The 115343-nt window shown below is 31.7% G+C and carries 111 protein-coding genes and 4 pseudogenes (1 of these 115 only partly in view); 92 read left to right on the top strand and 23 right to left on the bottom strand.

Annotated elements, in window-relative coordinates; genetic code table 11:
* The 19 genes and pseudogenes from ACESR5_RS02010 to ACESR5_RS02100 form a co-directional block, all read left to right on the top strand.
* The coding region (locus ACESR5_RS02010) for an MBG domain-containing protein (protein WP_373153973.1) at nucleotides 1-1111 on the top strand (1111 nt) is incomplete at its 5' end.
* 305 nt (nucleotides 1112-1416) lie between these two features.
* Complete coding sequence (locus tag ACESR5_RS02015) at nucleotides 1417-2598, top strand: iron-containing alcohol dehydrogenase (RefSeq protein ID WP_373153974.1); 1182 nt, start codon at nucleotides 1417-1419, stop codon at nucleotides 2596-2598.
* Nucleotides 2599-2610: 12 nt separating this feature from the next.
* Nucleotides 2611-3444: an SDR family oxidoreductase gene (locus tag ACESR5_RS02020; protein WP_087298306.1), complete on the top strand. Its 834-nt coding sequence runs from the start codon at nucleotides 2611-2613 to the stop codon at nucleotides 3442-3444.
* 3 nt (nucleotides 3445-3447) lie between these two features.
* Nucleotides 3448-4392 (top strand): aldo/keto reductase, encoded by a 945-nt coding sequence (locus tag ACESR5_RS02025; protein WP_373153976.1) that lies wholly within the window; start codon nucleotides 3448-3450, stop codon nucleotides 4390-4392.
* A gap of 39 nt (nucleotides 4393-4431) precedes the next feature.
* Nucleotides 4432-4938, top strand: coding sequence for a flavodoxin (locus ACESR5_RS02030; RefSeq protein ID WP_087304951.1), 507 nt, complete (start codon nucleotides 4432-4434; stop codon nucleotides 4936-4938).
* A 9-nt stretch (nucleotides 4939-4947) separates the two neighbouring features.
* Nucleotides 4948-5100, top strand: a pseudogene (locus tag ACESR5_RS02035) (carboxymuconolactone decarboxylase family protein); the annotation flags it as partial.
* 58 nt (nucleotides 5101-5158) lie between these two features.
* A complete protein-coding gene (locus tag ACESR5_RS02040; RefSeq protein ID WP_373153978.1) occupies nucleotides 5159-6043 on the top strand; it encodes a LysR family transcriptional regulator in 885 nt (294 codons plus the stop codon).
* A gap of 135 nt (nucleotides 6044-6178) precedes the next feature.
* A complete protein-coding gene (locus ACESR5_RS02045; RefSeq protein ID WP_373153980.1) occupies nucleotides 6179-6484 on the top strand; it encodes a hypothetical protein in 306 nt (101 codons plus the stop codon).
* 445 nt (nucleotides 6485-6929) lie between these two features.
* On the top strand, nucleotides 6930-8297 hold the full coding sequence (locus ACESR5_RS02050) for a hypothetical protein (RefSeq protein WP_373153982.1): 1368 nt from the start codon (nucleotides 6930-6932) through the stop codon (nucleotides 8295-8297).
* A 170-nt stretch (nucleotides 8298-8467) separates the two neighbouring features.
* The gene (locus ACESR5_RS02055; protein WP_087936215.1) at nucleotides 8468-9214 is read left to right on the top strand and encodes a carboxymuconolactone decarboxylase family protein; all 747 of its coding nucleotides are present in this window, start codon (nucleotides 8468-8470) and stop codon (nucleotides 9212-9214) included.
* Between the two features lie 199 nt (nucleotides 9215-9413).
* Complete coding sequence (locus tag ACESR5_RS02060; RefSeq protein ID WP_373153984.1) at nucleotides 9414-9950, top strand: flavodoxin family protein; 537 nt, start codon at nucleotides 9414-9416, stop codon at nucleotides 9948-9950.
* A 60-nt stretch (nucleotides 9951-10010) separates the two neighbouring features.
* A complete protein-coding gene (locus tag ACESR5_RS02065; protein ID WP_087298312.1) occupies nucleotides 10011-10496 on the top strand; it encodes an NAD(+) diphosphatase in 486 nt (161 codons plus the stop codon).
* Nucleotides 10497-10498: 2 nt separating this feature from the next.
* Nucleotides 10499-11263 carry an HAD family hydrolase gene (locus tag ACESR5_RS02070; RefSeq protein WP_373153986.1) on the top strand — a complete coding sequence of 255 codons (765 nt, stop codon included), beginning with the start codon at nucleotides 10499-10501 and terminating at the stop codon, nucleotides 11261-11263.
* 72 nt (nucleotides 11264-11335) lie between these two features.
* The gene (locus tag ACESR5_RS02075) at nucleotides 11336-12247 is read left to right on the top strand and encodes a DUF2232 domain-containing protein (RefSeq protein WP_373153988.1); all 912 of its coding nucleotides are present in this window, start codon (nucleotides 11336-11338) and stop codon (nucleotides 12245-12247) included.
* Nucleotides 12248-12258: 11 nt separating this feature from the next.
* The gene (locus ACESR5_RS02080) at nucleotides 12259-14223 is read left to right on the top strand and encodes a DHH family phosphoesterase (protein ID WP_373153990.1); all 1965 of its coding nucleotides are present in this window, start codon (nucleotides 12259-12261) and stop codon (nucleotides 14221-14223) included.
* Nucleotides 14223-14669, top strand: coding sequence for a 50S ribosomal protein L9 (rplI, locus tag ACESR5_RS02085; RefSeq protein WP_087244834.1), 447 nt, complete (start codon nucleotides 14223-14225; stop codon nucleotides 14667-14669). Before ACESR5_RS02080 ends, rplI begins: the two co-directional genes overlap by 1 nt.
* A gap of 12 nt (nucleotides 14670-14681) precedes the next feature.
* Entirely contained in the window at nucleotides 14682-16052 is a 1371-nt protein-coding gene (gene dnaB / locus ACESR5_RS02090) for a replicative DNA helicase (protein WP_087244835.1), read from the top strand.
* 68 nt (nucleotides 16053-16120) lie between these two features.
* Nucleotides 16121-16657: a GNAT family N-acetyltransferase gene (locus ACESR5_RS02095; protein ID WP_373153993.1), complete on the top strand. Its 537-nt coding sequence runs from the start codon at nucleotides 16121-16123 to the stop codon at nucleotides 16655-16657.
* A 155-nt stretch (nucleotides 16658-16812) separates the two neighbouring features.
* Nucleotides 16813-17277, top strand: a pseudogene (locus tag ACESR5_RS02100) (GNAT family N-acetyltransferase); the annotation flags it as partial.
* Between the two features lie 43 nt (nucleotides 17278-17320).
* Here the strand turns inward: ACESR5_RS02100 and ACESR5_RS02105 are convergent.
* On the bottom strand, nucleotides 17321-17707 hold the full coding sequence (locus ACESR5_RS02105) for a hypothetical protein (protein ID WP_087244837.1): 387 nt from the start codon (nucleotides 17705-17707) through the stop codon (nucleotides 17321-17323).
* Between the two features lie 237 nt (nucleotides 17708-17944).
* Here ACESR5_RS02105 and ACESR5_RS02110 point away from each other — a divergent pair, with 237 nt between their 5' ends.
* The 11 genes from ACESR5_RS02110 to ACESR5_RS02160 all read left to right on the top strand — a co-directional run bounded on the left by ACESR5_RS02110 (nucleotide 17945) and on the right by ACESR5_RS02160 (nucleotide 25907).
* Complete coding sequence (locus ACESR5_RS02110) at nucleotides 17945-18535, top strand: thymidine kinase (RefSeq protein WP_087244838.1); 591 nt, start codon at nucleotides 17945-17947, stop codon at nucleotides 18533-18535.
* A 183-nt stretch (nucleotides 18536-18718) separates the two neighbouring features.
* Nucleotides 18719-19024, top strand: a complete 306-nt coding sequence (locus tag ACESR5_RS02115) for a pyrimidine dimer DNA glycosylase/endonuclease V (RefSeq protein WP_087296869.1) — start codon at nucleotides 18719-18721, stop codon at nucleotides 19022-19024.
* Between the two features lie 168 nt (nucleotides 19025-19192).
* Entirely contained in the window at nucleotides 19193-19849 is a 657-nt protein-coding gene (locus ACESR5_RS02120; protein WP_087936204.1) for an HAD family hydrolase, read from the top strand.
* Nucleotides 19839-20012: a GntR family transcriptional regulator gene (locus ACESR5_RS02125; RefSeq protein WP_087936203.1), complete on the top strand. Its 174-nt coding sequence runs from the start codon at nucleotides 19839-19841 to the stop codon at nucleotides 20010-20012. The genes ACESR5_RS02120 and ACESR5_RS02125 overlap by 11 nt, the downstream gene beginning before the upstream one ends.
* 29 nt (nucleotides 20013-20041) lie before the next feature.
* The gene (locus tag ACESR5_RS02130) at nucleotides 20042-20764 is read left to right on the top strand and encodes an alpha-amylase family glycosyl hydrolase (protein WP_373153997.1); all 723 of its coding nucleotides are present in this window, start codon (nucleotides 20042-20044) and stop codon (nucleotides 20762-20764) included.
* Between the two features lie 195 nt (nucleotides 20765-20959).
* Nucleotides 20960-21646: an AzlC family ABC transporter permease gene (locus ACESR5_RS02135; RefSeq protein ID WP_373153999.1), complete on the top strand. Its 687-nt coding sequence runs from the start codon at nucleotides 20960-20962 to the stop codon at nucleotides 21644-21646.
* Nucleotides 21639-21953 (top strand): branched-chain amino acid transporter permease, encoded by a 315-nt coding sequence (locus tag ACESR5_RS02140; RefSeq protein WP_373154001.1) that lies wholly within the window; start codon nucleotides 21639-21641, stop codon nucleotides 21951-21953. The genes ACESR5_RS02135 and ACESR5_RS02140 overlap by 8 nt, the downstream gene beginning before the upstream one ends.
* Before the next feature lie 33 nt (nucleotides 21954-21986).
* The gene (locus tag ACESR5_RS02145; RefSeq protein ID WP_373154002.1) at nucleotides 21987-22634 is read left to right on the top strand and encodes an SGNH/GDSL hydrolase family protein; all 648 of its coding nucleotides are present in this window, start codon (nucleotides 21987-21989) and stop codon (nucleotides 22632-22634) included.
* A gap of 15 nt (nucleotides 22635-22649) precedes the next feature.
* A complete protein-coding gene (locus ACESR5_RS02150; protein WP_373154004.1) occupies nucleotides 22650-23384 on the top strand; it encodes an alpha/beta hydrolase family protein in 735 nt (244 codons plus the stop codon).
* Between the two features lie 107 nt (nucleotides 23385-23491).
* Nucleotides 23492-25315 carry a translational GTPase TypA gene (typA, locus tag ACESR5_RS02155; protein ID WP_087296876.1) on the top strand — a complete coding sequence of 608 codons (1824 nt, stop codon included), beginning with the start codon at nucleotides 23492-23494 and terminating at the stop codon, nucleotides 25313-25315.
* A 373-nt stretch (nucleotides 25316-25688) separates the two neighbouring features.
* Nucleotides 25689-25907, top strand: coding sequence for a DUF6465 family protein (locus ACESR5_RS02160; protein WP_087244848.1), 219 nt, complete (start codon nucleotides 25689-25691; stop codon nucleotides 25905-25907).
* A gap of 77 nt (nucleotides 25908-25984) precedes the next feature.
* Here the strand turns inward: ACESR5_RS02160 and ACESR5_RS02165 are convergent, their stop codons facing one another.
* Entirely contained in the window at nucleotides 25985-26524 is a 540-nt protein-coding gene (locus ACESR5_RS02165) for a nitroreductase family protein (RefSeq protein WP_191341486.1), read from the bottom strand.
* Nucleotides 26525-26628: 104 nt separating this feature from the next.
* Between ACESR5_RS02165 and ACESR5_RS02170 the strand changes: the two genes are divergently transcribed.
* From ACESR5_RS02170 to ACESR5_RS02210, 9 genes are all read left to right on the top strand, one after another.
* On the top strand, nucleotides 26629-28134 hold the full coding sequence (locus ACESR5_RS02170) for a WG repeat-containing protein (RefSeq protein WP_373154007.1): 1506 nt from the start codon (nucleotides 26629-26631) through the stop codon (nucleotides 28132-28134).
* Nucleotides 28135-28143: 9 nt separating this feature from the next.
* Nucleotides 28144-29196, top strand: a complete 1053-nt coding sequence (locus ACESR5_RS02175) for a hypothetical protein (RefSeq protein ID WP_373154009.1) — start codon at nucleotides 28144-28146, stop codon at nucleotides 29194-29196.
* Nucleotides 29197-29392: 196 nt separating this feature from the next.
* Nucleotides 29393-29662, top strand: a complete 270-nt coding sequence (locus ACESR5_RS02180) for a phosphocarrier protein HPr (protein WP_087244851.1) — start codon at nucleotides 29393-29395, stop codon at nucleotides 29660-29662.
* 132 nt (nucleotides 29663-29794) lie between these two features.
* Complete coding sequence (locus ACESR5_RS02185) at nucleotides 29795-30058, top strand: autorepressor SdpR family transcription factor (protein ID WP_087244852.1); 264 nt, start codon at nucleotides 29795-29797, stop codon at nucleotides 30056-30058.
* A 2-nt stretch (nucleotides 30059-30060) separates the two neighbouring features.
* Nucleotides 30061-30702, top strand: coding sequence for an SdpI family protein (locus ACESR5_RS02190; RefSeq protein WP_373154011.1), 642 nt, complete (start codon nucleotides 30061-30063; stop codon nucleotides 30700-30702).
* 70 nt (nucleotides 30703-30772) lie between these two features.
* Complete coding sequence (locus ACESR5_RS02195) at nucleotides 30773-31501, top strand: ABC transporter ATP-binding protein (RefSeq protein WP_373154013.1); 729 nt, start codon at nucleotides 30773-30775, stop codon at nucleotides 31499-31501.
* Complete coding sequence (locus tag ACESR5_RS02200) at nucleotides 31473-33077, top strand: hypothetical protein (protein ID WP_373154015.1); 1605 nt, start codon at nucleotides 31473-31475, stop codon at nucleotides 33075-33077. Before ACESR5_RS02195 ends, ACESR5_RS02200 begins: the two co-directional genes overlap by 29 nt.
* Nucleotides 33078-33194: 117 nt before the next feature.
* Complete coding sequence (locus tag ACESR5_RS02205; protein ID WP_373154016.1) at nucleotides 33195-33773, top strand: GrpB family protein; 579 nt, start codon at nucleotides 33195-33197, stop codon at nucleotides 33771-33773.
* A 27-nt stretch (nucleotides 33774-33800) separates the two neighbouring features.
* Nucleotides 33801-34145 carry a SpoVG family protein gene (locus tag ACESR5_RS02210; protein WP_087244858.1) on the top strand — a complete coding sequence of 115 codons (345 nt, stop codon included), beginning with the start codon at nucleotides 33801-33803 and terminating at the stop codon, nucleotides 34143-34145.
* On the opposite strand, the gene ACESR5_RS02215 is transcribed toward ACESR5_RS02210, so the two are convergent.
* Together ACESR5_RS02215 and ACESR5_RS02220 are read right to left on the bottom strand one after the other, a co-directional pair.
* Nucleotides 34140-34394 carry a DUF1294 domain-containing protein gene (locus tag ACESR5_RS02215; protein WP_087244859.1) on the bottom strand — a complete coding sequence of 85 codons (255 nt, stop codon included), beginning with the start codon at nucleotides 34392-34394 and terminating at the stop codon, nucleotides 34140-34142. The two genes, ACESR5_RS02210 and ACESR5_RS02215, sit on opposite strands and share 6 nt — an antisense overlap.
* 14 nt (nucleotides 34395-34408) lie before the next feature.
* Nucleotides 34409-35275 (bottom strand): LysR family transcriptional regulator, encoded by an 867-nt coding sequence (locus ACESR5_RS02220; protein WP_191341521.1) that lies wholly within the window; start codon nucleotides 35273-35275, stop codon nucleotides 34409-34411.
* Nucleotides 35276-35388: 113 nt separating this feature from the next.
* On the opposite strand from ACESR5_RS02220, the gene ACESR5_RS02225 reads away from it, so the two are divergent.
* Nucleotides 35389-36396 (top strand): YeiH family protein, encoded by a 1008-nt coding sequence (locus ACESR5_RS02225; RefSeq protein WP_373154019.1) that lies wholly within the window; start codon nucleotides 35389-35391, stop codon nucleotides 36394-36396.
* Between the two features lie 6 nt (nucleotides 36397-36402).
* Here ACESR5_RS02225 and ACESR5_RS02230 read toward each other — a convergent pair whose 3' ends face one another.
* The 5 genes from ACESR5_RS02230 to ACESR5_RS02250 all read right to left on the bottom strand — a co-directional run bounded on the left by ACESR5_RS02230 (nucleotide 36403) and on the right by ACESR5_RS02250 (nucleotide 41220).
* Entirely contained in the window at nucleotides 36403-36825 is a 423-nt protein-coding gene (locus ACESR5_RS02230; protein ID WP_087244862.1) for a DUF2871 domain-containing protein, read from the bottom strand.
* A 107-nt stretch (nucleotides 36826-36932) separates the two neighbouring features.
* On the bottom strand, nucleotides 36933-39047 hold the full coding sequence (locus ACESR5_RS02235) for a histidine kinase dimerization/phospho-acceptor domain-containing protein (protein ID WP_373154022.1): 2115 nt from the start codon (nucleotides 39045-39047) through the stop codon (nucleotides 36933-36935).
* Nucleotides 39048-39049: 2 nt separating this feature from the next.
* A complete protein-coding gene (locus ACESR5_RS02240; RefSeq protein WP_087244864.1) occupies nucleotides 39050-39757 on the bottom strand; it encodes a response regulator transcription factor in 708 nt (235 codons plus the stop codon).
* 73 nt (nucleotides 39758-39830) lie between these two features.
* Entirely contained in the window at nucleotides 39831-40520 is a 690-nt protein-coding gene (locus ACESR5_RS02245) for a TVP38/TMEM64 family protein (protein WP_224759495.1), read from the bottom strand.
* Nucleotides 40521-40632: 112 nt separating this feature from the next.
* On the bottom strand, nucleotides 40633-41220 hold the full coding sequence (locus ACESR5_RS02250; RefSeq protein ID WP_087296889.1) for an HD domain-containing protein: 588 nt from the start codon (nucleotides 41218-41220) through the stop codon (nucleotides 40633-40635).
* Between the two features lie 301 nt (nucleotides 41221-41521).
* Here ACESR5_RS02250 and ACESR5_RS02255 point away from each other — a divergent pair, with 301 nt between their 5' ends.
* The gene (locus ACESR5_RS02255; RefSeq protein WP_158095456.1) at nucleotides 41522-42697 is read left to right on the top strand and encodes a MalY/PatB family protein; all 1176 of its coding nucleotides are present in this window, start codon (nucleotides 41522-41524) and stop codon (nucleotides 42695-42697) included.
* A 10-nt stretch (nucleotides 42698-42707) separates the two neighbouring features.
* Complete coding sequence (gene ybaK, locus ACESR5_RS02260; protein ID WP_087244867.1) at nucleotides 42708-43181, top strand: Cys-tRNA(Pro) deacylase; 474 nt, start codon at nucleotides 42708-42710, stop codon at nucleotides 43179-43181.
* A gap of 22 nt (nucleotides 43182-43203) precedes the next feature.
* Here ybaK and ACESR5_RS02265 read toward each other — a convergent pair whose 3' ends face one another.
* Complete coding sequence (locus tag ACESR5_RS02265; RefSeq protein WP_373154024.1) at nucleotides 43204-43923, bottom strand: metallophosphatase; 720 nt, start codon at nucleotides 43921-43923, stop codon at nucleotides 43204-43206.
* A gap of 239 nt (nucleotides 43924-44162) precedes the next feature.
* On the opposite strand from ACESR5_RS02265, the gene ACESR5_RS02270 reads away from it, so the two are divergent.
* The 7 genes from ACESR5_RS02270 to ACESR5_RS02300 all read left to right on the top strand — a co-directional run bounded on the left by ACESR5_RS02270 (nucleotide 44163) and on the right by ACESR5_RS02300 (nucleotide 50727).
* A complete protein-coding gene (locus ACESR5_RS02270) occupies nucleotides 44163-45857 on the top strand; it encodes a phospho-sugar mutase (protein ID WP_087244869.1) in 1695 nt (564 codons plus the stop codon).
* 233 nt (nucleotides 45858-46090) lie between these two features.
* Entirely contained in the window at nucleotides 46091-46417 is a 327-nt protein-coding gene (locus ACESR5_RS02275) for a hypothetical protein (RefSeq protein WP_373154026.1), read from the top strand.
* A gap of 159 nt (nucleotides 46418-46576) precedes the next feature.
* Nucleotides 46577-47224: a helix-turn-helix domain-containing protein gene (locus ACESR5_RS02280; RefSeq protein WP_373154028.1), complete on the top strand. Its 648-nt coding sequence runs from the start codon at nucleotides 46577-46579 to the stop codon at nucleotides 47222-47224.
* A gap of 231 nt (nucleotides 47225-47455) precedes the next feature.
* The gene (locus ACESR5_RS02285) at nucleotides 47456-48895 is read left to right on the top strand and encodes a hypothetical protein (protein ID WP_373154030.1); all 1440 of its coding nucleotides are present in this window, start codon (nucleotides 47456-47458) and stop codon (nucleotides 48893-48895) included.
* Nucleotides 48896-48922: 27 nt separating this feature from the next.
* The gene (locus ACESR5_RS02290) at nucleotides 48923-49240 is read left to right on the top strand and encodes a hypothetical protein (RefSeq protein WP_087305482.1); all 318 of its coding nucleotides are present in this window, start codon (nucleotides 48923-48925) and stop codon (nucleotides 49238-49240) included.
* Between the two features lie 85 nt (nucleotides 49241-49325).
* On the top strand, nucleotides 49326-49913 hold the full coding sequence (locus ACESR5_RS02295) for a DUF1349 domain-containing protein (protein WP_168082488.1): 588 nt from the start codon (nucleotides 49326-49328) through the stop codon (nucleotides 49911-49913).
* 13 nt (nucleotides 49914-49926) lie between these two features.
* On the top strand, nucleotides 49927-50727 hold the full coding sequence (locus tag ACESR5_RS02300) for a Cof-type HAD-IIB family hydrolase (protein WP_373154031.1): 801 nt from the start codon (nucleotides 49927-49929) through the stop codon (nucleotides 50725-50727).
* Nucleotides 50728-50773: 46 nt separating this feature from the next.
* Here the strand turns inward: ACESR5_RS02300 and ACESR5_RS02305 are convergent, their stop codons facing one another.
* Nucleotides 50774-51940 carry an iron-containing alcohol dehydrogenase gene (locus tag ACESR5_RS02305; protein WP_373154033.1) on the bottom strand — a complete coding sequence of 389 codons (1167 nt, stop codon included), beginning with the start codon at nucleotides 51938-51940 and terminating at the stop codon, nucleotides 50774-50776.
* A gap of 164 nt (nucleotides 51941-52104) precedes the next feature.
* Here ACESR5_RS02305 and ACESR5_RS02310 point away from each other — a divergent pair, with 164 nt between their 5' ends.
* Nucleotides 52105-52851, top strand: coding sequence for an alpha/beta hydrolase (locus tag ACESR5_RS02310; protein WP_373154034.1), 747 nt, complete (start codon nucleotides 52105-52107; stop codon nucleotides 52849-52851).
* Between the two features lie 24 nt (nucleotides 52852-52875).
* Here ACESR5_RS02310 and ACESR5_RS02315 read toward each other — a convergent pair whose 3' ends face one another.
* From ACESR5_RS02315 to ACESR5_RS02330, 4 genes are all read right to left on the bottom strand, one after another.
* The gene (locus ACESR5_RS02315) at nucleotides 52876-53766 is read right to left on the bottom strand and encodes a DUF3737 family protein (protein ID WP_373154035.1); all 891 of its coding nucleotides are present in this window, start codon (nucleotides 53764-53766) and stop codon (nucleotides 52876-52878) included.
* Between the two features lie 41 nt (nucleotides 53767-53807).
* Nucleotides 53808-54272, bottom strand: a complete 465-nt coding sequence (locus ACESR5_RS02320; protein WP_373154036.1) for a cyclophilin-like fold protein — start codon at nucleotides 54270-54272, stop codon at nucleotides 53808-53810.
* Nucleotides 54269-54502 (bottom strand): hypothetical protein, encoded by a 234-nt coding sequence (locus ACESR5_RS02325; RefSeq protein WP_373154037.1) that lies wholly within the window; start codon nucleotides 54500-54502, stop codon nucleotides 54269-54271. The genes ACESR5_RS02320 and ACESR5_RS02325 overlap by 4 nt, the downstream gene beginning before the upstream one ends.
* 110 nt (nucleotides 54503-54612) lie before the next feature.
* Nucleotides 54613-55506: a LysR family transcriptional regulator gene (locus tag ACESR5_RS02330; RefSeq protein WP_373154038.1), complete on the bottom strand. Its 894-nt coding sequence runs from the start codon at nucleotides 55504-55506 to the stop codon at nucleotides 54613-54615.
* A gap of 125 nt (nucleotides 55507-55631) precedes the next feature.
* On the opposite strand from ACESR5_RS02330, the gene ACESR5_RS02335 reads away from it, so the two are divergent.
* Both ACESR5_RS02335 and ACESR5_RS02340 read left to right on the top strand, forming a co-directional pair.
* Nucleotides 55632-56168, top strand: a complete 537-nt coding sequence (locus tag ACESR5_RS02335) for a flavodoxin family protein (RefSeq protein WP_373154039.1) — start codon at nucleotides 55632-55634, stop codon at nucleotides 56166-56168.
* A gap of 207 nt (nucleotides 56169-56375) precedes the next feature.
* On the top strand, nucleotides 56376-57305 hold the full coding sequence (locus ACESR5_RS02340; protein WP_373154040.1) for an AEC family transporter: 930 nt from the start codon (nucleotides 56376-56378) through the stop codon (nucleotides 57303-57305).
* Nucleotides 57306-57328: 23 nt separating this feature from the next.
* Here ACESR5_RS02340 and ACESR5_RS02345 read toward each other — a convergent pair whose 3' ends face one another.
* Entirely contained in the window at nucleotides 57329-58738 is a 1410-nt protein-coding gene (locus ACESR5_RS02345) for a uracil-xanthine permease family protein (RefSeq protein WP_373154041.1), read from the bottom strand.
* A 119-nt stretch (nucleotides 58739-58857) separates the two neighbouring features.
* Here ACESR5_RS02345 and ACESR5_RS02350 point away from each other — a divergent pair, with 119 nt between their 5' ends.
* The 3 genes from ACESR5_RS02350 to ACESR5_RS02360 all read left to right on the top strand — a co-directional run bounded on the left by ACESR5_RS02350 (nucleotide 58858) and on the right by ACESR5_RS02360 (nucleotide 61824).
* Entirely contained in the window at nucleotides 58858-59553 is a 696-nt protein-coding gene (locus ACESR5_RS02350) for a response regulator transcription factor (RefSeq protein WP_373154042.1), read from the top strand.
* Nucleotides 59525-61369: a histidine kinase dimerization/phospho-acceptor domain-containing protein gene (locus tag ACESR5_RS02355; protein WP_373154044.1), complete on the top strand. Its 1845-nt coding sequence runs from the start codon at nucleotides 59525-59527 to the stop codon at nucleotides 61367-61369. The genes ACESR5_RS02350 and ACESR5_RS02355 overlap by 29 nt, the downstream gene beginning before the upstream one ends.
* Nucleotides 61370-61446: 77 nt before the next feature.
* Entirely contained in the window at nucleotides 61447-61824 is a 378-nt protein-coding gene (locus ACESR5_RS02360) for a hypothetical protein (RefSeq protein ID WP_373154045.1), read from the top strand.
* Between the two features lie 23 nt (nucleotides 61825-61847).
* Here the strand turns inward: ACESR5_RS02360 and ACESR5_RS02365 are convergent, their stop codons facing one another.
* Together ACESR5_RS02365 and ACESR5_RS02370 are read right to left on the bottom strand one after the other, a co-directional pair.
* On the bottom strand, nucleotides 61848-65459 hold the full coding sequence (locus ACESR5_RS02365; protein ID WP_373154046.1) for a UvrD-helicase domain-containing protein: 3612 nt from the start codon (nucleotides 65457-65459) through the stop codon (nucleotides 61848-61850).
* Nucleotides 65449-68127 (bottom strand): PD-(D/E)XK nuclease family protein, encoded by a 2679-nt coding sequence (locus ACESR5_RS02370; protein WP_373154047.1) that lies wholly within the window; start codon nucleotides 68125-68127, stop codon nucleotides 65449-65451. The genes ACESR5_RS02365 and ACESR5_RS02370 overlap by 11 nt, the downstream gene beginning before the upstream one ends.
* 219 nt (nucleotides 68128-68346) lie before the next feature.
* Between ACESR5_RS02370 and ACESR5_RS02375 the strand changes: the two genes are divergently transcribed.
* Both ACESR5_RS02375 and ACESR5_RS02380 read left to right on the top strand, forming a co-directional pair.
* Nucleotides 68347-69483: an MFS transporter gene (locus ACESR5_RS02375; RefSeq protein ID WP_373154048.1), complete on the top strand. Its 1137-nt coding sequence runs from the start codon at nucleotides 68347-68349 to the stop codon at nucleotides 69481-69483.
* Between the two features lie 3 nt (nucleotides 69484-69486).
* Nucleotides 69487-69867, top strand: coding sequence for a PAS domain-containing protein (locus ACESR5_RS02380; protein ID WP_087303960.1), 381 nt, complete (start codon nucleotides 69487-69489; stop codon nucleotides 69865-69867).
* 77 nt (nucleotides 69868-69944) lie between these two features.
* Here the strand turns inward: ACESR5_RS02380 and ACESR5_RS02385 are convergent, their stop codons facing one another.
* Nucleotides 69945-71852 (bottom strand): NAD(+) synthase, encoded by a 1908-nt coding sequence (locus ACESR5_RS02385; RefSeq protein WP_373154051.1) that lies wholly within the window; start codon nucleotides 71850-71852, stop codon nucleotides 69945-69947.
* Nucleotides 71853-72221: 369 nt separating this feature from the next.
* On the opposite strand from ACESR5_RS02385, the pseudogene ACESR5_RS02390 reads away from it, so the two are divergent.
* The 10 genes and pseudogenes from ACESR5_RS02390 to ACESR5_RS02435 all read left to right on the top strand — a co-directional run bounded on the left by ACESR5_RS02390 (nucleotide 72222) and on the right by ACESR5_RS02435 (nucleotide 84365).
* A pseudogene (locus ACESR5_RS02390) lies at nucleotides 72222-72839 on the top strand (NUDIX hydrolase N-terminal domain-containing protein).
* Nucleotides 72840-72944: 105 nt separating this feature from the next.
* A complete protein-coding gene (locus ACESR5_RS02395) occupies nucleotides 72945-73304 on the top strand; it encodes a GntR family transcriptional regulator (RefSeq protein ID WP_087359541.1) in 360 nt (119 codons plus the stop codon).
* Nucleotides 73297-73995, top strand: coding sequence for an ABC transporter ATP-binding protein (locus ACESR5_RS02400; protein ID WP_087936338.1), 699 nt, complete (start codon nucleotides 73297-73299; stop codon nucleotides 73993-73995). Before ACESR5_RS02395 ends, ACESR5_RS02400 begins: the two co-directional genes overlap by 8 nt.
* Nucleotides 73989-74759, top strand: coding sequence for a hypothetical protein (locus tag ACESR5_RS02405; protein ID WP_373154054.1), 771 nt, complete (start codon nucleotides 73989-73991; stop codon nucleotides 74757-74759). Before ACESR5_RS02400 ends, ACESR5_RS02405 begins: the two co-directional genes overlap by 7 nt.
* A 363-nt stretch (nucleotides 74760-75122) precedes the next feature.
* Entirely contained in the window at nucleotides 75123-75857 is a 735-nt protein-coding gene (locus tag ACESR5_RS02410; protein ID WP_373154056.1) for a transposase, read from the top strand.
* On the top strand, nucleotides 75794-76399 hold the full coding sequence (locus ACESR5_RS02415; protein ID WP_373154058.1) for a transposase: 606 nt from the start codon (nucleotides 75794-75796) through the stop codon (nucleotides 76397-76399). Before ACESR5_RS02410 ends, ACESR5_RS02415 begins: the two co-directional genes overlap by 64 nt.
* A gap of 180 nt (nucleotides 76400-76579) precedes the next feature.
* On the top strand, nucleotides 76580-76675 hold the full coding sequence (locus ACESR5_RS02420) for a helix-turn-helix domain-containing protein (protein ID WP_373154121.1): 96 nt from the start codon (nucleotides 76580-76582) through the stop codon (nucleotides 76673-76675).
* A gap of 263 nt (nucleotides 76676-76938) precedes the next feature.
* On the top strand, nucleotides 76939-80427 hold the full coding sequence (locus tag ACESR5_RS02425; protein WP_373154060.1) for an immunoglobulin-like domain-containing protein: 3489 nt from the start codon (nucleotides 76939-76941) through the stop codon (nucleotides 80425-80427).
* Between the two features lie 29 nt (nucleotides 80428-80456).
* Complete coding sequence (locus ACESR5_RS02430) at nucleotides 80457-83342, top strand: SHIRT domain-containing protein (RefSeq protein ID WP_373154062.1); 2886 nt, start codon at nucleotides 80457-80459, stop codon at nucleotides 83340-83342.
* Between the two features lie 456 nt (nucleotides 83343-83798).
* Nucleotides 83799-84365, top strand: a pseudogene (locus tag ACESR5_RS02435) (HAD family hydrolase).
* Nucleotides 84366-84503: 138 nt separating this feature from the next.
* On the opposite strand, the gene asnA reads toward ACESR5_RS02435, so the two are convergent.
* Nucleotides 84504-85520, bottom strand: coding sequence for an aspartate--ammonia ligase (gene asnA, locus ACESR5_RS02440; RefSeq protein ID WP_373154063.1), 1017 nt, complete (start codon nucleotides 85518-85520; stop codon nucleotides 84504-84506).
* A gap of 206 nt (nucleotides 85521-85726) precedes the next feature.
* Between asnA and thrC the strand changes: the two genes are divergently transcribed.
* The 19 genes from thrC to ACESR5_RS02535 all read left to right on the top strand — a co-directional run bounded on the left by thrC (nucleotide 85727) and on the right by ACESR5_RS02535 (nucleotide 105367).
* Complete coding sequence (gene thrC / locus ACESR5_RS02445) at nucleotides 85727-87217, top strand: threonine synthase (RefSeq protein WP_373154065.1); 1491 nt, start codon at nucleotides 85727-85729, stop codon at nucleotides 87215-87217.
* A complete protein-coding gene (thrB, locus tag ACESR5_RS02450; protein WP_087296921.1) occupies nucleotides 87214-88107 on the top strand; it encodes a homoserine kinase in 894 nt (297 codons plus the stop codon). The genes thrC and thrB overlap by 4 nt, the downstream gene beginning before the upstream one ends.
* 140 nt (nucleotides 88108-88247) lie before the next feature.
* Nucleotides 88248-89069 carry a tyrosine-type recombinase/integrase gene (locus tag ACESR5_RS02455; RefSeq protein ID WP_373154067.1) on the top strand — a complete coding sequence of 274 codons (822 nt, stop codon included), beginning with the start codon at nucleotides 88248-88250 and terminating at the stop codon, nucleotides 89067-89069.
* Nucleotides 89070-89361: 292 nt separating this feature from the next.
* On the top strand, nucleotides 89362-89757 hold the full coding sequence (locus ACESR5_RS02460; RefSeq protein ID WP_373154123.1) for an Rrf2 family transcriptional regulator: 396 nt from the start codon (nucleotides 89362-89364) through the stop codon (nucleotides 89755-89757).
* Nucleotides 89758-89785: 28 nt separating this feature from the next.
* A complete protein-coding gene (locus tag ACESR5_RS02465; RefSeq protein ID WP_373154068.1) occupies nucleotides 89786-94081 on the top strand; it encodes a hypothetical protein in 4296 nt (1431 codons plus the stop codon).
* Nucleotides 94078-94356, top strand: a complete 279-nt coding sequence (locus ACESR5_RS02470; RefSeq protein ID WP_373154070.1) for an LPXTG cell wall anchor domain-containing protein — start codon at nucleotides 94078-94080, stop codon at nucleotides 94354-94356. The genes ACESR5_RS02465 and ACESR5_RS02470 overlap by 4 nt, the downstream gene beginning before the upstream one ends.
* 47 nt (nucleotides 94357-94403) lie before the next feature.
* On the top strand, nucleotides 94404-94976 hold the full coding sequence (locus ACESR5_RS02475; RefSeq protein WP_373154072.1) for a hypothetical protein: 573 nt from the start codon (nucleotides 94404-94406) through the stop codon (nucleotides 94974-94976).
* An 83-nt stretch (nucleotides 94977-95059) separates the two neighbouring features.
* On the top strand, nucleotides 95060-95593 hold the full coding sequence (locus ACESR5_RS02480; protein ID WP_373154073.1) for a hypothetical protein: 534 nt from the start codon (nucleotides 95060-95062) through the stop codon (nucleotides 95591-95593).
* 143 nt (nucleotides 95594-95736) lie between these two features.
* Nucleotides 95737-96309, top strand: coding sequence for a hypothetical protein (locus tag ACESR5_RS02485; RefSeq protein ID WP_373154074.1), 573 nt, complete (start codon nucleotides 95737-95739; stop codon nucleotides 96307-96309).
* 145 nt (nucleotides 96310-96454) lie between these two features.
* The gene (locus tag ACESR5_RS02490) at nucleotides 96455-97219 is read left to right on the top strand and encodes a hypothetical protein (protein ID WP_373154076.1); all 765 of its coding nucleotides are present in this window, start codon (nucleotides 96455-96457) and stop codon (nucleotides 97217-97219) included.
* A gap of 1 nt (nucleotide 97220) precedes the next feature.
* The gene (locus ACESR5_RS02495) at nucleotides 97221-97961 is read left to right on the top strand and encodes a hypothetical protein (protein ID WP_373154078.1); all 741 of its coding nucleotides are present in this window, start codon (nucleotides 97221-97223) and stop codon (nucleotides 97959-97961) included.
* A gap of 1 nt (nucleotide 97962) precedes the next feature.
* Nucleotides 97963-98751, top strand: a complete 789-nt coding sequence (locus ACESR5_RS02500; protein ID WP_373154079.1) for a hypothetical protein — start codon at nucleotides 97963-97965, stop codon at nucleotides 98749-98751.
* Between the two features lie 568 nt (nucleotides 98752-99319).
* Nucleotides 99320-100078: a histidinol-phosphatase HisJ family protein gene (locus ACESR5_RS02505; RefSeq protein WP_373154081.1), complete on the top strand. Its 759-nt coding sequence runs from the start codon at nucleotides 99320-99322 to the stop codon at nucleotides 100076-100078.
* A 160-nt stretch (nucleotides 100079-100238) separates the two neighbouring features.
* A complete protein-coding gene (locus ACESR5_RS02510) occupies nucleotides 100239-100487 on the top strand; it encodes a hypothetical protein (protein WP_087244459.1) in 249 nt (82 codons plus the stop codon).
* Nucleotides 100488-100490: 3 nt separating this feature from the next.
* Complete coding sequence (locus ACESR5_RS02515; protein WP_373154083.1) at nucleotides 100491-101729, top strand: hypothetical protein; 1239 nt, start codon at nucleotides 100491-100493, stop codon at nucleotides 101727-101729.
* Nucleotides 101726-102625, top strand: a complete 900-nt coding sequence (locus tag ACESR5_RS02520) for an alpha/beta hydrolase (RefSeq protein ID WP_373154084.1) — start codon at nucleotides 101726-101728, stop codon at nucleotides 102623-102625. The genes ACESR5_RS02515 and ACESR5_RS02520 overlap by 4 nt, the downstream gene beginning before the upstream one ends.
* Nucleotides 102626-102639: 14 nt before the next feature.
* The gene (locus tag ACESR5_RS02525; protein ID WP_087244462.1) at nucleotides 102640-104088 is read left to right on the top strand and encodes a glycoside hydrolase family 1 protein; all 1449 of its coding nucleotides are present in this window, start codon (nucleotides 102640-102642) and stop codon (nucleotides 104086-104088) included.
* Nucleotides 104089-104223: 135 nt separating this feature from the next.
* Entirely contained in the window at nucleotides 104224-104679 is a 456-nt protein-coding gene (locus ACESR5_RS02530) for a LytTR family DNA-binding domain-containing protein (RefSeq protein WP_087244463.1), read from the top strand.
* A 1-nt stretch (nucleotide 104680) separates the two neighbouring features.
* A complete protein-coding gene (locus ACESR5_RS02535) occupies nucleotides 104681-105367 on the top strand; it encodes a hypothetical protein (RefSeq protein ID WP_373154086.1) in 687 nt (228 codons plus the stop codon).
* Between the two features lie 18 nt (nucleotides 105368-105385).
* Here the strand turns inward: ACESR5_RS02535 and ACESR5_RS02540 are convergent, their stop codons facing one another.
* The gene (locus ACESR5_RS02540) at nucleotides 105386-106201 is read right to left on the bottom strand and encodes an HAD family hydrolase (protein WP_373154087.1); all 816 of its coding nucleotides are present in this window, start codon (nucleotides 106199-106201) and stop codon (nucleotides 105386-105388) included.
* A gap of 112 nt (nucleotides 106202-106313) precedes the next feature.
* Here ACESR5_RS02540 and ACESR5_RS02545 point away from each other — a divergent pair, with 112 nt between their 5' ends.
* The 4 genes from ACESR5_RS02545 (at nucleotide 106314) to ACESR5_RS02560 (ending at nucleotide 109796) form a co-directional block, all read left to right on the top strand.
* The gene (locus tag ACESR5_RS02545; protein WP_087296928.1) at nucleotides 106314-106796 is read left to right on the top strand and encodes a QueT transporter family protein; all 483 of its coding nucleotides are present in this window, start codon (nucleotides 106314-106316) and stop codon (nucleotides 106794-106796) included.
* 43 nt (nucleotides 106797-106839) lie between these two features.
* Nucleotides 106840-107988, top strand: a complete 1149-nt coding sequence (locus ACESR5_RS02550; protein WP_129738418.1) for an AI-2E family transporter — start codon at nucleotides 106840-106842, stop codon at nucleotides 107986-107988.
* Nucleotides 107985-108272, top strand: coding sequence for a DUF1905 domain-containing protein (locus ACESR5_RS02555; protein WP_168082456.1), 288 nt, complete (start codon nucleotides 107985-107987; stop codon nucleotides 108270-108272). The genes ACESR5_RS02550 and ACESR5_RS02555 overlap by 4 nt, the downstream gene beginning before the upstream one ends.
* A gap of 78 nt (nucleotides 108273-108350) precedes the next feature.
* Complete coding sequence (locus tag ACESR5_RS02560) at nucleotides 108351-109796, top strand: 6-phospho-beta-glucosidase (protein ID WP_373154088.1); 1446 nt, start codon at nucleotides 108351-108353, stop codon at nucleotides 109794-109796.
* A gap of 33 nt (nucleotides 109797-109829) precedes the next feature.
* Here the strand turns inward: ACESR5_RS02560 and ACESR5_RS02565 are convergent, their stop codons facing one another.
* Nucleotides 109830-111587 (bottom strand): aminopeptidase P family protein, encoded by a 1758-nt coding sequence (locus ACESR5_RS02565; protein ID WP_087244470.1) that lies wholly within the window; start codon nucleotides 111585-111587, stop codon nucleotides 109830-109832.
* A 288-nt stretch (nucleotides 111588-111875) separates the two neighbouring features.
* A complete protein-coding gene (locus tag ACESR5_RS02570) occupies nucleotides 111876-113198 on the bottom strand; it encodes an ATP-binding protein (RefSeq protein ID WP_373154090.1) in 1323 nt (440 codons plus the stop codon).
* Between the two features lie 433 nt (nucleotides 113199-113631).
* Between ACESR5_RS02570 and ACESR5_RS02575 the strand changes: the two genes are divergently transcribed.
* Entirely contained in the window at nucleotides 113632-114546 is a 915-nt protein-coding gene (locus ACESR5_RS02575) for a helix-turn-helix domain-containing protein (protein ID WP_373154091.1), read from the top strand.
* A 204-nt stretch (nucleotides 114547-114750) separates the two neighbouring features.
* Nucleotides 114751-115343 carry the 5' portion of a class I SAM-dependent methyltransferase gene (locus tag ACESR5_RS02580; protein WP_373154092.1) on the top strand. 217 nt of this gene lie beyond the right edge of the window, so 593 of the gene's 810 nt are visible here — the first part of the coding sequence; its start codon is at nucleotides 114751-114753; its stop codon lies beyond the right edge, outside the window.

Below are 115343 nucleotides of genomic sequence, written 5' to 3' on the forward strand. Positions count from 1 at the left end.
TACTATTGTTGGAAGTCAAGCAGAACCAACATACAAATGGTATCAAAAAGATGGAGAAGGTTGGAAAGAACTTGAAGAGGCACCATCACAGGCAGGAGACTATAGAATTGTAGTCAGCGTAGCAGGTGATACGAACTATAATGGTTGTGAGGTTTCACAGGAATTCAAGATAACAAAGGCAGAAAGTTCAGCAACAATCAAAGACAAGCTTGATAAAGTCTATGATGGAAAGGCAGTAGAAACGCTAAAGGATCTTACTATTGTTGGAAGTCAAGCAGAACCAACATACAAATGGTATCAAAAAGATGGAGAAGATTGGAAAGAACTTGAAGAAGCGCCAACACAGGCAGGAGACTATAGAATTGTGGTCAGTGTAGCAGGTGATACGAACTATAATGGTTGTGAGGTTTCACAGGAATTCAAGATAACAAAGGCAGAAAGTTCAGCAACAATCAAAGACAAGCTTGATAAAGTCTATGATGGAAAGGCAGTAGAAACGCCAAAGGATCTTACTATTGTTGGAAGTCAAGCAGAACCAACATACAAATGGTATCAAAAAGATGGAGAAGGTTGGAAAGAACTTGAAGAAGCGCCAACACAGGCAGGAGACTATAGAATTGTGGTCAGCGTAGCAGGTGATGCAAACTACAATGACTGTGAAGTTTCACAGGAATTCAAGATAACAAAGGCTATACCAACTTATGAAATACCGAACTTGTCTGATGGATATATAAACGGTTCTTTAAAAGATATTATTTTACCAGATTGTTGGATGTGGGTTAATGAAAATCAAAGTTTTGACAAAATCGGAATCCAAACATTTAATGCTATATATATTCCATCAGATATAATCAATTACGAAATTATTTACAATATTCCATTGAAAGTCAATGTTTTAGGAAAAGAAGAATCATTGTCTGAAAATAAACCATCAATTGATGTTGATATCGCAGAAAATATAGACCATGAATCAGAAAATAATGTTGACAAAAATGACAACACAACTCATATTGTAAAAACTAATGATAATACATTAGTGATTGGTTGGATAGTAGGAATTATAGTATCTGTAAGCTTAATGAGTATAATCATCAAACATAAGAAAAATTAAAGTTTATTTAAATAGTATGTAGAGTTGAAAATAAGGAGTAGTTATCAAACAAGATAACTACTCTTTTTGCGAATGATAAATCATTTAATTTCATTATTATCTTTTAAGAAATATATGTTTAAAATTTGTACAATAAATATGATACTTTCACGTTTGATATAAATAAAAGATGGGTACAGGAAATTGTATGACCCTTCAAAAGAAATGTTTATTGATAAGTAAAACTTATGGATTGGATAAGAAATTGGAATTGTTCCAAAAGAGTAAAAATCATACAATAAAACTAACAAAGGAGGATGCATTTTATGAACGATTTTCAATTTCAAAATACAACCAAAGTCTATTTTGGTCAAAACCAATTACAACATTTACATGAAGAAGTTTTGAAATATGGTGATAAAGTCTTAATTGCACATGGAGGAGATTTTATTCAAAACTCTCCATTATATAGTCGTGTTATCAAAGAGCTAGAATCGCATAAGATTACAGTTTATGAGTTAGGTGCAGTTGAACCGAATCCTAGACATACAACTGTCAATCGTGGTGTCAAAATATGTAAAGAACATGGAATTCAAACAGTCTTAGCTATTGGTGGTGGTTCAACCATTGATTGTTGTAAAGCCATTGCGGCGACAACGTTATCAAATACAGATGATATTTGGGATTTGGTAGAAGGTAAAGCAACTTGGAAAGATGCTTTAGCCGTGATTGCAATGCCAACAATTGCTTCCACTGGAAGTGAAATGGATAAGTCATGCGTGATTGCAAATGTCAAATTAGGAATCAAGAGTGGTATTAATGGGGAACCGATTAGACCCAAAGCTGCATTTCTAGATCCAACAAATACATTGACTGTTCCTGCTTTTCAAACGGCATGTGGGGGATTTGATATTATGGCACACATGTTTGATATGAACTATTTTGTGAATGCCGCAAAATATCCATTACAGTTTAACGTTGTTGAAACATTGTTAAAAACAGTGAGACAGCAGTTACCAATTGCCATTCAAGAACCAGAGAATTATGAAGCGAGAGCTACTATGTTATGGGCAGCAAGCTGGGCATTGAATAGTTTTTGTACATCTGGATTTCAGACACAGGCTTCTTTACATGCCTTAGAACAATTCTCTTCATCTTATGATTTAACACATGGTTTAGCACTAGCAATCCTTATGCCTAAGTGGATGAAGTATTTATTAGATCGAGACGAAACTGTCATTGACGATTTTGCAAGATTTGGAGTCAATGTCATGGATGTTGAAGAGAATGAAGATAAAAAAGCTGTCGCATATCAAGCTATTGAAGCCTTGCAATGTTTTATTAAAGATGAATTAGGATTACCAGTTCATTTATCCGAGTTAGGAATAGATGATAGTCGATTTGAAAAAATGAAAGTAAAAGCATGTTATGGTCAAGAATCCCTGCCAAGAGCATATCGACCATTAACGCAGGAAGATTGTTTCAATATTTATAAAATGTGTTTATAGGAGGTCAAAACAATGAAAGATGTAATGATTGTAACGGGTGCAGGCCAAATCAGTATGGCTATTGCCAGAAGAATTGGTTATGGTAAAAAGATTATAATGGGAGATAAAAGAATTGAAAATGCAAAGACTATTGCAGAAGTAATGAATAATGCAGGATTTGATGTTGTCCCATTTGAAATGGATTTATCTTCTAGAGAATCTATATTCAATATGATAGATGAAGCGAAAAAGTATGGACCTATTACGATGCTGGTCAATGGTGCTGGGGTTTCGCCAAGTCAGGCACCTATTGAAGCTATTTTAAATGTTGATTTATATGGAACAGCAGTTTTATTGGAGGAAGTTGGAAAAGTGATTGAACCAGGTGGTGTGGGAGTAACTATTTCTAGTCAATCAGGATTTAGAATGAAACAATTAACACCTAAGGAAGATGAACAGTTGGCTTGTACGCCAACAGAAGAATTATTAAATTTAGATTTATTAAAAGTTGAAAATATTCAAGATACCTTACATGCTTATCAGTTGGCTAAAAGATGTAATGAAAAAAGAGTCATGGCCCAGTCAGTGAAATGGGGAGAAAAAGGTGCTCGTATTAATGCAATTGCGCCAGGGATTGTCGTTACTCCATTAGCCATTGATGAATTTAATGGACCAAGAGGAGATTTTTATAAGAATATGTTTGCATCTTGTCCAGCTGGTAGACCAGCAACAGCAGACGAAATTGCTAATGTAGCAGAATTATTGATGAGCGATAAAGGGGCTTTTATTACAGGTTCAACATTCTTGATTGATGGTGGTGCAACAGCATCATATTACTATGGACCATTACAACCAAAGGAGAAATAAACAATGGAAAAAAGAAGATTAGGACAAACTGATATGTATGTCAATATGATTGGGCTAGGATGCATGGGATTATCTCATGCCAGTGGAACACCTCTTCCAAAAGAAGAAGCCTTGCAAGTCTTAAAAGAAGCACATCGTATTGGTTATGATTTATATGATACTGCTGAGTGTTATACAGGTGTTTATCCTGATGGAAGTATCAGCAATAATGAAGAAATTGTAGGTGAAGCTATTAAAGATTTTAGAGATGACATTGTTCTTTGTACAAAGTTTGGTGTAGTGCATAAAGGTGACCATCTTGAATTTGATAGTTCACCACAGAAGATTAGAGAATCTATTGAAGGTTCTTTAAAAAGATTACAGACAGATCATATTGATATTTATTATCAACATAGAATTGATCCTCAAGTAGAACCAGAAGTTGTGGCTGGAGTGATGAAGGATTTGATTCAAGAAGGAAAAATCAAAGCTTGGGGCATTAGTGAAGTGAATGAAGATTATTTAAGAAGAGCACATGCTATCTGTCCTGTGACAGTCATTCAAAATAGATATTCTATGATGGCAAGATGGCATGAACATTTGATTGATGTCTGTCAAGAACTTGGAATAACATATATAGCTTTTTCACCACTAGCAAATGGTGCATTGACAGGAGCTTATCATTCTCAAGCAGATTTTAAAGATGATCAACAGGATTTTAGAAGAAACATGCCTCAATATAGTCAAACAGGCATGATCAAAACAAATGCTTTATTAGAAGTTATCAGTCAAGTTGCAAAGAAATATCATGCGACAAATGCTCAAATATCTTTAGCTTGGATGCTTTATAAATTTCCACATCTTATTCCTATCCCTGGTTCACGCAAAATAGACAGATTATCTTCTAACTTTCAGGCAGGGAATATACAGCTTTTAGAAACAGATATTCAAATGATTGATCATCAATGAGAACAGATGGAATTTGAAGTCTTTGGAGGGCATTAAAATATGAAATCTTTAATCGTTTATTTTTCTCATTGTCATGAAAACTATGTGAATGGGGATATTGTTGATTTAGAAAAAGGAAATACACAAGTGGTTGCTCAAAAGATAAGTCAATATATAGATGCTGATTTATTTGAAATAAAACCTTTACATGATTATCCTGTACAATATCATCAATGTACTCAAGTCGCTAAAGAAGAGATAGAAAATCAAAAAAGACCTAAAATTAAAAACATCATTCCCCATTTTGAACAATATCAAAATATTTATTTAGGTTTTCCTAACTGGTGGGGAACTATGCCAATGTGTGTCTGGACTTTTTTAGAAAGTTATCAGTTTGATGGAAAAGATGTTTATCCTTTTATAACTCATGAAGGAAGTGGCTTTGGAAGAAGTTTACAGGATTTAAAAACAATCATTCCTCATGCTTATATTCATGAAGGACTCGCTATTTTGGGTCACCAGGTATATGAAAGTGAAGACAAAATAAAAAGTTGGGTAGGTGAATAAATCATAATAACAAAAAAAGCACTTGATTATCGACAAAGAGAACTCATCACATTTTGTTTTTTAGTGGCACAAGGTGGATGTGAAGCTCAGTTATCTTCACATATTATTGGTTTTCCAAGAACTTTCAATGCTTTAAAGTGTATTCAAGAGATACAATCATAATCACTGTTGTTTATAAAATCTCTTTTTGATAAAATGGAAACAAGGAGAGTGATAGCTTATGCTACTAAAACAAATGAAATATTTTATAGCTATAGTAGACTATGGAAGTTTTACAGAAGCTGCCGAGCATTGTTTTATTTCACAATCAGCTATCTCTCAACAAATTCAATCATTAGAATCTCAGTTACAAGTTCAATTAATGGTTCGTCAGAAAAGACATTTTGAATTAACCGAAGCTGGTCAATATTTTTATCGACATGCAAAGGCTGTATTGGAAGAAATCGACCAGATCGTTGAGCAAACACAAAGACTGGGAGAAGATCATGAATTAACATTACGCATCGGTTATCCTAAGAATTTTAACTTATTTGAGCTTCAACAGGCTATTACACAATTTTGTGAACTATATCCCGAAGTGAAAATTTCTATTGTAAGTGGAACACATGAAGAATTATTTGAATTACTGGTTAATGGACATATTGATTTAAAAGTGAGTGAACAAAGAAGAGCCTATAATGAAGACTATTATAATTATGAATTGAAGTATAGTGATTCTTATGTAGAAATAGCAATGGGAAATCCTTTAAGTCAAAAAGATATTTTAACAGTAGAAGACTTAAAAACATTATCTTGTATATTAGTTGTGTCTAAAGGATATGAAGACTCTGAAAAGAGTTTTTATGAAAAAGATTTAGCTATATCACATCAATTTTTATATGTTGATTCTTTAGAACAAGCCCGTTTAATGGTAGCAGGAAATCGTGGTTATCTTCCTATTGATGTACTGGGAGAAATGATGACACCTATTCAAGGTATCAAAAGAGTACCTTTATATAAAAATGGAAAACCCATTCAAAGAAACTACTTTGCCTGCTGGCATAAACAACATACAAATTATTACATTGAAGAATTTGCCCAAATGTTAAGGACAGTATTTCAATAAACATACAAAATATCATTCATTATTTATATGAACAAGAATGATATTTTTTCTTTATCAATAGAAATTTTTGAAAAAAAGCCCTTTTTATGGTAAAATTACAAATGTAAAATATCATCAGAAAGGGGCTTGACAAAGATGGAAGCAAGAGTGATACTACAAGCAAACAAGCAAGTTAGTATAACTGTGCCCATTTTCTTGTTAAGCATCGAACATCATCATATTTTAAGGCGTATTCTGCCCTTTTTTATAAAAGGGTGGGATACGCCTTTTCATATTTTGTTGGATGAAAAAATAAAAGAAAGGGTGAGAAAAGATGAAAAAGAAATTTTTAAGCGTATTTTTTTGCTTGTGTATGGTGTTTGTTTTAACACCAGTCACAGTGTTTGCGGCAGAAAACACACTAGACACATGGGATGGGTCAGTGGATACTTCATGGTATGATGCTAATAGTACGGAGTTTCATATTACAACTGCAGAACAGCTTGCAGGACTTGCAGAACTTACCAATATCGGCATCGATACAGGTGCATCTGCAGGCAACTCATTTGAGGATAAGACCATCTATTTGGATTGCGACTTAGACCTTGGAGATTATCCTTGGACACCGATTACAAACAGAGATGTAGATGACGGCCATTTTTTCAAGGGTACTTTCGATGGACAAGGACATACGATATACAACTTGAACCGTCAGGGGACAGGCAAGGATTCTTACGACTCGCTTTTTGGTTATGTGCAAGGCGGCATCATAAAGAATCTGAGCGTTGTGGATGCGAATTTGTGTGCCAATGATTACAGCATGTACCTTGGTATTATCGCGGGTCTGGTAGAGAACGGCAAGATCATAAACTGTTATACATCCGGCACCGTAGAAAGTGTCAATGGTTTGCGAAGCGTAGGCGGAATCATAGGCTCTGGTATGCACGGGACACAAATTATTGGATGTGGTTCTGACGCAAACATTATTAGCAGAAATTCTGAATATAGTGATAGTGTCGGAGGTTTGGTCGGCGAATGGTCAATTGCCAAAGAAACTTCTGTGATTTCAGACTGCTGGTTTAATGGCTCAATCGTTAGTGAAGACCCAGAGTCTATAGTTGGAGGGCTATTGGGTATTTTTTACAAATATGGTGTAGAAGAAAATGTGAAAATCAATAACTGTATGATGGTAACCAGCGATATATCAAGTGCGGAAAAGGAAAATACCGCTGTGATTGCTCATCTGACAGGAACCCCAAATGTTGCTGACTGTTTTTATAAAGAAAGTGATAATGGATATCGTGCCATTACGAAATTAGATAATAATAGTTTTGCGATTGATATGAGTTTTGATTCGACACCATGTGCAAAGGCAATAACTAATTTTACAGACAACGATATTCTCGTTTCATTACAAAACAATGCCTCACAGGGAGTTATATGGGTAGAAGGAATAGAGCACCCGACTTTCAGTTGGGATTTAAAAAACAGATTGGCTGATTACACAGCGGTTAATGTTGCATTAGATAAAGTTCCACAGGATATTTCTGTTTATACAGATGAAACAGTATCTGTTTTGAAACAAGTAATAGACAGTGTTGATACTTCGTTAAGCGCTGCAGAACAGGCAGAAGTAGATGCTATGGCAAAAGCTATTAATGATGCTATTGATGCTCTTGAATACAAGGATGCTGATTACTCAAAAGTAGATGAAGCTATCACTAAAGCAGAAGCCATTCATAAAGAAAACTATAAAGACTTTTCACAAGTAGAAAGTGCAATTCAAGCCGTTGTTCGTGGTAAGAATATTACAGAACAGGCAAATGTAGATAAGATGGCAAAAGCTATTAATGATGCTATTGCAGCTCTTGAATACAAGGATGCTGATTATTCAAAAGTAGATGAAGCTATTGCTAAAGCAAAAGCATTGAATCCAGCTGACTATACTGATTTTTCTGCTGTGGAAGATGCTATGAATAAGGTTGTTCGAGGAAAGAATATTACTGAACAGGATGAAGTAGATGCTATGGCACAGGCTATTGAAACAGCAATCGCCAATTTGGAGAAAAAACCGATTGGTTCTTCAAAACCAGATGGTTCGACGAAACCTGATCAAACACCAGATTTTCCAACTCAAATAACTGAAGGTCAAACAGATAGTACAACAGTTATAAAAACAGGTGACAATAGTCATGTTGTTCTTTGGGGAAGTTTAATTCTTATTTCCGCTGGTATTGCTTTGATATTAGTCGTTCATCGTAAAAAAAGAAACTGAATAATGATTAACGCCTAGATATCACTGATAGTGATAATCGGGCGTTTTCTTTTTAGGATATTTTTATATTTTATAATCATATGGAAATGTTAATAATGAATGAAAATGTTCTGCTATACATTGTGGAAAATCAATGATTTAACATGCTATAATAAAGAGGAGGCTATCTTATGAATAGAATAGAAAGAAGTCAAAAGAAATATGAAGAATTATTTTTAAATCCACAAACATTAGATTTAAAAGATCCTGAATTTATGACACAGCTACAAAGATTGATATTTGGTGAAGTTTTTTATGTTGGAGATTTGACAGATAGACAAAGAGAACTCATCACATGTAGTGTTTTAACAGTTTTACAGACTTTACCACAATTAAAGGCACATCTGAATGCTGCCTTGAATGTAGGTGTTTTACCATTAGAATTAAAAGAATCATTATATCAATGTGCTCCATTTATTGGTTATCCAAGAACATTGAATGCAGTGAATGTATTGAATGAAGTTTTAGAAGGCAGACATATTTCATTACCACTAGATAATCAGACAAGTATAAAAGATGAAGAAAGATATGAAAAAGGATTAGAAATTCAAAAAGAGTTATATGGTGATGAGATTAAAGACAGATATCGTTATTTACCAGATGATGTCGGTGAAGCTTTACCAAGATTTTTAACAGAATGGTGTTTTGGTGACTGTTATACAAGAAAGGTATTAGATATTCCAACAAGAGAATTATTGATCTTTTGTATTTTAACAGCACTCAATGCCTCTGGACAACTTTATGCACATGCTTTAGGAAATATCAAAGTTGGAAACTCTTTACATACACTTTATTATGCATTGATTCAATGCTTACCTTATTTAGGTTTCCCATGTGTGTTTAATGCTTTTAATGCAATTAAAGATTTAGCTGAATAAATATGAATTATAAAGATGGATAGAAATGTTCATCTTTTTTTGTGATTTTGATTGTTGTGAGAAATGTTGGGTTATTGTTTCATGTTGATGTTGAAAGGGGAAAAAGTATGCTTTTTAGCTATGCTGTGAGATTGTTTTTAAGTATTGGACGAAAAAGAATATACACATTAAAATAGGAATAAAGAAAGGATGATGAATAATGAAGATATTGGTTATATATGGAAGTCCACATAAGAAGGGTTCTTCATATTTATTAGCAAATGAATTTATCAAAGGAGTTCAGGAAAATCACCATGAAGTCACTGTTTTTGATGTGGCTCATCATCATATTGCACCCTGTCTAGGATGTGACCATTGTGGAATGAATGGTCCATGTATTCAAAATGATGATATGAGTCAGTTAAGAAAAAACATGCTTGATCATGATATGATTGTTTTTGTCACACCACTTTATTACTTTGGAATATCAGCACAGTTAAAAGCGGCTATTGACCGTATTTATAGTTTTACAATGGAATTATCATCCATACATAAAAAGACAGCTTTTATATGCGCTGCATGGAATAGTTCTCAAGGAACAATGGATGCTGTTAAGATGCATTATGAAGCATTACTTGACTATATGCATTTTCAAGATGTAGGAAGCATTTTAGCAACTGGATGTGGAACACCATCTATGACTTTGCGCTCACCTTTTATGGAAAAAGCATATCAATTAGGGAAAAGTATCCAATAAGGCTCTTGAAATATCAGGAGCTTTTTCTTTATAATAAATTTAATAAAGGGGCTGAAGAGTATGAAATATTGTGATGAATGTGGACATGAATTGATTGAAAAACCATGTGGAATTGATGGGACAATGCCTTATTGTGAACATTGTCAAAAGTTTAAATTTCCAATGTTTAATAGTGCTATTTCTGCTATTATATTCAATCCACAAAAAGATAAGGTATTGTTAATACAACAATATGGACAGGTAGATTATATTTTGGTAGCGGGATATATTAATAAAGGTGAAAATGCAAAACAGACATTAATTAGAGAGATTCAAGAAGAAGTCAATTTGAAAGTTGTTGATTATATGTACAATGATAATGAGTATTATGCAAAAACAAATACGTTAATGCATAATTATGTTGCAGTGGTTGATTCAGAAGATTTTCATTTAACAAATGAAGTGGATCATGCCAAATGGATTCCTGTTGATGAAGTTTTCGATGTTATGAAACAAGGATCATTAGCCCAATCCTTTGTGAAAAGATATTTAGAAAAGAGGGGTTGATTATGAAGAAAATATTTTTCTTTGATATTGATGGAACATTAGCGATACATGGTGTGATTCCTGAAGGGAATCTCAAAGCTTTAAAATTACTTCAGGATCAGGGACATTTCACATTTATATGTACAGGCAGAGCACCATTCTATGCCCAAAATCTTTTTGGAAATCTTGTCAGTGGTCTTATTACATGTAATGGAAGATATATTATATATCAAGGAAAGAAACTGTATGGAAAAGCTTTTTTACCAGAAGAACTGTCATATTATTATGAAAAAATAAAAGCATTCAATGCAGGAGCTATGTTTGTTTCTGATGAGGTTGCCGTTCCTTATTTATTGGATGATGCACAGATTGAAGGTATTAAAGATGAATATGGTATACAACGTATTCAGACAAATGCTTCTTTATTGCCATTTTATACATTTGATTTGTTTTATCATGATCTTCAACAACGTGATACACTGATACAGGCTTTTGATAAAGAATTGGTTATTAATGATCATGGTGGTCATGGCTCATGTGACTGTTCAACCATTGGTTTTGATAAGGGTGATGGTATTGCTTATTTATTGAAATATTTTCATATTGATAAAGAGAATGCCTATGCTTTTGGAGATGGTTATAATGATCAGGCGATGTTTAGAGAAGTCGGACATGGTATAGCGATGGGAAATGCTGTAGATGTTTTAAAACAAAAAGCGACATATATTACAGCTTCTATTGATCAGGATGGTATATTAAAGGCACTACAACATGAAGGAATAGCTTAAAGTTATTCCTTTTTTGTACATGAAGTTTGATTTATGTTATAATAGCGATACTTCAAAGGAAAGGATCTTTATATGGGAAATGTAAAAATAAGAAAAATGGTCCAAGGCGCTATGATTGCCGCTATCTTTGGTGCTTTGTCTATTTTCAATACGTATACAGGCAGTATGTTTGATATATTTATTTGTTATGGCATGGTGATTCCACTTGTCTGGTATAGTTATATATATCGTTTACAGGATGGTCTGTTAGTCAGTTTGATTGCGATGATTGTGATTATGATCACAGGATTACCTTTTTTTGCAATTTCATCATTTTCTTCATGTCTGATTGGTGTTTTTTTAGGTGAAGCTTTAAAACGTCAGGCTTCTCGAGGTGTTTTGTTTTTGGGAACATTATCTCTTACATTTTTCAATAATATCTTGCTTTACGAAGTTTTTGCAGGATTATTAAATATGGATCTGATTGGTGAAATGAAAGAGATGTATATGATGATGGACAATGTTTTTCCTTCCATCACACAGACTTTTCCTTTAACATCATTTCTTTCATTAGCACCCCTTCTTTTATTGATTATGTCATTTCTTGAAATGTATGTGATTATTTTGTTATGTCAAATGGTTTTATCCCGTTTTCATATTCCTTTTCCCAATTCTTTCCACATTGCTTATATGCATTTAAGTCGTCCAATAGGATGTATTTTGACTATAATGCTGGTTGTCAGCTATGTACTAGAACATATTTATGTGATGAATAATATTTATATCACTTATATATATTTGATTTCTTTATTAACTTTGGCTGTTGAAGGCCTTGCCTTTTTGTCATGGCTGGCTATTTTGGAAAATAAACCACGCCTTATCATCCTGGCTTTTTTGGGTATGCTTATTCCATTTATCAATCAAATGTATGTTGTCATAGGAATCGTAGATATATTTAGTGATTTAAGAACAAAACTATTGTATAATAAACATAATGAACAATAAGGAGGGATACAATGATCAGAAAGATATTACAAATCAGGAATCTATTAATGGCTTTATTGGTTGGAGAATGTGGTATATTATTTGGCTTATATCTTTTATTGAATACTCCGATATTGTTGGCTTTTAGTGTATATGCGCTTATTAAAAATGTTATTATTTTCTTGATTGTTGTTTATATTTCTTATGTTTTAGAAAATAATCAATTAAGTGTTGAAGAAGTTTTAAATAAAGATGCTAAAAATGCATTTATATTTGGTGGTATTGCTTTAATTCAGTATGATGAAAATAGAAATATTGTATGGACAAGTGATTTATTAAAGGCCATGAATATTAATATTGCAGGGGTTAAGCTTTTGGAATGGCAACCCCATTTGGCAAGCCTTTTTGATGATGAAGATGTCAAAGTGATTGATATTAAAGGTAAAAAGTTTGAAGCTTATATTAATCAGGGAACTAAGCTGATTTATTTAAAAGATGTCACACAGCTCATGTCTTTACAACAAGATTACTTAGATCAGCAGGTTTGTATGGCTTATATTACAATTGATAATTATGAAGAAACATTGGAAAATGCTGATGAACCTAAGATGGCTTTGATACAATCACGTTCTAGACAAGTTATCGTAGATTGGGCATATTCCAATGGGATTATTATTAGACGTTTTAAATCAGGTGGTTACTTAGCATTTTTTAATGAACGTATTTATCGTAAACAAGTTGAAAATAAATTTGCAATATTAGATACATTTAAAGAAATGTCAAAAGAGTTAGATGAAGTGATGACTTTAAGTATTGGTATTGGTAAAGATTCTCGTGTTTTAAGAGAACTTGATGAAATGGCTTCTGCTGCATTGAATTTAACGTATTCACGTGGTGGTGACCAGGTGGCTGTTAAATCTGGAGAAGATAAGAAAGTCAGATTCTTTGGTGGTAATAGTGATACTTTTGAAAAGAGCAGTAAAGTCCGTGCACGTGTCATTGCACAATCTCTAGCAGGGCTTATCAAAAATGCCAGTCAAGTAATCGTGATGGGGCATAAGAATTCAGATTTGGATTCATTTGGAGCATCACTCGGTGTGGCTAAGATAGCTATGGCCTATGGAAAGAAAACAACAGTCATTGTTGATTTTGAATCCATTGAAAAGAAAACTAAAGAAGTCGCTGTTTTGGTTAAAGCTGATCCACGCTATAAAGGAATGATTCAATCAGCCAATGAAGCAATTGAGCGTGTTGATAAAAATACCTTGTTAATTGTTGTGGATAATCATAAATCCAGTCTAGCACTTTCTAAAGCTTTGTTGGAACGTGTCAAAAATAAGGTTATTATTGACCATCATCGTCGAGGTGAAGAATTTATTGAAGCACCAGTTTTAACATATCTAGAGCCAGCATCTTCAAGTACTGTGGAATTAGTTATAGAGCTTTGTGATTATCAAAATGTAGATTTGAAAATCAATGAACTGGATGCTACAATAATGTATGCTGGAATGCTGGTTGATACAAATAACTTTAAACAGCGAGTGGGTGTGCGTACTTTCCAGTCAGCAGCGCATTTGAAAGAATTACAGGCCAATGTGCCAATGGCTTATGAATTTATTAAAGATTCTTATGAAGAAACGTTGCAGCGTCTTTCTATTGCCCAGACAGCCTATCAGTATCGTCCTGATATTTTGATTGCCTGTGGACAAGAAAGCGAAGAATATAATTCTAGTTTATTAGCTAAATCAAGTAATGCATTGCTTGAAATTAGTGGTATTAAGGCAAGTTTTTCCATTGGTAGAATTTCTAAAACAAAGGTCGCTATCAGTGCGAGAAGTACCAAGGATATGAATGTACAGGTTATTATGGAAGCCTTGGATGGTGGTGGTCATTTCAGTATGGCTGCAGCACAGTTTGAAAATAAAACGATTGAAGAAGTACGTCTTTTATTAGAAGAAAAAATACAAGAATATTTAGATGATAGAGGTGAAGTATAATGAAAGTGATTTTATTACAAGATGTTAAGAAAGTAGGAAAGAAAAACGATATTGTCAATGTTGCTGATGGATATGGACAAAACTTTTTGATTAAAAACAATTTAGCCGTTTTAGCAACTGAACATGGGAAAAAAATGGTTGCTCAAACAAAAGAAAAAGAAAGATTGGAAGAATTAGAAAATAAAAAGAAAGCTGAAGAACTCAAAGAAAAAATTGAAAGTCTAACATTAGAATTTAAGTTATCATCTGGGAAAGATGGTAAAACTTTTGGAAGTATTTCAACGAAAAATGTTGTTGAAGAATTAATGAAAACACATGGAATTAAAGTGGATAAAAGAAAGTTCATTAATGCTAGACCCATACAAGCTTTAGGATATACAAATTTAAAAATTGAATTGCATAAAGGAGTTATTGCGACAATAAAAGTTCATTTATCTGAAAAATAAGGAGGGAAAAAGATGGCTAGAGAATATCCCCATGATTTGGTAGCCGAAAGATCATTGCTAGGATCTATGTTGATATCAAGTGATGTCTGTCAGACTGTTTTATCATTAGCTTCAAAAGATGATTTTTATTTGGATAGCCATCGTATTCTTTTCGAGGCTATGCAAAATATTTATGCTGATAATAGCCCTGTTGATGTCACAACATTAACATCTTATTTAATAGATAAAAAATTGTTAGATAAAACAGGTGGTGTTGAATATCTTTTAGAATTAAGTGAATCAGTGCCAACAACATCTCATAGTGAACATTATTTAAAAAGATTAAATGAAAAAGCTTTGTTGAGAAGATTGATTAAAGAATCAACAGAAATTATTGAAAAAGCTTACGGAGATGTCGAAAATATCAATGATTTTATTGGTGAAGTTGAAAAAGATTTCTTAAATGTCACAAGAGATCGTAATGCCGGTGAATTCCAAAATGTTAAATCGGTGATTCAAAAAGTAACAGATCGTTTGGTGATGTTACAAAAAGCAGATGGGAAGATATCCGGTGTTAAAACTGGATATTATGATTTAGATAAATTAACATCTGGTTTTCAAAAAGGTGATTTGATTATCTTGGCTGCACGTCCATCTGTTGGGAAAACAGCTTTTGCATTGAATGTAGCTTATAATGTTTCTTATAAGTCAGATGAAGCAGTCGCTATCTTTTCACTGGAAATGCCAGCTGAGCAGTTGATTCAACGTATTATCTGTTCAGCAGGAAGTTTAAAAGCTGAATCTTTGCGTTCAGGTTCTATTTTAAAAGAAAGCAGTGAAAGGTATTATGCAGCTGCTGATAAAGTCTCTAAATGTAATTTATATATTGATGATACTCCGGGTATTCGTGTTGGAGAAATTGCTGCGAAATGTCGCCGCTTAAAACGTGAACAAGGTTTAAAGATGATTGTTATTGACTACTTGCAGTTGATTTCAGGACCGGCGAATAGTCGTGAATCTAGACAACAGGAAGTATCAGATATTTCACGACAATTAAAAATGATTGCCAGAGAATTAGAGGTTCCAGTTTTAGCTTTAAGTCAGTTATCTCGTTCCGTTGAAAAACGTGATAATAAGCGACCTGTTTTATCAGATTTAAGAGAATCAGGAGCTATTGAACAGGATGCCGATATTGTTTCATTTATTCATCGTGAAGATTATCAGGATCCTAAAAAAGAAGCTGAAACACAAGGAGCTACCGATATTATTATTGCAAAACACCGTAATGGGGCTTTGGCTGATATACGTCTTGTTTTCTTAAAACAATTTAGTAAGTTTGCCAATCCAGCAAGATCAGATCAGCAAATTAATCCATTAGAAGGTGTTAAAGATTTAAGAACATAAATATTTGACAAAATGAAGGAGTTTGGACTCCTTTTATTTAAAAATGATTTTATAAAGGAGGAACGCTTATGATTTTCACAACCAAAAGGTTAATTCTTAGACCGTGGGAAGAAAGTGATGCGCAAAGTCTTTTTCGATATGCCAGTGATCCTGATGTTGGACCGATTGCAGGATGGCCACCCCATCAAAGTGTGGAACAAAGTTTAGATGTGATACGTCATGTCTTTAATGGTGATGAATGTTATGCGATTTGCAAAAGGGATAGTCATGAAGCTATTGGGGCTATAGAACTAAAACTCAATGGGCATACAGATATGACTGAACGTGATGATGAATGTGAGCTTGGATACTGGCTGGCCAAACCCTATTGGGGAAGAGGCTATATGCCTGAAGCTGGTAGAGAATTGATTCGACATGCCTTTGAAGATTTAGATATGAAGACTATCTGGTGTGGGTATTATGATGGAAATACGAAATCTTTAAGAGTACAAGAAAAGTTAGGATTTATTTATCATCATAGTTGTGATGAGGTTCCTGTACCTTTGTTGAATGAAGTAAGAATAGGTCATACGAATTACATGACAAAAGAATTTTGGGAAAAATAGTGGACAATGGATACGTTGTCTTGTAGGGATATTATTTGTAATTGTGCTTTGTTTAGGTTTCTTTTTTCAAAGTATATTATAGATAAATAATCAGGAGGAATATCATGATTTTAGAAACAGAACGTTTGTTTTTAAGAGAATGAGAACAAAGTGATTTTGATGATTTAGCTCAAATATTACAGAATCCACATGTGATGTATGCTTATGAACATGATTTTTCAACAGAAGATGTTCAGACATGGCTAGATCGTCAAAGAAAAAGATATAAGGAATATGGTTTTGGATTATGGGCCATGATTTTAAAAGAGACAAATGAAATGATTGGTCAGGCAGGGCTGACAATGCAGTCTTATCAGAATACCCAGATATTGGAAGTGGGTTATCTGTTAAAAGAGGAGTTCTGGCATCATGGATATGCCAAAGAAATTGCATTAGGCTGTCAAAAATATGCTTTTGAAAATTTACAGGCAGATCAGTTATATGCCATCATTAAAGTTGATAATATTTCATCTATCAAGGTGGCAGAGGGTCTTGGTATGAAAAAGGTAGATGAGTTTATGACAGGATATTATAACGGAGAGACACTTCATTATCTATATACAATTGAACGTACAAAATAAAATCAATAAAAAATGATAGACATCAAAAGATGAATATCATTTTTTATGTGCGTTTATCAAATTGTTGATGGCATGTTGGGCAGGTAATTGTAATATCACCTTTTCCTTTTGGAACTCTTAAATATTGGTGGCAGTGAGGACATTTTAAATATTTATGTGTTTTACGATATTTCCATTTATTTTTTTGACGATTAAAGAATTTTCTTATTCCAGATGTTTTAGCTAAAAACCATTCATTTTCCATATTACGTTTATAAATTTGTTTAGAAAACATTCTATATAAAGAATAAATAATAACCGCATAACACAAGAATGAAACAAATGGAACAAATAAAGAAATCACAAATAAAATAATATAACTTATAAATAAGAAATTTCCAAACTGATCAACACCATATCTGCCATACATAAAGTTTCTTAACCAATTCATTTTTATCACCGACCTCTATTATAAAGACGAATTATGAATGAAATATGACTTTTTGAATTCTTTATCTTTTAAATTCATTTTATTTGAAGAAATAATTGGAATACCTCCTATTGATAATGAGATTTTTGTTGATGAAAGATAGAAATAACTAATAATCGAATCTTGATTGATTATGTCAAAATATATTCAAAACTTATAGTGTTTGTAGTATAATGGATATTCGTGGAGGTTGAATTTATGTATAATCAATATCGAGAAGGATGGCTTGAAGTGATATGTGGATGTATGTTTGCTGGAAAGACAGAAGAACTCATTCGTCGTATTAATGTTTTATCTTATGCTAAAAAGAAAATAATTGTATTTAAACCTGAAATTGATAATCGTTATTCTGATAAAGAAATCGTTTCACATGCAGGAACGAAAGTCCCTTGTATTGTTGTAAAGGATTCTAAAGAAATTTTAAGATATATTAAACCTGATACAGAAGTAATTGCTGTAGATGAAGTTCAATTTTTTGATAGAGATATTGTTGATGTTTGTGAATACTTGGCTGATAAAGGATTACGTGTGATGGTTGCTGGTCTTGATAAAGACTTTAGAGGTGAACCATTTGGTGTCTTACCAGAATTATTAACACGTGCTGAATTTGTCACAAAGTTGACTGCTGTATGTGCAAAATGTGGTGCACCAGCAACACGTACACAAAGACTTGTGGATGGGTCTCCGGCTTCATTTGAAGATCCTATTGTTTTAGTAGGTGCTGTTGATCATTATGAACCACGTTGTCGACATTGTCATGAGATTTTAAATAAACCACATAAATTTTAAAAGTTCACACTCAAGACATATTTCTCATATATATTAATAGTGTCGAAAGACAAATACGATAGTATTGATTCCCCTCAAATCTATCATATATCCCTAAGAAAGAGATGCAACCCCAAAGCATCTCTTTCATTTTTTGGTATATTTTAATTATTTTGACATAATCATATATATGGAGGATTTTATATGAACTTATGTCATCAGGAAGATATACAAAAATTAACGACTCAAGAACTTTTTCAACAACATAATTATATTTGTTATTTAAGGGGAGATGGATGGCAAAAAGAACAACATTATGTTTTTGACTATCCTTATTTATACCTCTATGCTTTTCATATGCATGTCATAAAGGAGATAGAACAAAGAGGTTATAGTGTAGATCCTTTATGGAAAGATTCATGCTTTAGAGGGATTCATCGTGGATATGAAATTTCAATGCTCACGTATGATGATTTGGATATACCAACACATTTATATAAAGAAAATTAAAGAAAAATGAAATGTTCATATCTAATTCATATTGACAAAGTATATTATAGGTGTAAAGATAATAGAATTCATAAAAACTCCCTTTAGAATATGTATTCTAGAAAGAATCAGGTTTCTGATTCTTTTTTCTTTTTCTAAATCATGTATAATAAAGATGGGTGATGAAAAATGAAAAGAGTTCTATTTGATTTAGATGGGACATTGACAGATCCATTTTTAGGTATTACACGTTCTGTAGCGTATAGTTTAAAATCTTTTGGCATTGAAGTTGATGATTTAGAAACATTAAAACCATTTATTGGTCCACCACTGGATGTGTCTTTTAGAGAGTATTATCATATGGATGAAGCACAAAGCTGGAAAGCTGTTGAAAAATATCGTGAATATTTTTCAAAAAAAGGATTATTTGAAAATAAAGTTTATGAGGGTATGGAAGACTTTTTACAATCATTACTGAATATGGATATGAAATTATATGTATGTACCAGTAAGCCTGAAGTGTTTGCAAAAGAGATTCTTGACCATTTCTCTTTAACACCATATTTTACAGGTATTTATGGCGCAACCTTAGATGGAAGTCTTAAAAATAAAGGTGATGTGATTGCTCATTGTATAAAGCAGGAACAGCTCAATATTCAAGACTGTATGATGGTTGGTGATCGTCAACATGATATTGTCGGAGCACATCAAAATCAAATACCTTGTATTGGTGTCTTATATGGTTATGGAAGTTTAGAAGAATTTCAGGAGTATCATTGCGATTATATAGCTAAAGACTTGATAGAATTAAAAAAGATAATAGAGGAATGGAAAGATGTTAAGTAAATATCAACAGATTTATGAAGATTTGAAACAGAAGATTGAAAAAAATGAAATTCAGGCTAATACACTCTTGCCAAGTGAAAATGAACTCATGAATATTTATCAATCATCTCGTGATACCATTCGTAAATCCTTATCCTTACTCCAATTGACTTTCAGAAATTAAAACAATTATTAAACGATTGGCAATTAGGTATGCAAAATGGGAATGGCTGGAATGCTGTATTTTGGTGCTGCCATGATCAGCCACGTGTTTTATCACGTTTTGGAGATGACAAGAATTATCCAAAAGAATCTGCCAAAATGCTAGCCACAACAATCCATATGCTAAGAGGAACACCTTATATTTATCAGGGTGAAGAAATAGGAATGACTAATGCCTATTTTACAGATATTCATCAATATCGTGATGTTGAAAGCTTAAATGCCTATCAGATTCTTAAAGATAAAGGTGTACTAGAAAAAGAGATTTATCAGATTCTATTGAGTAAATCAAGAGATAATGCACGTACACCTATGCAATGGAATGATCAGGCATATGCAGGATTTAGTGATGTGGAATCATGGATAGAACCGATTTATAATTATAAAGATATTAATGTAGAAAAAAATCTAGAAGATCAAGATTCAGTTTTCTATTATTATCAAAAATTAATTCAATTAAGAAAACAATACCAAGTCATTAGTTTAGGAACATATGAACCACTACTATCAGATCATCCAACACTATATGCCTATAAACGCCAATATCAAGATCAGGAAATCATTGTTTATAATCATTTCTATGGTGATCAGACAACATCTATAAGCATAGATGCAATTCAATATGATATTCTGTTATCAAATGTCAATCGCCAGATATTAGAAAATGAAATGATGTTAAAACCATATGAGTCACTTGTACTGATAAAAAAATAGATCATTATATAAATAAAAACATAACATCATTGATTGTTTATATGGGATACATAATTGATATTATGTATCTTTTTTTATGGAAATAACAAAAATAATGATATATTTTCTATTTTTCTGTATTGAAATGTATATTCATGTTTCACAAAACACATAAATAATGTTAAAATATTATCCATATAGATTTGAGGTGAAATCATGAAAAAAACAATGCGAGAAGCTTTTATTGCTTCCATACCAGTCATGATGGGATATATTGTATTGGGGATGGCATTTGGTATGTTACTAGAAAGTGAAGGATATTCTTTTTTATATGCATTAGCTATGAGTGTGTTTATTTATGCTGGAAGTATGCAGTTTGTCGCAATCAATCTTTTAACATCAGGGGCAACTGTTATTAATACAATAATTATGACATTATTGATTAATGCCAGACATCTGGTTTATGGTCTATCCATGATTAAAAAGTTTGAAGATATGGGGAAACTCAAACCCTATATGATTTTTTCTTTGACTGATGAAACCTATTCATTATTGGTCAGTGCTAAAACTCCAAAGGGATGCAGTCAAAAATATTATCTTTTTTTTATTTCTTTATTTGATCAATGTTATTGGATATTAGGAAGTTTAGCAGGAAGTATTATAGGCTCATTATTAACAATCAACACAACAGGTTTAGACTTTGCAATGACAGCTTTATTTATTGTGATTGTCTTAGATCAATATTTAACGACAGATAAACATCTTTATACATATATTGGTTTTGGAATCAGTATTGCCTGTTTAGTGATTTTTGGAAGTGAAGCTTTTATTATTCCTTCAATGATTGGGATTATTTTAAGTTTGATTTATGTTTATCAAAAAGGAGGAAAGGAAAATGCATGAAATCATATTGATTAGTGTTATGGCTTGTATAACCTTTTTAACCAGAGTTTTGCCTTTCTTCATCTTTAAAAATAAATCTTATCCCATTATTGAATATCTTGGAGATGTATTGCCTTATGCCATTATGGCAATGCTTGTGGTTTATTGTTTAAGAAGCGTTGATTTATTCAGTGGAAATCATGGAATATGTGAGATAATTGGGGTTGGGAGCGTTATTCTTTTACATCTTATAAAACGTAATACATTGTTATCTATTATTGGTGGAACTGTGATTTACATGTTATGTGTTCAAATTATTTTCATATAACATATGTTATAATGAAAATGAGGTGAAGATTGTATGCGTCAAAATATGAGATTTGATACAAATATTTATCAGTTAAGAGAGTCTGTTTTAAAAAGAATGATACAGATTATTCAACAACAAAGATATATAGAAGAAAACAGTATTGTTTTTTATGGAGATTCCATCATTGAATATTATGATGTTGAACATATTTTTAGACATTTAGGACCAGTCTATAATTGTGGAATTGGTGGTATAACATCTGATATGTTGCTTCATTTTGTAGATGAAGGGGTTATCAAATATCATCCAAGCCAAGTCTTTATTTTAGTAGGAACAAATGATTTAGGAAATACGGTGATGGCGAGTCCAAGAGATATTGCTTTAAATATTAAAGAAATGGTAGAAATCATTCATTATAATTTACCAGAATGTCAAATTCATTTGTTGAGCCCAATACCGTGTATTGAAAAGGTTCATGGTTATCAGGCTATGCATCAAGGTTTAAGAAGTCATGATATTTTACAGATGATCATGCAGGAATATAAACGTATGATACCTTATGACTATGTTCACTTTATAGATATTTATCAGTCTTTATATCAAGATAATGTTTTAAGAGAAGATGTTTTTATTGATGGTTTACATATTAACGAAGATGGTTATGCTTTATTGACAGAGGCGATTTTCAATCAATTATAAGGGGGGGATAAAGACATGCAAGAATATTATGAAATCAAGACAAATCAAGGAGTTATGCGTGGATACTTTCATAAACCTGATGGAAATCAATATCCAGTATGTATTATTTTTCATGGCTTTACAGGTCAAAATACAGGAACAAAATTTTCTTATGTACAATTATCAAGAATGCTGGAAAAACAAAATATTGGAACCATTCGTATGGATTTTTTAGGTAGTGGACAATCTGATTTGGATTTTAAAGATATGACTTTTCAAAATGAATTAGATTCAGCTATCAAAATCTTAGAGGAAGTCAAACAGATGGATTGTGTGACAGATATTTATTTGCTTGGTCATTCTATGGGTGGAGCTATCGCAAGTGAGGTTGCTAAAATGTATCCTCAAGATATTTCTAAAATGTGTTTATGGGCACCTGCATTCAATCTTCCTGAAGCGATTGAATATTTAAAAGGGCATGTTGAAGAAGCTCCTTATTATGATCATAGTGGTTTTGAAATCTCTCATGAATTTGTTGAAGATATAACATCGAGAGATTTATATCAGAATTTAGATACTTATCAAAATGATCTTATGATAATTCATGGAACTGAAGATACAACAGTTCCTTATGCGATATCTCAGAAATATTTAAAAGGTTTTGTCAATCCAGTTTTTCATTCAATAGAAGGTGCGACACACAATTATGATAATTTAGAACATATTCGTCAGGTGATTCAACTGACATATGATTTTTTCATACAGGGCTAAACTCCCTGTATTTTTCATGATAAATTCAATAAAGAGTCAAGCTTTTTGTATTGTCTTTTCAATGAATTGTGTTATAATCAAAAAGGCAAAAAGGAGGAGTGAAAAACATGAATAACATTAGAAATATAGCAATTATTGCTCACGTTGACCATGGAAAAACAACTCTTGTTGATCAGTTATTAAAATTATCTGGAACATTAAAGGATAATGAACAGATTGCTGAAAGAGCAATGGATTCAAATGCCATTGAAAGAGAACGTGGAATTACTATTTTAGCTAAAAATACTGCTATTAATTATAAAGATTATCGTATTAATATTATGGATACACCTGGTCATGCTGACTTTGGTGGTGAAGTAGAACGTATCATGAATATGGTTGATGGTGTTTTATTGGTTGTTGATGCTTATGAAGGAACAATGCCACAAACACGTTTTGTATTAAAGAAGGCTCTAGAAGCTAAAGTGAAACCAATTGTCGTGATTAATAAAGTCGATCGTCCAGTTGTTCGTATTCATGAAGTTATGGATGAAGTTTTAGAATTATTTATGGAATTAGGTGCTGATGATAATCAGTTAGATTTCCCAACTGTCTTTGTTTCAGCTTTAATGGGAACATCAAGCTTAGATCCTGATATTGCAACTCAGGTTCCTAATATGGATTGTTTATTTGATATGATTATCAATGAAATTCCAGCTCCATTAGTAGATGAAGAAGGTGGATTACAGTTCCAGCCTGCTTTACTTGACTATAATGAATATGTAGGACGTATTGGTATTGGACGTATTCAAAGAGGAAAAGTTAAAGTTAATGAAACTGTTGTTTGTTTACGAGCAGATGGAACAAAAACACAATTTAGAGTTCAAAAATTATTTGGCTTTTTAGGATTACATAGAATTGAAATTGAAGAAGCTAGTGCTGGGGACATTGTTGCTATTGCGGGACTTGCGGATATTGGTGTTGGTGAAACTGTCTGTACAATGGGACATGAAGAACCTTTACCATTATTACGTATTGATGAACCAACAATTCAAATGGTTTTTGGTACAAATACTTCACCATTTGCAGGTAAAGAAGGTAAGTTTGTTACAGCAAGTAAAGTAGAAGAAAGATTATTTAAAGAAACAAATAGAGATGTCTCTTTAAAGATTGAAAGAGTGCCAAATGCTGAAGAATGGATTGTTTCAGGACGTGGAGAATTACATTTATCTATTTTAATTGAAAATATGCGTCGTGAAGGATTTGAATTACAGGTTTCTAAACCAAAAGTTATTATTAAAGAAATTGATGGTGTTAAATGTGAACCTTATGAAGAAGTCTTTATTGAAGCACCAGATGAATGTATTGGAAGTATTATTGAATCTTTAGGATTTAGACGTGGAACATTAGAAAATATGGAATCTGATAACGGTATGACAAAAGTGCATTATATCATTCCATCACGTGGTTTAATTGGATTCATGACAAACTTTTTAACAATGACAAAAGGATATGGAATTATCAATCATTCATTCTTAGATTATCGCCCAATGGAAGGAGATACTGTTGGAGAAAGACAGTTAGGAGTTCTTGTTTCTATTGATACAGGACAAACAACAGCTTATGCCCTTGGCGGTGTTGAAGATCGTGGAGTTATGTTTGTTGGTCCAGGTGTAGAAGTTTATGAAGGTATGATTGTGGGTGAACATAGCCGTGATAATGATTTGGTTGTCAATGTCACAAAAGGAAAACAATTAACAAATACACGTTCTTCTACAAAAGATTCAACTGTTGTTTTAAAGAAACCAAGAGTTTTCAACCTAGAAGCTTGTTTAGATTATATTAATGATGATGAACTTGTAGAAGTGACACCAAAGAATATTCGTTTAAGAAAACGTTTATTAACTGAAAATGAAAGAAGAAAAGCTTATACGAAAAAAATGAATGGATAATGAAAGGGTTCTTACTTGAATGGACAAGTAAGAATCTTTTTTCATGTAAAATAAAAGAGAAAAATTGTGATATAGTAGTTGAAAACATGGCTGATAAGGTAAATTGTTAAAGGGATTGATCAAGATTTATCAATCAAAGAAATGATAAATCCGATTATTTTAAAGATTAGATAAATTGATAAAATATGTTTTTTGTATTAAAAATTTGATAATATTTTTGAGAATATGATATAAAAAATATGAGAAAATCATAAAAAATTCAATAAAAATTTGAGTATTTCTTAAAAAAGTGGTATATTGTTGGAGGTAAATGAAGTAATTTATTGAAATGTAAAACGCTTTCATTTATAATATGAATTAAGGAGGGGACGCAGTGAAAATTAAATTACAAGTACAATTTCATAATAAAAATGTTGAAACAACATCTATTGAGAAGTTAGTAAAAGAGGATGTTAAATCAAAAGGTGTTAAAATGACAACTATTGATACATTAGAGGTTTATTATAAACCAGAAGATTCTTCTGTATATTATGTTGCGACAACAAAAACTGGTGAAGTCGTTGGTAATGACCAACCATTATACATCGGTTAATCTTAATATTACAAACATATACCCAAATAAAGAGGCTAAACGTTATACGTTATAGCCTCTTTATTTAAGATCAATGATTATCTAACGATATGAATTCGACTTTCTTTCTTTTCTTTTGTAGCACCTTCTTGATTGACGTATCCAATAGCTGCACAACCAACAACTTGATGATTAGGAGGAATACCAAGTTTATTTAAGACATTTCTCACTTCATCAACATTTTGTGTATCACGTAATTGATTAATCCAGCATGATCCGATATTTAAGCTTGCTGCGGCTAAAAAGATATTTTCTAATATACAGCTTCCATCTTCTACTCGTCTTGAATCATATTCAGGACCACTGACGATACATAAGACAGGAGCATGATAAGAAAAATGATAAGAATCAGGTTTCTTTTCACCACGTTCTTCACTTACTTTTTTAATAGCATTTGTTAATTCATCAATATAAGCCAAATTGGTAATGGCATAGATTTCACATAATTGTCTATTCATAGCACTAGGTGCTTGAATTCCAGCTTTTAAAATAGCTTGAAGTTCTTCTTCTTTAATCATTTGATTTTGATAACTGCGACAACTTTTTCTTTTTGCGATTGTTTGTAATGTTTCATTCATTTCATATCACCCCTTGTTTTCTATTATAGTCTGATTGTTTGAAAAAACAATGCTAAAAAGTATATTTTATGGTATACTAGGGGCAACTAAAGGAGGATTGAACGATGAAAAAAATATTCGTTGGGCTCATAACACTTTTATTATTGGTGGGATGTAGTCAAAATCAAAAACTAAACTACTTTATGTTAACAAATGATAAAGAATTAAGCGCTTTATATAATTCTGAAGGTGAACAAATAACAGAATATCAATACCAATCATTTGAACGCGTTGGGAACTTAGGATATATTGTCACTAATAGTCAAAAACAAGTGGGATTGATTTCATTGGATGGTGATGAAATGATCCCAATGGGTGAATATGAAACGCTAGAAAGTGTAGATCAGATGTTTTTTGCGACTAAAAAAGAAGAAAAGAAAAAAGATGATCAAAAACAAGATAATCAAAAACAAGAAGAAACTTCTCAAAATCAATTGGTTAAAGATAATCTTTATGTTTTAAATAGTGAAGGCGAAATCTTGTATCAGGCCAATGACAAAACAAGTATTATGAAAACTGGTTTACCAGTGATTTATCAGGATAAAGAATATATTGTTTTATATCAAAATGGTGAAGAACTTTATAGAGGAAAAGATGCTGTGACATATGTTTCACAATATCAAAATGGAAAATCTATGGTTGTTGGATTTAAAGATAAGAATCACTTTTATTATGTGACTGGCAATGAAGATGAAGATTTTGATCTTGAAGTAGAAAAAGGAACTTATACATTTTTACTTCAAAATGATGCTGGATGTATCATTAATGATGAGAAGTTAAAAAGTATGATATATATTGATTTTCAAAATCAAAAGGTTTATCAAAACAACATTGCGATTGAAGATGCTTATTTTGATAATAAAGATAATATCATTTTAACTTCTGATGATAAAACATATCTTTATTCTATTGGTGGTGTTCCAACTTTAATTAATACTTATTATTATGATACACAGACATATTTAATACGTGAAGAAAAGGTTTATGGACCACATTATATATATAAAGATGGAAAGTCAAAAGGAACACTTGAAAATTGTCAATTATATCCTAATGTGCAGGAATTAAATTTTGAAATGTATCCAGTTTATGTACAAGAAAAAGGATATGTCTATTATAATTTTGACAATAAGCAGGTGTTTGACCAAACATATCTTGAAGCGAATCCATTTGATGCTTGTGGTAGAGCTATTGTGAAAATTGATGATCAAGGTTATTCATTAATCGACGATAAAGGTGAAAAATTGACAGAAAAAGCATATTATCGTATGGAGTACATAGGCAGTTCATATTATGCGGTTTATAATGAAAATGGTATGTATGGTATTATTGATATAACAGGAAAAGAAGTTTTCCCTGTTGAATATACATCTTTACCAGAAACACCTTTAATTGAATATAATGATGAAAATTATTTGTTATTGAATAAAAATGGAAGAAGTTATGTCTATAGTATAGATGATGATATGGAAGAATTGTTTTCTATTGAAGGAGATTTAACATTCCATAATGAGGGATATTTTTCAGACGGATATCATTATTATACAATTGAGGGAGAAAGTATAGAATAAGGAGTTTATATGGAATATTTAATGATATTATTATTAATTTTTATAGCAGTGTTATTTTTAATGCAGGTCGTCTTTTTTGAAATAACAAAAAGTAAAATGGAAAAGATGAACAATATAAACTGGTTTTTATCTTTAGATAAACCATTTAATTATAATCGTGTTGGATATATGGTCTTTCTTTGCTTTATCTGTTATTTGATTTCATCACCAGCACCACTGTTTAGTCTAGAGTGGTTTATTTACTTTGCCTTGTTTTTAGCAATGGGTATTGTTGCTGATGCAGTTGTTCAATATGCTATTTTGATATATAGTAAAAAAAGATGTCGTAGACAAATTGAAGATGCGCATTTATTACAAGATGAATTACAACATTTTACGCCAAATACTGATTTTGAAAAAGATTATACATTAACACCTCAAAATTATGATGAAACTTCGATTTTAAGACAATATATGACACCTGAAGATCATTTGGCTGTCATGAGTGTGGATTCAGGAAAGTTTGCGAGTCAATTTAAAGATGATACGGAAGCGATGTTTGTTGTTGAGCCTTATACGGATACACAAAGAGTACAGAGTCAGTTTGAAGATGATTCATCAGTCAAAGTCACAACATTGACACCAACTGGGAAAATGCCTTTTAAAGATGAAAAAATAGATATTATTATGTGCCAGGAATGTAATTATGATAAAAATGAAATCCAAAGAGTTTTGAAAAAAGGTGGATATTTCATTGTCAATCAGCATGGAACAGAGAATTTAAAAGAATTTGTTCGTTTATATATGCCTTTCCAAATGAAAGGAAAGTGGGATGCTGAAAGCTGTGCACAGACTTTAGAAAGTATTGGTATGCGTATTGTTGATAAATTTGAAGATTATGGAACAATTCGTTTTCATAGTATTCAGTCATTATATCAATATTTTACAAAAGTGTCACCAGACTTTGCGAATGTCAATAGATATCAGGTTTTCTATTTACAGGCCTTAAAAGAAATGAAAGATCATTCATATTTTGAAATGACAACACATCAATTTTTGGTTGTAGCACAAAAAACTTTTTAGGAGAATTTTGAGTCAATTCTCCTTTTTATATGAAGTTTTATTCATTATATCAATGCTTTTTGGAATAGAAAAAAAGAGTTAAAATACTTGACAAAAAAATATTATGAAAGCGTATTAAAAACTTTTGAAAATGTATGGAAAAGTAATTGAAATGTGTTATAATAAGACTATAAATTATTAAGGAGGAGTCAATAAGATGGCAGAAAAATTATCTTTTGTAGTTTCAGATCCAGTTGGATTACATGCTAGACCTGCAACTATCTTAGTCAACCAAGCTAGCAAATTTACTAGCAATATCAAATTATGTTACAATGGTAAAGAAGTTAATTTGAAGTCAATTATGGGTGTTATGTCTTTAGGTGTTCCTACTAAAGCTACTGTAGAAATCGTAGCTGAAGGTGAAGATGAAAAAGACGTAATCGCATCAATTGCTAAAGTTATTAAAGAACAAAAAGTTGCTGAATAATATAAGGCTTCAAATACATGGAACTATACATTTTGTATAGTTCTTTTTTCTTTTGTTTGACAATAGAAAGCAAAGTGATAAAATATATTTAGATATTTAGATAAATATCTAAATATTAAAGGAGGGAGAGATATGGGTGATGCATTTAAAGCGTTAAGTGATCCAACGAGAAGAAGAATCTTAGAGTTGTTACAGGATAGACCTTTAAATGCTGGAGAAATTGCAGATTGTTTTCAAATGACGAAACCATCTATATCACATCATTTATCTATTTTGAAATCAAGTGGTTTGATCATTGATGAAAGACAGGGGCAGAATATTGTTTATAGTATTGATATGTCTGTTTTTCAAGAAGTAATGAAGTGGTTTATGAATTTTATTGATATGGGGGAATGAAAATGAAAGTGAGAGCTTTTGATTGGATTTTATGGTTAGTCACAATTCTTTTGTGTGCAGGTATTTTTATGATGCCTCATGTTGTTCCTATACATTGGAATGGACAATGGGAGATTGATGGATATGGAAGTCGTTATTGGGTTTTCCTTTTAGCTTTTTTACCAATATTTGTTTATTATGGCATGTCACTTACAAAGCATATTGATCCTAAAAGAATGAATTTAGAAAAAAGACAGAAAACATATCGTATTTTTCAGTGTGGATTAACAGTTTTCTTTATTATTTTGGCTATCTTTTTTGAATATATGATTTTTAATCCACAGGGGGATATTGAGATTTTTATATGGTTGATGATGTCGTTATTATTGATAGGAATGGGAAATTATTTGCCAAAAGTTCCACAAAATTATTTCTTTGGCATCAAAACACCATGGACACTAGCAAGTGAATATGTCTGGAAAAAGACACATAAAATTAGTGGATATTGTTTTGTGATGATTGGATTAATAAATGGTATAAGTGCATTAATTCATTTTTCGTACACTTATCTGATATTGATGATTGGTATTATAGGTATGACTGTATTTATTTATGTGTATTCTTATTTTTTATTTAGAAAATGTAGTCAAAAGATTGACGATTAAATATTAAAGATATAAAATATATAATATAAATAATTTTAATAATTATTTATAGAAAGAGAGGATATATAAGATGTTAAAGATTGAACATTTAACAAAGAAATATGATCAATATAAAGCTGTTAATGATTTATCATTGCATATTGAAAGAGGACATATTTATGGCTTTATTGGTCATAATGGGGCAGGAAAAACAACAACATTGAAAGCTGTTGCTGGTATTATGCCTTTTGATGAAGGGGAAATCATTATTAATGGAAAATCAATGAAAAGTCATGCTTTAGAATGTAAGCAAATCATGGCTTATATACCAGATAATCCAGATTTGTATGAATATCTCACAGGAATTCAATATTTAAATTTTGTGGCAGATGTTTATCAGGTATCAAAAACACAAAGAGAAGAACGTATATCAAAATATGCTGATTTATTTGAATTAACAAGTGATCTGGCTCAACCTATTAGTGCTTATTCACACGGGATGAAACAAAAGTTAGCGATTATTTCAGCTTTTATACATCAACCACAATTAATTTTAATGGATGAACCTTTTGTTGGATTGGATCCAAAAGCATCACATTTATTAAAACAAATCATGCGTGATCATTGTGATCGTGGTGGTGCCATTTTCTTTTCAACACATGTTTTGGAAGTGGCTGAAAAGTTATGTGATCGTATTGCGATTATTAAACAAGGAAAATTGATTGTCAGTGGAAAGACTCAAGATGTAATTGGTGATGAATCACTTGAAGATGTTTTCTTAGAGTTGGAGGATGATGACAATGTTAATGGCGCTCATTAAGATTAGATTGCAGGGTATTTTATTAAGACAAACAAAAAGTTCTAAGAAAAAAGGGAACAGTATTGGAAAGCTGATATTATTTGGTTTATTGTTTGCTTATGTAGGTGTTGTCTTTATTGGCATGTTTGGGATGTTGTTTTATTCTTTGATTGAACCATTTTCAATGATGGGGATTGAATGGTTATACTTTGCTTTAATGGCATTATTCATTATTTTGCTTTGCTTTATAGGAAGTATTTTCTTAACACATCATGAAATTTATGAAGCTAAAGATAATGAATTGTTGTTGGCTATGCCTATTAAAAATAGTGATATTTTATTGAGTCGTGTGTTTACAATTTTGATTTTAAATTATGTCTATGAGTCTTTGATTGCGATACCAGCTTTCTATGTTTATATCACTAATGTCGGTATGACGATGATTGAAATCTTTATGTTTATTATTGTTGTTTTGACACTGCCATTGTTTGTTTTAGCGTTATCTTGTTTATTTAGCTGGATTTTAGCTCATGTGCTTGTCAAAATTCATCGCTTCAAAACGGTTATTTCTATTGTATTATTTGTAGGTTTCTTTGGTTTATATATGTATGTTGTGAACTCTTTACAGACATATCTTGTATGGCTTGTTGAAAATGGAAAAACGATTGCTCAAGCGATTGAGAGTACCGTCTTCCCACTTTATCATTTAAGTATTGCATTGACAGATGGTAATGTGATAAGTTTTGTGATTTACTTGTTATGTGCCGTTTTACCATTTGTTTTGGTTATTTACTTATTGTCAGTTAACTTTACAAAGATGGCAACTTCAAAACCTAAGATGAAAAAAGTTATTTATAAAGCAAAACCAATGAAACAAAATACAATGTTTAAAGCTCTTGTCATCAGAGAAATCAAACATTTTACTTCTAATGCGATGGTGATGTTGAATGGAGCAATGGGTATTATTCTTTGTATCATCGCTGCGGGAGCTGTCTTGATTTATCAAGATGAAATTCAAATGATTGCTTCTATTCCTCAGATTCAAGAATATATGACTCCAGTGTTATGTTTAATGGTTATTGCTGTATCATCATTAAATATGATCAGTGCATCCTCTATTTCTTTAGAAGGAGATCGTTTCTGGATTATTAAATCACTCCCTATAACAACACAGGATATTTTAAATTCAAAATTAGCTATGCATGCTTTCTTATGTATTCCCGGTGGTTTAATTCTTTCTGTCGCTTTGATTTATGTGACAGGTATTGGAATGATTGATAGCTTACTTGTCTTGGTTGTTCCTATCTTATTTACACTATTGATTGATTTCTTAGGATTATTACTCAATTTATGGAAGCCTAAGTTTGACTGGGTTAATGAAACAGTCTGTGTGAAACAGAGTTTACCTGTTGTTTTAACGATGTTTATTTCAATGGGGGTTGCGATTGTTATCGCAATGGTTTATGGATTATGGTTGATCAATCTTATGTCTGTGTCTATGTATATGTATAGTGTGATTATTGTGATGGTTCTATTAGACATTATTCTTTATTATATGATTCATACATGGGGTGTTCAACAGTTTGATAGTATTTAGAGTTTTTAAAAATAAGATTCGAGATTGAATCTTATTTTTATTTAGCTTGAATCCATGTATAATATGATTAGGATTTATAAGAAGTTCATTGATATGTTGAAAGGAGGTTGATGTTATATGGTGAAATTAAGCGATGAATATATTCAAAAAGTGATTGTCAATGGTAATGTTGAGCATAATCAGACCATTCAATTAAACCCATATGATGAAAAATGGCCTGCTTTATTTGAAAGAGAGAAGGAAAGAATTTTAAAAATATTAAAAGATAAAGCTTTGATGATTGAACATATAGGTTCAACATCTGTGCCAGGATTAATGGCTAAGCCTATTATTGATATTTTACTTGTTGTTGAAGATGCAGGCAAAGAAGAAGATTATATGGATGATTTATGTCGGCAAGGTTATATTTTAAGAGTGAGGGAACCAAATTTTGAAAATCATCATATGTTTAAAGGACCAGATACTGATATTCATTTACATGTTTTTTCAAAAGGGTCAAAAGAAATTGGAAAGTATCTCTTGTTTAGAAATTATTTACGCTTACACGATGATGCGAGAGAACTTTATGAGAATACAAAAAAAGAGTTAGCAAAGAAAACATGGAAATATGTACAGAACTATGCTGATGCCAAAAGTGAAGTTGTTCAAAAAATTCTCAGTGATGCCATTCAAGAGAACAAGACAAATCAAGAATAAAAAGAAAATACAGAAAGGAAAGATTATATGATAGATACAATAAAAATAACAAAGGTTTATCATGGTGGAAGTTTAAAAGCCTCTGCTACTTTAACAATAGGAGGCGTTCTTGCTTTACATGATATTAAAATTATAGAAAAAGAAAATGGATATTTTATTGCCATGCCAAGTCAGTTAATCAAAGGTGAATATAGAGATATTTATCATCCTATTTCAGCACCTGCTCGCCAAGTCTTTGAAAATCTTCTTTTAAGATGCGTTGAAGATCTGATGCAATCTCAAGAAAGTTCACTCTTTTATCAATGTCAAAATACAAATATTCCATTTCTCGATTTAACTTATGATGATTTTCAAATTGTGAATCAATCATAGATGAAAATGCAGTTTATATATGATTATCATCTGTATGATGACAATCATAGGAATACCCCATACAAAATACCAATGTTTAGTTTTATGATGAAATAGATACATCCCTAGCCATACGCCTAAGCTGCCACCGATAATGGCAACTGTAAAAAGTGCTTTTTCACTTATACGATATAAGTGATGCTTGGCTTTGGATTTATCTATTTTCATTATTATAAAGCCAATACAATTGATAATAAGGAAATAAATCATAGAAAACTCCTTTCTCATTCTGTCATCATATGAAATAATTGCTGATACTCATCTTTATGAATATGTGATTTGAGATAAATGAAGTGCATAGGACGAGAAATATGAAAGTTTTCAATCTGTAATTCAATTAATTGTTGATTTTGTATTTCCTCTTTCACAACGCCAGCATATAAAAAAGTAACTGCCTGACTGTCCATAAGCAATGTTTTTATCATAGATAAACTACCCACTTCAATAAAATGTGAAAAACGTGAAAGAGGATAGATTGTCTGTTGTAAATAATTTTCTAGGATATCTCTTGTTCCTGAACCTTTTTCTCTAATGAGTAATGGATATGCAAAAAGCTGTTCAAATGTTATTTTTTGATGAGCTAAAGGATGATGAATACTTGCAACAGCAATAAATCTTTCCTGTTTTAATAAATGATAATCAAATAATTGTGTATCAAACTGTCCTTCTACAAAAGCACATTCAACTTCACCATTAATGAGTTTTTGAATTAAAGTATGCGTATTAGCGACAACAATTTCACATGGACGAGAAGTTTGAATGAATTTTTTCGCAATCATATGAGGAATATAATAATCGGCAATGGATAGTGTTGAGCCAATAGTTAAAGGTGGATAAGCTGTTTGGAGCTGTTTTTGAAAAAGATCTTCATTATGAATCTGTGTTTTGGCATAGTGATATAAAAGTTCACCCATTTTGGTGAGATGGAAAGATTTATGAGTGCTATCAATAAACTTTTGTTGATAATGTTCTTCCAGAGCTTTGATATGTTGTGTAACGGCAGGCTGAGTAATATGTAAATTTTTAGCTGCCTGAGTATAGTTTTGACATTCAACAACTTCTACAAATGTTCTCATTTTGTCATCTATCATGAAATCACCTCATCTTCATTATAATATATTGTTATAATAAATAAAATATCATAATTTTTATTTATATGAAAATTGTGGTAATATAACCCTGGTTGATAAGGGGAGATGACAAAGTGAATAAAATCAAAGATATATTACCAGGATTTATAGTTTGTCTGGCTATTGGACTTATAGCTCAGCAGATTGCGAAGTTTTTTCCAAGTATTGGTGCTGCACTTTTTGCGATTGGGATTGGAATGCTTGCAGGCAATACATTTTTAAATAAAGATATTTTTAATGTGGGAACGAAATTTTCAGAAAGTCGTTTATTAGAATATTCTATTGTTTTAACAGGTTTAACATTACAATTAACAGATATTATGGGAATTGGTATACAAGGTGTTGCCTTTATTGCTTTACAAATGATATTGACTATCACTATGTGTTATTTTATTGGAAGAAGATTAAAATTCACAAAGAAATTTTCATTGTTAATGTGTGCAGGAAATGCCGTTTGTGGATCTTCAGCCATTGGAACAGTTTCTCCAATTGTGGAAGCTGACAGTAAAGATAAAGGTATTTCAATTACAATTGTGAATGTAACGGGAACAATTTTGATGGTTGTCTTACCTATTTTAACAAGCTTATTATATCATCATGAAACACTTCAGACTTCAGCGATGATTGGTGGAACACTGCAATCAATTGGACAGGTCATTGCATCAGCATCACTTGTGAATCAGGAGGTTGTGGAATTTGCGACAATCTTTAAGATTGTCAGAATCATTTTTGTGGTTGTCGTTGCTTTAACATATGCCAAGATGAATCTTGATGAAAATCAGCCATTGTTTGCTAAAAAGGAAGGAGTAGCAGCTAAGGTTAAAGCCAAAGTTCCATGGTTTGTTATTGGATTCTTTATTTTTAGTATTATCAATAGTACAGGTATTTTACCAGCCATCATTTCTACATCAGCAAAAATGGTAAGTTCTCAATTTGAGATTATTGCTTTAGCAGCCATAGGGATGCGTGTTAAATTTGCTGATCTTATTAAAGAAGGACCTAAAGCTATGTTATATGGATGTTTAACAGGAACATCACAAATCATCTTTGCATTCATTTTGATTGCTTTATTGTTTTCATAAAAAAATCTATTCGGCTTGAATAGATTTTTTTCGTAGAATGATAAAGAATAAAACAAAAGATATAGCTAAAAGTATATGTGAGATTCCAGCGATACCAGAAATCATCGCATTCATTGCAGTTGATAATTGAATATTCAAGACTTGAACAATTCCTCTTGTCATCAACATGATAATAAAAAATGGTAAAGCTATGTTATATAAAATGAAGAATTTCTTAAATAATGAGCTTTCTAATATATCTTTATCATTTTTAATAAAGAGTGCCAACAACAAGAAAACAAAGACACCCAAAATAAATAAATGCGTATGTGTAACACTTAATGTTGTTTTTCCTGTGAATTGATTGAATTTAGTCAATTCTCTATAAAAAACACCCGCCACAAGAGCTGCTATCATATAAATCATTGAAACATTTATTAATTTTTTCATTGAATGAACCTCCCCATTCTATTCTTTGGATATCTTAATGCGTAGAGAGAATCTTGTCAATGAATATGCAAATAAAAAGAAGTTTTCAAATCGAAAACTTCTTTGTTTTATGAACACTTAGGGAAGATGACAATAGTCTTAAATAAATCACCGTCTAGCTCTACTTTGAATTGCCCACCTTGTATTTCAGTAAAGCTCTTGACAATGGCTAGTCCTAAACCAGAACCATGCGTATTTCTTGATTTATCTCCCTGAACAAATCTTTCTACGATTTCATTTTCATTAAATGTCATTTCTTCTTCAGATATATTTTTAAAGATAATTTCTACATGGTCATCATGATCATGAATATCAATATAAACACGTGTATGTGGTAAAGCATATTTACTAATATTCATAAATAGATTTTCAAAAATACGATAAGTTTTAGAACTATCTAAATGACACATCATCTTGTCTTGGGATGAATTCCATTTCATGGATAAAGATTTCTCATCTAAATTATCCTGACACTCTAATTGAGATTGCTTAATAAGCGAAATGATATCTATATCCACAAGATTTAATTTGACATCTCCACTATTGGCTTTGCTGACTTCAAATAAATCTTCAATTAAATTTTTCAGTCTTAAAGAATTTCTTTCTAAGATATCTAAATAATGTTGACGATCATCACTGCTAAGATTGTTATTCTTTAATAAATCTACATAAGTGATAATAGAAGTTAATGGTGTTTTTAAATCATGAGAAACATTAGAAATCAATTCCGTTTTCATTCTTTGAGATTTGACTTCTTCCTTCACCGCTTTTTCAAACCCATCCTTGATATGAACAAATTCATCTTTTAAAGGATTGAAGATACCAATATCTTGATTAATCTGTACATCAAAATGACCATTAGATAATTGTTGAGTGGCTTTTAATAATGTATGATAATCATTTTGAATATCTTGAAATTTCTTTCTTATTAAAATAAAGATAATAATAGAATAAATCACTGCAAAGAATATACCAAAGACAAAGAATATTGAACATCCTGCTATAATCAAGAGATTGAATAAAACGATTTTTAAGACAGTTTTGTTTAAAGGATCATCTAGATCAAAATCAATGACTTTATTCATAATCTGATAGCCATGAGTTATTAGCCATCCAAGACATGTATTTTCCCAAAAGTATTTTTTGATTCCTTTATGGAAAAGATATTTAATAAAGTAAGCTAAGATGATAAAGAGGAGATAGAAAATAAAGTAATAAGCGATATTGATGGCTGGAGTTAAATAGGGACCAATAGCTTCAATCGCAAATTGCTGGTAAATATATTGGAACTGATCTTGGATAGTACCTGCAATCATAATTGCCGTACCAGCATACATCATAATAGCCAGTGTTCCCCATATGAGTGCCAGAAAGGCAAATTTAATACGCATCACAAAGGATAAGAAACGACTTTGTTCAAGATATTTCATAGGAATACATAATGTGACAATACAACAAACCACAATCGCAGTGAAAATATATGGAAGTGAGTAGAGATATAATTGGCTACGTGATATATTCATCAGATAAGAACCAATTTGACTGGTCATATGCAATTGATCACTAACTGCAAGTGTTATAGTGATATTTTGTAAAGGTTGATAGCGAATCGTGATATCTTCTTGACTATAATCATCATAAAATGTGGTGTTATAAGAGAAGAGAGATTCTAGAGAATAAATATTGATATGCTCATCATTTGTATGGGTAACTTTTGGAACACCTTTGTTATCAAATTCAATTTGCATATACCATTGATATTTGTCTTGTAAATCCTTGTTTTGTGAGATTTGAGAAATGGGATCATTGGTATTAGAGAATTGTTTTTGTGATTGATGATCAGTGATATGGAAGAAAATATCTTCTTTTTGATGGAGTTCATTCACTTTATCTTCTACAGCTGACTGGAAGTCATAATAATAATCTGCATTGGTTTCATCTTGTGAGGATTGATAATAATCATAAATGGAAGCAGATGGATCTTGACTTTCCTTGAGTAGAAAATCAGATGCATAACTGTATTCAATCAGATAAGAAGACATATAATCCGAAATATCACGGCTTTCAAAACTAGATTTTTGAGTAGCTTGATTTATAAAAGGATAACATAAATAAGTTCCTATACTTGTTATTATCAGTGTTACCAAGATAATAATACTTGCGATATGTTTTTTGATTTTCATAGTTAATCCCTGCCTTGTTTTTCAATTTTATATCCAACGCCCCACACAACTTTTAAGTATTGAGGATGTTTTGGATCTAATTCTATTTTTTCTCTTAAATTACGGACATGAACCATTACTGTATCCGTGTTAATAGCATCTTCTTTCCAGACACTTTCATAAATGTTTTCAGCTGAAAAAACTTTTCCAGGATACTCCATGAGTAATTGTAAGATTTTAAATTCAATAGGTGTGACCTTGATTTGACGATTATCTACACTCACTGTTTTGGTATCTAAATTAAGCTCTAAACCACCAACAGTATAGACATTCTGTGATGTTTTCTTTGCAGTTGCATCTAGATATTTGCGATAACGTCTAAGCTGTGATGAGACTCTGGCAAGTAATTCAATTGGCACAAAAGGCTTTGTGACATAATCATCTGCTCCAATGTTTAGTCCAGTGACTTTATCAATATCTTCTGATTTGGCTGAAAGCATAATAATAGGAAAATCATATTTTTCTCTCATTTTCATTGTCATTTGAATGCCATCCATCACTGGCATCATGATATCCACAATAGCGAGATGAATAGTTTCTTTTTCAACAATGTCTAATCCTTCAATACCATTATGCGCTTTAAAAACATGATAGTTTTGTGTTTTTAAATAAATCTCAATCGCATCACAGATTTCAATTTCATCTTCTACAATTAATATATTATAATCCATAAAAACCCTCCCGACTTTTCTACATTATACTTGAATTTAAAAAAGAAAAGTAGAGGATAAAACGAAAGATTTTCTAAAGATGATATGATAATTTTCGTTTGTTTATTTTTTTATAGATGTAAATACCAATGAAAGAAATAATACCCGTTACGACAAAGATAATGATAGAAAACAGATAATCTTCAATTCCTAATGCATGACCACCAATGGTAGATGTGATAATTGAAGGTGTTCTTGCGATAGTTGTAATGAACAGAAATGTTGAAAGTTTCATATCTGTTAATGGAATGAGATAAGTGAGAATATCTTTAGGTGTACCAGGTATAAAGAAAACAATAAAACATAAAATATTTCTTTTTTCTGGGTTATGTAAAAAATGAACCTGATTTATCTGATCTAAACTGATAAAACGCTGAATAAAATTTTGTCCCCATTTTTTAACAAAAGTATAAATCAGTAACGAACCCATAGCACTCCCTATTAAACATAAGAGGAGTCCTACAAATGGACCATAAATAAATCCAGCCATAATTTCTACAATTTCACCTGGAAGAAAAACAAATATAACTTGTAAAATAACAATACCAACAAAAATGATTTGTCCAAATAAACCAAAACTTTGTAGCTGATTTCTTAGTAACTGAGGATTTTCAAAGATCTTCATCATAGGTTGATATAAGCATAAACATATCAAACCCATGATAAGTAGACACTTGATTATAAATTGAATTTCTTTTTTATGTTGTTTGATTTTATTGATCATAAAGGTCACTCCTATCGACATTGATAGTATGAACGAAAAAGCGAAAAAGGAAACCAGTAAAAAGATAAAGATTTTCTAAAGAAAATAAAAAAACAAGCTAAGCTTGTTTTGATTAAGAATGATTTTTTCCTTCCATAAAATAAGTGGCTTCCATATCGGCAGTAGATAAGGCAAAAGCGAGTGGAAACATTTCAAAAGCAGCACCTACATTTCTGGCATCTTCATTACCAGCAAATCCCATATGATAACGAATCGCAAAGGCTTCTTCTCTTTTTAAACGCATATAGCCACTAATCATATAAACACTTTTTTCTCCATGACCATAAGGCAATGTATCTTGAAATTCATAAAAAGGCACTTGAATCCATTGTCCATTTTCTTTGACATTTCTCATACTTTGTTTATAACAGTTAATTTTACATAAATCATGAAGTAAAGCAACAATAGCAATAGTTTCTTCATTATAATTCAAATGGTATGTTTTTTGAACACGTTCACGTGATAAATAGTCTTTTAGACAATCATAAACATTGAGGCTGTGTTCCAGTAGACCACCTTCATAATTACCGTGATATCTTGAACTGGCAGGAGCTTCAAAAAAATCAGAATTACGTGATAATAAAAATTCTAATAATTTTTCACTTCCATCACGATGAATTTTTGTTTTATAAATTTCAATAAATCTTTCTTTGTTTGTCATTTTCTCACATCCTTGTTTACATTATAACAAATAATCATCATAAATTTGATGATTTAAATAGATTTTTTATGATTTCTTTAAGAATAGTTATCATAGAAATGATTGTAATGATAAATATCAGTGTTTTCAAAAAAAGTGGTATAATCTTTTGAGAAAATCAATTTGAAGTTTTAAACAAAAAAAGATGATAAAGATTCCAGTGACAACTGTTTATTGCTTGTCACATGAAAACGGCTTATAATAACATATAGGCCGATGTATTTTTTGTGGAAAGATATTGATTATGAAGGGAGATAAAAGAATGAAAAACGATTTTGGATCAATATTAGAAAGAAGACATAATGGTTCTATGAAATGGGAAGCTCCATATATCAATAAGAGATTCCATACTCATTTTCAAACTGAAGATCAGTTTTATCCATTATTTATTGCGGATATGGATTTTAAGATGGATGAAAATGTTCAAAAGAGATTAATGAAATTTGTCAGTGAGGGAGATTTAGGCTATTTTCATGTCCAAGATAGTTTTTATGAAAGCATTATTCAATGGTATGATGAAATTCATCATATTCATATCAACAAAGATTGGATTGTTCCATCTATTGGAACAATTACATCACTACATTTATTAACTGATTTATTCGCAAGAGATCAAAACATTTTAATTATGACACCTGTCTATGGACCATTTTATAATTGTGCTCAAATTGGGCATGCTTATAAGATGCCATTAAAAAATAAAAATCAGGAATATTTGATAGACTATGATGAATTGGAAAAGATGTTGAAATTACATCAAATTGATGTCTTGTTGTTCTGTAATCCACATAATCCTGGAGGTAAAGCCTGGTCATATGAAGAACTTAACCAATTAGTTCAATTATGTAAAAAATATCAAGTCATGATTATCTCTGATGAAATTCATGGCGATATCCTTATATCAGATAAAAAATTTGTTTCTCTTATTCAATTTTTTGATATTTATGATCATATTATTGTATCATCATCGCCAAATAAAACATTTAATATTTCAGGATTATCAACATCTTTTACAATCTGTAAAAATGAAGATTTCAATAAACAATTTAATGATTATCTCTCAAAACTTCATATAGGTCCACAACGTATTGGTATTTATATGATTGAAACTGTTTATAATGAGGGGAAACAATGGTATTATGATTTATTAGAATATCTTCGTCAAAATATTAATATGACAATGGAATTATTAGAGACAACAGATATGAAAATCATGAAACCTGATACGGGATATTTAATATGGGTTTATTTACCAAAAATAGCCAATATTGATCAGTTTGTTATTGACTTGGCTAATGAAACACATGTGTTATTGGAAACAGGAAGCCGTTTTATTGATAATTATGAGGGATGGGTACGTATTAATACAGCAACAAATTCAGATTTATTAAAAGAAGCAATGATGCGATTTATTGAATTCTATAAATCATATAAGTAATGGTGTAAAAATGAAAAAGATTAAAACAAATGTATTAAGGTTATTGGATCAGCAACATATCAATTATGAAACACGTGAATATGAGTATGATGACAATCATTTATCTGGTGAACATATTGTTCATCAGGTAGATTTAGAAGCAGATGAAATCTATAAAACACTTGTATTACATGATCATCATGAATATTTGGTTTGTTGTATACCAGTCATGGAAGAAATTGATTTAAAAAAACTAGCGAAAGCCAGTGGGCATAAAAGTGTTGAAATGCTTCATCAGAAAGATTTATTACCATTAACAGGATATATGCGTGGTGGGTGTTCTCCTATTGGCATGAAGAAAAAGTTTCCTACTTATTTTCAGGAAGATATTTTGCTGTTAGATAGAGTTGCAATCAGTGCAGGAAAAAGAGGTTTACAGGTGATTTTAAAACCTCAAGATTTAATCCAATATGTCAATGGTCAATGTGTAGATGTGATAAGATAAAAAAGCAAGGGATCCTTGCTTTTTATTTATGAGTGATTTCAATGATTTGATGATAAAGAATATGCATACTTCCTATATCTTTATCTATATGGTAATGACCTAGATACCAGTCTTGAAATTGTATGGTCTTTTTAAGCAAATATAAAACACTATGAATATCTTCATATTCATCACCATAAACAGTCGTATCACAGCTATCATAAAATCCTAAATATTCTTTAATGTCACGAGGGGCATCGTGACTTAAAATATAATCAACCTGATTATGATATTTCTTGAGATTAGTGAGGGCATGGTTGACTTCTTCATGTGTTGGCAATTCTCCTTTCCACCATGAAATACCTTCTTTTCTATAAACACGATCAGTTGAATAGCCACCACCAAAAACTAAGAAAGTTTGATTATTAAGCGTAAAGATTTCACCGCGCATCAAATGAAATATACTATTATTGATTTTATGAATACGTCCACCATTCCAGTTTTCTATGGGATATGTTTTTAATAAATCATGATTTTCATGATTACCATCAACCCATAATGTTGTCCAAGGCTGTTCATCGAGCCAGTTTTGCCACCAGCGATCAGATCCAGCTAACTCACCACCCCAGACACAGCCAAAATCGCCACAGATCATCACATAGTCATCTTTGGTTAAGGTTTTTCCTTCAGGAAAGTTCTTTCTTGCAAGTTTTTGAATATCATATGAGCCATGTGTATCACCAGTTATAAAAATTCTTGACATATTATAACCTCGCTTTCTTTTCATTATTATATCATCATTTTATATGATTGATTTTATTTTTTATGTTTGAATATCTATTATGAAAAGTGAAAAAACACATAAATAAAACAAAAAATGATAGTGGTTACATAAATTTGTGAAAACTATTATTTTTTAATGAAAATGTTTACATTTCAAAGTGGGTTTTTATGGCGTTGGTTTTTAAGATTTGTTATAATAGAAATAGAGGTGAAACAATAATGGATTATAAAGCAAATTATGAAAGATGGTTGAATCATCCTGCAATGGATGCAGCCACAAAAATGGAATTAACAAACATGGGAGAAAAAGAAAAGGAAGATGCATTCTATACAAATGTTGAATTTGGTACTGCTGGTATGAGAGGTATTTTGGGACCTGGAACAAATAGAATGAACATCTATACTATTAGAAAAGCAAATGTTGGTTTTGCAAAATATGTATTGGGATTAGAAAATGGAAAGGAAAGAGGCGTAGCTATCGGTTATGATAACCGTCATATGTCTTACCGTTTTGCGATTGAAAGTGCTAAAGTTTTAGCAACTTATGGTATTAAATCATTTATTTTTGAAAGTTTAAGACCTACACCAGAATTATCTTTTGCTGTGAGATATTTAAAATGTGCTGGTGGAATTATGATTACTGCATCACATAACCCTAAAGAATATAACGGATATAAAGTTTACGATGATACAGGATGTCAGTTGATTCCTGAATGGGCTGATGAAGTTGTTAAATATGTTAATGAAGTTGAAGATGAATTAGATATTCATGTATGCAGTGATGAAGAAGCTTATCCATATATGACATGGATTGGTGAAGAAGTTGATGAAGCTTATTATAAAGCTGTTATGGGCATTGAAATTAATCCTGGTATGGATAAGAGTGGATTTAAAATTGTTTTCTCACCACAACATGGAACAAGCAATATCCCTGTCAGAACTTGTTTAGGACGTTTAGGATATGATGTTGTGCCAGTATTAGCACAATGTGCTCCTGATCCAGATTATACAAATACAAAATCTCCTAACCCTGAAGTGGATATGGCTTATGAATTAGCTATCATTAAAGCTAAAGAAGTTGATGCTGATGTTGTAGTTATCTGTGATCCTGATGGAGATAGATTAGGTGTTGTTGCTAAACATGATGGAAAATATGTATTGATGAGTGGTAACCAATCAGCTGCCGTTTATCTTGAATATATTTTAAGTCAAATGAAAGAAAAAGGAACATTACCTGATAATGCTGTTATGTATAATACCATTGTTACTTCTGATTTAGGTGAATTAGTAGCAAGAAGCTATGGTGTTGATGTAGAAAAAACATTAACTGGATTTAAATTCATTGGAGATAAGATTCGTAAATATGAAAAAACTGGAGAAAAACAATTTGTCTTTGGTTATGAAGAATCTTATGGATGTGTTGTTAAAGATTTCGTTAGAGATAAAGATGCAGTACAAGCTGTCTTAACTGCTGCTGAAGCTGGTAACTATTATAAAAAACAAGGTAAAGATTTAATTGATGTATTAAATGAATTATATGCGAAACATGGTGCATTTAAAGAAAGTCAAATTGCTTTATCTAAAGCAGGAGCTGCTGGAGCTGCAAGAATTAAAGAAATCATGGATAATTTAAGAAAAGATGCACCTACTGAAATTGGTGGTGTTAAAGTTGTTGCTGTTGAAGATTATCAGACAAGTGTAAGAACTGAAAATGGAAATGAAACAACTATTGATTTACCAAAATCAAATGTATTGAAATATTATTTAGAAGATGGTTCTTGGATTGCTGCTAGACCTAGTGGAACTGAACCAAAATGTAAATTCTATTTCTCAATCAAAGGTGCAACTGTTGATGATGCTGCAAGCAAAACAGAAGTCTTCCAAAAAGATATGATGAATATTATTGGTGAATAATAAAAAAAGAGGCATGTAATCGCTAGAGTAAAATCACTCTATTTCGTTACAGCCTCTTTTTATTTTTTATACAATGATATGAAGTAGTATATAGACTAAAAAATAAAATTAAGACACAAAAATAATGAGATACACCATCATATTTTTTATGTGATGCCCTATATAGATTGTGATTATTGATCGAAAATGTCATAATATTATTAAAGACAGAACTGTAAATAGGAGGAATATTTATGTCAGTAGAAAGAGGTATAGCCATTGCTATTGGTTTTATGATGATTTGTGTATCAATCTATTATTATTTTTCTAAGAAACCAGTGACTATATATAACAATTCAAATCCGCCAAAAATAAATCAGATAACGAATATTCGATCATATAATCATGCAACATCACGTTTGATGTTGATTTATGGTATGGTTTTCATTTTTGAAGGATTGATGATTCATGACAAGTTAATCTGTTTCTTTCTTTTTATTTTGACAGTCATGCCAGGAATAGTCATAGTCATAGCTATCTATGAAAGTGTTATTTTAAAAAAATATTTAAAAAGACGATAATGAGAATGAAAAGTTTGCATGTAAAAAAAGAATATAAAAGATAACACAAGAAAAATTATGATGTCATGATTTTTTTCTGAAAATATCCTAACCCTTGAAATGTTTCCTGTTCATTATTTTTATATCACATTATAATAAATATGAAGGGAGAATGGTATTATGGATCAAGAAAAAATAGGAAGATTTATTGCTGAATTAAGGAAAGAAAATAGTTTAACCCAAAAAGAATTGGCAGAAAAATTAAGTGTATCTGATAGAACTGTGGGGAACTGGGAAAGGGGCAGAAATCTACCCGATCCTTCATTGTTCGTTCCATTATGTTCGATATTAGATATAACCCTAACTGAATTATTCAATGGAGAAAGAATTGAAAAAAAACACATTATTGAGAAAACAGATGAAGTATTAACAAATGTTATTGAAGAGAATAAAATGCATAGCATTTTACTTATTATTTCTTCAATCATAATGAGTATAAGTATAGTTATATTTTTTATTCCAGTATTGATGTCGTTAGATAAGACACTATCTATCATTATCATATCGATTGGATTATTTTTACTGACGTTAGGTTGGTCATTAAAACTGACTGTATGGAAAAGAAAAAATAATAAAGTTATAGAGAATACAGGAATGGGATTTTCTAGTGCATTGACATTAGTATTCATTACTTTAAAACTGACAAACTATATTAACTGGCCATGGATATGGGTGTTTTCACCATTATGGATTGGTATAGGTTTAATAATACTCTTTTTTATGGTAATACTGATAATTGGAAGAATAAAAAAAGGAAAATGGTGGTAGCTTTTATGTAACAATAATAATGACTGTTATTTTATCAATAAAATGTATATGGAATAGATTGATAGTATGCTATTTGAGGAGTTTCATAGATATATGAAGACTCTTTTTTTGTTGTTATAGGATTTTATGAAATCATGAGAAGATATTTATTATAAAAAATTGCTTTTAGCATATAAAAATAATTTGCTCTATGCTATACTTTTATATATCCTATATGAAAGGAGATAGCCTATGGGCACATGTATTAATATTGTTGATAAAAGTCGAGGTATACCAAAAGAAAAGCAAGAAGAATTTAAAGAAAGATTGATAACATTGTTTCGTCAAGGAGGTATGATGGAACAACAAATACAGTCATTATTTGGTAAAAAGATCATCACAATCAATCCAGTAAAATATGATAAATATCAAAATATTGATTTTATCTATAATTATTTTGAAGACTCATTATGGGAAAACTCTGGTTTTAATGGGAAGACTGGTCATGTTTATTCACGTAAAGTAGGATGGAGTTTTTTTAATTTTGTCATGGAATCAGCATATGTATTAGAAAGTTTATACAGTGATGGTGATTTTGTTATTCTTGAAAATGGCGATCCATTAATAAATGAAGAAAGAGATTGTATTGCCTGGATTAATTCATTGTTTAATGAAAACTATGCCTGGAAAAACTGGGATTTTATTAAAGTATGGAATTTAATAAAAAGTGATGAAAATGATTATGATACATATTTGAAAAGATATAGAGGATTTGGTTATGAATATGATCCGTTTGTACCATGGTTAGAAATGCGAGCATTAAAATATGGAATTAATAATATGAGGGAAGATGTGGATGAAGAGAATCAGGAGTTTGTTGATAGACTAATATTTTTTTCACAAAAAAATAAAGAAGCAGTTCAAAGTTTTAAAGACAATAGTACAGAAACAGAAAAACAACAAATCCAAAGATTGATTCATATGATAAATCACTTTATAAATCATCATGATGAAGATTATCCAAAAGAGAAAAGCTTGTTTAATTTTGTAGTATCATTAATATGGATGAATTCTCCTCATTTAGCACTTTTGTCTATATCAGAAGTTTATGGCATTGATTTTTTTGAAATATATCAGTTATTAGATCATTATGATAGTGTTATTATTTCTGGAATGAAAGATATGATGTGTTCTGTTTCTGCTAGAGAATTATCAGATTTTTTTGATATTTATCCAGAAAATATGATTTATTTTTGGAAAGAAAGTCAGTTTAAATCAATACCTTCTCATCTTAAAGATTGGTTTTTGCAATTAAAAGAAATGTATGATCATTATATGCAAAACTCGATAGATATAGAAAATCCACTTTTATGGATTATGGACATGCTTGTTTATGCTGAAAATAATTATTACCAAATTTATGTATTTTCTGATTTTTTTGAAGAAAGTATTGAAAACATAAATAATCAAAGATATCTGATATTATGGAAAATATTTGAAGATATGATTTATAATGAAAAATTTTATAAAATAGGAGAAGTCATATTTGAATCAGAAAATAAAGAATACCTTAATAATGATTGGACACTCATGTCTAAAGATAAAAAATGGAATAGCGCAAGATTGAAATTAAGAGGATATTTAGGACTGATTGCTAATAAGGAATTGAGAAGAAAAGTATTTGGTTTTTAATAAAAATAAAAAGGAGATCTGATAATCATGAAAAATTATCAAGAAAAGATGTTGAAACTTCAAAAAGAACTTCTGGAAATTGAAAAAGATAGAATGAAAGGGAATCAAGGATATTCTATAAAAGAAGTTGTTCAAATGATGGATAACGCTATTAATGAAAAAGTAGATGCTGTTTTTATAAATATAGAAGTATCTGAAAGAAAAGAACAGTTACTAGATTTACGTGTAAGTGTCCTAGAAGCTGAAGAAGAAAGACTAAATGGAGAGTGTACAATAAATATTTCTGAAGCTAGAAAAGCTCTTGTAAATAGAAGAAACATATTACGTATAGATAATAATCAATAGAAAGAGGTGGCATTGTCATCTCTTTCTATATATAATAAATTTAGTGTATATATTAGATGAAGTTAATGAAGGGATATGGTAAATAATGGAATTTGATTTTAACAAATTAGAATGGACTAGGAAACCTCAAAAATATGATATTCAAGATCAGAAGATTATCATAACAACAGAACCTGAAACAGATTTATGGCAAAGAACATACTATGGTTTTAGAAATGATAATGCTCCTGTATTACAGATGAAAACAAGTGAAAAATATTTTTCATTTATTGTAAAAACTGAATTTAATAGTAAAAGAAGATTTGATCAATGTGGTGTTGTCATGTATTTAAATAGTGATAACTGGTTAAAAGCTTCTATTGAATATGAAAATGAAGAATTTCAAAGACTAGGGAGTGTTGTGACGAATCATGGTTATTCAGATTGGGCCACAACAGACATTGATGCTTCTATTCATTCTATGTGGTATCGTTTGAGTCGAAGAGAATCAGATTACTGTATTGAATGTTCAACTGATGGAGTTCATTTTAAGCAGATGCGTATTTGTCATATGTGGGAAGGGACAGATGAAATTGAGTTTGGTATTTATGCATGTTCACCAGAAAACTCATCTTTTGATGCTGTATTCTCTCATATGGAAATGATAGAATGCCAATGGCAAAAACATCAATAAGGAGGAAAATGGTATGAAAGCTATTGAATTGGTACTTGTGGATATAGATGGAACATTATTGAATGACCAGGGAATGGTGACACACAAAACAATTGAAGCTATCAAAAAACTTAAAGACAAACAGATTTTATTTGGAATTGCGACAGGAAGAACACCATTTGCAGTCAAACATCTCATTAAAAAGTGGGAAATTGAACCTTATGTGGATGTGATTATGGGATTTAATGGTGGATGTTATTTAGATATGAGAACACAAAAGATGTCATCTTGTTATTTGTTGGATGGAAAGTTTATTCCTGTTATACTAGAAGCATTTCAAGAATTTGATTTTAATGCAGGCATCTATGATCAGGAGTCCTTCCATGTTTTAAAAGAAGATCATTTTGCGATTGAGATTGCCAATAAGAATCAATTACCATTGGTTGTAGATGGCTTAACACCGTATTATCATAAACAAATAGAAAAGATGATTTTCATGGCTGATAAAGAAGAAATTCAAAAGATCAGTCAACATTATCATCACATTAAGCATCCACATTATCGAGGAGTGCAATCAACACCGATATTATTTGAATTTTTAAATCCTGAACTTTCTAAATCAAAAGGTATTGAAAAAATGTGCCAAGAATTAAACTTATCTACAGATTGCATTTTAACATTTGGTGATGAACTCAATGATTATGAAATGATAAGAGATTATATTGGAGTGGCCATGGCAAATGCAAATCCAAAAATTAAAGACATTGCGCAATATATAACAACATCCAATAATGAAGATGGTATTGCAGTATTTTTAGAAAACTATATTTTATAAAAACTATATTTTATAAAAGAAAAAACATGAGATTTTTCTCATGTTTTTACATACTTTCTTTAAAGATTTGAATGATTTCATCATGATTAAGAACTTTATAACCACCTTCAAGAACAATTGTTGATCTTGCAAGACCTTCTAACATATCTTCAGTAACACCTAAATCAGTGATATTCATGACAAGCCCTAATTCTTTCATCCATTCTTCCATTGCATCAAGTCCAGCTTTCGCAATGTCTTCTTTTGATTTTCCTTCTGGATTGACATTCCATACATTTGTCGCAAATCTGACAAATTTATCTAATCCATAAGGCATAATATAGCGATAGTATGGTAATGAAACGGCAGCTAATGTCATACCATGAGTGGCGTCTGTATAAGCTCCAACAGCTTGACCTAACATATGCACCATCCAGTCAGTAGATTTCCCTTTCGCAACTAATGTATTTAATGCCCAAGTGGCAATCCACATGATGTTGCTTCTTGCTTCATAGTTTTGAGGATCTTTAATCGCAATACGACTAGAATGAATCAATGATTTCATTAGACCTTCACTGATATAATCACTTGTATTATCATCATCACCAGAGAAATACTGTTCACAGATATGATTCATAATATCATAGAAACCAGCAATCATCTGATAATTTGGTAAAGTTAAAGTATATTTTGGATTCAAAATAGAAAATTTAGGCATCACATTGTCACCGAAAACATGACCAATTTTTAATTTCTGTTTTGGATTTGTAATAACAGCACCACCATTCATTTCTGAACCAGTACCAACCATAGTTAAAACACAACCGACAGGAACGATTTGACATGTTGGTTCTTCCATTCTTAAATAATATTTATCCCAAGGATCTTCATCACAATGGATAGATACAGAAACAGCTTTGGCATAGTCACAAACAGAACCTCCACCAACAGCTAAAATAAAATCAATTTGATTGTCTCTGGCTATTTGTACACCTTCATAAAGTTTATCAATAGTTGGATTAGGCATAACTCCTGAAACTTCAAAAACTTCTTTGTTATTGTCTTTTAAAATAGTGATGACTTCATCATAAATTCCATTTTTCTTAATAGAACCACCACCATAAATGAGTAAAATACGAGAACCATATTTTGGTAATTCAGTATTTAAATATTTTAATGATTCATCTCCAAAATACAGTTTTGTTGGATTACAAAATTCAAAATTTCCTAGCATTTTTATTCCTCCTTTAACTACATTTATTATATGAGAATAACAAGTATATATCAAATACCTATATTCAATGAATAACTATGCTTTTTAAGTATAGATATAAAGCATTGGACATAGGAACTATATCGATTTAAAATAAGTTTAGATGATGGAAGGAGATGTTAATCATGATAGAAAAATTTGATGTTTATATAGAACCATTTCATCTTTGGCGAACAATGCATGTTTATTTGCCAGATGATTACTATCAAACACAAGAAAGATATCCTGTGATGTATATGTATGATGGGCATAATCTTTTTAATGATCAGGATGCAACATATGGAAAATCATGGGGATTATCTGATTTTTTAAATCATTATGATAAACCATTTATCATTGTAGGTATGGAATGTAATCATGAAGGGCATGAAAGATTGAATGAATATTGTCCTTATGATGTTGAAAATGGTTTCTTTGGTCCTATTCAAGGCAAAGGGCGTATATATATGGATTGGGTTATCAATGATTTAAAACCAATGATTGACCAAAAATATCGTACCATTCCTTTTAGAGAATGTACTGGTATTGGGGGAAGCTCCATGGGTGGCTTAATGGCCTTTTATACAGTCATTCACTATAATCAGTACTTTTCTAAAGCTGCTTGTCTTTCACCTGCAATTTCTTTATGCACTAATCAGTTATTGCAAGAAATGAAGAACCAAGATTTCAATCAAGATACTCGTGTTTATTGGAGTTTTGGCTCAAAAGAGACTTCAAATCCACAATATTTTTTGAAGAACATTCAAATCTTTAATGATGAAATTGTTCGTCGCGGAGGACAGAGCTATATTCATATTGAGGAAGGTGGCCAACATAATGAAGCCACTTGGGAAAAACAAAATCAATTATATTTTGATATTTTATGGAAATAAAAAGTGTGGAGAAATCCACACTTTTTAACAACAGCAAGAACATCTTTCCTGATGTTCAGATGGTACCTGTCTGATGACAACTTGTCCATTTGTTTCCATGACAGCATCTTCATTAATAATTTCTCCAACGCTATCAACAGTCACAGTTCCTGATTTAACATTTTTAATAGAATCGACATGTCCTTTGATAGATGCTTCTACATCAGAGTATTCAAATGCCAAATCACAATCAATCATTTCACAGTCAATCAGTTTTAAATTTTCACAATAACAAAGTGGCTGTGTTCCAATGATTTGACAGTTAATAAATGTTAAGTTTTTTGAAAACCATCCTAAATATTCACCTTTGACAACAGAATCTCTGACAATGACATTTTCACTATGCCAGAAAGCATCTTTTGTATCAAGATAAGAGTTGCTGATATCAAGATGATGCATATACTGGAAAGAATACTTACCTGTAAATTTCAGATTTTCAATTTTGACATTGTTGCTGTGGAGTATCATGTATTCAGAATTGATTTGAGAATCTTTGATTGTGATATCATTACAGAACCATCCAAATTCTGGTGAATCAATTTGACAATTGGAAACGATAGTATCAGAACATTCTCTTAAGATTTTAATACCATGAATAGAACATGAATCAATAAGACCATGATGTGAATACCAAATAGGAGCTCTTGTTAATTCATCTAAAGAACAATGCGTCATTTCATATCCTTGCGCATGCCATAAAGGATAACGTAAAGAAAACTGACAATGATCAACTTTAATATTTCGGGTTTCCTTTAATACTGATTCACCATCAGCAGGACCTGCAAAGACACAGTTTTTTACTTCTGTGTTTTTAATGTTATATAATGCTCTTTCTTCATCAAAAGTTTGATTTTCAATAGTGTGATTAATTTTCATATATGATTAAACCTCCTCATTTTTATTCTATTTATCTAATGTTATTCAATAGTCACTGTTATATTTTGTTGACCGACATATGTTTCTAAGTTCTCAACATTTTCCATACGACCAATACGCGTATAAGAATAAGATGTTGAAAAACTTTTATAAAAGAGAACAAGACAATTATCGCCAAACAACATGATATCTCCAGCTTCTATATAGCCAACATTCTCACTGTTTGTTGGCAAGCTTGTTTCCATATAATAATACTTTTCATTGCCATTTAATTCCTGCATATCCATTGTGAGAGGAAGCAGTTCTATAAATTTTTGAACTGTTTCATTGTCTTCTAAATCAATGCTAAACGATTGATTATTTATTTTTAAAGTTCTCTGTTCCATAAGATCATCCTCCTTTTGGGTTTGATTGGTTTGTTTATAACTTGACTGATAGCTTTCCTGTTTTTGACAACCACATAAAAGCATAAAAGAGACAAGAATGATTTTGAATGCTTTGTTCATGTTTGATGATCCTCTTTTTTTAATATATAAATCAGATAATCAATATAATCAATTCTTTTTTGTTCCTGATGTAAGTTTTGCAAAAGATAACATCTTTGTTTTCTTAAGAATTGATACATTTTTTGAGTTTCTTTATTTTCAATGTATTGCATAAAATCACGAATCTGATCTTGATGACATCCAATATCCTCTAAGCACTTTTTCATATCTTCCAATGATATTAATTCCACATCTTCTTCCCTCCTTACTTATATTCTAGTTTCATACGTTTAAAATATCAAATACTTATATTTGATAAATAACTATGCCTTTAAAGTATAAAAAATTCCCAATGGGAATTTTATGATTCAATGAATTCTTGAATTGTCTCGCTGACAACATCTAAAAAGTATTGAGAAGTTCTTGTCAAGACTTGATATTTTTTCCAAATAAAATAATAAGGAACTTCAATATGAGGAGAAAGTGGTCTAAAACATAGTAAAGAGTCTCCTGTCGTATTGATCAGTTTATCAAAACAAATAGCATATCCAAGCCCATCTTCAACCATTAAAGAAGCATTATAAAGTAATGTATAAGAAGAAATAATATTCAAATGCTCAATATCATTATGTAACCATTCTACCAAATCAGAAATTTGTTGAAGTTCTTTAGAAACAATCAGAGGCTTATCTTGAATATCTTGAAAAGTAATGGCTTCTTTTTGAGCAAGTGGATCATCCTTCAACATCAAGACACCCCATTGATGAGTCAATGGTAGTAATAAATGATGGTAATCATTAATTTTGGGATTGGATGTTAACAAAGCAAAATCAATTAAGCCATTATCTAATTTTTCTATAACATCTGGAGCATTTCCACTATGAATATGAAATTGAATCTCAGGATATTTTGCGTGTATCTTTTTCATTGATTTTGTAATGATTTTTAATGTGTGTGATTCACCAGCACCTATATAAATATCTCCTTTTAATGATGAATCAGCAGACATAATTTCTAACTCTGTTTTATCAACTAGATTGATGATTTCTTCAGCTCTCTGACGTAAAATAATCCCTTCTTCTGTCAATGTGATTTTTTTATTGCTTCTGATAAATAATTGCTTTCCCAGTTCGTCTTCCAGCTCTTTCATTTGTCTAGATAGGGTTGGTTGAGTGATATGCAATTGTTGAGCAGCACCGGAAATTGTTTCTTCTCTAGCGATAGCTAAAAAATATTGTAAAACTCTTAGTTCCATATCAAGAAATCCTCCTTTTTTCTTATTATATCACTATATGCTCAAAAAGCATATAATATTATTGGATATAAGTATTTGTTATAAAGAGGAAGAGGAAGTATACTTGCTTTAAGGAGTGAGAAAGAATGAGAAAAATACTTATTGTGGTAGGAAGTGGCGTTCAAAAAGGAAATACAAATCAGTTAGCCCAAGCTTTTGAAAAAGGAGCTAAAGAGGCTGGACATGATGTCCAAAGAATTGTTTTATCTGAAAATATACAGGGTTGCCAAGGATGTGGAGCATGTCAAAAGAATTCACATCAATGTGTGATTCAGGATTCTATGCAGAATTATTATGCTTTGTTTGAATGGACAGATACAATCGTCTTGGCATCACCTTTATATTTTTGGTCAATTTCGGGAAGATTAAAATGCTTTATTGATCGTTTGTATGCTATTTCTCAAGATGATCAATATCCATATAAAGAAACAGTACTATTAATGAGTGCTGGAGATAATCATTTCTGGACTTTTGAACAGGCTTTATCTTTTTATTCTTTTTATACAAAAGCTTTAGGATGGAAAGATTTAGGACATGTTCTTGCAGGTGGTTGTGAAAGTGAGCCACGATATATTCCTACACAAAAATTACAAGAAGCTTATCAGAAAGGTTTACATTTATAAGGCGTTTTATGAACGTCTTTTTTATATGATAAAGGAGATTTATATTCAGAGATTTTGTTTTATGATGGGATATATTTATTCTTTATAGGCATAATAATGAAAAAATAAAGATGTATTTATGCTTATAAGCTATATATGTTTATAAAATATAAGTATTTGCTATTGCGGGGTTTGTATAGTAATATGTCCTTGACAAGGAGGAAATTTATGGCCGCATTAACAACACTTTTTCCAGTATTTTTTATGCTTGCATTAGGCTTTATATCTCGTAAGAAGGGATGGGTTACATTAGAACAGAAAAATGGTGCTAATGTTATTGTTTTTCAAATCTTATTTCCTATTTTAATTTTTAATTTGATGTGCAGTGCTCAAATTGAAGTCTCACATATTAAAATGATTGTTTATGTTTTTATCATGTTTATACTGGCATGGGTTGTAGGAAAATGTCTTTCATCATGGACAGGAAAAAAATATGCTGATTTTTCACCATATTTATTAACAACAATCGAAGGAGGAAATGTAGCACTACCTTTATATCTTTCAATTGTCGGAACTTCCAGCAATACAGTGATTTTTGATATTGCCGGAACTGTTCTTTGCTTTATTGTTTATCCAATTGTGATTGCTAAAAAGACAGCATCTGGAACATCAACAAAAGAATTGATGCAAAATATTTTCACTAATTCTTTTGTATTAGCCGTAATCTTTGGTTTGTTTTTAAATCTTTCTGGTTTATATCAAATGATTCTTCAATCCTCATTTGGTGAAATGTATACCAATACGATTTCTCAGGCTACCGCACCAATCGTATCGATGATTTTATTTATTTTAGGTTATGATTTGAATATTGATCAGTCTATTTTAAGACCATTACTGAAATTAATGTCTATAAAAATTGTTTTTTATGCATTGGTCATTGTTGGATTTTTCATCCTTTTCCCAGTGCAGATGTCAGATAAAGTTTTTATGATAGCACCTATCATTTACTTTATGAGTCCAACGGGATTTGGCTTAATTCCAGTTATTAGTCCATTATACAAAGATGAGGATGATGCAACCTTTGCAAGTGCATTTTTATCTATGTTTATGATTGTGACTTTGATTGTTTATACGATACTTGTTGTTTTTGTTGTATAAAAAAGGAAAGCTGAGAATATGTTTTACATATTCTGGCTTTCCTTCTTTTTCTTTTCTGGTAGAACTAGACTTAATAATAAGGAAACAACAAATACCCCAGCAACAGCATTGCCATTAAAGATTTCTCCAACAACTGATGGGAAACATGCAAAGAAATTGCCTGAAGTTTGAGTAACTCCAACACCAATACAGAAAGCGAGTGAAACAATAATCATTGTACGTTCATCAAAGTTGTTATCTTTTAACATCTTAATTCCTTCATACATAATAGAACCAAACATCATAACTGTACAACCACCTAAAACAGATTGAGGTAATGATTGAAAGAAAGCACCAAGTGGTGGAAATAATGATGCTAATATAAGGATTAAAGCTCCTATAAAAATCGTGAAACGATTAATAACTTGTGTCATTGTCACTAAACCAACATTCTGGCTGAAAGATGTTAAAGGAAGGCAACCAAAGCATCCAGAAATAGCACTTGAAAATCCATCTACAGCTAATGATCCTTGAAGTTCTTCGATTTTAATATCACGATCTAAAGCTCCTTTACAAACGGCAGTTGTGGCACCGGTTGTTTCGGCAGCTGAAACTAAAAAGACAATCGCAATTGTAAAGAAAGCTCCTAAATCAAAGACAGGCATATGTTCAGTAAAGAATACTAATTTTGGAATGCTGAAATAACCAATCTGGTGAATTGTTTCAGCAATATTAGAAAAGTCTACCATTGGCGCAATTCCTGTGACTGTCAAAATAACAGATAATATATATCCAAAAATTAAACCGACAAGAATATTTAAATTTTTATAGATACCTTTTAAACGGTAATGTGATATTAAACAGACAATCAATGTAAATGTCCCAACAAGAAGATGATACCAGGCACCAAAGTCTTCTACGCCAGAACCTCCACCCCAAGAGTCCATACCTACTGATAATAAAGATAATCCAATCGCAATGACAACACAGGCAGAAACAACAGGAGTTAAAAATCTTTTCCAGTATTTGGCACTTAAACCAACTAATCCTTCAAAGATTCCACCTAGGATAACAGCTCCAATCATTCCTTCATATCCTAAAGCGGGATTCGTAGAAATAACCAGAAGGCTTCCTAAGAATGTAAAGCTGACACCCATGACAATAGGTAATTTAGAACCGATTTTCCATACGGGATAAAGTTGCATACATGTTCCAATTCCAGCCGCAAACATCGCACACTGTAAAATAGAAGTGATTTCAGCAGAAGTCAAGTTTTCACCTGTTCCTCTGACCACGGCTGCACCACAAACAATAATGACAGGGGCAAGATTGGCAACAAACATTGCTAATACATGCTGCAGTCCAAAAGGGATTGCTTTTTTTAATGGTACACGTCCATTAAGTTTGTAAATGTTCTCTTCGCTTACCGACGTAACAATTTCTTCTTTATTCATTTTTTCTCTCTCCTATACTCATAAAAACGCTATGATTTTATCATAGATTACCAAAAAATACCATACATTCCACCTCAATTACACAAAACACTGTTATGATAGCGATGAGGAGGGATCTCATGTATAAAGTTTTAGTTGTTGAAGATGAATTTCATATTCGTCAGATTATCAAAGATTATTTTTCTTTAAAAGGAATTGAAGTTATTGAAGCATCGCAAGGTTATGAAGCTTTGTCAATGATGGATGATACAGTTGATTTGATTTTATTAGATATTATGATGCCAGGTATTGATGGCTATGAAGTGTGCAAACAATTAAGATTAAAAACAAAAAAACCTATTATTTTTATCAGTGCTTTGTCAGAGGAAGAGAATCAATTAATGGCTTTTGAATTAGGGGCAGATGATTATGTCATGAAGCCATTTCAACCTTCTATTCTCTATGCAAAAGTTGTTGCTATGATTAAGAGAGATCAAAAGCAGGAAGAACATCTCCTTGTTTTTGGACATGTTCAACTTGATCGTATCAATCGTATTTTAATTATTGATGGTGAAAAAATAACACTAGCACATAAAGAATATGAATTATTAGAATATATGTGTTTACATGTCAATCAATTGTTAAGTCGACAAGTCATTTTAGATAAAATATGGGGCTATGATTATTATGGTGATGGAAGAGCTGTTGATACATATGTGAAAAAGGTGCGTAAGAAATTAGGAAAATATGCAGGTTATATTCAGACAGTGATTAAAACAGGATATATATTTAAGGTGGTGGATGATGATGAAAAAACCAAAGATAACAATAGGTAAAAAAATCTTTGCTTTGATTTTTATAAGTTTCTGTTTGATAAACTGTTTTAATATATTTATGGATTATCATAGAGAAAAAAGTACAACCTTTAAACAGCTGGTTAATGAATATCACTATTATTTAGCACATCAGCTTCAAGAAAGGTATCATCAAAAAGGCTATCAGCTTCAGGACTCTTTTTATCAGGACATCAATAATACCTTGAAAACAGAAGATGGATATTTGACTTACTCAGTTTTTGTTTTAAATCCTGATTTACAAATTGTCTATAATCAACTGAATCAGAAAAGACCAATATTACGAGTACAGGACATTAGAGATGGTTCTTCAACTATGCTATCAATCAGTCTTGATACAATTGATACAAATATTCGTAGTCAAATTGAAAAAGAAATAAAGAATCATTTGCCTTCAAATGATTTAAAAATCGAAGCAGCTGCACCATCTATAACTCAAATAGGCGATAATCATATTTCTACAAATATTCCAGATCTCTCTTATCTTGCGATAGATGGACATGTTGTCTTTGATCAAAGACAAACAGAAGATGAAATCAAATCCTTTACTTTTATGAATTATGAAAGCCCACATTGTTATTTGTCATCTTCATCATACTTTGAAGAAGATATCGAAATCTCTCATATTGATTATTTCCAAAAGACAGAAAGTGTTCTCAATGAAATTTCCACAATCTTACCTGATCAACAAAATAGTCAATACGAACAAGTCATGCAATTTGAAGATGGAGAAGGCACTTTTTATGATGTTCTTTGTCTACCATTAATGCATCATGGAGCACAAATGGACGAAAATAGTGAATATGATTTTGATGATATTGATGGCTATTTGGTATTTTATAATTATGATTTGTATGCTGCACAGAAAATTACACATCGAGTTATTTATGCCAAAATGATTATTTATATGATGTCACTTGTTTTATGCATATGTCTTTCATTATTATTTGCACATCTTCTGGCAAGACGTATCAAGAAAATCAGTCAAAGTACTTTAGCTATAGCAAACAATGATTTTGATATTCATTTAGATGAAAAATCAAAAGATGAGCTAGGTGTATTATCACATAATATCAACCATATGAGTCAACAGTTGAAAAATACCATTCAACAATTGAATCAGGAAATAGAATATGTCAAAAAATTAGAAGGTATGAGAAAAGAATTTATTGCGAATTTCACACATGAAATCAAAACACCACTGAGTATCATTAATGGTTATATTGAGCTTTTAGATGTGAGTCAGGATGAAGAAAAAAAACAACAATATCTGAGTGCTATTCATCAAGAAGTCAATCGTATCAATCAATTGATTCATGCTATGCTGGATTTATCAAGATTAGAATCTGGACATGTCAAACTTCAGATTCAGGATGTAGATATTGAAGATTTACTGACAACAACGATTGAAATGTTTGCGCCACTCTTAGAAAAAAAACATATTCATGTCATCATGGGAGATGAATTTCCTCATATTCAGGCCGATGCTCAAGAATTACAAATCGTATTCAAAAATTTCATCAGTAATGCTATGAAGCATACACCAGAAAATGGAAGTATCTATATTGAATATCATCAAGGAATTCTCACTTTTGAAAATGAAGGAGAACCTATCAGTGAAGAACAGAAAGCGATAATTTGGGAAACTTATGTATCTGGAGATCGTGAAGGAACGGGTCTTGGTTTAGCTATCTGTCGCTCAATATTGAATTTACATCATTTTTCTTACGATGTATGTAATACAAGGCGTGGAGTACAATTTCAAATTGATTTCAATCAAACAAAAAATAACATTTAATACATTCGTTTTCTCATCTTTGACTTGAAACGACAAGATATGTCAATTATAATGAGGTAAAAGATGAGGTGCTGCATATGAATAAAATCATAGGAATGATCATTCCTTATATAATGGTAGTTTGTGTCATCATTATGCAATCAGTTTATGTTGATAATAGTGTTATTGCTTTGGTTATGGGATTGTTGATTGGTATTGAATTTTATCATTTAAGAAAAGCTGAAGGAACTGTTCTGATGAAATCAGGAAAGATTGTCACAATTGTGATTTGTCTTGTTGCTTTCTTATTAGGATATTTCAATCAACATTTAACAATTTTACCCAATTTAACAACAACACTTGCATTAATGATTCCTTTAGAATGTATTGGACTTTATATGATTTGTCAAAATCATCCTCCATACACAATGACATATAAATTTTCATTTAAAAACAGAAGAAGAAGATATTTTTAAAAGAAGATCATGATGATCTTCTTTTAAAATTCCACACCATAAGCAATATTTAAATAGTAAATAATTGCTTTAATATCTTGATGATACATATCTTTAAGCACTTTTTGATAATAACTTAATTGTGTCTGATGTTTTTGAATCAGCACTTCATCTGTATTTTTACGAGAAACACGATCTGTTTTATAATCTAAAACATAAATCTGATCCTGATAAACAAAAACCAGGTCGAATATACCATGAATAGTCTGTTGGAGGGTTTCATCATAATAAGAGAAACTCTTTTCTTTATAAACATGACTGGCATTTCTAATCATCTGATAGTATTCACTATCAATAAAGCCTTGGATTTTATCTTGATAATTGAATAAGATATTTTGTCCTTCTTCATCAATTAAGGCTTCATTGTAAAGCTGCTGGATTAAAGCTTCCACATCATCATGTTCAAAAGTTAAATAACTTAATAAAAGGTGAACCAATGTTCCTTTGTCTGTTGCACTGATTGTGGCTGTTTCATCACTTTCTGTAAAGAGAATACTATGTTCATCTTCAATATGTGGCAGTTTTGTTACAGCAAGCGCAGCAGGTTTTGAAATATCATGAGGATACTGATAGTTTTGATAATGTTCTTGGATCTGACTATCTAGATTGTATGCTGATGGCTTTTGGTGAGAGATTTTCTCTTCAATTTCTGCATCCGTTGTTAACACTAATGAAAACATGGCATGTTCTGTAGAATCAAATGTCAGATGCTTTTCAAAGTGATATTTTTGAAGTTTTTTAGCTAAAGGCTTGAGTTCATCAATATTTAGACATTGTTCAAGAACATGAGGATGGCGTAAAATAGCTGCCAGTACCCATGAAAGATAGTTGTTTGTTTTACGTAAACGATCATACAATAAGACATGTTCAGCATTTTTCTTATGATAGATATCAGGATGTTCATTGATGATTAATTTGTTCATAATATCTTTGATTTCATCAATGCTTTTTAATACTCCCGTTAAAATTAGTTTTTGAGATGCACGTGTCAAAGCAACATAAAGAATACGCATTTCTTCATTAATCGATTCATCTAGCTGATGACGGGCTATCATATTACGATAACAGTTTTCATATTCAACAGTAATATTTCCAAAGTTTTCTGTTTCGACATAACGTCTAGGCTTTAATGCAATACCTAACTGTTTATCAATCATAAAACGTTCTTTGCTGTCCTGTGTATTAAATTGTTTATGCATATTACATACAAAGACAATCGGGAATTCCAAACCTTTAGATTTATGAATTGTCATAAATTCAACAAAGTCATCATCCTGTGAAGCGACAATAGCTGGAGCCTGATCAGAAGACTCTAAAAATGCTTCAATAAAATCATGAAGATAAGGATGTTGTTGCTGGAACTGTTTTGTGAGTTCCAGTAAAAGTAATAAGTTGGCTTTTCTTTGTTCACCATTCACCAATTGACAGACAAATAATGGATAATCTGTGATTTCATAAATCTTTTTTAATAAATCATAAGGTGAGTTTTGTTTGGCAAATGCTCTTAACTCCTCAAAAATCTGGAGAAATGAGAGAATATCCTGATCATTGGAAAGTTTTAAATTTTCATAAAGAGGAAGATCTTTATGGTCAATACGGATTTTAGCGATTGTTTCTAAGGATATATAGGAACAAGTATAAGGCTGATTGATAACACTTAATAAGGACACATCATCATAAGGATTATCAATGGCTTTTAAAAATGAGAGCATGTTTTTGATTTCGTTTGTGTTCATAAATCCTTGTGATAGGACAATGTGATTAGGAATATGATATTGATCAAAAACTTTTTTAAAAGTCAGAAAAGAAGTGGTTGAACGCATCAGGACAACCATATCTTTATACGAAACAGGTTTTCCTTCTAATGTCATTATTTCCTTAAGTTTAAGAATCTTTTGTGCCACCATATGGGCTTCATATTGTTCTTTATCCAAAGAAGAGGCAGGATTATAGAAATCAATCATGACTTCTGTTGTCAGATGATCTTCTTTAAAAAATCTTTCACGTGCTTCTTTTTGATGTCCTTTTTCTTTTCCATCATAATCATAATTTAAACGTGCACTATCGTCTAAGTAGTATTCTAAACCACCGATTTGACTGTCCATAATTTGATTGAAAATAAAGTTAATAGAATCTAAGACAATCTTTGAAGAACGATAATTAAAGACCAGATCAATTCTTCTTGTTTGTGATTGGAGAGATTCTTCATCAGTTAAAGAAAAGTGATTGTATTTATCAAGGAAGATTTGAGGATCAGCCTGTCTAAAACGATAAATAGACTGTTTCATATCTCCAACCATAAATAATGGAATAGGAGGATCTTGATAGGTAGAAATCATAGAAATCAAAGATTCCTGAATTTGATTTGTATCCTGATATTCATCAATCATAATTTCTTTTAAGCGATGATACAAGATATCAACAATACCATATTGTGGTAAAAGCAATTGATGGGTATAACTTTCTAAATCCGCAAAGTCCAATTGATTCAATTCTTTTTTTCTTTGTTGATAAGCATGCTGGAATTGATCAAGTAACTGTCCTTTTGAAAGCAAGATATCAATCGCTTCAAAGCTGACTTTCAGTTTTTTGACAAAGTCAACACTATCATCTTCTAAATAGGCACTGACAGCTTTTTGATAAGATGATAAAACATCAGTCTTCATTTTCGTGAATGTTTTCTTGATTTGAGGATCAATATCCTTCCAAGACATGTTATAAGCTTTCTCAACAGGTGTTTTTAATAAAGAAACCAGTGTATCATAGGTGATAGCTTGTGATAAAGCTTGTAGACGTTCGTCTAGATAATCATAATAAGCTTCAAAAGGCACTCTCAATGCTTGATTCCTTTCTGTCTGTTCATCTGGTCTTTCATAGAAATCTATCAGATCATGTTCTTCACAATAGACTTCTAGTTCAACAAGTTTATTCATAGCCATGACAACTTCATTATAAAAGATATTCTTTAGATAAGAAAATAACGGCCAATCCTCCAATGAAGGAGAGAGAGTCTCATAATATTGTGACTTGATTTGATTAATGAAATCATAGAAGTGATCAATAGAATGAGACATGTCATCAATAGAAAGCAAAAGAGATTTGAAGCTGTCTAAAGAGTAACCAGGAAAATAAAGTGTTAAAAAATCACATATATGAGAATCCTGAATCCATTTTTCCAGACACTCATCAAGCACTTCATTTTTAATCTGAGAAGGATCACTGTTGATTTCAAAACCTGGCATAACGCCTACCAGATATCCATATTTCATGAGTAATAAGTTACAGAAACCATGAAAATTGGTAATATAGGCATGGGGAAGATGAAGAATCTGTTCTTGGAGATGAGCTTTCAATGTTTCATCAATAGGTGAAGAAACAAGTGTATTCAGCTCTTCAGTTAATCTTTGTTTCATTTCATGACCAGCGGCTTGGGTAAATGTCACGACAAGAAAATCAGATATCTGATAACCTTCCTTAAGCAGTTCAACAATGCGGCTGACCAAAATCTTTGTTTTACCACTACCCGCAGGAGCACTGACTAAAATAGAAGCATCACGTTGTTGAATGGCTTTGAGTTGACCAGCATTAAATGGCATTGTCTTCACCTCCTAAAATTTTCTCTACATCTAAAAATTCCACCAGTTTATAATCATTATAGAAAACATCAAATCCACAAATATTCTGATATGGACAATAGAAACAAGGATTGACCTGTGTATGTGTTGCTTTCTGATCACTACCTTTAGGGGTAATATCAATATGTCCTTCCATCATTTCCTGATAAAGCTGGTAAATATGTTCTTCAATCTTTTCAAATAAGATATCTAGCTGTTGACGTGAAAGAACTTGTCCTTTATATCCATTGCGGCTTTTCACATAGCTGACAGGAATGAAAGAAGAACGTTTATCAAAAGTGGGATCTAAATGAATGATACTTTGGTGTGTCCCGTCATCAATGACATATCCACCACAACGATATTGTTTGATAAATTCATCTTCATCAATGTCCTGTTGCATATTCTGATCAACACTTAAGATACGTTTTTTCGTATTAAAATATAAAACAGCACCAGGATCTTTATGATATGCTTTTGTGACCATTTGTAAATATAATAACATTTGAATCTGAAATCCCTGCATAGCCAGATTTAAATCAATATTTTTAGAACTTGATTTATAATCAATAATAGAAATGTAATTGTCATATTCATCAATTCTATCAACAAAACCTTTAAATAAAATCTGATGAACATAATCTTGCACTTTTTTCTCTTTGTATTGAATCTGAAAATCACTTGTCTTTAAAAAATGTTTTAAAACCTTTAAAGTGATATGAAGATCTTTAATCAGTTGTTCAATAAAGAATTGATTAACAGGTTGCTGGGATATTTTTTGAAGAAGAGTATCATTGTTTTGGATGTATTGATGAACAAGTTCAGCAGTATCTTGTGATTGATCAATATTAATGGATAAAACATAGTGAACAAGTGAACCCAGTTCATTAGGTAAAAGTTTTTGTTCAGGGAGAGGATAAATCCCTAAACCATATTGAATAAAGTATAAAAATGGACATTTGTTGTAGGTTTCAATTTGACTGACAGAAAGATAAGGACTATAAAGCTGTTTCGTTGTTTCTTGAGAGAGTTGTACAGGTTGGTTATGAGTTGATAGAAATGTCTCGATATTTTGATTGAGAATTGCTTTATCAGGATTTTTTCCTCCACGAGAGTAATAAACATCCTGTGGCATAAAAAGTGGTGTTGGAAGTTTTTGACAAGTGAACATATGTGTCAGTTGCTTATATAGAGAAGAAGGTAAAAGCGTTTCTCCATCAAGTGTATTCATGGCATAGGAAAAAGTAAAAGTTTGATAAGGCATTGTCAAAGTTCTTAAAATATCATTTTCATGAACACCTAAAAGTTCTGTTGTTGTCATAGGTGTAGAAATATGATGATTTCTGAGATTTTCAATGTCTTCATCAAGAAGTAAAGCTGTGTCTTTAATGCTTTGAGGAAGGATTGTTTCGTTCATCCCTAAAATAAATAAGTGAGTTGGCATGTGACGTTGACCTTGACCCATCATATACACATGAATCTGATCCTCATTTTTTTCAAGAGTCTGTAGAGTTTGAGGAAATGTCATTTTGAAGAATTCCATAAATTCTAAAGGAGATATGTGACCATCAAGCTGAGCAACCTGGTTGAGATATTCTAAATATTGTGCATCTAAGTCAGGACTTGATAATTCTAATGCAATATCATGATATGTCTGACCTGTACATTTTACAATAGCATTTAAAACTAATTGATAACTGTATTCATATTGACGAAGTTGAACACGAGGAAGATTATGAGGCATATGTAAAGTATCTAATACTTCTCTTAAATCATCCTGATAACTTTGATTTGGATAAATAATAGTAAAGTCGCGATAATGTAGATTTTCATCAGCAATTTTCTGATAGATTGTATAAACCACCTGTTGCACTTCCTGAAGAGGTGTAGGGGCTACAAAAGTATAAACAGAAGAAGTTTGTTGGCAAGGAGTAGGGTTCTGGCTAAAAAGATACTGTGTCATCTGTGTTGGCTGGTCAATAGATTGTCCATCTTGACACAACTGATGATAAGGCAGGTTGAAAAGACGTTCATCTTTTTGGTATGTGTATAAATATGTGATATCACATGTTTGAGATAAACGATGGATCAGATCTTGACGTTGTTTTTGATAGAGATGATCAGCTTCTATAATCAGATGATCTGTTTCTTTTAAGTGGACATCTTTAAACATACTTTCAAATGTGATATGAGTATAAGTATCAAGACGTGATTGAAGTGATTGATAAATATGATAGAAATCTTGAAGCTTTAAAGAGTCATCAGTCTGACCATGGATCTGATTTAGTTCATAATTTTTCATTAAGGGAATAAGTTCCTGAATGAATGGAAAAATATTATCACTTTGAAAACAATGGATGGTTTCTTCTTCAAAAATCTGTCTTAAATGATAAACCCATTCCAAAGTAGAAAGTAAATGATGTCTCGTAAGATGATATTTGATTTGAAGCTGTTTAAGATATTGACTCCAAGTCATAATCTGAATATTGACAAGATAATGAGTATATTGGAAAAAATATTGTTCTATCAAATCTGGTTGATTGCAGATATAGATATATTGTTCAAAAGGATGAGCTTGAGCTTCCTGAACACAATTTTGAATGATTTGTTGGCGTTGATAATGTTTATTTAATCCGTTGATTATTTTCATGACGGTCACCTCGCATTCTATTATACATGAAAAGATGAGAAATGAAAAAGTAAATAACTTTTGATATCTTGTTTTTCCGTTGATGATTATTGTATAATGGAAAACATGGAGGGATAGAGATGGTGCTTTTTCAAATTTGATAAAAACAATTTCTATTTTAGATTTTTCTACATTTTCATGTAGATGTTTTTATCATACTGAGAAAGGACTATTTGATTTATGAAAAAAAGAAATATCTATCTCTTGTTTGCGATTGAATGGCTACAAGGAATGGTTTTTTATAGTTCTGTTGCAACTTTATATCGTCAAAATCATGGATTGACATTAGTTGAAATGGGATTGATTGAAAGCCTGTTTTCAATACTTGTTTTTATTTTGGAAATCCTTATGGGATATTTATGTGATCGTTTAGGATATAAGAAAACGATGATGAGCTGTTATGGAATCTATCTTTTATCAAAGATTGTGTTCTATCAGGCTTATGGATTTTCAATGTTTTTATTAGAAAGATTCTTATTAGCGATAACAGTATCAGGACTTTCTGGCTGTGATAGTGCATTTTTGTATCTGTCAACTGGCAAGATAGAAAATCCACGTGTTTTTGGATATCTCCATGCCTGTGGTGTCGCAGGCATGATGATGTCATCAATGGCTTTTTCATTGTGGATTCATGATATGGAATTAGCTGCTTTATATACCATTTTGCCTTATTTTATAGCGTTTCTATTATCTTTCTTTTTGGAAGATATTCCTATGGAAGGAAGTTCTCATATGGGAATCAAAGATGCATTTTCATTATTGTATCAACAAAAAAGACATATTCTTTTTTTGATTGCTTCAGCATTATTATTAGAAACAACACATACAATCAGTGTGTTTTATAGTCAGCTGCAATGGAAAGCCAGTCATATTCCAGTTATCTATTTTGGACTCATTTCTATTTTTATGACAGCCATACCTCTTTTAGGGGCGAGTTTAGGAAAAATAGTCGAATATATTCGTGAAAAGACACTGATGTTTTTATTGGTATTTGTTTCCATGATCACCTGTATCATATTGGCATTGAGTCATCATCCTTATATATCTATTGCAGGGATTATGATTTTAACTTTAGTAGAAGCTTTTTATTCTCCTTTATCACAGTCGCTTATGAATCAACGTGTTGAGGGTGCTTTAAGAGTCACCATGTTATCAATTTATTCAATGATTATGAATATGGTAGGGATTGTGATGAATATGAGTTTTGGAGTGGCTGGTGATATCAATATTCAATGGGTGATGATTTTAGGAGGATGTTTTTGTTTTTTGAGTCTATTATGTTTAAAAAGAGAAAATCAGAAAAATAAGGAGATTTAAATGATGGAACTGACAAAGGATGTTTTATTAGGTATTTTAGATGCCTATGCTTATGAAATTGTTTTTGTAGATAGAAATCATATTGTGCAATATATGAATAAGACTGCCAAACAAAGATATGGACAAAGAGTTCAAATTGGTCAAAGTTTATTTCAGTGTCATAATGAAAATTCACGTTACAAGATTGAAGAATTTTTAATGAGGGCTGATCAGGGTGAAGAAGAAATGTTTGAACTTTATAATCAAAAAACAGGTGAAAGAGAATTTTTTGTTCCTGTCAGAGTTGATGGGCAAGTGATTGGTTATTTTGAAAGACATGAAGCCCCATGGGATCAAGAACATCCTGAGGTTCCTGTAGGTGAATATTGGAAACGTCGTGAATGATGATAGAGGAAGATTTTAAAAATAGATTGAAATCTTCCTTTTTTGCATTATAAAAAGTGATGTTTCCATCACTTTGTTTATAATTGTTCACATTCTTGTAACCACAATGCAACATTAGCGTCACTAGGCATTCTTAAATCTCCGCGAGGTGATAAAGCAACACTACCGACTTTTGGACCATCTGGAATACATGAACGTTTAAATTGTTGTGTAAAGAAACGACGATAGAAAGTTGTCAGCCATTTCTTGATTGTTGGGGCATCATACTGATCTTGGAAAGTATGACAGGCAATACGATAAAGTTTTCTTGGTTCATAATGGAATCTGGCATGATGATATAAGAAGAAATCATGCAGTTCATATGGACCCACAATGTCCTCTGTTTTTTGAACGATTTCATTATCCTTGGCAGGAAGTAATTCTGGTGAAACAGGAGTATTCAAGATATCCTGTAATGTATCATGAAGAGGCTGCCCTTCATACAATGAAGATACATAATCTACTAAATATCGCACTAATGTTTTAGGAACTGAAACATTGACCGCATACATGCTCATATGATCACCGTTATAAGTAGACCATCCTAAAGCGACTTCTGATAAATCTCCTGTCCCAATGACAATACCACCTTCCTGATTGGCAATATCCATCAAGACTTGCGTTCTTTCTCTTGCTTGACAGTTTTCATATGTCACATCATGAATATTTTCATCATGCCCAATATCTTGAAAATGTTGTATTACAGCATCCCCAATATCCACTGTTAAGGAAGTCACATTTAATTCTTCCATCATTTTTAAAGCATTGTTTTTAGTACGAGATGTTGTTCCAAAACATGGCATTGTTACAGCAATAATATCCTGAGATGGATATCCTAATTTTTGATAAGCCATATTAGCAACAAGTAATGCAAGTGTAGAATCTAAACCACCTGAAATCCCAATGACGACTTTTTTGATATGTGCAGCTTTTAATCTTTGAATCAAACCATGAATTTGAATATCAAAAACTTCCTGACAACGCATTGCGCGTTGATCCTTATTGCTTGGTACAAAAGGATGTGGATCATATGTACGTGTCAGTTCAATATCTTCATCTACTAATGTAAAAGGTATGATCTGATAATGATCCTGACGATTATCATAAGTTGTCATTTCAACACGTTCACTCACTAATTTTTCCATATCCATATCAGCAAAGATGATACCTTCACTATATTGTTGAGATTGAGCTAAAAGACTTCCATTTTCGGCAATCAAATGATGATTACTAAAAACAACATCAGTAGAAGACTCACCTAATCCAGCATTACAATAAGCATAGCCACAAATAAGTCTGGCACTATGAGAAGTGATCAATAGACGACGATAATCTGACTTTGATGTCAAATCATTGCTGGCAGAAGGATTTAAAATTAATGTTGCACCATTAAGACAATGTAAGGTACTTGGTGGTAAAGGTGCCCATAAATCTTCACAGATTTCAATACCGATTTTTAATTCAGGATGACTCTGACATTCAAATAATAAACGTGAAGAAAATGGATAAGTCTGACCATTGATTGTAATGACTTCATCATTGTCTAAAGCACTGGCAAAATGACGTCCTTCATAAAACTCATGATATGTAGGGATATATGTTTTAGGAACAACACCTAATATATCTCCATGACATACTGTTATGGCACAGTTATAAAGTTTGTTTTTCAAAACCATGGGACAACCAAAAGTAAACAATATATCTAAATCTTTTGTCTGTTCACATATAGCAGTGATTTGTTTGTTGACTTCGTTTAAAACACGTTTTTGATAAAATAAATCTTCAATTGTATATCCAGTTAAACAAAGCTCTGGAAAAACAAGAATCTTGATATGTTTTTCATTAGCTTCTTTAACATAAGATATGATTCTTTGTGCATTGTGTTGAACTTGACCTAACGATACTTCAAAATTTGCACAACCTACTCTTATAAATCCATCTTTCATGAATATTCCTCCATTTAATTGATTATATGAAAAAGATATTTATATCTTAGCATTTATTGATTGAAAAGTCACCATGAGTATACAGATTATAACTTTGATTTGGTATATATTAGTATTTATTGATTGAAAAGACTCCATGACTATACAGAATGTTTAAATTTATCTGGTATATACCTTTTTGAAGAAATGTTTTGATATTTATTGGTAAAAAGTGATGTTATGACTATATCACCATAACTATCATTTTCAAGCAAATGGATATTCATTCTTATATACTAGTGATGCCATGACTATAAATATCATCAATTTTATGCATTTCATTGAAATAATGGTTACCAAAGATATAATAAAAATAAAGAGGTGGAAAAAATGAATAATAAAAAATGGGTGAATTGGGCTATTGAATTACAAAGTCTGGCACAAGCAGGATTAACTTATGGTCATGATGTTTACGATCAGGGAAGATATGAACGTATAAGAGAAATATCGGCTGAAATCATGGCGTATCAAAATGATATTCCTTTAGAAAAAGTGAAAGATTTATTTTGTAATGAAAGTGGATATCAGACACCTAAATTAGATACACGTGCAGCTATTTTTAAAGATAATCAAATTCTTTTAGTGAAAGAGAATAATGGAAAATGGTCACTTCCTGGTGGATGGGTAGATGTGAACTTATCAGTTAAACAGAATACAATAAAAGAAGTGAAAGAAGAAGCTGGTTTAGATGTGATTGCTGATAGAATTATTGCTGTATAAGATCGTGCTCAACATAATGTTCCAATTTATGCTTATGGCGTTTGTAAAATTTTTGTGCTTTGTTATGAAATAGGTGGAAAGTTTGAGAAAAATGTAGAAACAGTAGAATCTAGATATTTTGATGAAGATCATTTACCTGAGCTTTCTGCTGAGAAAAACAATGAAGAACAAATTCATATGTGTTTTGAGGCCTATCGTCATCCTAATTGGAAAACTTTATTTGATTGATATAAGAGATAGTGAAAAGCTATCTTTTTTTTGTGTGTGAATATTGACAAAAGAATTATACTGTGTTACTGTATTAGTGTATTAATACAGTAAGGTGGAATGGCTATGAATCATTTTCAAACAGATACGCCTATTTATTTACAGGTTGTTGAAGAAGTCAAATCAAAAATTCTTGGTGGGCAGTTGCAGCCAGGTGATAAATTAGAATCAGTCAGAGAGATGGCATCAAGACTGGAAGTCAATCCTAATACCATTCAAAGAGCTTTTTTGGAATTAGAACATCAGGGATTTATTGTGACACAAAGGGCAGTAGGAAGATTTGTTAGTGAAGACATTGATTTTATTGAATCATGTCGCCAAAACAAAATACAAGAAACGATTCAACAGTTTGTTAAAGAAATGGAGCGTTATGGCATTACAAAAGCAGATATTATTGCTTATTTAAAGGAGGAAAATCATGAGTGAATTTATAAAAATCCAAGATTTAAATAAAAAATATGGAAAGAAACAAGTTTTAAAAGATGTGAATTTAACTTTACATGGTGGACAGATTGTGGGTTTACTTGGACCTAATGGAAGTGGGAAAACAACACTGATTAAAGTTTTAAATGGTTTATTGAAAGAATATGATGGAGATGTTCAAATTGATCAACAAGCTATAGGTATTCATTCTAAAAAAATCATTTCTTATTTACCAGATGAACCTTATTTTGAAAACTGGATGACAACCAGTGATGCATTGAATTTATTTGTTGATATGTATGATGATTTTGATTTGAATAAGGCATTATCTTTAATGGAAAGAATGGATATTGAAAAGAAAGTGAAGATTAAAGAATTATCAAAAGGAATGAAAGAGAAGTTTCAGTTGATATTGGTTATGTCTAGAAAAGCAAAGATTTATATTTTAGATGAACCATTAGGTGGTATTGATCCGGCTGCAAGAGAACTTATTTTAGATACTATTTTAAATAATTATGCTGAAGATGCACTTGTTTTATTATCAACACATTTGATTGCGGATATTGAAAAGATATTTGATGAAGTGATCTTTATTAAAAATGGTGAAATTATCTTACATGAAAATAGTGAGGACTTAAGAATGAAAAGACAAGCTTCTATTAATGATATTTTTAAGGAGGAATTCAAATGTTAAAATTAATGAAATATGAATTTATTCATTCTATGCGTTCCTTTTTCATCTCGTTTTGTGTTTTCTGGGGTGCATGTTTATTATTACCATTTTTTACAGAAAGATTAATTCCAGATATTCCTATTTTAAGCTTTATGATGGCTTTTGGATTTACAGTTTTAGTTATGGGAATTAGTATTGCATTATTTGTCAGTATTTTTACACATTATTATCATTCTATGTTTAAAAGACCAGCTTATCTGACATTGACTTTACCTGTATCATCTTTGCAGTTAATTATTTCTAAGCTGATTGTTTCATTTGTATGGCTTATTCTTGGTGGAATTGCATTGATGTTTGGGGTTTTATTGATGGGAGTTATGATGTCATTGTTGACACATAATATGTCAATCATGCAGATTTTTCAGGGAATTCGAGAAGTGTTCAAAGGATTAGGACAGATGTTCATGAATCAGCCTGGTGAATCATTATTAAGTCTTATTTATATGATTGTAGAAACATATGCGCTTATTATCTCTATTTATTTTGCTTTAACGTTAGCACATACAGCTTTATGTCGTCATCATCGTTTGGCTGTAGGAATTTGTATATGGATAGTTTTGGGAATTATTTTCTCATGGATACAATTTGTTTTATCAGGTATGAGTATCGCATCTTTTGAATGGTATGGAATTCCAGTTACGTTTATGTTCATTGATCTATTTTTCAATGTGATTTTAACTTTCGTCACAGTCTATATTTTAGATTATCATATTGAAATTGAATAAAAGATCCTCAAATAACGAGGATTTTTTTGCTTATCATCTTTTAAATAAATAAAATTGTAATAAGTTTATGAAAAAGGTATATTATATATGCTTTTTTGGTATGTTTTAATTATATCACCTTAATTCAATTTAGTCATTTTTTTAAAAAAGACTAAATTGAATTGTAACGATGAGTAAATTAATATATAACCTTAATTATTCATGAGATTATAATATAATCATGAAATATCCTTATTTCATAGGCATTTTCTGCTTTTATTTATTCTTTTTCTATTCACCCGTTGGGTGAATAGTTTTTCTTTATATATAATAAAAGCTCCTGTATAATGTAAGTGACCAAACTACAATACAAGGAGCACTTATATGATACAATCTATTTTCAATTTTGACAATATAAATTTTAACGATGGCAACATTTCCTGTGATGGTGGCAGCATCTTGCTTCTTTCATTTCTTAAAAAGTACAATCTGCTATCTTCATTAGATGACATTCCTTTCAATGATACAAGAAGATTGCCTAAGTATTCCAATTCTGACATTGTCACTCAAATTGTTTTACGTAACCTTTTAGGCTACTTCAATCAGGCTGATCAAATGACACTTATTGATGATCCACTTTTATCACAATGCATCAATGCCTGTTCACAGCCTACTTTATCAAGATTCTTTGATAGAATCAACATGAAAACCAACATGACCATTAAGGAACATATTCAAAGATTAGGTTGCGACTATGTCAATAGGCATGTTGAGAATATCATTCTTGACGTCGATTCAACAAAAACACAAACTCATGGACATCAGGAAGCTTCTGCATATATCTACCATTATGGTGTCAATGGATACCATCCAATGATGATTAATGAATATAATACCAAACTGTTGTTAAGTTCCAACTTTAGAACAGGAGCAGTATACTCATCTAATGGATTCATCAATGAACTCAAGGAAGTACTGGCACATCTTGATAGAAAAGGCAAGACTGTTTCCATGGGGGTGACAGTGCATTCTACAATACTGAATTCATGGATTATATGCATCATGAAGATATTCAATACTACATTAGAGCCAAAAGCTATGAAAAGATTCAAAATATGATCATTGAACATCTGGAAGACAATGGAATTGATTATTTGAATTACACAAATCAGGAACCCTATTATGGAGAGATAGAATACTCACCTAAAAGTCTATCCACACCATGCCGATATGTTTTTAAGGTATTTCCAGCACAGGATAAACAGTTGACAATGTTCCCAGTTATCTATTGCATCATAACAAATGACATGAAAAGATCATGCGAAGACATCTGTGACTTCTATGAGGAGAGAGGAAACTCAGAGAACTTCACAAAGGAACTGAAAGATGATTTCGATGGAGATAATGTAGGACATCATGATTTTGAAAAGAACTGTTTCCAGTTCATGATATCATCACTGTGTTATAACTTCAATCATCTATTTAGGATTCTTGTATTAGAAGGCAAAGATCAGAAGATACGAATGAATACATTTAGAAACAAGTATCAAAAGATAGCAGTAAAGGTCATACGACATGCAAGAAGAATCATATTGTCATTTAGCAGTGCATATAGATATAAGAAGAAATTCTTAAAATACTATCAAAAACTGCAGAATTAAAACATAAAATCCATAGTTTATTGAAAGTAGTTGAAAAACTACACTTTTTTAGCTACGGTTATTCACAATTTTACGGTGGATAACATTTTTTAAGCTAGAAAATAGACATGATTCATAAATTTTTCATCACAAATTTGCTTTCATGAATAATTTGGGTATAAATTATGGAAAGCTAATAAAATAAGTAAACGCAAGGCAGCAAAGATGTTAAATACAAATCATAATACTTTTACTAATTGGATAAAAAGGTATGAAAAAAACAATCGAAAGTATTGAGTTTTTGTGCAATAAAAAGTAGACATATATTGCCATAGAAAGTAGACTTTTGTTACTATGGATGTTAAAATTATTAACTGAGATAATATGAAATGTATTTACGCTTTTGTATATGTAAATAAAGAGAAAAACAGATATTTTTGTGTTTTTTCTTAGAAATAAGTCTTTTTATCTAATGGGATAAAATGTCTGCTTTTCTTACCATTTCACTTATCTTGCAAGAAACATTTTGGTTCAAGAATATAGATAAGGAGGGAATGAGAATGAACCTAACTAAGAGGCTAACTGCATGGTTTCTTACATTAGTTATGGTAGTAGGTTTGATACCTCAAACTGTATTTGCCCAAGTAACCGCTGCTTCTTTACTTCAATATGAAGTTACACAAGAGGTGAATGAAGATAAAACAGAAGCAACGATTTCCATAAAATTTACAGAAACAGAAACGATTCAGTTAGAAAAAGTAACATTACCAGATGGTACAGAGAAAGTAGAAGACTTATCAGAGGTTACTTATACTGTATCTGAAAATGGAAAGTATGATTTTAAAGTGAATTATGTAAAGGATGATACACCACAGGAAGAAACAATTCCTGTTGAGGTATCAGGATTAGAGGAAAAGAAAGCAAAAGAAGTCTCAATAGAAGAAAATTTAACTCATGCTGAAAATGATTCTAATCTCTCAAAGGCTAGTGGAAATACTTACGAAGTTTCTACGGATGATCAATTAAAGAGTGTATTAAAGCAAATTGAAGAAAACCAAGATGCAGAAGCAACAATTGTGCTTACTGCTGATATTGGTGACCAAACTAAATTTGTTGGGGTTGCGAATAAATCCATTACTGTAAAAAGTACAGAAGGTCAAAAATATGCACTTACTCTTGGAAATTACTTAGAGGGAGATATCACAATAGATAATGTTAAGGTATCTTCTGGAACACTTTATTGTAATGGACATAGAACGATTTTCACCGAAAACTGTGACTTTTCAATTGGTTCATTGTTTGGTGGAGCGAATGAACAGAATGTAGACAGTGTTTACGTGAAAATTAATGGAAAAGGCGTTATTAACTCTGGTAGTTCAGAATTAGTGATCACTGGCGGTTGCTACAAGGGTTCAGTTGATGGTGATCTATATATGGAAATTGACGGAAATATTGATATTAAAGCATCTGCCGGTGGACATTACATCTCCGGTGGAAGCAAGGAAACTCGCTACGGTGGTGATACTTATACGGGCGATCCACTATATGTAAAAGGAGACCTTACTTTCATTATCGGATTGAATAACATTTCATCCACACACAATTTGTCTGGAACTCACAACACTCATGTTTATGGAAATTTGAATCTTATTGTCAAACATGGGACATTTACCGGAATTGATGGTCAACGTGAGAATCCTAAAAAAGCTATAGTCGATGGAAACATCAATATGGTAGTGGGTGATCCAAATGAAGAATTACCAGTATATGTAACATGGAACTGGGGAATTGTTGGTGCTGGTGAAAAGATTGCAAATTCACAAGATCTTTATAAAGTGGGTAAAGATGTAAATATTACTACTTATGAAAATGTCTGGTGTTGGAAACCTGGACAAAAACCAGTAGATCAGATTGGTGGTCTTACAGGTGTTGAATCCGCACAAGTTCAAGGTAACGTAAATATTCAAGTAAATGGATCTCATTTGAAAGATATTATTGGTGTCAACACAGGAATGTATTACAACAATCCAACGATCCAAGGAAATCTTAAAATTGAAGCAAATGATGCACATTTAGAAAGTCCTTATACAGAATGTTTTATTTATTCAACTACAGATGAAACTTTTATCCATGGGAATGTCGATATCACGATGAACGGTGGAAGAACGAATCAAATTAGTACCTATCAGGGAACTATTGATGGAAAGGTAGCAATCAATTTAACCGGAAGACCAACAATCACAAATGATGTGATTGGAAAACATATTGATAATTCTTCACCTAGTGATGAATCTATTTTAAATATCAACCAAGGAACATTAACTATTCCTCAAGGGATTTGGTATTTCAATGATGTAAACATTACCAATCAGTCAGATGTCACTTTAGGAAATACAGAAAAACATGCATTTCGACCTGGAATTTACGATATTAATATTACTGATTCGAGTTTGACAACCAATAACCAAGCTTATTCGAAAGGTGCCGTGACAATGGATCATGGTACTTGGGTTGCAAATGGCCGTCTTTATGTTACGAATACAACAAATACAAATGACTCTAACATTGTAATGAATGATTACGCAGCATTTGGATATGGTCATAAAGATGACGCTGCATATAGTAATACAGTTGTAACAAGTAATAATGACACATATACATTTAATAAAAATGACTATACAGATAATATTTATGGAAATGCTGAAATTACAGGCAGTACATGGAGTGTATTTGTACCAACGATTATTGGTGGAAATTATAATGCGACTACAAGTAAATTGAATTTATTAGCCTTCACAGGTGATGAAAACTATCCTGATGAAAAGATTCCTTTAGAAATTTTGGGTATAGCAACAGGAAGTACAGCAGTGACGCTTGTTGATAAAAATGATACTTCAAAAGAAGGAAAACCTATTGTTGGGCAAAACTATATCAATGCATTAAAAACAAGTGAAAAAACTTTTGAATTAGCAAATGAAAATGCAAAATCAGAAGGTCTGTACTTTAAGAAACTTGCAGATGCTGATACAAAAGATAAAGTAGATTATGATATGTGGCAAGTAGCTAAAAAAGATGCATACAGAGTTCTTTATTCTTTTGAAAGTGGAACATCTGAAAAAAGTCTTCCAGATGAAATAATTGATTTATTACCTACAGATTCTAAAAAATATTATGAAGGAAATACGATTACAGCAGAAGATCCATCTCAACTAGAGTTTGAAGTAACTGATGGAGTATGGACATTTGAAGGGTATGATGCTGATAGTAAGATTGCAAATACTGATAATGTAAATGAAGATGGTTATATTCAATTTACAGGAACATGGGTATTTAAGAAAAATGCTAGTATCATAAACCTAGTTCCAACAATTAGTGCTAGTGATAAAACATTAACAGTTGGAGATAAATTTGACCCATTAAAAGATGTAACTGCAATGGATAAAGAAGATGGCGATATCACATTAACAAATGATAATATCATTAAAAATGATGTAGATACTACAAAATCTGGAATCTATGAAGTTACATACAAAGTGACAGATAGCCAAGGAGCTTCAACAATTAAAAAAATCTATGTAACAGTAAATCCAAAAATGGAAGGATTGAATCAAATCCCAGTTATCAACGCAGAAGATAAAACTATAAATGTAGGAGATAAATTTGATCCATTAAAAGATGTCACTGCGACAGATAAAGAGGATGGAGATATTACAAAAGAAATCGAAATCTTAAATAATGAAGTAGATACTAACAAAGCTGGAGTATATGAAGTTACATATAAAGTAACAGATAGCCAAGGTGCTTCTGCAGTTAAAACAATCAAAGTTACTGTAAAAGATAAAGATACACCAGTAGTTCCAGGTGAACCAGATAAACCAAATAAACCAGATGATACAAATAAGCCAGTTATTGTACCAGACACATCAGTAAATGATAAAAATCCACAAACAGGAGATAGTACAAACATGACACTTTGGGCATTACTATTTATCGCTTCTAGTGTTGGTTTAGTTAGTGTATATCGTAAAAAAAGAAAAGTGAATCAATAAAACTAATCAAGAGATAGGAGTGAATTATAGTGAATCTAACTAAAAAATTAACTGCATGGTTTCTTACATTAGTTATGGTAGTAGGTTTGATACCTCAAACTGTATTTGCCCAAGAAACCGCTGCTTCTTTACTTCAATATGAAGTTACACAAGAAATGAATGAAGATAAAACAGAAGCAACGATTTCCATAAAATTTACAGAAACAGAAACGATTCAGTTAGAAAAAGTAACATTACCAGATGGTACAGAGAAAGTAGAAGACTTATCAGAGGTTACTTATACTGTATCTGAAAATGGAAAGTATGATTTTAAAGTGAATTATGTAAAGGATGATACACCACAGGAAGAAACAATTCCTGTTGAGGTATCAGGATTAGAGGAAAAGAAAGCAAAAGAAGTCTCAATTGATGAAAACAATGAAGTTGCAAAGCAAAAAGTGGATAGCACAAGTTCTAAAGAAGTAAATCCTAAAAGTATAAAGTATATTCATTTAAATAGTCGTGACGGAGATGACCAAAATAATGGACTTACAGAAGCATTAAGCGTTAAGACATTTGCAAAAGCAAAATCATTGCTACAAGATGGAGATATTATTTTAATAGATAGCTATGTGGCAATCACACAAGATGAAACATGGGATCTAAAAGAGTTCCCAAATTCAAAGGTACAGCGTAATTGTTCCGCAAACATGATAGTGATTGGGGATAAGGCTTCACTGGTTTTAAGTAATATTAGAATTGATGGTAGTCATCATGATGGAATAGTGGAAAAAGGCTTTGAGTCAATCATTCGTATGGGAAAACAAGAAGGTAATGAAAACAATTCTAGTAATCTAACATTGAATTTAGGAACAATTCTTGAAAACAATATTAACACTAGAGGATATGGTGGTGCTATTAATGCGAATAGTTATAATAAAATAACTATAAATAATGGTGCAATCATTCAAAATAACGGAACATTAGAAAGTGGTAAAGCACCAATTTATGGTGGTGCAATCAACTTAGAAAATAATTCTGAATTGATTATGAATGGTGGAACAATCCACAATAATCATGCCGTTACTGGTGGTGCAGTTTCAATAATCGCATCTTCGATGATTATGAATGGCGGTTCAATTACAAATAATTCTGCTAATAACAAAGATTCATTTGCAGGTCATTACGGAGGAGCTATTTGCTTGCGTAATTATGCTGGCATTTCAGGAGCGCCTTCATATAATATTGAAGGTGAAGCAAGTTTCACAATGACAGATGGTACAATTTCAGGAAATGAAGCAACTTATAGTAGTTCTAATGGTGATAATGGACTAGGAGGAGCAATAGCAACTTTACCAGACTTCGCACATGGACATGAACACGATCTTAAGATCACAATAAATATCACCGGAGGAGACATCATTGGAAATACAGCTATGAATGGAGGGGCGATTTCTGCATACTTTGATGCTGTAAATGTAACAGTTTCAAATGCGAACATTTCTAATAACGAAGCGAAATCTCAAGGCGGAGCTATTTATGGAGTATTTAATTCAAAAATAAATCTAGAAAATACTGTTATTTCACAAAACAAGGCTTCAATCGGTGCAGGAGTATATTTACATTCTTCAGAAATGCAGATGAATTCCGGAGATTTAAAAGTAAATACAGCAACTTCAGCTGGTGGTGGTATCTATATTGATAATGGTTCTTGGAATAATAAAACAGCAAAATGTACGATACTTGGTGGAACAATTAGTGGAAATAAAGCTAACTCAGGTAGAGGTAGTGATGGTATTTACCAAAACAGTAAGTTAAATATCGGTGAAAAAGCATCAATTAACAAAGACAATGATGTCTATCTTCCAAGCGGTCGTGTAATTGATGTCATAAAACCGTTAGAAAATATCACGCAAGAAAATAGCGTTTCTATTACAAGTAAAGATTGTGTTGTAGAAGATGAACAAAATAAAGGAACTCGTTTAGTCAACTATCATGATGAAGCAGGTGGAATAAAAGCAGCAGAAAATGCTGAATATCAACAATTATATATTCCAAGTAGTTATATGCAAGAAGGATTGGTTATTGGTAAGAGTCAAGCAGAAGATCAATTGAATTATATGACTTATGTACAAAAGGAAAAATATCCTGTTACTTATGAATTTGTAAATGGAACAGATGAACAAAAGCTTCCAAAAGAAGTAATGGATTTACTGCCTGTAGATGATAATAAATACATAGAAGGTGCAACAATCAATGCAAGCGAGCCAAATAAAACAGAAGTTACTGTTTCAGATGGTATTTGGGTATTTAAGGGATATGATGCTAATAGTAAATTATCAAGTGCAGACAATCTAAACGAAGATGGATATATCCAGTTTACAGGGACATGGGAATTTAAGAAAAATGCTAGTATTCTCAATCAAATTCCAGTCATCAATGCAGAAGATAAAACCATATATGTTGGAGATGAATTTGATCCATTAAAGGATGTTACTGCAACAGATAAAGAAGATGGAAATATTACATTGACAATCGAAAATGTCATCAAAAATGAAGTGGACAATACGAAAGTTGGTGTTTATGAAGTTACATATAAAGTAACAGATAGCCAAGGAGCTTCTACAATTAAAACAATCAAAGTTACAGTAATAGCAAAAGATGCTCCAATAGTTCCAAATGAACCAGATAATCCAAATAAACCAAATGATTCAAATAAGCCAATTATACCGGATACATCAGTAAATGATAAAAATCCGCTTATACCAGATACATCAGTAAATGATAAAAATCCGCTTATACCGGATACATCAGTAAATGATAAAAATCCGCAAACAGGAGATAGCACGAATATGACGCTTTGGGCATTACTATTTATCACTTCTAGTGTTGGTTTAGTTGGTATATATCGTAAAAAAAGAAAAACGAATCAATAAATTTCTCGAAGCTAGGAGGAATGATTTATGTAACGAGATATTTTCGAAGATATGAGAGCTAAAGTTGGTTGTATGTATATTTCGGATTTATCATCTTCAAAAGACAAAGTAGAAAAAGAATTACTTGAATTTATCGTTAGATCAATATTCAGAAGAACAAGTTTTTGAGTTTTGTGAATATGTTTTTGGTAAAAGTAATTCAGTTTACAAGTCTTTAAAAGATAAAACAAGTAAATAGCTTATCATATTGATAACATCAATAATGATATCAACAATATGATAAATGTAGTTTTAAGGGTAGTAATCGAATATGAAAACTACCTTTTTTTTTCACGCACAGAAAGGAGTGGTCAAAATGTATAGGATACGAAGTCCAACATGAAATAAAAATTGAATCATAAAACAACTATGCGACTGATAATCAACTTTCAGTCGCTTTTTAAATTTAGGATCATTATGATAAAAGTAGTTATTTTTGATATGGATGGATTATTGATTGATAGTGAAGTGATTTCTTATCGCTGTTATAAGGAACTGATTGAAAGTTATGGATATTCATTTATGATGGAAGATTATATTCAGGATTATCCAGGAAAGCAGTTAAATGTATCTTTGCAGTTTATTAAAGAACATTATCATTTGGATTATGATATTGAGGAGAAATTCCAATTGTTTCATCATTTAGAGCAGAAATATATGAAAGAAGATGGTGTCCAATTGAAAAAAGGAACTCAAGAATTATTAAAGTATTGACAGGAACATGGATATTCTATTGCGCTGGCAACATCAAGTCTGTCATCAAGAGCTCATAGCATTTTAGATGAGCATGATGTTTTACATTATTTTGATGAAATGATTTGTGGCAGTGATGTTTCAAGAGGAAAACCATTTCCAGATATTTTCTTAAAAGCCTGTGAAAGATTAAATGTTTTGCCATCAAAAGCTATTGTTTTAGAAGATAGTGAAGCAGATATACAGGCAGCTTATGATGCTCATATTCCTGTTTACTGTATTCCAGATTGAAAGCAACCAGGTGAAGACTATGTACAAAAGACACAAGGTGTTTTGACATCATTATTGGATGTTATAACAATCTTAGAAAATATGTGATGACATAAAAAACTATAATCAACCGGATCTGATTGATTATAGTTTATTTTTTTATAATAAATGAATGTGATTTTCTTTACATAATTTCATAGTTTCATCATCCCATAAAGAAGCTTGTACTTCTCCAATATGAGCTTTTCTTAAAAAGAACATACATAAACGGCTTTGACCAATTCCACCGCCAATACTTAATGGAAGAACATGATTGATTACATTTTGATGGAAAGGTAAAGATAAACGTTCCATTGCATTGGCTTTTTCTAATTGCTCTTTTAATGCGTGTTCATCTACACGAATACCCATACTTGAAATTTCTAATGCATCATCTAATTGCGTGTTATAAACAAGGATATCCCCATTTAATTTCCAGTCATCATAATCAGGTGCACGTCCATCGTGTTTTTGACCTGATTTTAAAATATCCCCAATTTGTAAGATGCAGACAGCTTTTTTATCTTTTGTGATAGCTTTTTCTCTTTCTTTAGGTGAAAGATCTGGATATAAATCTTCTAACTCTTGAGAAGTGATAAAATAGATTTCATCAGGCAAAATAGATTCACCGAGTTGTGGATAGTGTCTGATCATGAGAAATTCAACATCTAATAAAGCATTATATATTTTTGAAACAATTGCTTTAAAATAATCTAAAGTACGATCTTCCTTGGAAATCACCATTTCCCAATCCCATTGGTCCACATACATAGAATGAATATTATCTAATTCTTCATCTTTTCTAATTGCATTCATATCTGTATATAAACCTGTATGTTGTTCAAAACCATAGCGATAAAGAGCATCTCTTTTCCATTTAGCTAAAGAATGAATGATTTCGATTTCATCATTATGATTCAATTCAAATGAAGTAAATGAAACAGGTTTTTCAATTCCGTTTAAATCATCATTAAGCCCAGTATTTTTTAATAGAAATAAAGGCGCAGAGACACGTGTTAAACGAAGCTGTTCAGCTAATCTTCTTTCAAATGTATCTTTAATCATCTTAATAGCAACTTCAGTTTCAATTAAATTAAGATGTGGTTGATAATCTTTTGGTATAATGATTTGACTCATTTTTGATTCCCCCTTTATATAATTATTGCTATTATATTATATTGTAGAATATTAGTCAAAATGATATTTTAAAAATATCATAAAATATTTGTTATTTTTAGATATTTTATAAAATAAATAGGAACTATACTTAAATATGCTAATAATATTGACTTGTATTTTAAAATTGTATACAATGTAACAAATATGGAAAGCAGGTGTATATCATGAATGAAAAGAAATATGTGAGTACAAGAGGTCAACAAAGACCATTGGATTTTTGTGATGCTATTTTACAGGGAATTGGTAGTGATGGAGGATTGCTTGTTCCTGATTTTGAATTGGATCAGAAAGATTTAAAAGCATTACAACATTTATCTTATGTAGACATGGCAACTGAAATTATGACTTCTTTTGTGGGAGAACAGGAAAAAGAAGAAATGAGAGCGTTATGTCAAAAAGCTTATGGACAAAATTTATTTCCTCAGGAAGTTGTTCCTGTTAAACAGGCAGGAGATGTTTTTATCGCTGAATTATTCCAGGGACCAACAGCCGCTTTTAAAGATATGGCATTATCATTATTGCCACATTTTATGACATATTCACTTAAGAAAAAAGGTGAACAAAGAAAAGTTATGATTTTAGCTGCAACATCTGGAGATACTGGAAAAGCTGCTTTAGAAGGATTTAAAGATGTAGATGGAACATATATTCAGGTTTTCTATCCTGTTGATGGGGTTTCACCTATTCAAAAACAACAAATGGTAACACAGACAGGAAACAATGTTGATGTGGTTGGAATTCAGGGAAATTTTGATGATGCTCAAAGAGCAGTGAAACAGGCTTTTCAATCATCAGCATTAAAAGATTTATGTGATGAACATCATGTTTTCCTTTCTTCAGCTAACTCTATTAATATAGGGCGTTTGATTCCACAGATTGTGTATTATTTTTATTCATATATGACACTTGTTAATAAAAATGAGATTCGTTTAGGTGAGAGTGTTAACTTCACTATTCCAAGTGGAAACTTTGGCAATTGTTTGGCTGGAGTTCTAGCCAAAAAGATGGGTTTACCAATCCAAAAATTTATTGTAGCGTCTAATAAAAATAATATTTTGACTGATTTTTTCCGTACTGGGAAATATGATGCACGTCGTGAATTTTATAAAACAAATGCACCTGCCATGGATATCCTTGTTTCAAGTAATTTAGAAAGACTTGTGTATATGATGGCACAGGATAGTCAAAAGGTAAAATCATATATGGATGATTTGAATCAAAATGGTGTTTATGAAATTTCATCTGATTTACTAGAAAAGATACAGGATGTATTTAAGGCAGGATGGCTTAATGAAGATGAAGTACTAGATACAATCAAAACATGTTTTGAACAGACAGGTTATCTTTTAGATACACATACTGCTATTGGTTATGGCGTTTATAAAGAATATCAAAAGACTTCGGGAGATGAAACAAAGACAATTATTTTAGCGACAGCTTCACCATATAAATTTGCTGATTCTGTTTATAAAGCTTTAACAGATCAAAGCTTATCTGAATATCAAGCGATTGAAGCTGTTTATGAAAAAACAGGTGTTGATATTCCAAAGCCATTAGTTCAACTTGATCAAAAAGAAATTTTACATCAAAAAGTTATTGATAAAGATGATATAATTCATGAGATTTCTCAAAAAATAAAGGAGATGTCATTATGAAAGTCAAAGTGAGAGTTCCGGCGACAAGTGCTAACTTAGGACCGGGATTTGATGTTGCAGGTCTTGCTGTGACATTATACAATACATTTGTTTTTGAATTGCTGGATCAGGGCTTAGAAATTACGGGCTGTCCGCAACAATTCTGTAATCAGGACAATTTAACTTATCGGGCATTTGTTGAAGGTGCAAAAGCTTGTGGATTGCAGTTTCAAGGATTACGTATTGAATGTAGTGGAGATGTCCCTTATACAAGAGGTTTAGGAAGTTCTTCAACATGTATTGTTGCAGGTATTGTCGGTGCATATGCGTTCATGGATCGTAGTGAAGATCGACAGGAAATATTAGAACTGGCAACGCAAATAGAAGGCCATCCAGATAACGTAGCACCAGCCATTTTTGGTGGATTGACAGTATCAGTCATGAATGAAGAACATGTCACAACGTTGAATATTCCTGTCAAACATGATTATCGTTTTGTTGCTTTCATACCTCCATTTACTTTATCAACAGAAAAATCTCGTGCTGTTTTACCACAACAGTTGCCTCGTCAGGATGCTATTGCGAATGTTTCTCATTTAGCATTAATGGTTGCCTCTTTAATCAATGGATATGATGATGGACTTAAACTTGGTTTTAAGGATCGCCTGCATCAACCTTATCGTGGAACTTTGATTCAGGGATATGATGAAATTATGTCTGTTTTAGAACAGGATGAATATGTACTGGGATGCTATTTATCAGGGGCTGGTCCAACGATTATGGCCTTGATTAGAGAAAGTGATAAAAAAGGTGTTGTAAGAATGAAAGAAGAGCTTGGTGATTTGTTGAAAGATTGGCAGGTAGAAAAATTAGAATTAGATATGCGCGGTTATACATGTGATTATGAATAAAGGACTGTCTTGAATGTTTACTCATTCAAACTGTCCTTTTTTTGTATGTGTATTTAGTGAATTGGATACACTATAAATAATTATTCATTAAAAAAACATATTAATATTATAAAATTGAAAAAGATTGGAGAGATGAATATATGAATAAAGAAATGATTGAAAATTTTATAGATTATTTATGTGAAAATGAAAAATGTCAAAATACGATTATTAAATATCAAAGAGATTTATATGTTTTTTTGGAATTTTTGAATGAGAGATCTTTAGAGAAAAAAATTGTAAGAGAATACAAAAATTTTCTAATGAAAAAATATGCACCTAGATCAGTTAATTCTATGCTAACAGCATTAAATTCATTTTTTGATTATATAGAGCGAAGAGATTTAAAAGTAAAAGTATTACGTATTCAAAAGAAAATTTTTATTAATGAAAATAAAAATCTTACAAAGAATGAATATAAACGACTTCTTCATGCAGCTCATGATGATGTAAGATTGCAGCTTATTATGGAAACACTTTGTTCTACTGGTATGCGTGTAAGTGAACTTCAATATATTACTGTTGAAAATTACAAGAGTGGAGAAATTGAAGTATTTAATAAAGGGAAAGAACGTACAATATTTCTTTCTAAGAAATTAATTCAAAAAATGAAAATATATATCCAACAAAAAAAGATTAAAAAAGGTAAAATATTTGTGACAAAGACTGGAAAGCCAATGGATAGAATTAGTATTTGGAGATGTATGAAACAATTATGTCAAAAAGCTCAAGTTCAGTCTAGTAAGGTGTTTCCACATAATTTAAGACGTTTATTTGCTAGATCTTATTATAGTTTAAAAAAAGATTTATCAAAGCTAGCAGACTTATTAGGACATACAAGTATTGAAACAACACGTATTTACATCATGGAGGATAGTAAAAAACATTACAGAGACATTGAAGATATGAATCTCATCATATAAAAAAACAACATAATATAAATTATGTTGTAAAAATGCAGTCATAAAATCTCTTTTTTAATTTCTTTACACTTTCTTTATACATTATTTTTCCAATTTTTGTCAACAAAAAAAGAATTTTTTTGTTGAAAATGTCAAAAAAGTTAAAAAAGTGTACAAAAAAGCAACACGATTATTTCATTTTTTAAAAAATGAAGAGTAATCGTGTTTTTATATACAACATAATTTATATTATGTTGTAAAAAATTTCGATATATTAGCACAGTCATACTGCTCTTTAGAGAGGAGGGAGATTATACAGCTCAATAAATCGACTGACTATGCAATCCGTATTCTATTGCATCTGGCTATGCAGGAAAAGGCACGTAGTACAGGAGAAATAAGTAAAGCAATAAAGATACCAGAAAGAGAAACTTCCTACTTGTTGAAAGAACTAACAGGAAATCAAATTCTAAAAAGTACAAGAGGGAAATTTGGAGGCTATATGTTAGCGAAAAGCCTAGAGCATATCACTATGTATGATGTCATTTCGTGGACTACAAAGGAAATGCATATTAACGCATGTTTGAAGGATGTTAGAGAATGTTCAAGAAATCATACAGAGGTATGCAAGGTAAGGAAGTGCTTTTGTGAATTGCAGGATCTAGTAGAAGCAAGATTGCAGTCAATCACACTTGATCAATTTGTTTAAAATAAAAATAAAGAAAGGAGGCTAAAGTTTGAAAAAGAGAAAAAGATTTATGTCATTAGGATTGTTGACAGCATTGATGTTAGGAATATCTAGTGAAGGAATACAGGCATATGCTATGACTAACCAGAGCATTACGGCAGAGAGTGGATATCGATTATATGCAGATAGTCTGACATCAACATCAGGCATTATCAAAGGAGATGTGACAGAACTTCTTCCTGACTACGAAATTAGCAGTGTCATACTGCCGGATGGGAGCACCGCTTCAGCTGATGAAGTCAGCTATTCCATCACAGGAAGTGGAGACTACAGTTTTGAAGTTATCTATGAGATAATACCGGAAGATAAACAGGCAAAGGTTAATCTGAATCTCCCAACATTACCAACACAGCAGAGTACAGAAAAAGAAAGTATAACGACGGTAACTAAAATAGAAGAAAATGTCGATGTTGAAAACACGAGTGAAACACAGACAGAAGCAAAGTCAATAGACGAAGTAGCCAAGGAAGTACAAGAAGTGAAAAAGAGCGAAAAGTTGACATTGACAGTTACACTACCTGTAGCAGAAGAAAAGGTGCAATCAACTGTAGAACAAAAAAAATCACATAGTGAAGAGGTCGGTCAAGATGTACCTGAAGAAACACAAAGTGCAATTAATAGCATTACAGCAGGTTCAGAATCTATAGAAACACATTCTGATATTAGTACATATGCTATGGATGGGGCCGGATGGGATACTGAGTATGATTTTTACGGATCAAGACTTAATTGGACACGAGAAAGATTTAATACTTATACAACATATTGGGGATCAACAGCTGGTATGAATTATAGTGGAAATAATCAATCTTTAAATACAAATGGTTACACTACTAATTATCGAACTACTAGTAATGGTTATGCTTTAGCAACGAATTCATCAACACCTACGTTCCGTTGGGGATATTATAATCTTCATTATAGTACTTATAATTGGATTCAATACTCTCAAGGATTTTCGGACATTACTGTTAATCTTAGAAAAGATTTTGCTTTGGGAGGAACAATGAAGATAGGTAATGATTTTGGATATTTAGATTCATCTTCTGAAGGAGCAGTAGATGGCTATGCTGGAATTGGTGCAAATAATGGTTTACGAGCTGATGGAGGATTGACAATTTCTTTATTGCCAGCAAATCAACGTGATATTATTATCAAAAATTCAGGAAATGGTTTAAGCGCCGTACAACGTTTAGGAGCCTATGGAGCGTTTCGAAATGCAATAGTTATGGAATATGATGTTGGTCATCAGAATGGTTATTCATCTATTACTGGTAATAATGGTTCAAGTTTTTCTGTTTTGAATCCAAATAATGAGCTTCAGAGAGTAGGAGATTATAAAATGGATATTAGTGATCTGCAAGGATTAGGATTTGGATCAGGAACAAATACGAATTTTTATGAAAAGTATTACTCGCCAAATGTAGCAAGCAATCCACATATTGGAATTTCTGTTACTGGTTCAGATGGCTATGTAAATAGCTCAAGTAATTCGAGTACGCGACGATTTATTTTTGGAAGAGGAAATCTTGATAATAATAATTATAATTTTTATAATTATAAGATTGAATATAAGGTAGCTACAGGAGAAATGTTTTTTGGTTTACGAAGAGCAAATACAGGAACATGGGATTATACTGTAAGATATACACTTCCTGAATCATATCGAAATAAGGATTATTTGGTTGCAACTTCCTTTAGTGCAATATATCAGCATCATACAAGATTTTCAGCTGCAGGGACTAGTGGCTTTTTTAATGGAGCTACTGACGCCAATACAAGTGACATAGGTCGTGGACAAATGGAACTGACAATTCAAGGTGTTTATTCACAACCAAATTTGGATAATCTTACTAATCAGGTTGTTTTTATGAGCGATAATCAAGGTTCATTGAATGAGGGGATTACGTCAATTAAGGCATATAAAAATGGTTATGTTGATGGAAGTGATTCAGAAATTAATAAGAAAAACAAACGTAAATACTTTCCATTAGAAGGGGATAAAATCATTATTCAGAATCAGGCGGATATCAGTGCTCTGTTTAATGAGACGGCAATGACTAATGGAGATATTACATTGACCAACTTGTCCTTTAGAGATCTACAGTTTGTGGATTCAAATGGCACCTCGATTGATGTACCCTCAGCGTTGGATGTTTCCTCTATTGGAGCAATAAATATAAGTTATTACTATTCGGTTAATGGTGGAGCGGACTGGATACCATGCAGTAAGAGTAATAGTCCAAATAGAATAATTTCTAATGGAAATGAACCATTAAGATGGAGAATAGTTATTCAACTTCCTAATACGTTGGATGTAACTGATTATACAAATAAGCAATTCTGGTTTAAAGGTGAAACAGTTATATCAGTTAGTCGTGGTGGTTCAACAGCATCATTTAATCTTCCATGGGTCAAAGAAAACAGTAATAGAGTTACTTTCTTCTCTGATCCAAAAGATGTTAGGGCAAACAATATAGATACAAACACTGCTAGAGTTATTAGTTCTAATGGTACAAACGTTTTGTATGGAAACAAAACAAGTGACAATATAGACGCAGTATCCTATGGATTGAAAGTATGGTATAGCTCTGAACAGGCGGAAGTAAATTACATCCCTAGTGATCAACAAACACAGAGTTATGAATACAAAACTTTTGATCAAATTTTAAGTAATAATGGTAACGCAACATCTGGTGGGAATGTTAACAATTCAAGTATTACGCTTCAAAATAAAGCTCGTTATATCGTAACATATTCTTTATATGATTCCGCGTTTAATGATGAATCAAAGCTTACGACATATACGGGAAATCAAGATAGATCAAAAGCATCAACAAAGCGTGTTATTTGGAAAAGCGATAATGTTTTAGTTCAAAGTGGGTATGAATTCTATCTAGAGCCTAAGGTTGAGTTAAGTCTTGAAGATTTTGAAGGATTTTCAAATAGTAATAATAAAGCTGAATTCTACCGAAAAATTGCAGATGCGGCTAATGTTTCGGTTTTTAAAACAGCAGACGCTAATTGGACAAATCTAGCAAGAACAGGAACGGCAGTAGCAACAACTATCAGTGGAGATGGAAATGATCATCAAAAGATTATAAACTTAATGAATAAGCCAGGAACTACTGATAATATAACTATCCGCTTTCAAAACAATGGAATGACTATTGATAAGACTGTAAAAGTCACATTTTTGTCAGAGCTACCTAAAGTTGTATCTAATGTTGACGATAATTCTATTACTAATGAAACAGCTACTAAAATTATCTTTGATAAAGAAAACTATACAATTAGTGCAACATTCAAGCTTGTAGATAATGATGGTAATACAGTTGATTATTCAAAAATGTTATGGGATGAAATAGAACCAAAAATCAAGGTCGCTCTTTATAAGAAGAATGGATCTGGTGCAACAGGAAGTAAAAATCAATTCTATCGTTGGGCAAATAGAACAACTCCTGATAGCGAAGCGTTGGAAAATAGTACAAACAAGCCGAAATTGACTCTTCCAGTTGAATTAAAAGAAAATATAGATTCTAATGGAAACTTTGATGGTACATTTACAGTTACATATAAATTACTAAACAATGATGGAAGTAGTACATCCACTAACTGGATTCAGAAAACATGGGAAGATGGAGCTCAATGGAAGATTATGGCTTGGACAGACTCTAATCAATCATCAAAGAATTATGCAGATATAAATGATGCAGGAACTGATACTATTAGTCTAAATGATACTAATCAAAATGTCCCATCAGTCACAACAACAATTCGTCTGATTCAGAAGGACGTAGATGGTTCTCTCCCTGAATCTATGTTCACAATCTCAGATGTTAAATTGGTAGATGATGCAAGCAATGATGGACAGTTGGTCAATAAAGATCCTGATACAAAGATTTCAGTCACTCGAATCGCTGGTGCAGATAATAATGCACAGCATGACTACTATTATACAGTAGAGGTTGCAGCTACAAATATAGATGCAACAGATCATCCATATTCAGTATTAACTCAAGCTGGTACAAGCAAAACAATCAATGCGACTTATATGAAATATGATTCAACATTAGGATATACTGATATAACTACTGCAGATAAGGTTCTTGGAAGTATCAGCTATAATCAAGTATCTATAAACGATGAAATCATACCAGCATCAATAAGGTTTGGAATGAAGGCACAGAGACCTGAAAATCTGACAAGTAAGACACAATTTATTGGATATACATCATTCAAGTTTATAAGAAAAGAGATTTCTTCAGGAGGTGCAACTCCATGAGAAAATTGTTGATAGCATTAATGGTTTGTGGATTGACATTGATGCCACATACAACTTATGCATATGCTTCAGGAACAGTCGGTTCAGGAGGAGCGACAGAAGTCAGCTATACAGCATCAAACACTGTGATTACAAATCCAGTAGAAACTGGAAGTATACCAAAAACGGGAGATATGAGTCATGAGATGACAGGAAATTTATTTATGATGAGTGGTGCACTCCTGATTATTATGATTATTCTATATAAAAGAAAAAAAGAAGAGGAATATCAATAGATGTTCCAAAGAGAAAGAAATTAATGATGAAAAGGAGAAGGAAAGAGATGAAAGTAACAAAATTATTGGCATTAGGATTATTAAGCGCAATGACAGTAACATCATTGGCAGGAAACAGCGTATTTGCTGCTGAAGCTGGAGGAGCAACAAACTTTGAATATACTCCAGGACAATCAACAGGACAGAATCCAGATGGAACATTAGCAGATTGGACAGTAGATTATCCAGTAAAGGTTGTATTAAACGATTCAACAGTAAACTATGATTCAGGTATTAATATGCCTTTCACATTATTGAATACAAAAAAAAGTGCTGGTGGAACACAAGATACTTATACTGGAGCTGAAACAGTAACAGTCAAACTAGCAACTCATGCAAACACAGTTGGAAGTACTGGTATCCAAATGAAAGACGGTCAAAATGCTCAGCAAAATGTTGTTATGACATTAGGAAGTGGTGCATCTTCACAATTTAGAACAGATCAAGACACAACAATTGGAACAATGGCAGCAGATCCAGATAATGAATTATCTATCAAAGCATGGCTTACAGATAAAACTGGAGCTGAAGATGGAAAGACATATACACAAACTTTAACTTGGAAATTCTCTGATCAATAGGAGAAAGGAACTGATAAAACATGTTAAAAAAAGTTTTATGCTTTCTAATTGTAGCTGCAACCCTGTTTACAGGTTCTAGTCATATGGTTTTTGCAGCTGAGGGTGGTGGAAGTTCGATAGTTTCTTATTTGCCAGGAAAGTCAACAGGACAGAATCCTGATGGATCTTTGGCAGACTGGACAGTGGACTATCCAGTAAAAGTTGTATTAAATGATTCAAATATATCAAAAGAAACAGGTCAGAAAATGACTTTCTCTTTAGAAGATACAAATAATCCAAACAATTCATATACTGGATCTAGTACTGTTAATCTAAGAGTCAAGAATCATGATGATATTTATAGCAGTAATTTTAGAGGACGTTTGCAGATGAGAGATAACCGAAATAGTCTTCACAATGATGTCTTAATGGTAATAGGACTAGCACAAAGATTTGGTAATATTGATAACATCCAATTTAAAGCAAATAGTACATCTAACAACTATAGTGAGAATTTTGGATCGTTAAGTAGTAATAATAAAACTTGTGTAGGTTATGCGTATCTATATGATAAATCTGGAGCAGTTGATGGAGAAGGCTATTATCAGACAGTAACTTGGAATTTTTCAAGTAATTAGTTATTGATTCAAGTTTATGTGCTGTCTATATCAAATATTAAATTAGGATATAGCATTAGTATGGGAAATAAAGACTTGAATGAGATAAAATAGATATTTTGTCTCAGACATAGAAATTAATGATGAAAAGGAGAAGGAAAGAGATGAAAGTAACAAAATTATTGGCATTAGGATTATTAAGCGCAATGACAGTAACATCATTGGCAGGAAACAGCGTATTTGCTGCTGAAGCTGGAGGAGCAACAAACTTTGAATATACTCCAGGACAATCAACAGGACAGAATCCAGATGGAACATTAGCAGATTGGACAGTAGATTATCCAGTAAAGGTTGTATTAAACGATTCAACAGTAAGCTATGATTCAGGTATTAATATGCCTTTCACATTATTGAATACAAAAAAAAGTGCTGGTGGAACACAAGATACTTATACTGGAGCTGAAACAGTAACAGTCAAACTAGCAACTCATGCAAACACAGTTGGAAGTACTGGTATCCAAATGAAAGACGGTCAAAATGCTCAGCAAAATGTTGTTATGACATTAGGAAGTGGTGCATCTTCACAATTTAGAACAGATCAAGACACAACAATTGGAACAATGGCAGCAGATCCAGATAATGAATTATCTATCAAAGCATGGCTTACAGATAAAACTGGAGCTGAAGATGGAAAGACATATACACAGACTTTAACTTGGAAATTCTCTGATCAATAAGGGAAGAAGTAATATATGAATACAAGGGGTATTATGATATCCCTTGTGATTCATTTATAACCATCCATGTATCATGGATGGTTATAAATGGATAGGAATAATTGAACAGAATAGATGATGATATATAAGAAAGGATGTGTGTAGAATGGCTTTTCATGTTGGAAGTTTTGAGTGTAACAAGGTTTTCAGGGATGATAAAAAACAAGCATGGAACTATATCTCTATAAATGAGATGCAGGAACTCTATCCAAACGGAGGCTATCGTATTCTAGGCGATTTGTCTCCTAAAAATACGGATGACAGTCTTGTCCTTATTGGGGAAGATGGAGAGGAACATTTTCTTCGTCCCTACAGCAGCAAAGAGAACAGTAAGGAGCATGTCGTTGGTTATATTCCACTGGATGAGGAGGATTGCTTTGTCCGTGTTGTCAGGAAGAAACATGGTCGTTTTCTGGCAGTGACCATCCTCTTGTGTTTGCTGCTGACAATCTTCTTTGGAGGACTGTGGCTTGGACAGGCCAACAGACCAGTTGATGATCCTGTCAAGATTGCCAGTGGAGAGATGTCGAATCCCAATCCAGAAAACATTCGTCTTCCCGGAATTACAGAGGTTCATGCGACTGCAGGAAATACACGTGTGCGACAGCTTTTGCTAAATGTGGAAGGGAATGCAGTGAATCTGACTTATACCATTACGCTGACTGATACGGGAGAGGAAATCTATCAGTCAAAGGTTATTGAACCTGGATATGGTGTCAGAGAGTTTGATATGAATCGTAGCTTTGAGTCAGGAGAATATCCTATTACAATTCATGTAGCGTCTTCAGCTATGGATGACTATGATGGTGATACGAGTGCTGCATTCAATGCCGGACAGCTGGATGCCGTGCTGATTGTTGAGGAGGAATAGTATGAGATATGAATATATAAACCCTGAACAGACGGATGGAATGTTCAGAGATGATCATGGTGTTAAGTGGGGGTATGTACGAAAGATTGATGTGTCTCCTGTTGGAGAGGTCAGAAAAAAGAATCGTCTGAATACGGATGATGTACTATATGATGGAGACGAAACATTGGTTGTTGAACCACCGAAAAGAAAGATTGGTTTCTTTGACAAGGTCATAGGCTATCTTCCATGCAGGAATGAGGATGATACGATTGATTATTTGAGAATCATGGGTCGTTCAGTCTCGAAGATTGTGTGTCTGATTCTCATCCTTGTGGCTCTTTTGGGTACATCACTGTATTTTATATTTCAGGCAGCTATGCCGTCTGATGATACACCTATCAAGATAGCAGCTGGCGAGATGTACAATCCCAATCCAGAGAACATTAGGTTGCCAGGAATCACAACGGTGTATGCTGATGTAGGAAGTACGCATGTGGAACAACTACTACTGAACGTTGATGGAAATGCAGTGAATTTGACCTATACGATTACACTGACAGAAACAGGTGAAGAAATCTATCAATCAAAGGTCATTGAACCTGGATATGGAGTTAGAGAATTTAATATGTACAGAACATTTGAAGCTGGAGAGTATCCAATAACCATTCATGTTGCTTCTTCAGCACTGAAAGATGATACAGGAGAAAGCAGTGCAGCATTCAATGCAGGAGAGCTGGAAGCGACACTGATAGTTAGGTAATATGATATATAGATATAGAGAGACAGATGCTAAGGAAGGAAGCAGAGAGACGCATCAGATATATAGAGACAGACAGGGACATGAATGGATACTGGAGAAGAAGAGCAATGATGAAACAGTTGGAGAGATACGACCAGGGAACAATCTTGAGACAAATGACTATGTCATGGATGAGAATTATCGCTTGCATATCACACCTGTTTCAAAGAAAAGAAAGTTCTTTCAGAAATGTAAAGGGTATCTGTCATGCATCAGTGATAATGGTCAGAAATGTAACATAGTTGTATATCAGTACAGCTGGAAGAAGATAATGGCTTTGCTGATGGGGACCTTGCTGATATGTGGAGGTCTTCTCTGGGGAGCAATCAGATGGTATCATTCAACATTACCAACAATCACGAAAGACGATATTGTTATAGTGCAGATGCCAGATAGCTTTGAGAATGTAGAGCAGGGAAGCTATTCGATACCAGACTATACAGAGCTGAGATGGAATCTAAAGAACCCACAGACAGTAACATGGTTGTTCAACGTGGAAGGAAATCCATATGATATCAGCTATAAGATTACCTTAGAAGATGGAAGAGTACTATACGAATCACAGATACTTAAGCCTGGAGAAAGCATTACGGGATTTACACCATACTATCTGCTGAGTGAAGGACGATATAAGTATACGATGGAATGCTATCTGCACGATCAGGAAAATGGGGATATTGTTAATACCCAGGAGATGGAAGGAGTACTAGAGGTCTATGACGAAGCACGAAGTCAAAAAGGACATCTTTGATGATATGTATGTAATTATAAGATGCGAATATATATCAGATCTCAGATATAAACAGTTTGCAGTATTTTATGAACTAAAAAGTATGAATTTGAATGTCTATAGCCATGAAAATCTTGAGGATTTCTCGCAGTATGTTTTTGGCATTGAGTATAATACTCTAAAAAACATGATTGATAAGAAAATAGTGTTTTTTAGAAATAACACCTATAAAAGTGGTAGTTGAAAAGATACAGAAGAATAAAAGCAAGAATTGTTGAATACAAAAGAAGAATATTTAAACAAGAAGTCGTAATGATTTAATTAGTAAAGTCAATCATGAGTCTGAAATATTAAATTTTAGAAGTCTGTTTAAGTTGATTGATTATGAAATGAGTCATGATTGTGATGAAGATAAAATTAAATATGAAATATGATAGCTCTAAAATGGTTTGTAGTTTTTAGAGCTACTTTTATAAAATTATCTATTAATTCAATCTTGCCAGTTTGAATTAAAAATGGAGTTATACAATAATCATAGAAAAATTATAGGCAATACGCTATAATTATCAAGAAAAGGAGCTGAGTCATAGTGAAGAATTATCATACTCATACAAGACGTTGTCAACATGCTATAGATAGTGAAGAAGATTATATTCTATCAGCTATTCAATCTGGTTATACAGAACTTGGATTTAGTGATCATACCCCTTGGATTTATGATTCCTCATTTCATCCAACGATGCGTATGGAAGCCTATGAGATTGATGATTATGTATCAACTTTATTAAAATTAAAGGAAAAATATAAGCATCAAATTTCTATTAAAATAGGATTAGAATGTGAATATTTTGAAAAATATATGGATGGTTTAAGAAACATGTTAAAACAATATCCTATTGATTATATTATTTTAGGTCATCATTATGATGGCAGTGATGAAACAGGCATATATTTTGGACATCCTCTTACAAAATCACAATTATCTCAATATGTTGATAGCTGCATAAAAGCTATGGAAACTGGATTATATAGTTATGTGGCACATCCAGATTTGGCACGTTATGATACATCGGATCCATTCTATAAGCAGGAAATGCTTAGATTATGTATCAAGGCAAAGGAAATGAATTTACCATTAGAATTTAATTTGTTAGGATATAAAACACATCGTCATTATCCTAATGATACTTTTTTCAAAATAGCTAAAGAGGTGGGCAATCGTATCATTATTGGAACAGATGCTCATGAAAGCCAATCTTTACTGGATATGAAAACGTATCATCAGGCCCGACAACATTTAGAAAACTTAGGTTTATCCATAACTGAAGACATAACTTTTTTAAGATAGCTGTGTGAAAAAGAGATGTAGAGAAGATAGAACAGAGCTATCTTTTTATATGAGAAATGATGAAGAAAAGCATCATAAAATGACTTAAAAAAAAGACAGAATTGTCTATAAAAAAGACATATAATCATGTTATAATGATGAATAAGAGGAGTGTTAAAATATGGAACATGTGACAGATATAGATAAAAAGAATTATATAGATGATTGTAAAGAAATTGTAAGAACAACTATTGCTTTGGAAAAAATAGAATTATCAGATCATGAATTAACTTTATTGACTGAAGAAATTATGGATACTTCATTATCTATAGGAGGAGATTTTTCTAAAGAAAATATACGTTACATTGCCGTGCAGTATGTACGTAATCAGTTTTTACCACGTTTTCAAAAAGCTCATAAAGGAGGATAAAATATGACGTTTGATAAAGCAGTCATGGAAAAATTTATGGCTGATCATCAATCACAGTATGTAGGAAAATATCGTTATCATAGTGGCTATCGCACCGAAGAACATACGTTTAAAGTTCATTATTATATGTTGGATCAGAATTTTAGACAAATTGATATTTTTGTTGAAATTCATTGTCAGGATGAAATTACGTATACTTTTTCAGAAGATCTACATGAACAGGAAAAGCTTTATATTGTTAAAGATGCTCTTTCAAGAATACTAGCAAAACTAGGATATAAACGTGTTTTGCATTATTCATTGTATGAAAATTTTATCAAAACAGTATCAAGTGAACTGAATATCTTAGCGCCTATTGATTTCTGTGATATTTTAAGTTATATGAAGTATCATCATGGAATTAACCAACAAACAATGGATGATTTCTATAAAATTTTCTTACCATGTTTAAAGATGAATTTGAAGCATAAGAATTATAAAAACTTTATTGATTCATTGAATCTTTTATTTGAATCTGTGCTATATCAATATGAGTGGGATGGTACCAATTCAAAATATTTAGATACTGAATATCAATATCATCTTTATTATATTAGAAAAATCATACGCATTGTTTATCGCCATTTAGATAAATTTTATAAGAATGTTCCTGATGAACTTTTTAAGGCTATTCGTACACTATGCTTAAATTCACGATTTACATTTGCTATTATGACTGATTTTGGATCAATGGTTTTATCACAATACCATGTGACAAAAGCTATTATAGATACATTTAAAGATGAATTTACATTAATAGAGAAAGATTTTGTATTGGTTGATAAAAAGAAAGATGAAAATCAGGGGAATCTTGTTTTTTCGTATATTTACTATATTTTTTATAGTGATTATGATCATTATTATGAAGTTTTAATGAATGTGTTGCGTAATATTATTCATTATATGTTAACTTTTGCAAATCATGATTTGGATCTGGCATTAGGAAATTCTATTATTCAAGCAGAAGGATATCAGATCTTACTGGATTTATTCCATAGAGATTATAATACCTTTGTCTTTACTTGTTTTCCAATTGAATCTTTCCCAGATAACATGAAACCAAAAGTGAGAGATGAATTGGTGACAGCTATACAGTATTTTGCAGCAAGAATGGACAATGAAAGTTATCGCCTCAGTTCATTTGAACAGGTTACAAATATTAATAGATTATTAATGGATAATTTTAAGGAGTGGTATAAATGAAAAAGAAGGTAGCCATTACAACAGCAGTTGCTTCTACTTTAACAGCTTCTACCCTAACAGCAAGCTTAGCTTTAGCTAATCAGTTTGCTAAAAAGGTATTATATCGTGAACATTTAAATAAAGAAGATCAAGGAAACTGGTATGAAAAAATCAATGCTCAAAAAGTCAAAATACAAAATCATAAAGGTTTATATCTTCAAGCTTATCTGATAGAAAAACCAAATGCGACAAGAACAATTGTTTGTTTGCATGCATTAATGGCATCAGCGAAGTCTTTAACACAGACTGTTGAATATTTAGAAAGCGTTTTTGAAAATGATAATATTTTAATGATTGATGCACATGCTCATGGTTTAAGTGATGGATATATTCGTGGTTTTGGTTATCGTGATGTTTTTGATTTAATGTATTTCAATACGTATTTATTACAGAAGTATGGAGATCAGCATCATTTGATTATGTATGGAAAAGGAATGGGAGCAAATACGATTTTAAATGCTTCTGGACTTGGTAAATTAAAGAATGTAGATTTGATTATCAGTGAAGGAGCTTATGACAATGTTTATCACTATTTGACATTGAAATGTCAAAAAGAGATGAAAGTAACGAAATATTTAGCGGGTATGATGATTAGAAAAGTCGTGAAAGATGAGTTAAAGCTAGATATTAAAAAATTAGATACTGTAGAACTGGTTAAGAAAAATCAGATTCCAACAGTTTATATTCATTCTAAAAATGATCAGGATGTGCCATTCCATATGGTATTTCCATTATATAATCATGATGCTTCTGAGAAATTATTGTTTCCAATCAAAGAAGAACATCTCTATGATTTAAAAGATAAACAGGATTCCTATTCATTATCTCTAATTGAGTTTATGAATGAGAATATATAAAAAGGAGGACTTATATGTATTTTGAAAAATCAAAAGGTTTCCCTCAAGACTTTTTATGGGGAAGTGCATCTGCTGCTTATCAGGTAGAAGGTGGATGGGACGCAGATGGAAAAGGTGTTTCCAATTGGGATAAGTTTGTAAGAATTCCAGGAAAGACTTTTAAAGCAACAACAGGAGATAAAGCTGTTGACCATTATCATCGTTACAAGGAAGATGTCAAATTAATGGCAGAAATGGGATTAAAAACGTATCGTTTCTCTATTGCCTGGACAAGAATCTATCCAAATGGAAATGGTGAAGTGAATGAGGCTGGGCTTCAATTCTATGATAATTTAATTAATGAATTATTAAAATATGGCATTGAACCTATGGTGACAGTTTATCATTGGGATATGCCTCAAGCTTTAGAAGATCAATATCATGGATGGGAAAGTCGTCAGATTGTTGATGATTATGTAAACTATGCAACAACACTTTTCAAAAGATATGGAGATCGTGTTAAATATTGGATTACAATGAACGAACAAAATATCTTTACATCATTTGGATGGTTAAAAGGAATGCATCCACCAGGAAAAGAAAATGATATGAAAACATTCTATCAGGTTAACCATCATGCCAATATGGCACATGCAAAGACAGTTTTGGCTTTAAAAGAAATGTATCCTGACGCCAAAGTAGGAGCTTCATTTGCTTACAGTCCATGTTATGCATATGATAGAAAACCTGAAAATGCGATGGCTAAAGCTGATTATGATGATTTACAAAATTATTGGTGGATGGATATCTATGCTTATGGACGTTATCCAAGAAGTGCTTGGGCATATTTAGAAAGTCAAGGAGTCACTCCACAAATGGAAGATGGCGATGAAGACATTTTGAAAAAAGCTGCTGCATTAGTTGACTTTATGGGTGTCAATTATTATCAGACATGTGTTGCTGAATATAATGATATCAATGGTGTTGGTATGACGAATACAATGAACAACACAGGTGAAAAAGGAACAGCTCAAGTTCAAGGTGTACCAGGATTATATAAGAATCCGGCAAATGATTTCTTGCCAACAACTGACTGGGATTGGACAATAGATCCAATGGGAATCAGAATGTGCTGTCGTGATATTACTTCACGTTATGATTTACCTGTTGTTATTTCTGAAAATGGTTTAGGAGCTTTTGATAAGGTTGAAGATGGACAGGTTCATGATCCATATCGTATTGCTTATTTAAAAGCACATATTGAAGAATTAAAGAAAGCTATTGATGATGGATGTCGAGTTTTGGCTTATTGTACATGGTCATATACAGATTTATTAAGCTGGTTAAATGGATATCAGAAACGTTATGGATTTGTATATGTTGATAGAGAAGAAGATGAAAATTCTGGAACATTGAATAGAATTCCAAAAGATTCTTATTATTGGTATAAAAAAGTCATCGAAACAAACGGTGAAGAATTATAGGATGAAGAAGGTATATATCATTTCATGATACATACCTTTTTTTGACCACTTACTTTGACATATGAACCACTTAGGCTAGGAGTATTTACTTTTTGGTATTTCTTATTATAGTAAAGATATCAAAGGAGATTAGATATGAAAGTCAAAATAGAAATAGATGAGAGTTTACAGGAAGAAGAAGTGGTTATTAAAGCTCCATCTTTGAATGAAAAAGTGCAACGCATACAAGAAGTGATTCATGATATGTCTAAAAGTTCAAAAACAATGATTTTTTATAAAGGTCAAGTAGAATATTATTTATCATTGGACGATATTTTATTTTTTGAAACCAGTGATCATCATATTCATGCCCATACCAAAAATGATATGTATCAGATTAAATATAAACTGTATGAACTTGAAGAAATGTTACCAGGAAATTTTATGAGAATATCAAAGTCGACTATTTTGAATGTCAAGAAAATATATGCTATTCATAAAACAATATCTAGTCCATGTCTTATTGAATTTGAAGATACACATAAGCAAGTGTATGTATCTAGACATTATTATAAACCACTAAAAATAAGATTAGAGGAAAAGAGGTTATAAGATGAAAAAAAGTAAAATGTTTTGGGGTGTTTTGTTTATTGCTTTGGCAGTCTTATTGATTGTGACACAATTAGGTCTTGTGAATATACATATGAGTATATGGACTTTATTACTGACAGTTTTTTTTGGTGTATCTGCTTTATCTAGTTTATTACATAAACGTGCAACAGGATTCTTGTTTTCAATAGCGTTTTTAATCATCATTTATGATGAGCCACTTGGTTTAGAAGCCATTACGCCTTGGACAGTCTTAATAGCTGCCTTATTAGCAAGTATAGGTTGTCATATATTATTTCCATCATCAAAAAAACATACCCATTACGCACAGGATATTCAAGATAAAAAAACTGTAAAAGATGGGCATGTTGATATTAAAGAAAGCTTTGGAAGCTGTATTCGTTATATTGACTCACAAAATATGGAATATATAACCATTACCAATAGAGCAGGAATGATGAAGATTTATTTTGATCAGGCTGATATAAAAGGACAGGAGATCAATTGTTATCTTTATATGAGCTGTGCCATGTTAGAACTTTATATTCCAAAGACATGGAAAGTGAAGAATTGTACAGATAGTGTACTATCATATATTGATATGGAAATGTTTGATCATAATATTGTTGAACATACAATGATTTTAAAAGGAAAAATAAATTTATCTGAAGTGAAGATTATCTATGTATAGCTATAATGTGAAATCATATTATAGCTTTTGATATGTCTTTTTTAAAAATTGAGCAACCCCATCTTGATCATTGGAAGGGATGATTTGAGTAGCAATCGCTTTTAATTTTTCATGTGCATTATCTACTGCATAAGCTTCATTCGCTAATTGAAACATTTCTATATCATTTTCGCCATCTCCAAAAACAACAAGACGATCATAATGATAAATATGTTTTAATTGTTCAATAGCATGTGCTTTAGATGTCCCATGAGGCATAATTTCAAGCCATTGTTGATTTGTATAAATATCTTTTTGGAATAAACAATGATATTGTTTTTGATAATATTCATAAAACGGTTTAAGCTTATCTGTTTCATCAATCAATGTGACATAAAAAATTTGACCAACATAAAAGTCTTTGGGATGATGGATGATTCTGATACGTGGATCACCTTTTCTAGACTCAATAAATTCAAGCATTCCAGGTGTGCATTTTTCTGGAATAAAAGAAAATTTTTCTTCACCGTCAATAAACGCATAGACAATAGGATAAAGATGATTGTTTAAAAAATGATCTAAAAGCAGATGAATATCTTCTTGGAAACAATGTGATAATAAGATCTCACCTGATACATTATCTCTCACACATGCACCATTATAAACAATTAAAGGAAAAGGCGCCTGTAATCCTTGTGTGACTTTCTTAGCTGTCTGATAAGATCTGGCAGTTGCATAAGAAAATAACATGCCATCACTAACAAGCTGATTGATTGTCTGGATGGTAAAGGGAGATAATGTCTGATTGGAATTTAATAGTGTACCATCTAAATCAGAAACATAAAGCGTTGTCATAATGATTCCTCCTATCTTTAAATATAGTTTAATTAATGGAAGAATAAATGAAAAGCTTTTTTTAAAGAAATATAAAAATATGGTATAATGAATAAAGAAGTGAGGTTGAGATATGAAAAGAAAAATACAAATAGTTGCGATAAATGCAATGATAGCCTGTATATATGCTGTTTTCACTTTGGTATGTTCTGCTTTTTCTTATGGTGCAATTCAGTTAAGATTATCCGAAATATTGATTTTCTTAGCTTTTTATAATCGTCGCTATATTCCGGGATTACTTGTAGGATGCATGTTGGCTAATGCGTTTTCTCCATTGGGCATTTATGATGTTATATTTGGTACGCTAGCATCACTTATAACTTGTCTATCATTGACAATGATTTCTAACTTATTTCTAGGAGCTTTTTTAGGTGCTTTGTTTAATGGGATTATTGTTGGTGCAGAGTTATATTTTTTATTGGATTTACCATTTTTTATAAATGCTATGTATGTGTTTATAGGAGAATTGATTGTATTATTGATAGGTGTCTTTGTGTTTAAATTCTTAGAAAAGAATCCATCTTTGATGCAAAAATATATTATGGAAGATAAATAAAGAGTTCATAATGACAATATAAAATAAAAATGAGGTGATTGATTTGAAAACATCCATAAAAGTACGTGATTTGACATTAAAAAATATATTCATTATTTTGAGTTATACCGCTTTACTTGTTTTAGGAGTGATTTATTTTGAAAGTATTTTTCAATATTTGGGGGAATTATTAAATATTATTCAACCATTTATTATAGGTTTTATTCTGGCTTTTATCTTTAATATTCCAATGAAGTTCTTTGAAAAGAAACTAGCTATACAAAATAAGAAAAAACGTAGAGTTGTTTCAGCGATTTTATCAGTGTTACTTATTTTATTAGTATTATTACTTGTTGTTATGGTTGTTGTGCCACAAGTTATAGAAAATGTAAGAACATTAATAGATAATTTACCTAGTATTTTTGCGCAGGCTGAAAAATGGTTGAATTATGTGTTTGAAGAAATTCGTTTATCACCAGATCTTCTTGATAAAATCAATGAATTTCAAACACGTTTTGCTCAAACATTCATTTCTACTTTAACGGCTTGGGCACCTAATATTGCTTCAGGTGTTTCCCATATCACAACAAGTGTCATTAATATTTTTATGGGATTTGTCATGGCTATCTATATGATTTTCTCTAAAGATAAACTAATCAGACAGGTGAAGAAATTTGCACATGCTTTATTTAACGATCAACATTATCAGTATATCAGCGAAGTTGTCAAATTAACAGGAACAACTTTTGAAAATTTCTTGGCTGGACAATTAACAGAATCAATTATTATTGGCGTATTGTGTTATATTGGTTGTATGATTTTAGATATTCCTTATGCGTCTATTGCGGCTATTGTCATTGGTTTTACAAATATTATTCCATATTTTGGGCCTATTATTGGGGCGGTGATATCTTCAGTGTTAATATTATTTGTATCACCTGTGAAAGCATTGATTTTCCTTGTTTTCAGTACCCTATTACAACAGTTTGAATCCAATTTAATCTATCCACATGTTGTAGGAAATTCAGTTGGTTTATCAGCTTTATGGGTGTTATTTGCAGTCAGTGTTGGTGGGGGATTGTTTGGTATACCAGGAATGGTTTTTGGATTACCAACTTTCTCAGTTATTTATGAGTTATTGAGAAGATGGACGAATTATCGTTTAGAAGTGAAAAGAAATTTAGCCAAAAAACAAGAGGAGATTGTTGAATGAGTCACTTATTTGAATTTGATGCCATGATTCATAAAGTAGAGGATCGAGATGGTGCTTATGTGATTTGTCCCTATGATATAAGACAATTATATGGAAAAGGAAGAATGAAAGTTCATGTCACATTTGATGGTGTTCCCTATGATGGAAGTATTGTCAATATGGGAGTGAAAGATGAATATGGTCAAATCTGTTATATTATTGGGATGTTGAAATCTATTAGAAAACAATTAAACAAGCAACCTGGTGATTCTGTTCATGTGGTGGTTGAAAAGAGAGAAAAATAATCTTTTATTATATGAAATATTCTTTTTTCAAAACTGTTTTGTAGTATAATAAAAAATAGAAATGGAGGTAATTAAAAAATGGGATTTAGAAAAGATTTTTTATGGGGTGGAGCGATTGCTGCCCATCAAGCTGAAGGAGCATGGAATGAAGGAGGAAAAGGTGTTAGTATTGCTGATGTGATGACAGCAGGATCTAATGGTGTTGCAAGAAGAATTACAAATGGTGTTATTGATGGTGAAGATTATCCAAATCATGTGGGTATTGATTTCTATCATCATTATAAAGAAGATTTAGCTTTAATGGCAGAGATGGGATTTAAAGCTTTTAGAACTTCTATCGCATGGACAAGAATTTTTCCAAATGGTGATGATGAACAACCTAATGAAGAAGGATTAAAATTCTATGATGATTTATTTGATGAAATGCATCGTTTAGGAATTGAACCAATTGTGACTTTATCACACTTTGAAATGCCATATCATTTAGCTGAAAAGTATAATGGGTTTATGGATCGTAGATGTATTGATTTCTTTGTGAAATATGCCAAAGTTTGTTTTGAAAGATATAAAGGAAAAGTTAAATATTGGATGACTTTTAATGAAATCAATAATCAGGCTGAGTTAATATCAATGGGAGCACATCATCTTGCTCAAGAAGGTGCAGTTCTTGTTAAAGAAGGTGACGATATTGAATATATGATGTATAAATCAGCACATCACGAATTAGTTGCCAGTGCATTGGCAGTGAAAGCGGCACATGAAATTGATCCCGATGCAAAAGTTGGATGTATGATTGGTATGAATGGTGTTTATCCAGCAACATGCAATCCTGAAGATGTTTTAAATGCACAACAAGCAATGCATCAAAAATATTGGTATGTAGAAGTTCATGCAAGAGGACATTATCCTAAACACTTATTAAAGAAATTTGAAAGAAAAGGATATGATAACTTTATCTTACCAGAAGATGAAAAAGCATTGGCTGAAGGATGTGTAGATTATATAGGATTCTCTTATTATATGAGCTATGCGACAAAATATACTGGAAGATTTGGTCGTTCATTTGATTTCTCTGAAGAAGACTATGTCAGAAATACATACTTAAAAGCTAGTGATTGGGGATGGCAAATTGATCCCGTTGGTTTAAGATGGTGTCTCAACTGGTTTAATGATCGTTTTGAACTTCCTATGATGATTGTTGAAAATGGTTTTGGAGCTTATGATAAATATATTGATGATAATGATGAATATGTTGTAGATGATCAATATCGTATTGATTATTTAGCTGCTCATATTGCAGCAATGAAAGAAGCTGTTGATTATGATGGTGTTGATTTATTAGGATATACGATGTGGGCACCAATTGATATTGTTTCAGCTTCTACAGGTGAATATGATAAACGTTATGGATTTATCTATGTCAATTATAATAATGCACATGAAGGAGATTTTTCAAGAGCTAAGAAGAAATCATTCTATTGGTATAAACATGTGATTGAAACAAATGGAGAAGATTTAGATTAGAAGAAAACACAGGTCAAAATGTGACCTGTGTTTTTAAATGGTTTTTGTATATTCTTTTAACCATTGTTTTTCTTCATCATTTAAATATGGAGAAATTTTTTCATAAACTTCTAGATGATAGTGGTTAAGCCAGTTCTTTTCTTTTTGACTTAACATATTGACATCAATAGCATCTAAATCAATAGGTACAAATGTTAATGGTTCAAAATGTAAGAATTGTCCATATTCATTTTCATGACCTTTGACACATAATAATTCATTTTCAATACGAATACCATATTGTCCTTCTAAATAAATACCTGGTTCATCAGTAATATTCATTCCTGGTTCTAAAGTAATGTTTTCTGATAAACTACGTAGTTTATAACGGAAACCTTGAGGTCCTTCATGAACGTTTAATAAATGACCAACACCGTGTCCAGTACCGCATTGATAATCAATATCTTCATCCCACATTGGTCCTCTGGCTAGAATATCTAGACTTTGTCCTGTACATCCATGTAAGAAATGTGCATTTTGTAAGGCTAACATCCCTTGTAAGACCATAGTAAAATGTTTCTTTTGGATATCTGTAATCTGTCCTAATACGAATGTTCTTGTAATATCTGTTGTTCCATCCATATATTGTCCACCACTGTCAATCAATAGCATGCCATCTTGATCAATCTTTGTAAATTGTGTAGATGTTGGATGATAATGCATTAAAGCGGCATTGTCTTTCCAAGCGCAAATTGTTGTAAAGCTTGGTTCAATAAATAAATCCTGCTGTTGTCTCAATTCTAAGACTTTATCAGAAACACTCATCTCATCCATATCAATTTTTCCATAATTATTTTTTAACCAATACATGAATTTTGTCATGGCAACACCATCTTTGATATGAGCATGTTTTGAATTTTCAATTTCAACTTCGTTTTTAATAGCCTTCAACATTTGAGATGGATTCATTTTGTCAACAATTTCACAGTTTAAGCATTGGAATAAAGCATAATTAATATGATTGGTACTGAGTAAAACACGACCTTTTAATTCCTGAGCATCTTGATAAATATCCTGATAATCTTTCACAAGGACATTTTCTTGTTGTAATGCTTTTACCATATCTAAGTCATAACTTCCTTTTTGAAGGTATAAATATGACTGATCCAATGTAATTAAAGCAAACGCTAAGACAGTTGGAGAACATGGAATATCATTTCCTCTGATATTAAAAATCCAAGCTATATCATCAAGTGTTGTTATTAAATGTGATTGACAGTTATGATCTTTCATGTAGTCTAAAATCTTTTCAATCTTTTTATGAGTTGATAATCCATGATATTGAATATCATAAAGAAACGCTTTTTCACATGATCTTTGAGGTCTATCTTTCCAAAATTCCTGCATAAGATCAACACACTCTATTTGATAGTCATCAATTTTAAGCTGTTTTTTCAAATCAAGAATAAATTGACAAGCCATTGTTTGACCATCAAAAGCAATCTTATCATGTTCTTGAATATGCTGGATAAGAAATTCTAATAGTGTAGGGACACCTTTTTGTCCCATTTTCATTAATGTAATACCTTCGTATAATTCCTTAGCTGCCTGAATGAAATAACGCCCATCAGTCCAAAGATAAGCTTCATCTTGCATCACAAGTAATGTTCCAGCACTACCAGTAAAGCCACTTAAATAAGCACGTGCCTGATAATAGTCACCTACAGTTTCAGACTGATGATCATCATCAGTAGGAACAATATAAAATTGAATATTTTTATCTTTTAATAATTGTTGAAAATCCTTTATCATTATGAACACCCCTATAATACTTTAGCACAATCTTTACATTTTGTAAGTAAAAATGTGTTAAAAAAAGATAGTAATCCTTATTTGTGATTTCTCGTTGATAAAAAATGAGGCCAGTCATCTATAAAATGATTTTCCTTGAGCCTTTATAAAAGCATGAATAGAGAAAATTCAAGACATGAAGAAAGTGAGTGACCTGTTTATGAGGAAATCTCGTATAAAAAATCTAACCATAGAAAATCTGTTGGTTAGATTTGCTTTTTTATATATTGAAAGTTAATTGTATATCTTTTATTTGAGTAATACAGGTTTTTCTTTGTTGAGAACAAATTCTAATGTGTAGAGAGGGTAATAGCACACAATTTGAGAATTTTCGCCAATATTTTTTTGAGAAAATTTAAAAGCGAATGAAGGTTTATACGTCTTAATAAAATTATGAAATGATGTTGATACAGTGTTACGAGATGATTTCACTTCAATAGGGGTAACATTGCCCTGATAATAAATGACAAAATCAATTTCCTGAGATTGAGATGGTTCAAAGTAATAGGAATCTTTCTTTTTGGAGTGAAGAATCTGTGCAATAACATTTTCATATAAAGCACCCTTGAAATGCCCTAAATTTCCACTGATGAATGCTTTGATGACAGCCTCATCAAATTGGGACACAAGAAGACCGGTATCAGCCATATAGACTTTAAATATATTCGGTTCCTTATTGATTTCTAATGGAATCTCTGGAGTTTTCAATCTATATGTTTTGATAATAAGTCCACTGTCTTTCAACCAATCAAGACTGGATTCATAATAGCGAGCATTTCCACCTTTTTTAATGAGCTTATATTGAAACTTTTTATTTTCTTTAGCTAACTGAAGTGGAATAGAATCATAACATTCTCTTGCTTTTATTCTTTCAGAACCATGAGCATATTTAAGCATATCGTTTCTATAATCATCGACGATTTGTCTTTGAATAAGTAGTGCTTCTCTGTATGATTTTGTTTGAAAATAGGTTTGAACAACTTCAGGCATACCACCGATAATGATATAGTCCTTAAAGAACTGATTAAATTTTTCATGAATGCTAATAGGAATAGGCTTGTTGTTTTCAATAGATTGATAAATTGTATCTATAATAGATGGATTAACTCCCATAGCATCTACGAATTCTAAAAAAGTCAGGGGATACATATCCCATGTTTCAACGTAACCAACTGGGAAAGACGAACTTGATGCTACTGCAACACCAAGCATACTTCCAGAGCAAATAATATCACAAGGAAAATCTTCAGACAGGAATTTCAAAGCTGTGAAAGCATCTCCACATGCTTGAATTTCATCTAAGAACAGCAAAGTATCATTATCAAATTGAATATCCATATATGTTAATTCAAAGTATTGCAGTAAATCATGAGCAGTTTTTGTCTGTTTGAAAAGTTCTTGAAATTCATGATCTCTTTCAAAATTGATTTCAACCAGATTTTTGTAGTTGTTTTTGGCAAATTCTCTGATGATATAAGTCTTACCGACTTGACGAGCTCCTTTAATAATGAGCGGTTTTTTCACTTTTTTGTTTTTCCATTCTATTAAATCATTATAGATTATTCTTTTCATAACTATCACCATCCATACATAGTATATCATTTGAATAGAGAAAAATACATAAAATAGATAAAAAAGTTATAAAAAAATGCAAAATAATTTTTATTTCATATTAAAAAAATGCAAAATGCATAATTTATTATATTAAAAATATGTAATATCTATGCATTAGGTGTAGGTAAGTATCAAATAAAAGAATCTATGGTAGATTTATTAACTATAATAGGACAGTTAGATGATAATAAAAAGAATACATCTTTGATAATTTGAAGACTTATTTTTTTAATCTATAAGAGTTTGAAGCAATCTTTACATTTTTGTAAGTCAAAATATGTTAAAATAAAGTAGCAACCCTTATTTGCAACTTCTAGTTGACAAAAAACAACTCTAGGTTGGTGGTTTATAGAGCTGATTTTGACTATGCTTAAGACAAGAGGTGAGATATATGAGTTTTGGAGAAAAGTTACAACAATTAAGAAAAGAAAAAGGTTTATCTCAGGAAGATTTAGCCTATCAATTAAATGTATCAAGACAGGCAGTCAGTAAATGGGAATCACAAAATGGATATCCAGAGATGGAAAAGATGATTTTAATAAGCAAATTGTTTCAAGTGAGTTTAGATTATTTATTAAAAGAAGATTATGATGATTCTTTTCAAAAAACAGATACTTCTTATTATTTAATGTCAAAACAAAAAATAGACGACTATATACAAATCAAAAAAAGTTTTGCATTAAAAATGGCATTATCTGTATCATTCATGATTTTGGGACTTCTCATTCCTATTTTATGTTCAAATACACCTTATGAAACATGGAGTGGTTTTGGCTTCTTAATCATTATTGGTATAAGTATTTTTGTCATCATGGTAGCTGCTCTTTCTAAAAATCCATATCAGAATATTGAAGATCAGGAAATAAAAATGAGTTTTAGTGATTTACAAGAGTTACAGGAACAATATCAACAATTTCACTCTCATTTGACTTTAGCTATTGCTGGTAGTGTTTTATTGATTATTGTTTCACTTGCATGTGTGGCGTTATTAACAGAAACACATTTTGCCAACTCACAATGGATACCTGCTCAATTTATGTTATGTGTTGCGATTGCTGTTTTCTTCTTTATTTATTATGGAATTTTAGATGGTGTGTATAAATTCCTTGTTCATAATAAAGAGTATGTTAAAGATAAACAAATTCAAAAGCAGCAAAGTAGTATTTTTGGAATCACAATGCCTCTAGCAGCTATGCTATATTGTGTGATGGGATTGACATGGAACTGGTGGCATCCAGGATGGATTATTTTTCCAATCACTGCTTTTATTTCATTAGGTATTGATTATTTGATTCATCGTAAGTAAAGAAGATGTAAGTCCAATGTCATTCAGTCCTTAACTTAATGACATTGCTGAATGGCTCCTTCTCTTTTGATGATGCGGTGAGCTGGCAGAAAGGATGGGAAGAAAACGAGTAGCAATTGAAAACGAATTGCAATCCCCGGTTCCTCTTGATATAATAATGGTTAGATATTACTAACTCATTTGCATATAGGAGGGTAGATAGCCATGTCCGAATTTGGTATAGTAGAAGATACAATGTTTATTCCTATGGTGGGAAGAATTTACGCCAGCGAAAAGTTTCCGGGTATTTTATATGATAAAAAAGCACTTTCATTAAAAGAAAAGTTGCCATCCGCACTGTTGGAAACAGGAAATCAAAGTCAATACACGCTTCTGGCTTCTGCATCCCGTTCCGCTAATATGGATCGGCATATCCAGAACTTCCTGAAACGTAAACCGGATGGTGTTGTTATACAGTTGGGCTGCGGACTGGAGACAACGTATGATCGCAATGAAAATGGACAAACCCAATGGTATGCTGTAGACCTTCCGAATATAATCGAATACCGGCGCAGTTTGCTCCCGGAACCTGAGAAGGAAACTTATCTTTCAGGGGATGCTTTTTCAGACGGATGGCTCAGGCAGATCCGCAGGAACATGCCTGATACGCCTCTTCTGGTTACTGCAGGAGGTCTGTTCCATTACTTTCAAGAGGAAAAAGTTCTTGGCCTTTTGCAGATGCTGAAAGGTTTCGGGAATATAGAGCTTGTGTTTGATACGGTAAATAAAAGCGGCATGAAAATGTTGCAGAAGAAATA

The organism is Clostridium sp. AUH-JLR23 (assembly GCF_964238065.1).
GTDB lineage: Bacteria > Bacillota_I > Bacilli_A > Erysipelotrichales > Coprobacillaceae > Allocoprobacillus > Allocoprobacillus merdigallinarum.

Coding starts and splice junctions, on each gene's coding strand:
- ACESR5_RS02015 (WP_373153974.1), top strand. CDS start 1,417: ATGAACGATTTTCAATTTCAAAATACAACCAAAGTCTATTTTGGTCAA.
- ACESR5_RS02020 (WP_087298306.1), top strand. CDS start 2,611: ATGAAAGATGTAATGATTGTAACGGGTGCAGGCCAAATCAGTATGGCT.
- ACESR5_RS02025 (WP_373153976.1), top strand. CDS start 3,448: ATGGAAAAAAGAAGATTAGGACAAACTGATATGTATGTCAATATGATT.
- ACESR5_RS02030 (WP_087304951.1), top strand. CDS start 4,432: ATGAAATCTTTAATCGTTTATTTTTCTCATTGTCATGAAAACTATGTG.
- ACESR5_RS02040 (WP_373153978.1), top strand. CDS start 5,159: ATGCTACTAAAACAAATGAAATATTTTATAGCTATAGTAGACTATGGA.
- ACESR5_RS02045 (WP_373153980.1), top strand. CDS start 6,179: ATGGAAGCAAGAGTGATACTACAAGCAAACAAGCAAGTTAGTATAACT.
- ACESR5_RS02055 (WP_087936215.1), top strand. CDS start 8,468: ATGAATAGAATAGAAAGAAGTCAAAAGAAATATGAAGAATTATTTTTA.
- ACESR5_RS02060 (WP_373153984.1), top strand. CDS start 9,414: ATGAAGATATTGGTTATATATGGAAGTCCACATAAGAAGGGTTCTTCA.
- ACESR5_RS02065 (WP_087298312.1), top strand. CDS start 10,011: ATGAAATATTGTGATGAATGTGGACATGAATTGATTGAAAAACCATGT.
- ACESR5_RS02070 (WP_373153986.1), top strand. CDS start 10,499: ATGAAGAAAATATTTTTCTTTGATATTGATGGAACATTAGCGATACAT.
- ACESR5_RS02075 (WP_373153988.1), top strand. CDS start 11,336: ATGGGAAATGTAAAAATAAGAAAAATGGTCCAAGGCGCTATGATTGCC.
- ACESR5_RS02080 (WP_373153990.1), top strand. CDS start 12,259: ATGATCAGAAAGATATTACAAATCAGGAATCTATTAATGGCTTTATTG.
- rplI (WP_087244834.1), top strand. CDS start 14,223: ATGAAAGTGATTTTATTACAAGATGTTAAGAAAGTAGGAAAGAAAAAC.
- dnaB (WP_087244835.1), top strand. CDS start 14,682: ATGGCTAGAGAATATCCCCATGATTTGGTAGCCGAAAGATCATTGCTA.
- ACESR5_RS02095 (WP_373153993.1), top strand. CDS start 16,121: ATGATTTTCACAACCAAAAGGTTAATTCTTAGACCGTGGGAAGAAAGT.
- ACESR5_RS02105 (WP_087244837.1), bottom strand. CDS start 17,707: ATGAATTGGTTAAGAAACTTTATGTATGGCAGATATGGTGTTGATCAG.
- ACESR5_RS02110 (WP_087244838.1), top strand. CDS start 17,945: ATGTATAATCAATATCGAGAAGGATGGCTTGAAGTGATATGTGGATGT.
- ACESR5_RS02115 (WP_087296869.1), top strand. CDS start 18,719: ATGAACTTATGTCATCAGGAAGATATACAAAAATTAACGACTCAAGAA.
- ACESR5_RS02120 (WP_087936204.1), top strand. CDS start 19,193: ATGAAAAGAGTTCTATTTGATTTAGATGGGACATTGACAGATCCATTT.
- ACESR5_RS02125 (WP_087936203.1), top strand. CDS start 19,839: ATGTTAAGTAAATATCAACAGATTTATGAAGATTTGAAACAGAAGATT.
- ACESR5_RS02130 (WP_373153997.1), top strand. CDS start 20,042: ATGCAAAATGGGAATGGCTGGAATGCTGTATTTTGGTGCTGCCATGAT.
- ACESR5_RS02135 (WP_373153999.1), top strand. CDS start 20,960: ATGAAAAAAACAATGCGAGAAGCTTTTATTGCTTCCATACCAGTCATG.
- ACESR5_RS02140 (WP_373154001.1), top strand. CDS start 21,639: ATGCATGAAATCATATTGATTAGTGTTATGGCTTGTATAACCTTTTTA.
- ACESR5_RS02145 (WP_373154002.1), top strand. CDS start 21,987: ATGCGTCAAAATATGAGATTTGATACAAATATTTATCAGTTAAGAGAG.
- ACESR5_RS02150 (WP_373154004.1), top strand. CDS start 22,650: ATGCAAGAATATTATGAAATCAAGACAAATCAAGGAGTTATGCGTGGA.
- typA (WP_087296876.1), top strand. CDS start 23,492: ATGAATAACATTAGAAATATAGCAATTATTGCTCACGTTGACCATGGA.
- ACESR5_RS02165 (WP_191341486.1), bottom strand. CDS start 26,524: ATGAATGAAACATTACAAACAATCGCAAAAAGAAAAAGTTGTCGCAGT.
- ACESR5_RS02170 (WP_373154007.1), top strand. CDS start 26,629: ATGAAAAAAATATTCGTTGGGCTCATAACACTTTTATTATTGGTGGGA.
- ACESR5_RS02175 (WP_373154009.1), top strand. CDS start 28,144: ATGGAATATTTAATGATATTATTATTAATTTTTATAGCAGTGTTATTT.
- ACESR5_RS02180 (WP_087244851.1), top strand. CDS start 29,393: ATGGCAGAAAAATTATCTTTTGTAGTTTCAGATCCAGTTGGATTACAT.
- ACESR5_RS02185 (WP_087244852.1), top strand. CDS start 29,795: ATGGGTGATGCATTTAAAGCGTTAAGTGATCCAACGAGAAGAAGAATC.
- ACESR5_RS02190 (WP_373154011.1), top strand. CDS start 30,061: ATGAAAGTGAGAGCTTTTGATTGGATTTTATGGTTAGTCACAATTCTT.
- ACESR5_RS02195 (WP_373154013.1), top strand. CDS start 30,773: ATGTTAAAGATTGAACATTTAACAAAGAAATATGATCAATATAAAGCT.
- ACESR5_RS02200 (WP_373154015.1), top strand. CDS start 31,473: ATGATGACAATGTTAATGGCGCTCATTAAGATTAGATTGCAGGGTATT.
- ACESR5_RS02205 (WP_373154016.1), top strand. CDS start 33,195: ATGGTGAAATTAAGCGATGAATATATTCAAAAAGTGATTGTCAATGGT.
- ACESR5_RS02210 (WP_087244858.1), top strand. CDS start 33,801: ATGATAGATACAATAAAAATAACAAAGGTTTATCATGGTGGAAGTTTA.
- ACESR5_RS02215 (WP_087244859.1), bottom strand. CDS start 34,394: ATGATTTATTTCCTTATTATCAATTGTATTGGCTTTATAATAATGAAA.
- ACESR5_RS02220 (WP_191341521.1), bottom strand. CDS start 35,275: ATGATAGATGACAAAATGAGAACATTTGTAGAAGTTGTTGAATGTCAA.
- ACESR5_RS02230 (WP_087244862.1), bottom strand. CDS start 36,825: ATGAAAAAATTAATAAATGTTTCAATGATTTATATGATAGCAGCTCTT.
- ACESR5_RS02235 (WP_373154022.1), bottom strand. CDS start 39,047: ATGAAAATCAAAAAACATATCGCAAGTATTATTATCTTGGTAACACTG.
- ACESR5_RS02240 (WP_087244864.1), bottom strand. CDS start 39,757: ATGGATTATAATATATTAATTGTAGAAGATGAAATTGAAATCTGTGAT.
- ACESR5_RS02245 (WP_224759495.1), bottom strand. CDS start 40,520: ATGATCAATAAAATCAAACAACATAAAAAAGAAATTCAATTTATAATC.
- ACESR5_RS02250 (WP_087296889.1), bottom strand. CDS start 41,220: ATGACAAACAAAGAAAGATTTATTGAAATTTATAAAACAAAAATTCAT.
- ACESR5_RS02255 (WP_158095456.1), top strand. CDS start 41,522: ATGAAAAACGATTTTGGATCAATATTAGAAAGAAGACATAATGGTTCT.
- ybaK (WP_087244867.1), top strand. CDS start 42,708: ATGAAAAAGATTAAAACAAATGTATTAAGGTTATTGGATCAGCAACAT.
- ACESR5_RS02265 (WP_373154024.1), bottom strand. CDS start 43,923: ATGTCAAGAATTTTTATAACTGGTGATACACATGGCTCATATGATATT.
- ACESR5_RS02270 (WP_087244869.1), top strand. CDS start 44,163: ATGGATTATAAAGCAAATTATGAAAGATGGTTGAATCATCCTGCAATG.
- ACESR5_RS02275 (WP_373154026.1), top strand. CDS start 46,091: ATGTCAGTAGAAAGAGGTATAGCCATTGCTATTGGTTTTATGATGATT.
- ACESR5_RS02280 (WP_373154028.1), top strand. CDS start 46,577: ATGGATCAAGAAAAAATAGGAAGATTTATTGCTGAATTAAGGAAAGAA.
- ACESR5_RS02285 (WP_373154030.1), top strand. CDS start 47,456: ATGGGCACATGTATTAATATTGTTGATAAAAGTCGAGGTATACCAAAA.
- ACESR5_RS02290 (WP_087305482.1), top strand. CDS start 48,923: ATGAAAAATTATCAAGAAAAGATGTTGAAACTTCAAAAAGAACTTCTG.
- ACESR5_RS02295 (WP_168082488.1), top strand. CDS start 49,326: ATGGAATTTGATTTTAACAAATTAGAATGGACTAGGAAACCTCAAAAA.
- ACESR5_RS02300 (WP_373154031.1), top strand. CDS start 49,927: ATGAAAGCTATTGAATTGGTACTTGTGGATATAGATGGAACATTATTG.
- ACESR5_RS02305 (WP_373154033.1), bottom strand. CDS start 51,940: ATGCTAGGAAATTTTGAATTTTGTAATCCAACAAAACTGTATTTTGGA.
- ACESR5_RS02310 (WP_373154034.1), top strand. CDS start 52,105: ATGATAGAAAAATTTGATGTTTATATAGAACCATTTCATCTTTGGCGA.
- ACESR5_RS02315 (WP_373154035.1), bottom strand. CDS start 53,766: ATGAAAATTAATCACACTATTGAAAATCAAACTTTTGATGAAGAAAGA.
- ACESR5_RS02320 (WP_373154036.1), bottom strand. CDS start 54,272: ATGAACAAAGCATTCAAAATCATTCTTGTCTCTTTTATGCTTTTATGT.
- ACESR5_RS02330 (WP_373154038.1), bottom strand. CDS start 55,506: ATGGAACTAAGAGTTTTACAATATTTTTTAGCTATCGCTAGAGAAGAA.
- ACESR5_RS02335 (WP_373154039.1), top strand. CDS start 55,632: ATGAGAAAAATACTTATTGTGGTAGGAAGTGGCGTTCAAAAAGGAAAT.
- ACESR5_RS02340 (WP_373154040.1), top strand. CDS start 56,376: ATGGCCGCATTAACAACACTTTTTCCAGTATTTTTTATGCTTGCATTA.
- ACESR5_RS02345 (WP_373154041.1), bottom strand. CDS start 58,738: ATGAATAAAGAAGAAATTGTTACGTCGGTAAGCGAAGAGAACATTTAC.
- ACESR5_RS02350 (WP_373154042.1), top strand. CDS start 58,858: ATGTATAAAGTTTTAGTTGTTGAAGATGAATTTCATATTCGTCAGATT.
- ACESR5_RS02355 (WP_373154044.1), top strand. CDS start 59,525: ATGAAAAAACCAAAGATAACAATAGGTAAAAAAATCTTTGCTTTGATT.
- ACESR5_RS02360 (WP_373154045.1), top strand. CDS start 61,447: ATGAATAAAATCATAGGAATGATCATTCCTTATATAATGGTAGTTTGT.
- ACESR5_RS02365 (WP_373154046.1), bottom strand. CDS start 65,459: ATGCCATTTAATGCTGGTCAACTCAAAGCCATTCAACAACGTGATGCT.
- ACESR5_RS02370 (WP_373154047.1), bottom strand. CDS start 68,127: ATGAAAATAATCAACGGATTAAATAAACATTATCAACGCCAACAAATC.
- ACESR5_RS02375 (WP_373154048.1), top strand. CDS start 68,347: ATGAAAAAAAGAAATATCTATCTCTTGTTTGCGATTGAATGGCTACAA.
- ACESR5_RS02380 (WP_087303960.1), top strand. CDS start 69,487: ATGGAACTGACAAAGGATGTTTTATTAGGTATTTTAGATGCCTATGCT.
- ACESR5_RS02385 (WP_373154051.1), bottom strand. CDS start 71,852: ATGAAAGATGGATTTATAAGAGTAGGTTGTGCAAATTTTGAAGTATCG.
- ACESR5_RS02395 (WP_087359541.1), top strand. CDS start 72,945: ATGAATCATTTTCAAACAGATACGCCTATTTATTTACAGGTTGTTGAA.
- ACESR5_RS02400 (WP_087936338.1), top strand. CDS start 73,297: ATGAGTGAATTTATAAAAATCCAAGATTTAAATAAAAAATATGGAAAG.
- ACESR5_RS02405 (WP_373154054.1), top strand. CDS start 73,989: ATGTTAAAATTAATGAAATATGAATTTATTCATTCTATGCGTTCCTTT.
- ACESR5_RS02410 (WP_373154056.1), top strand. CDS start 75,123: ATGATACAATCTATTTTCAATTTTGACAATATAAATTTTAACGATGGC.
- ACESR5_RS02415 (WP_373154058.1), top strand. CDS start 75,794: ATGCATCATGAAGATATTCAATACTACATTAGAGCCAAAAGCTATGAA.
- ACESR5_RS02425 (WP_373154060.1), top strand. CDS start 76,939: ATGAACCTAACTAAGAGGCTAACTGCATGGTTTCTTACATTAGTTATG.
- asnA (WP_373154063.1), bottom strand. CDS start 85,520: ATGAGTCAAATCATTATACCAAAAGATTATCAACCACATCTTAATTTA.
- thrC (WP_373154065.1), top strand. CDS start 85,727: ATGAATGAAAAGAAATATGTGAGTACAAGAGGTCAACAAAGACCATTG.
- thrB (WP_087296921.1), top strand. CDS start 87,214: ATGAAAGTCAAAGTGAGAGTTCCGGCGACAAGTGCTAACTTAGGACCG.
- ACESR5_RS02455 (WP_373154067.1), top strand. CDS start 88,248: ATGAATAAAGAAATGATTGAAAATTTTATAGATTATTTATGTGAAAAT.
- ACESR5_RS02470 (WP_373154070.1), top strand. CDS start 94,078: ATGAGAAAATTGTTGATAGCATTAATGGTTTGTGGATTGACATTGATG.
- ACESR5_RS02475 (WP_373154072.1), top strand. CDS start 94,404: ATGAAAGTAACAAAATTATTGGCATTAGGATTATTAAGCGCAATGACA.
- ACESR5_RS02480 (WP_373154073.1), top strand. CDS start 95,060: ATGGTTTTTGCAGCTGAGGGTGGTGGAAGTTCGATAGTTTCTTATTTG.
- ACESR5_RS02485 (WP_373154074.1), top strand. CDS start 95,737: ATGAAAGTAACAAAATTATTGGCATTAGGATTATTAAGCGCAATGACA.
- ACESR5_RS02490 (WP_373154076.1), top strand. CDS start 96,455: ATGGCTTTTCATGTTGGAAGTTTTGAGTGTAACAAGGTTTTCAGGGAT.
- ACESR5_RS02495 (WP_373154078.1), top strand. CDS start 97,221: ATGAGATATGAATATATAAACCCTGAACAGACGGATGGAATGTTCAGA.
- ACESR5_RS02500 (WP_373154079.1), top strand. CDS start 97,963: ATGATATATAGATATAGAGAGACAGATGCTAAGGAAGGAAGCAGAGAG.
- ACESR5_RS02510 (WP_087244459.1), top strand. CDS start 100,239: ATGGAACATGTGACAGATATAGATAAAAAGAATTATATAGATGATTGT.
- ACESR5_RS02515 (WP_373154083.1), top strand. CDS start 100,491: ATGACGTTTGATAAAGCAGTCATGGAAAAATTTATGGCTGATCATCAA.
- ACESR5_RS02520 (WP_373154084.1), top strand. CDS start 101,726: ATGAAAAAGAAGGTAGCCATTACAACAGCAGTTGCTTCTACTTTAACA.
- ACESR5_RS02525 (WP_087244462.1), top strand. CDS start 102,640: ATGTATTTTGAAAAATCAAAAGGTTTCCCTCAAGACTTTTTATGGGGA.
- ACESR5_RS02530 (WP_087244463.1), top strand. CDS start 104,224: ATGAAAGTCAAAATAGAAATAGATGAGAGTTTACAGGAAGAAGAAGTG.
- ACESR5_RS02535 (WP_373154086.1), top strand. CDS start 104,681: ATGAAAAAAAGTAAAATGTTTTGGGGTGTTTTGTTTATTGCTTTGGCA.
- ACESR5_RS02540 (WP_373154087.1), bottom strand. CDS start 106,201: ATGACAACGCTTTATGTTTCTGATTTAGATGGTACACTATTAAATTCC.
- ACESR5_RS02545 (WP_087296928.1), top strand. CDS start 106,314: ATGAAAAGAAAAATACAAATAGTTGCGATAAATGCAATGATAGCCTGT.
- ACESR5_RS02555 (WP_168082456.1), top strand. CDS start 107,985: ATGAGTCACTTATTTGAATTTGATGCCATGATTCATAAAGTAGAGGAT.
- ACESR5_RS02560 (WP_373154088.1), top strand. CDS start 108,351: ATGGGATTTAGAAAAGATTTTTTATGGGGTGGAGCGATTGCTGCCCAT.
- ACESR5_RS02565 (WP_087244470.1), bottom strand. CDS start 111,587: ATGATAAAGGATTTTCAACAATTATTAAAAGATAAAAATATTCAATTT.
- ACESR5_RS02570 (WP_373154090.1), bottom strand. CDS start 113,198: ATGAAAAGAATAATCTATAATGATTTAATAGAATGGAAAAACAAAAAA.
- ACESR5_RS02575 (WP_373154091.1), top strand. CDS start 113,632: ATGAGTTTTGGAGAAAAGTTACAACAATTAAGAAAAGAAAAAGGTTTA.